Raw genomic sequence first — 114,207 nt, 5'->3', positions numbered from 1 at the left:
GGAAACCGAACTGTGGCCCAACCACATTCATCAGTGCGCCAAACGCGGGATACCGGTGGCGCTGGCTAACGGTCGTTTGTCCGAGCGTTCGGCGCGGGGCTATGGGCGCTTCAGCAAGCTGACCGCGCCGATGCTCGCTGAAATGAGTTTTTTCGCGGTGCAGACCGAGGCTGAAGCCCAGCGCTTCCGAGATCTCGGCGCGCGACCGCAGACGGTCGAGGTCACCGGTTCGATCAAGTTCGACCTGACCATCGATCCGCAACTGCTGCAGCGCGCCCATGAGTTGCGCGGCCAATGGCAGGCGCTGGAGCGCCCGGTGTGGATCGCCGCCAGCACCCACGAAGGCGAAGACGAAGTGGTGCTCGACGCCCATCGTCGCCTGCTGGCGAATTACCCGAATGCGCTGCTGATTCTGGTGCCGCGTCATCCCGAGCGTTTCAATTCGGTGTTCGAGTTATGCCAGCGAGAAGGCTTTGCCACGGTGCGTCGTTCCACCGGTGCCAATGTCGAGGCAAACACCGCGGTGCTGCTCGGCGACACCATGGGCGAATTACTGTTTCTTTACGCGTTGGCGGACAGCGCCTTCGTTGGCGGCAGTCTGGTGCCGAACGGTGGACACAATCTGCTGGAGCCAGCAGCGTTGGCAAAACCAGTGCTCAGCGGCCCGCACCTGTTCAACTTCCTCGACATCGCCGCGCAATTGCGTGAAGCCGGGGCATTGGCTGAAGTGGATGATGCCGAAGGGCTGGCGGTGGAAGTGCAGCGCCTGTTCGAATTGCCGCGCGATGCCCAGCGCATGGCCGAGGCGGGACTGGCGGTGATGCGCCGTAATCAGGGAGCGTTGCAGCGGCTGCTGGATGGGCTGGGCCGGTTGATCAAATAGTCGCTTGGAACATTGTGGCGAGGGGATTTATCCCCGATGGGTTGCGCAGCAGCCCCCAAACCATTCACCTCGGTGATTCAGTCAGATCGGGTAAGCCGGGTTTACGACTGCTGCGCAGTCGAATCGGGGATAAATCCCCTCGCCACAGGGGATTTATTCAGATTGTTTACGGCCGTGCCTTGAGCTGTGCTTCGGCGGCTTTGGCCAGATCCGGCGGGAGGAAATCCTTGTCCGGGTTGTAGTCGGCCTTCAAATAACGTCGCAGGTCTTCCAGATCACCCGGATTCAACGTCCCCGCCGCCTGCTTCAAGCGCAGGTTGTCGAGGATGTAGTCGTAACGGGTGTTGTTGTAGTTGCGCACCGAGGTGTACAGCTGGCGCTGAGCATCGAGCACGTCGACGATGTTGCGCGTCCCCACCTGATAACCGATTTCCGTGGCCTCCACCGCGCTCTGGTTGGAAATGATCGACTGGCGCCGCGCCTGTACCTGCTCGACATCGGTGTTCACCGCGCGGTGCAGGTTGCGGGTGTTTTCGACGATCTGCCGGCGCAGGGCTTCGCGCTGCTGTTCGCTCTGATCCAGTTGCGCATAGGACTGGCGCACTTGCGAACTGGTCAGCCCGCCGCTGTAGATCGGAATGTTCAGTTGCAACGCCAGCGTGCGTTGATCGACGTTGCCACCGTACGGCGTGCCGAAGGCGTTAGGGTTGGCGAAGCCGAGGGCGTCGTTGTCACCCTTTTCGTATTTGGCCACGGCGTCGAGGGTCGGCAAGTGGCCGGCCTTGCGCTGCTTGAGGGTCTGTTCGGCGGAGCTGACCGCAAAGTTGCTCGCCAGCAGATTGAGGTTCTGTTTAGCGGCGGTGTCGACCCAGGCCTTGGCGTCGTTGGGTGTCGGCGGCAGGATCGGCAACGTATGGACGATGCCCTGAATCGAGTTGTACTGACGGTTGGTCAGGGTGATCAGCGCTTCGAAGGCATCGTCGACCTGACGCTGGGCAACGATCCGGTTGGCACGCGCGGTGTCGTAGCTGGCTTGTGATTGCAGGACGTCGGTCTTGTCCGACAGGCCGACATCGAAGCGCTCGTTGGACTGGTCGAGCTGACGCTTGAACGCGGCTTCTTCTGCCTTGGTCGAAGCCAGGTTGTCCTGACTGCGCAGCACGTTGAAGTAGCTTTCGGCTGATTGCAGGATCAGGTTCTGTTCGCTGGCCGAGAGTTGCAGGGCGGCCTGTTCGTTGACGTCCTTGGCGGCCTGGTACTGGAACCAGCGGTCGGCGCGAAACAACGGCTGGGCGAGAGTCGCCTGATAGGAATGCGCGCTGCGATTGGCAATGGCTGAAGGCTGGTCGATCGAGGTGCGCACATCCGCCACTTCGGCGCCGCCGGACAGGTTCGGCAGCAAGCCGGCACGGGCCTGTGGCACCACTTCTTTCTGCGCGCCGTACTGGGCGCGGGCGGCGGCCAGATCGGCGTTGTTGTCGACGGCTTCCTGATAGACGCTGACCAGATCGGTCTTGGTCGACAAGGGCGCTTCTGCTGCCCAGGCCATTGCGTTGGACGCACAAGACACGGCAAGAGCCAGTGAAAGTTTGCGCAGCATGAGGCGATCCCTAGCAAAAATATTACGGAAATAATGTGCGCGCCAAGGCTACGGCGCGGCCCCGGCAGCGTCAAGGCGCGCAGGGCAAAGCGAGTGTAGTTGCGCAATCGTGCGGCAACAATCCTGCAAGTCCCGGTAATTGCGCCATTCATCATGGTGTTTGCCGCGGTGTTGGCGTTCTTTGCCGGTTGTGTCTAGACTGGCCGGGTTCTTGTCGGGGTGCCTTGCTATGAGGCTGAGATCGAATAATTTCGGATCCCGTTGAACCTGATCAGGTTAGCGCCTGCGTAGGGAACAAGATTTCTCGTCACCCGGCGAGTCCTCTTGTGCTTCGTCCGGGAAATTGTTCGACAATCGAACGCTCGACGACGATGCACAGCACCTTTTCTGGTGCGTCCGTGCCTTTCAGGTTCTGCTCCGACAATCCACTGCCTGGATGCTGTCTGGAGAGCCCGTGATGACTACAAAATCTAAAAACGCGATCAACCTGAGTGACTCGGCCAAGGTCGATGAGCAGTCGGTTCAGCCGTTCACCCGTTCGCAAAAAGTCTACGTTCAGGGCTCGCGCCCGGACATCCGCGTGCCGATGCGCGAAATCACCCTCGATGTGACGCCGACCGACTTCGGCGGCGAAATCAACGCGCCGGTTACCGTCTACGACACCTCGGGCCCGTACACCGATCCGAACGTGGTGATCGACGTGCGCAAAGGTCTGGGCGACGTGCGTTCGGCGTGGATCGACGACCGTGGCGACACCGAGCGTCTGCCAGGCCTGAGCTCCAACTTCGGTCAGGAACGTCTGGCGGACCCGGAGCTGACCAAACTGCGTTTTGCCCACGTCAACAACCCGCGCCGCGCCAAGGCCGGGGCCAACGTCAGCCAGATGCACTACGCGCGCAAAGGCATCATCACCGCCGAGATGGAATACGTCGCCATCCGCGAAAACATGAAGCTGCAAGAGGCCCGCGCCGCCGGCCTGTTGACTCAGCAACACGCCGGCCACAGCTTCGGCGCGAGCATCCCGAAAGAAATCACCCCTGAGTTCGTCCGCGAAGAGATCGCCCGCGGCCGTGCGATCATTCCGGCCAACATCAACCACGTCGAACTGGAACCGATGATCATCGGCCGCAACTTCCTGGTGAAGATCAACGGCAACATCGGCAACAGCGCCTTGGGTTCGTCCATCGAAGAAGAAGTGGCGAAACTGACCTGGGGCATTCGCTGGGGCTCGGACACCGTGATGGACCTGTCCACCGGCAAACACATTCACGAAACCCGCGAGTGGATTATCCGCAACTCGCCGGTGCCGATCGGTACCGTGCCGATCTATCAGGCACTGGAGAAGGTCAACGGCGTCGCTGAAGACCTGACCTGGGAGCTGTTCCGCGACACGCTGATCGAGCAGGCCGAGCAGGGCGTCGACTACTTCACCATCCACGCCGGCGTGCTGTTGCGCTACGTGCCGCTGACCGCCAAGCGCGTGACCGGCATCGTGTCCCGTGGTGGTTCGATCATGGCCAAGTGGTGTTTGGCGCACCACAAAGAGAACTTCCTCTACACCCACTTCGACGAAATCTGCGAAATCATGAAGGCCTACGACGTCAGCTTCTCGCTGGGCGATGGCCTGCGTCCGGGCTCGATTGCCGACGCCAACGACGAAGCGCAATTCGGCGAGCTGGAGACCCTCGGCGAGCTGACCAAGATCGCCTGGAAACATGACGTGCAGTGCATGATCGAAGGCCCGGGCCACGTGCCGATGCAGTTGATCAAAGAAAACATGGACAAGCAGCTGGAGTGCTGCGACGAGGCGCCGTTCTACACCCTCGGCCCGCTGACCACCGACATCGCCCCGGGTTACGACCACATCACCTCGGGTATCGGTGCGGCAATGATCGGCTGGTTCGGTTGCGCGATGCTCTGCTACGTGACACCGAAGGAGCACTTGGGCCTGCCGAACAAGGATGACGTGAAGACCGGGATCATCACCTACAAGATCGCCGCCCACGCAGCGGACTTGGCCAAAGGACACCCGGGCGCGCAGATTCGTGACAACGCCTTGAGCAAGGCGCGTTTCGAATTCCGTTGGGAAGACCAGTTCAACCTCGGTCTGGACCCGGACACCGCGCGTTCGTATCACGACGAAACCCTGCCGAAGGATTCGGCCAAGGTCGCGCATTTCTGTTCGATGTGTGGGCCGAAGTTCTGCTCGATGAAGATCACTCAGGAAGTCCGCGAATACGCGGCCAACCAGCGGATCGACGCGGTCGACGTGGATGTCGCCCAAGGCCTGGCGGAACAGGCCGAGCGGTTCAAGAAGGAAGGCAGTCAGCTGTATAAAAAAGTCTGATCCCTGACTGATCTTTTGTGGTGAGGGGATTTATCCCCGATCGACTGCGCAGCAGTCGCAATTTTGAGAACCGGGTCCTTCAGATGTACCGCGTTCTCAGGTTTTGGGGCTGCTTCGCAGCCCATCGGGGATGAATCCCCTCGCCACAAATGGGCCAGCTTGATCACACACAACAACAAATGTCCCTCTGAGATAACACCCTTGAGCATTCAACCCGGCACTTATTCCCCCGACCTCGCCGTATCCGCCGACAAGCGAGTATTTGGCGGTCGCGATCTGTTTTCCCTGTGGTTCTCCCTCGGCATCGGCCTGATGGTGTTGCAGACCGGCGCGTTGCTCGCGCCCGGTCTGGGCCTCTCCGGCTCGCTGTTGGCGATCTTCCTCGGCACGCTGGTTGGCGTGTTGCTGCTGGCCGCCGTCGGCGTGATCGGCAGCGACACCGGCCTGTCATCGATGGCCGCGCTTAAACTGAGCCTCGGCAGCAAAGGCGCGAGCCTGCCGGCACTGCTCAACCTTTTGCAACTGATCGGTTGGGGGTCGTTCGAAATCATCGTCATGCGCGATGCCGCCAGCCTGCTCGGCACTCGCGCGTTCAGCGAAGGTTCGCTGTGGGCCAGCCCGATGCTCTGGACGTTGTGCTTCGGTGCGCTGGCGACCTTGCTCGCAGTCAGCGGGCCGCTGACGTTCGTGCGCAAGATCCTGCGCAAATGGGGTATCTGGCTGATCCTGGCGGCGTGCATCTGGCTGACCTGGAATCTGTTCGCCAAGGCTGATCTGGCGGCACTCTGGGCGCGTGCGGGGGACGGTTCGATGCCGTTTGCCGTGGGCTTCGATATTGCCATCGCGATGCCGCTGTCGTGGCTGCCGCTGATCGCCGATTACTCGCGTTTCGGCAAGCGCGCGAAAAACGTATTCGGCGGCACGGCGATCGGTTTCTTCGTCGGCAACTTCTGGTTGATGAGCCTCGGCGTGGCCTACACCCTGGCGTTTGCGCCAAGCGGTGAGGTCAATGCGTTGCTGCTGGCACTGGCCGGGGCCGGTCTGGGCATTCCGCTGTTGCTGATTCTGCTGGATGAGTCGGAAAACGCTTTCGCCGACATTCATTCGGCAGCGGTTTCCAGCGGGATTCTGTTGCGTTTGAAGGTCGAGCATCTGGCCTTGGCCATCGGCGTGATCTGCACTCTGATTGCACTGCTGGCGCCCTTGGCGCAGTACCAGAACTTCCTGTTGCTGATCGGCTCGGTGTTCGCGCCGCTGTTCGGCGTAGTGCTGGTGGATCACTTCATCCTGCGTAAGCGCAGCGCCCACGTGGCGTCAGCCGCATTGCGCTGGCCGGCGCTGTTGGCGTGGCTGGGCGGGATCAGCACCTACCACTTGCTGGCGAATCTGTATCCGGATGTCGGCGCGACCCTGCCGGCACTGGTGCTGGCAGGGCTGTTGCAACTGGTGCTGGGCCGGGCTTTCAGTTACGGCCGGGAAACAGCTCGGGTTTGAGGATGCCGTTCAGACGCGGGTAAGGAATCTTCAGTTCGACGTGGCCCAGCGCGTAAGGCGCGATGGTGCTCACGTCGTACTTGAGGATCACGCCACCGTAGGTCAGCGCCACGTTCGGGGTTTTCACGAACGGCCAGCTCTTCACGAAATCCGCTTCCTGATCGAGCTTGGTGCTGATCAGCCAACTGTTGTGCGCCACCTGCGCAGCCTTCCAGAACGCGTCTTCCTGACCCGGCAGCAACATGTCCGACAGGTTCAGCACCTTGTGCTGCTGACGCGAGTAGTTGATGAAGCCGCGCCCCGGGGTGCCATGGGCGCCGCCGGTGTCGAGGTAGCTCGACAGCTCGATGATCACCAAGCCGTCATGCTGCTCGCGTACCTTGGCCTGCAGATAGCTGCTGTTGCGTGGGCCGGCGGTGCGCAGGAATTGATCGCGATAGGCCGCCAGGGTTGGCGCGACCGCTGCGTTCTGCTCGGTGCGGGTCATTTGCAGCAGGCGCTTTTCGATAATGCCGTCCAGTGCAGGCTCGGCCGCGAAGTGCACGGTATCGATATTCACCAGCGGACAATCGGGGTTGGAACAGCCGGGTTTCAGGGTTTCCGAGGCGTCGCGGGTGGTTTCCAGCGGCGTGCGGTAGTTGGGCTGGAACAGGTTGGCGCAGGCACCCAGGGTCAGGGCGATGGCGGCCACGGAGGCAATTTTGAAAAGCGACATGGGCGTCCTTTCTGAAACAGGGGAAGGCAAAAAGTTATCCGCTTCGACTCTCGCCGAGGCAGTCAGTTCGCCACTAAGCTAATTAGAGTGGGTTTCGCCGCCACCGTCCATCCCGCTGACGGTAAAGGGGCTGCATCAATCATCACCGGCGCGTTAGGATGGCGCGAAGTCGAGGTTGCCGGTCACCACAAGGCACCTCGTATCGGGATTTGCAGTAAGAGAGGATGCTCATGACAGATTTTGCCAACGCCACTCCGGCCAACGTCGACGTCGTAAAGCGCGAGCGCTGCTACGAGGGCTTCTACAAGCTCGACCGTTTGCACCTGCGCCATGAGCTGTTCGCCGGCGGCATGAGCCGCGAGATCAACCGCGAAGTCTTCGTGCGCCACGATGCCGTGTGCCTGCTGCCGTACGATCCGCAGCGTGACGAAGTGGTGCTGCTCGAGCAGTTTCGCGTCGGGGCCATGGGCAAGACCGACAACCCGTGGCTGGTTGAGCTGGTCGCCGGTCTGATCGACAAAGTTGAAGTGCCGGAAGAAGTTGCTCACCGCGAGGCACAGGAGGAAGCTGGACTGGACATCAAGGCCCTGTGGCCGATGACCAAATATTTTCCGTCGCCGGGCGGCAGCAACGAGTTCGTGCATTTGTACCTGGGGCACTGCAGCACCGACGGCGTAGGCGGCCTGCACGGGCTGGAGGAAGAAGCAGAAGATATCCGCGTCACGGTCTGGGCCTTTGAAGATGCCTTGCAGGCCGTCCGTGACGGACGCATTGCCAATGCGGCGAGCATCATCGCCTTGCAATGGCTGGCGCTGAACCGCGCCGAAGTGAGGGGGTTATGGTCGTAAACAAGCTGCGCGATCGTTATCGAGTTGACCTTGCGGGGCTGCAAGCCGCCTGTGAGGCCAACTACGCGCGCCTGATGCGACTGGTGCCGGACATGCGCAACGACCCCGAAGCGCGGCGCATCGCCGTGACTCAGGGCGAGCAGATGCTCGGCGTGCTGGCCCTCGAAGTGCTGCAGACCTGCCCGTACACCACCACTTTGCAGGTGCGCCAGGAGCACAGTCTGCCGTGGTTGCCGGTGCCGCAACTGGAGGTGCAGGTCTATCACGATGCGCGCATGGCCGAGGTGATCAGCGCCGAACATGCACGACGCTTTCGTGGCATCTATCCTTACCCGAACGCCGCGATGCATCAGCCGGATGAAAAGGCCCAGCTCAATCTGTTCCTGGGGGAATGGCTGAGCCATTGCCTGGCCCTGGGGCACGAGTACGAAGTCGTACGCTAGTTGTGAACTGCGTCCGGTTCGCCGGTTTCCCCTTTGCGCCATCCCCCAGCATAATTGCGGCACTCAACCGATTCCGTGCTTTTGCCCTGGGAGAACGCCTTGCCGAGCGTATCCACATTGACCACCGCCGATCCGGCGTTGCTGGTGCAGTTATCCGACAGTCACCTGTTCGCCGAGGCGGACGGCACGCTGCTGGGCATGAACACCCGCGAGAGTCTGCAAAAGGTCATTGAACAGGTACTCAAGCAGCAGCCGCGGATTGACCTGATGCTGGCCACGGGTGATTTGTCACAGGACGGAACACTTGAGTCGTATCAACTGTTTCGCCAGATGACCGCGCAGATCGATGCGCCGGCGCGCTGGATTCCCGGCAATCACGATGAACCGCAAATCATGGCTCAGGCCGCGGTGCAAAGTGCATTGCTGGAATCGGTGGTCGATGTCGGCAACTGGCGCGTGACCTTGCTCGATTCGGCGGTGCCGGGCTCGGTGCCGGGTTATCTGCAGGACGATCAGCTGCAACTGCTGGCCCGTTCGTTGAGCGAAGCCCCGGAGCGCCATCATCTGGTGTGTTTCCATCATCATCCGGTGTCAATCGGATGCCCGTGGATGGAGCCGATCGGCTTGCGCAACCCGGAAGCGTTTTTCGACGTGCTCGATCGTTTTCCACAGGCCCGCGCGGTGCTGTGGGGGCATGTGCATCAGGAAATCGATCGCGAACGCAACGGCGTACGGCTGATGGCCTCACCGTCGACCTGCATCCAGTTCGAACCGGGCAGTCACGACTTCAAGGTCGGCGAACAGGCGCCGGGCTATCGCTGGTTGCGGCTGTTGCCGGATGGGCGGCTGGAAACCGGTGTCGAGCGCGTTACCGACTTCGAGTTCACCGTCGATTACGGCTCCAACGGTTACTGACACTCCCTGTAGGAGCTGCCGAAGGCTGCGATCTTTTGATTTTAAAAAACAGGATCAAAAGCTCGCAGCCTTCGGCAGCTCCTACAGGAGGTCGCGGGGCCGGGAGGGCAGCATTGCTACAGGGCATGCACATCATTTGTATGGCCCATCCCACCGCGACTCCCTGTAAACTCCGCTATCTTTCGCCGACACCCAGGGAGCTCAAATGTCCGGTTCGATCCTCTATATCCACGGTTTCAACAGCGCGCCGGCCTCGAAAAAGGCCTGTCAGCTGGTCGAGGTGATGGAACGGCTGGGTTTGAGCGAGCAATTGCGTGTCCCGGCGCTGCATCACCACCCGCGTGAAGCCATCGGTCAGTTGCAGCAGGCGATTGCCGAGCTGGGCCGGCCGTTGCTGGTGGGAAGCTCACTCGGCGGCTACTATGCGACTCACTTGGCTGAGCGCCACGGCTTGAAAGCCCTGCTGGTCAACCCGGCGGTCAGCCCGCACCGGATGTTCGACGGCTACCTGGGCACGCAGAAAAACCTGTATACCGATGAGACCTGGGAACTGACCCATGACCATGTGACGGCCCTGGCCGAGCTGGAAGTGCCGGCACCCGTGGATGCGCAGCGCTATCAGGTGTGGTTGCAGACCGGCGATGAAACACTGGATTATCGCCTCGCCCAGCAGTATTACCGGGCCTGCGCCTTGCGCATTCAGGCCGGCGGCGATCATGGTTTCCAAGGGTTTGCCGGGCAATTGCCGGCGTTGCTGAGTTTTGCCGGCATTGGCGCCGATTTGTATCAGGCAATCGATTTCACCGCACTGTGACGTCTTGCCCCTTTTTCATTGAATTACTGACGACGAGACCCTATGGCCACTCCCAGCGCTAGCTCTTATAACGCCGACGCCATCGAAGTCCTCTCGGGCCTCGACCCGGTGCGCAAACGCCCCGGCATGTACACCGACACCAGTCGGCCGAACCACCTCGCCCAGGAAGTCATCGACAACAGTGTCGACGAAGCCCTGGCCGGCCACGCCAAATCGGTGCAGGTGATTCTGCACGCCGACCACTCGCTGGAAGTCAGTGACGACGGACGCGGCATGCCGGTCGACATTCACCCGGAAGAGGGTGTGTCGGGTGTCGAGCTGATCCTCACCAAGCTGCATGCGGGCGGCAAGTTTTCCAACAAGAACTACCAGTTCTCCGGCGGTCTGCACGGGGTGGGTATTTCCGTGGTCAACGCCTTGTCGTCCGAAGTCCGGGTACGGGTGAAGCGTGACGGCAACGAATACCAGATGACTTTCAAGGATGGCTTCAAGGCCACCGAACTGGAAATCGTCGGTACCGTCGGCAAGCGCAACACCGGCACCAGCGTGTACTTCGCGCCGGATCCGAAATATTTCGATTCACCGAAATTCTCCATCAGCCGCCTCAAACACGTACTCAAGGCCAAGGCTGTGCTGTGCCCGGGCCTGCTGGTCAGCTTCGAAGACAAAGGCACCGGCGAGAAAGTCGAGTGGCATTACGAAGACGGCCTGCGCTCCTATCTGGTGGACGCGGTCAGCGAATTCGAACGCCTGCCGGACGAGCCGTTCTGCGGCAGCCTGGCCGGTAATAAAGAAGCGGTGGACTGGGCGCTGCTGTGGCTGCCGGAAGGTGGCGACGCGGTGCAGGAAAGCTACGTCAACCTGATCCCGACGGCGCAGGGCGGCACTCACGTCAACGGTTTGCGTCAGGGCCTGCTCGACGCGATGCGCGAGTTCTGCGAATTCCGCAGCCTGCTGCCACGCGGCGTGAAGCTGGCGCCGGAAGACGTCTGGGAACGCATCGCTTTCGTGCTGTCGATGAAGATGCAGGAACCGCAATTCTCCGGCCAGACCAAAGAGCGTCTGTCGTCCCGTGAAGCGGCGGCGTTCGTTTCCGGCGTGGTCAAGGACGCTTTCAGCCTGTGGCTCAACGCCAATCCGGAAACCGGTCTGGCGCTGGCCGAACTGGCGATCAACAACGCCGGTCGTCGCCTCAAGGCGAGCAAGAAAGTCGAGCGCAAGCGCGTCACCCAGGGCCCTGCGCTGCCGGGCAAACTGGCCGACTGCGCGGGTCAGGATCCGATGCGCTCCGAGCTGTTCCTGGTCGAAGGTGATTCCGCCGGCGGTTCCGCCAAGCAAGCGCGGGACAAGGAATTCCAGGCGATCCTGCCGTTGCGCGGCAAGATCCTCAATACCTGGGAAGTCGACGGCAGCGAAGTGCTGGCGAGCCAGGAAGTGCACAACATTGCCGTGGCCATCGGTGTCGATCCGGGCGCCACGGACATGAGCCAGCTGCGCTACGGCAAGATCTGCATCCTCGCCGACGCCGACTCCGACGGTCTGCACATCGCCACGCTGCTGTGTGCGCTGTTTGTCCAGCATTTCCGCCCGCTGGTGGATGCCGGGCACGTCTACGTGGCGATGCCGCCGCTGTACCGCATCGACCTCGGCAAAGAGATCTACTACGCCCTCGACGAAGCCGAGCGCGACGGGATTCTCGACCGTCTGGTGGCCGAGAAGAAACGCGGCAAGCCGCAGGTCACCCGATTCAAAGGCCTGGGTGAAATGAACCCGCCGCAGCTGCGCGAAACCACCATGGACCCGAACACCCGGCGTCTGGTGCAGCTGACACTGGGCGACGATTTTGCCCAAACCTCGGAAATGATGGACATGCTGCTGGCGAAGAAACGCGCCGGTGACCGCAAGACCTGGCTCGAATCCAAGGGCAACCTCGCCGAGGTGCTGGCCTGATGCGGTTTGGCTGGGCCTTGGCGGGTGCCTTGCTGCTGAGTGCGATGAGCGTGTCGGCCGAACCGCTGCAGGAGCTGCGCGTGCTCTCTGAACACCCGGTCGACGGCATGCGCGGCGGCAACCTGTCGGGGCTGGCCATGTGTGGCAGCGAGTTGTGGGCGGTGTCGGACCGTGATGACGATCAGATCTACCGACTCAATACCGCCGATCAGGCCTGGCAGGCCGAAGCCTTGCACATCGACGTGCCGCCAGTGCCGGAGACCGGTTTGCCGTGGGGGTTGCGCTCGCGCAATTGGGCCGCGTCGTTCGTGCGCGGTGGCGACCTGGATTTCGAAGGCATCAGTTGCGACAGCACTGGCAATCGCTACATTGTCAGCGAGGGGCACGCGGCGGTCCTGCAAGTGCCCGTCAGCGGCCCGGTCAACTGGCTGAAGATCTCGCCGATGATGGTTCGCGAAGCGCGGGCCAGTGGCATGCTCCTGCATTTCAATGCGATCTTCGAAGGTCTGGCGATCAACCCGGCGGGCGATCAGATGTGGCTGGCCGGCGAGCGGCAAAACCGTGGCTTGCTGCTGATCAAGCGTCAGCAGACGGTGTGGGATTGCGACGGTCGTTGCGTGCTGCTCAGCGAGGGCGGCAAGGAGATGCAGCCGCCGCAGTTCCCGCACGCCAAAGCGGTCGACCGCGACTTTTCCGACCTTTCGTTGTTCAACGGCAAATTGTTTACCCTTGAACGCAACGCCTTCCAGATTTGTCGGCGCGATGCGCAGACCGCCAAGGTCGAGCGTTGCTGGTCGTACGCTGCTGAACTGTTGCAGGCCAACCGCCGTTATTCGCAGAACTTCGGGTTGGAAGAGGCGCTGATCGTTGATGCGGAGGGGGCGTGGGTCGGCGTCGACAATAATTTCGGCCCGCGGGCTGACGGTGAGGTTCGGCCGATCGTCTGGCGCTTCGCCGCGCCTGAAGGTGGCTGGAGCGCCAAACCGTGAGTCAGCAACCGCCGGGCAAACGCGCCGGCCGGGTGTTGATGATTCTGGCCTGGTGCGCGGGGCTGTTTCTGGCCACACGGTTTTTCGGCCAGTGGGAAGAGCGTCAGCAGAATCCGAATGTGGTGGTCACGTCCGAGCAGCATGACGGCGTGGTCGAAGTAAAACTGGCGGGCAATGCCCAAGGGCATTTCGTCGCCAGTGGCCAGATCAACGGTGAGCCGGTGGAGTTCATGCTCGATACCGGCGCCACCGATGTGGCGATCCCGGCGGATCTGGCCAAACGCTTGAAACTGGAAGAAGGTTTCGGTGTGACCCTGAGCACGGCCAACGGCCTGAGCCAGGGCTACCGGACAAAGATCGAGCGCCTGCAGCTGGGCGACATCGTGCTGCGGGACGTCCGCGCACTGGTGGCGCCGGGGCTGCATGGCGATCAGGTGCTGCTCGGCATGAGCGCCCTGAACAAACTTGAATTCACCCAGCGCGGTGGCACCATGCTGCTGCGCCAGACAACGAACCGATGAGGCCCGCATGAGCGACTCCCTTGATCTCAGCCTGGACGGTGTAGAACGCCGCTCGCTGGCTGACTTCACCGAAAATGCCTACCTCAACTACTCCATGTACGTGATCATGGACCGTGCCCTGCCGCATATCGGCGACGGTCTGAAACCGGTACAGCGGCGTATCGTCTACGCCATGAGCGAGCTGGGGCTGGACGCCGATTCCAAGCACAAGAAATCGGCGCGTACCGTCGGTGACGTGCTCGGCAAGTTCCACCCGCACGGCGACTCGGCGTGCTACGAAGCGATGGTGCTGATGGCTCAGCCGTTCAGCTATCGCTACACGCTGGTTGACGGTCAGGGTAACTGGGGTGCGCCGGACGATCCGAAGTCCTTCGCCGCCATGCGTTATACCGAAGCGCGTCTGTCGCGCTATTCCGAAGTGCTGCTCAGCGAGTTGGGCCAGGGCACGGCCGACTGGGGGCCGAACTTCGACGGCACCTTGCAGGAACCCTTGGTGCTGCCGGCACGTTTGCCGAACATCCTGCTCAACGGCACCACCGGCATTGCTGTCGGCATGGCCACCGACGTACCGCCGCACAACCTGCGCGAAGTCGCTACCGCTTGCGTGCGCCTGCTCGATGAGCCGAAAGCCACGGTCGAACAGCTCTGCGAACACATTCAAGGCCCGGACTATCCGACCGAAGCGGAAATCATCACCCCGCGCGCCGACCTGCTGAAAATGTACGAAACCGGCAAGGGCTCGGTGCGCATGCGCGCCGTGTACCACGTCGAGGACGGCGACATCATCGTCACCGCGCTGCCGCATCAGGTCTCCGGGGCCAAGGTGCTGGAGCAGATCGCCGCGCTGATGCAGGCCAAGCCGTCGAAAGCGCCGCAGATCGCCGACCTGCGTGACGAATCCGACCACGAAAACCCGTGCCGCATCGTGATCATTCCGGTCAACAGCCGCGTCGATCACGAAGCGCTGATGCAGCACCTGTTCGCCAGTACCGAGCTGGAATCGACCTACCGGGTCAACGTCAACATCATCGGTCTGGATGGCAAGCCGCAGCTGAAGAACCTGCGCGCATTGCTGGTCGAATGGCTGGAATTCCGCGTACTGACGGTGCGTCGTCGCCTGCAATTCCGCCTCGACAAGGTCGAGCGCCGCCTGCACCTGTTGGACGGTTTGTTGATCGCTTACCTCAATCTGGATGAAGTGATCCACATCATCCGCACCGAGGAGCATCCGAAAGCCAAGCTGATCGAGCGCTTCGCCCTCAGCGAAATCCAGGCCGACTACATCCTCGACACCCGGCTGCGGCAGTTGGCGCGCCTGGAAGAGATGAAGCTGCGCGACGAGCAGGACGAACTGCTCAAGGAACAGGCCAAGCTGCAAGCCTTGCTGGGCAGCGAAGCCAAGCTGAAGAAGCTGGTGCGTACCGAGCTGCTGAAAGACGCTGAAACCTACGGTGATGATCGTCGTTCGCCGATCGTCGAGCGTGCCGAAGCCAAGGCGCTGACCGAACACGATCTGCTGCCGAACGAGAAGGTCACCGTCGTGCTGTCCGAGAAGGGCTGGATCCGCTCGGCCAAGGGTCACGACATCGACGCCACCGGCCTGTCGTACAAGGCTGGCGATGGCTTCAAGACCTCGGCGGCGGGGCGCTCCAACCAGTTTGCGGTGTTTATCGATTCTACCGGCCGCAGTTATTCGGTGGCCGCGCACACCTTGCCGTCGGCTCGAGGCCAGGGGGAGCCGTTGACCGGTCGTCTGACCCCGCCGCCCGGCGCCACGTTCGAATGCGTGCTGATGCCCGAAGACGATGCGTTGTACGTGATCGCCTCCGATGCCGGTTACGGTTTCGTAGTCAAGGGTGAAGACCTGCAAGCCAAAAACAAGGCCGGTAAAGCCCTGTTGAGCCTGCCGAACAACGCCAAAGTCATCGCGCCGCGCCCAGTGGCCGATCGTGAGCAGAACTGGCTGGCCTCGGTCACGACCGAAGGTCGCCTGCTGATCTTCAAAATCAGCGATCTGCCACAATTAGGGAAGGGCAAAGGCAACAAGATCATCGGTATTTCCGGTGAGCGTGTGGCCAGTCGCGAAGAATACGTCACGGACATCGCCGTACTTCCGGAAGGCGCTACCTTGGTGCTGCAGGCCGGAAAACGGACCCTGTCGCTGAAGGCCGACGATCTCGAACACTATAAAGGTGAGCGTGGACGTCGCGGGAATAAACTCCCGAGGGGCTTTCAGCGGGTGGATGCGCTGCTCGTCGAAAACCTCAATTAGGCGAAAACGCCCCTCTAGAGGCGTCGAACTACGATTTAACGCGTAGATCGACGCTTTGGCGCTGGAGTCGGAACGCATATTCACGGATGATATGGCCTTTCCAAGCGCCGGCGTGGCCGAGCGTTCTTCATATTTATTGAGTATTTTCACTGTGGTCAGCCTTGTGGCGGCCACCTGGACGGGATGATGACTGCTCTGCGCCCTCTTATTTTCCTGCTCGCTGGCGTTTTGGGCCTGGCGGGCTGCAGCGTTCACCAGCCGGTGTCGCTGTATCAACTGGACAGCGGAAGTCCGGTTCAGCCTGCGCAAAGCGCTGGCATGGCGGTTTTGTTGGGCCCGATCGTCGTGGCCGATTACCTGCAACGAGAAACCCTGCTGCAGCGCCAGCCCGACGGCAGCCTGCAAGCCTCGACCGATGGTCGCTGGGCGGGCAGCCTTTCGTCGGATATCGATCAATTGCTGATGCGACAGGTGGCGGGTCATCTGGACAGCCAGCGTGTGGTGCTGGCACCCGCAACGTTGGGCTTCACGCCGGATGTGCAGGTATTGCTGACCATCACGCGACTGGATTCCGGTCAGAAACAACCGGCGATCCTCGATGCGCAATGGCGTCTGATCGACCGTCGTGGGCAGGTACGCGATAACCGCATCGTTCATCTGCAAGAGTTGCATGCCGGGACCACGGCTTCGCAGGTGCAAGCACAGGGGATTCTGCTGCAGCGTCTGGCCGAGCAGTTGTCGGTGGCGCTCAAGCCATTGGCCAACCAGCCGCCGGTGGCCGAAGCACCGCGTAAGGCAGCGCCTAAACCGGCAGCGCCGGCGGCGGATGCCGAGAAACAGCCAAAGATCCCGATGGCCTCGCCGATTCGTACCGATATGGAAGTGTTCCGCTTCTAAGGCTGCATCAGCGTCAAACCAGAGCCCGCCTTGTGCGGGCTTTGTTGTGTCTGGGGGCTGGAGATCTTTGCCGTCAGTGCGCGCGAAGAGGCCCGGACAGACGCCAAAAGATCGCAGCCTGCGGCAGCTCCTACAGAGATTTACGCCAATCCACTGTAGGAGCTGCCGAAGGCTGCGATCTTTTCAACAGGCAACAAAAAAGCCCGCAGACAATCACTTGTCTGCGGGCTTCTGTGCATCAGGCCTGAAGCTTACGCCCGGCGCTCATGCATCCGCGCCAGTTGCCGCTCGAGCATCGACGGATAAGGCTCCATCAAGCGCTCCACACAGCAAGCCCCCTCAGGGCTGGCGATCGGACGGATCCGCGCACGCTGGCGAATCAGCCCGTCGTCACCGATCTTGCGCTCGACCAGCAGCAGGTTGCGGCTGTGCTGCGACAGAGCCAGGGCATCCTGGGCCGAGTCGGTCAGCAGCAAGTCGATCTGGCTCAGACCGAACAGGTCTTCACCCAGGGTCAGGCCCAGCTGCAATTGCAAGGTGATACCGCTGTCGGCGACTTCGATCTGCAATTGATGGCCCAGCGCCCGCAGCAATTCACCGCAGCAGATCGCATTGGTCAGGTAGTCGTCACCGCTGTCTTCGGTGTGGAACAGCATCAGCGTGCTGCCGTCGTTCAGGGTTTCGATCTCGCCCTGATACAGCGAAGCGGCCTGATCGAGGCAATCGCGATAGCGCTCCAGCAACTCTTCCAGACGGGCACGCGGCAGGCGCCGCAGTTGTTCCTGCGAGCCCAGTTGCACGGCCAGTACCGCGCTGTGCTGGGGCACACTAGGCGTGGCCTTGCGCGTGATCGGTTGCGGCGCTGCATCCAGCGATTCGTCGCGCAGGTCAGCAAAAGCGTCGTCGTCTTCATCGTCTTCAACGGTGCTGACCACATGGCGCGGTGCAGGTTTTTGCGCAGCCATCGGGCGGGTTTCGTCAAAGCTCGGGTCGCGCAGGTTGCGCACTTCGAACTCTGGCTCATCCTCGTCTTCGAACTCGGGTTCCGGCTCGGGCTCGGGTTTGGGCGCAGGCTCTGGGGCGAAGTTGGCGTGCAGCTGACGCGCCAGATCGCCGATCTCGTCCTGACGGTCGGTACCCGGAGTGTATTCGTCGATGTTGCGCAGCCAGACGCGCAATTGCAGCAGGGGCGTCGACAGATAGCGGCCCATGCGCAGACTCAGGGCCAGCGACAGCGCCAACAGGATCGCACTGAGAATGCCCATGCTCTGCAGGCTGATGGTCATCGGCTGCTGGAACTGATCCATGTCCAGGCTGATGCGCAGTTGCCCGGCAGTCACGTCTTGGAAGGTGATCTTGCTCTCGTACATGCCCTCGGCTTCGCCCAGCAGGCTGTGCTTGGGGCGCTGACCGGATTCGGCGAGGATGCGGTTGTCCACGCTATAGATAGCGGCGTGTGCCACCAGCTTGTTCTTGGTCAGGTTGTTGAGCAGCACGTTGAGGCTGAGGATGTCGTTGGACACCAACAGTTCAGTGGCGGAGGTGGCAGTCTGCGTGGTCAGGCTTTCGCCCAGCGCATCGGCCTGCTCGTGCATGGCCTGCTTGAACTGCAAGCCCATCACCCCGGCATAGATCACCAGGGCCAGAGCGACCAGGATCACGTTATGGCTGGCAATGCGCAATGCAATCGGCACACGGCGATGACGCAGTGCACGGAAGATCAGCAGGAAGAAGTTATCGGTTTTAACTGGCGTGGGCCGGTTCACTGAGCTCGGCTCTTTTGTCCGTGAAGTTGACGCGCAGTATAGCGACAGGCCCTAGACCGGCAAAGCGCTCGCGGTGCCCGATGGTCACTGAAAGTGGGTAGAATGCGGTTTTTTTCCAGTTGCGGGGGTGCGCGTTGCGCGAAATCGTCCTGATTAACATCACGGGAGTCGACCGTCCGGGTCTGACTGCGGCCATTACTGGCGTTCTGGCACAAGGTGGTGTGAACATTCTCGACATTGGTCAGGCGGTGATCCACGACACCCTGTCGTTCGGCATCCTGGTCGAGATTCCCGATTCCGAGCAAGGCAAAGCCGTGCTCAAGGACATCCTGTTCAAGGGCTACGAGCTCGACCAGCAGGTGCGTTTCACCCCGGTGTCCGAAGAGGACTACCAGCAATGGGTGGGCAATCAGGGCAAGAAACGCCACATCGTCACCCTGTTGACCCGCAAAGTGACCGCCGGCCAATTGCAGGCGGTCAGCTCGATCACCGCCAAATATGGCTTGAATATCGACCATATCGACCGTCTGTCGGGTCGCATGCCGCTGGACACGCCGGCGGACAAGGGCAAGGGCTGCATCGAGTTCTCTGTGCGTGGCGAAGCGGCTGATCCGCAGGCGCTGCGCGCCGAATTCCTCAGCGTCGCGCAGGAGCTGAACGTCGACATCGCCTTTCAGGAAGACTCGCTGTTCCGGCGCAACCGGCGTCTGGCGGTGTTCGACATGGACTCGACCCTGATCGAAGCCGAAGTCATCGACGAACTGGCCAAGGCCGCCGGTGTCGGCGAGCAAGTCTCGGCCATTACCGAGCGGGCGATGGCGGGCGAACTGGACTTCCGCGCCAGCTTCAAGGAGCGCCTGGCGTTGCTCAAAGGCCTGGATGTCAGCGTACTGGATTCGATCGGCGCCTCGCTGCGCCTGACTGAAGGTGCCGAAACCCTGTTCGCCGAACTCAAGCGTCTGGGCTACAAGACCGCGATCCTGTCCGGCGGCTTCACGTACTTCGCCAAACAGTTGCAGGCCAAACTTGGCATCGACTACGTGTTCGCCAACGAACTGGAAGTGGTCGACGGCAAGTGCACCGGCGTGGCGATCGAACCGATTGTCGATGCCCAGCGCAAGGCGGATCTGCTGAAGGAACTGGCGCACAAGGAAGGCTTGCGTCTGGAGCAGACCATCGCCGTCGGCGACGGTGCGAATGACCTGCCGATGCTGGCGATTGCCGGTCTGGGTGTGGCATTCCGCGCCAAGCCGCTGGTCAAGCAGTCGGCCAAACAGGCGATCTCCACGCTGGGGCTGGATGGCGTGCTGTATCTGCTGGGCTTTCGCGATCGCGACGGGCAGCTCTGAGCCTGAGGCGGCCTCTGTGGCGAGGGAGCTTGCTCCCGCTGGGGCGCGAAGCGGCCCTGCTCTTTGACTCAAAAGAGTGGGACTGCTGCGCAGTCCAGCGGGAGCAAGCTCCCTCGCCACAGTTTCTTTAAAGCTTTAAAGCGATTTCCACAACGAGTCGAAATCCTCCTCGCCCCCGCCATTGCGTGCGGCTTCCAGCGTGCGATAGGCAAACTGATTGAAACTGTGTGTGCTCGCCACCCGTCGATCCAGCCCGGCGCGGTGTTCTTCGCCATGGGTGTTGATCAGCACTTTATTGCCTTCCTGAAACGGCAGGCGCGGGGCCAGCAAGGTCGCGGGCAAGTCGATGGCACTGATCTCGGGCAGCAGCAGGCCTCGCAAGTAGTGGCTGTGATCGTCCCGCGAACGCACCAGTTGCAAACCGCAGGGCTCGGCGTGCGGCGCCACCAGCTCAAGGCCCATTTGCGGTCCGCCACCGCGTACCTGACGAATCCAGCGCACCACCGCAATGCTCCAGCCTTGATTCGAACTGTCCTGAATCCCGACCATCTCCCCGGCCTGCAACTCGGCGGGCACCTCGTTCGGCCAGCCCAGGCAATAACCTCCGGGGCTATGGTTGATCACCGGCAAGGTGTAAGTCGGGTAGTGCGGAGTGTGGTCGGCTGTGCTGTCGTCTTCGCCGATATGGTCGTACTGAATCTCTTCGTACGGCAGAAATTCCTCAGCGCTGTTTTGCGGGGCGGCGTCGAACGCCTGGCTCCAACTGTCTTTTTCGCCCTTGGCCACGGCGCGGCTGAAGTTCGCTGCACGGGCACCGGGATGCTTGAGCAGCTCGCTGAAGGTACGTTCGCCGCCCAAGTAGAAGTGCAGGGCGCTCATGCCGACGCACACGGTCAGGTTGCCCTGGCCGGGGGTGCGCTGAAAACTGCGCTCGGCGGTCTGGCCCCAACTGGCGTGCAGATGCTGCAGGGTGTCGAGGCTCAGTCCCGACGGGACGGGCAGTGGCGTCGATGTTTCCTGATGCAGTAAATGCGCTTCGATGACATTCACCAGCGGCTGCGGATTGACGCCGAGCAGGGTGCCCTGTTGTTCCTTGCGAAACATGCTGCGGTAGCGCGGGCCGGTGTCCAGATCGGCGCAGATGGCGAACAGCCCGTCGTCCGGGCTGCCGGGATGCAGTCTGAGCAGGGCGCTCCACGGCTCCAGCACCTCAGCCAGTCGGGCGATCTGGTTCTGCCGCAGTTGGTTGCAACGAGCGCTGCCCAGCAGCAGCGCGGCGATGTAGGTCTGCTCCAGGCTCAGCTCGGTGGTCAGGCTCGCCAGGTCGTCGTGCACCCGACGCTGTTGCAGTTGCAAGCCGCAGGCGCAGCGATACAACTGATGCAGCTCGAACCACAGTTGTTCCGGCGCCGGGCTATACAGCTGCGCGGCGCGCAGCAGTTGTCCCTTGAGCGCATGCGCAGCGCGTTGCAGGGCCTGACTGACCAGCGCCGCACGATCCTTGTGGTACTTGGGCACGATGCGCAGCACGATCTGTTTGTAACCGATGGCCAACTGACTTTGCAGTGCCTGACACAGGTTGCTGATCTTGCGCGAACGGTCATCGAGCATGATCGCCTGATGCAGGAAGTGCCGTTCCAGATGCTGGCAGACGAAATACACCTCGGGACGCAGCAGCTCCAGCAGTTGCAGGCGATTGTCACTCGGGGTCAGCAATTGATTGAGTTCGCCCAGGCCTTGGTACAACTGGCGGGCGGTTTCGCCGATGTTGGCCTTGGGCAGGCCGGCGATCCAGCGCTTGAGGTCGCGCGGGGTGGCTTCGCAGAACGACAGGCGCGACTGCGTGGGAATCGGAGCGCTCAGCAGCGGGGGGGAGATGGTCTGGCTCATGCCAAAAACCATAGCAGCAAATGAGCATGTCGGCCTTCAACCGGTAGGAGCTGCCGCAGGCTGCGATCTTTTGATCCTGGTTTTTAAAAACAAAGTCAAAAGATCGCAGCCTGCGGCAGCTCCTACAGGGGGCGCCGGTGTATCAGGCGTTTGGCAGTGCCAGAGCCTGGCCCATTTGTACTGGCGAACCGGCGACCAACTCTTCAGCCCATTTCACCTGATCCGGGCCAAACAGCACGATCGCGGTCGAACCCAGCTTGAAGCGTCCCAGTTCAGCACCTTTTTCCAGATGAATCGGCGCACGGGCAGCTTCGTCGTAGCGGAAGGTTTTCAGCTCGCGCTTCGGCGGGGTCACCAGGCCGGCCCATACGGTTTCAATCGAAGCGACGATCATCGCACCCACCAGCACCACAGCCATCGGCCCGCGCTCGGTGTCGAAAATGCACGCCACACGTTCGTTGCGGGCGAACAGTTCCGGCACGTTTTCCGCGGTGGTCTGGTTGACCGAGAAAATCCGGCCCGGGATGTAGACCATTTCGCGCAGGGTGCCGGCCAGCGGCATGTGCACGCGGTGATAATCCTTCGGCGACAGGTAAATGGTGGCGAAGTCGCCGCCCATGAACGGTGCGGCATTCGCCGCATCACCGCCGAGCAGTTCCAGCACGCTGAAGCTGTGGCCCTTGGCCTGGAACACGCGACCGTGTTCGATCGGGCCGAGCTGGCTGACCGCACCGTCGGCCGGGCTGAGGATCGCGCCCGGGGTCTGGTCCAGTGGCCGCGCGCCGTCTTTCAGGGCACGGGTGAAGAAGGCGTTGAAGTGCTCGTAGGCGGTCAGGTCTTCGACCAGCGCTTGCGACATGTCCACCTGATAACGCTTGGCGAACCACTGGGTGAAGGCATTCTTGAACCAGCGCACGCGGCACTCGGCGACGCAGCCGGCCAGACGCGACAGCAGGTGATGAGGCAGCAAGTACTGGCTGAGGATAAACAGACGCTCTTTCATTAGTTGTCCTTAGAACCTTGAATCTCGACAGGCGTATCAGGGTGGTTGCCCCATTCGCCCCAGGAACCGGCGTAGCCCTTGACCCGCGGATAACCGAGGGACTTGGCCACCAGATAAGTGAAGCCCGACCGGTGATGGGTCTGGCAGTGGGTAATGATTTCTTTGTCCTTGGTGATCCCGAGGTCTTCGAGGATCTGCGGCATGTCCGTGCGGATCCGCAGCTGACGCGCCTTGTCCATGCCGGCGGTCCACTCGAAGTTCACGGCGCCGGGGATGTGTCCGCCCTTGGCGGCCAGCACCTTCTCGCCGGAATATTCCAGTGGCCCACGGGCATCCCAGATCGCCAGGTCGGCGGCGCCGAGACGGCTTTGCAGGTATTCGCGGGTGGCGGTCGGCCCTTCGTGCAGGGTCAGCGCCACCGGGCCGCCCACCGCAGGCGGCACCTGGATCGACATCGGCATGCCCGCTTCCAGCCACGCTGGGAGACCGCCGTCGACATAGTGGTATTTGTCGTGACCGATCACATCCAGGAGCCAGATGAAACGTCCGGCCCAACCGCCGCCCTCGTCGTCGTAGACCACGTAGACCGCATCCTGGCGATGCCCCAGCTCACCGAACAACGCCTCCAGATCGGCTTTGGCCGGCAGCAGCCCCGGCGCCGGCGGCTGGCCGAGCTGGGTGCGTTTCGGGTCGACAAAGCGTGCGCCGGGAAGATGACCTTCGGCATAACGGGCAGGGCTGGTCAGATCCACCAGAATCAGTTCAGGGGAATCGAGACGCGGGAGCAGGTCGCTCGGCTCGATGACGAGCGGCAAGCCAGAGAAGTCAGACATGTGAGGTCTCCAGAGCACAAAGGGGGGGATTGTAGCGCAGCCTCATCGGCCACGGCTGCTAAAGCTGTGCAGTGCTTTCTCGATGCATTGTGCAGTTTTGCCGAATGCCTGCACGGTGATGTCGGCGAACGGCCCGCCGCCCTGATCGGCCACGACGATCATGATCACCCGGCCGTTATTGACCAGTGAGCGCAGGAACAGGTGCTCGCCACGGAACAGCGAACGCAGGCCCGGCGGCAACAATACGGAAAACTGTGCGTTGTTCTCGGGGTTGATCCGTACTTGTGCCTGCTGCGCGAGTAACCGTTGCAGGACTTTGCTCTGACTGACGACAAAATTCAGCGCGGCGGCTTCCTTCGGCAAACCGAAGGTCTGGTGTACGCGCAGATTGGACTGCGTGCGGTCGGCCATCAGAATCATCACCCGACGCATGCCGCTGGCGACCAGCGCATCGCGCGCGGCGACGGTCAGGCTCATGGCGTTGGTGAAGCGGCTCGGCTCGGCCAGCAGTTCGGCGCATTGTCGGCGCCATTGCGTCAGGTCCTCGGCATTCGGCGCGGCCGCTGGCAGCATCCCGGCCGGCAAACGATGGGTACCCCACGGCCACAATAATGAAACGGCCGGGTGCCACAGATCGGGCATGGCATGCTGGCGCGCACTGTTGGCGGCTTGCTGGTGCAACTGCTGCTGCACTTCATCCATCGAGATTTGCAGATAAAGGCTGGTCAGGTACTGCCAGCGCTCGCTGTGCGGACTGTCCCAGGCCTGTTGCGCCGAGAGCGCCAGACCGTTGGCCAGCAATACGGTGTTGGCCGGTTGATTGAGCCAGCGGCGCAGAGTCGGATCGTCATCGAGGCGATTCTGCTGGCGCAGCGGATGCTCGCTGTCGCGGGCGATACGCAGCACTTTCACCAGTTCGCGCTGTTCGCTGAGCAGCAGTTTATAGCCTTGCTGCACCCAGATCGGCAGGTGCCAGACCTGTACCAGTGCCTCGGCGATCTTCAGCAGGCGTACGCCAAACAGTTGCTTCTCGACCACCAGCGCCGATTCGCCCTTGTGGATCACCCGCAGTTCCCACTCTTCGAGCAACTCGGGAAACGTCAGCGCCAGCGGCCATAACGGCGACAGAAACAACAGGCTGCCCCAATGAATGTCCTGCCACAGGCGCGCGAGGCGACTGGCGAAAAAACCGTTGGCCTGTTGTGTGGCGTGCTGGCTGATCATTTGCAGTTGGCGCAGGGCCTTGGGGATCTGCAGCTGCGGTTCGACCGGCAGGCGCGCGAGCAATTCTTCGGTACGCGCCAGGCCCAGACGGTTGATCGCCACCTCGAGATTTTCTGCCGGTGCGGCCAGGGTGCCGTGGGTGTGACGATTCGCCTCACGGATGATGCTCAAGGCCAGTGCCGGGCTGTCCTGCATCAGGTCGGCGATGTCGCGCAGCGAACTGCGGTTGTCACGGATCGCGCGGCACACCTTGTCGTGAGCCTCTTGCGGCACGGGCAGCCGGACGCTGTCGAGCAGCTTGACCCAGCCTTCGAGGGTGGTCGGTTTTACGTGTGGGACGTTCGTTTCATTAGCCATGTCTGGACGGGATCTTCACTGACTGTAGACGCGCCCGGCATGGGCTAAATTGGCTTTTCGCCTGAACTGGCTATAGTCTGGCGCAGTTTTGCCGATAAGTAGAAGAAGAGATTTTTTAACTTCCGAATATGACCTTGAACCCGACTTAAGTAAGTACTTTCTACCTATGGCTAAAATTATCGGCATCATCGTCGTATTCGCGAGCGTGCTCGGCGGATACGTGCTCTCCCACGGCAAAATTGCCGCCCTGATCCAGCCCTTCGAGGTGATGATCATCGGTGGTGCGGCCCTCGGTGCATTCCTCCAGGCCAACCCCGGTTACATGACGATGCACGTGCTCAAGAAATCCCTGAGCATGTTCAGTTCGCGTTTCAGCCACACGTTCTATCTGGAAGTGCTGGGCCTGATCTACGAGATCCTCAACAAGAGCCGCCGCGAAGGCATGATGGCCATCGAAGGCGACATCGAAGACGCTGCCGCGAGCCCGATCTTCGCCAAGTACCCGGCCGTGCTCAAAGACGAGCGCATGACCGCGTTCATCTGCGATTACCTGCGCATCATGTCCTCCGGCAACATGGCTCCGCATGAGCTGGAAGGCCTGTTCGACATGGAGCTCTACAGCCTCAAGGAAGACCTTGAGCACCCGTCCCATGCGGTGAACGGCATCGCCGACGCCATGCCCGGTTTCGGTATCGTCGCGGCGGTACTGGGTATCGTGGTGACCATGGCGTCCCTGGGCGAAGGCGATCAGAAATCCATCGGTCTGCACGTGGGTGCGGCTCTGGTCGGTACCTTCTTCGGTATTCTCGCGGCCTACGGCTTCTTCGGCCCGTTGGCGCATTCCCTGGCCCACGATGCCAAGGAAGAGCTGAACGTCTATGAAGCCATCAAGGCTTCGCTGGTGGCGTCGGCTTCCGGCATGCCGCCATCGCTGGCGGTGGAGTTCGGGCGCAAGGTTCTGTACCCGGCGCACCGTCCAAGCTTCGCCGAGCTGGAACAAGCCGTTCGCGGTCGCTAAGCCATGGAAAATAATCAGCCGATAATCATCAAGCGCGTCAAGCGCATAGCCGGTGGGCACCACGGCGGGGCGTGGAAAATCGCCTTCGCCGACTTCGCCACGGCGATGATGGCGTTCTTCCTGGTGTTGTGGTTGCTGTCCACCGCAACGCCGGAGCAGAAGATCGCCATCGCCGGTTACTTCAAGGATCCGGTCGGCTTCTCCGAAAGCGGCACGCCGTACATCATCGATCTGGGCGGCACACCGACCCTGGCGCCGGAAAACACTCTCAACCCTGAAGTGAAATCGCAGCCGCAACCGGACAAGGTCACGGTCGACACCGAGCAGGTCGAAGGCATGGCCGAGCAGGTCGAGAAAGAACGCCTGGAACTGTTGCTGCAGGAACTGCAGAACAAGGTCGACGAGAACCCGCAGCTGCAGAAGTTCAAGGATCAGATCCTGTTCGAGATCACCCCGAACGGCCTGCGCATCCAGATCATGGACGCCGAAAACCGGCCGATGTTCGACTCGGGCTCCGCGCGTCTGAAGCCGTACTTCGAAGACATCCTGCTGGCCATGGCCGACACCATCAAAGCGGTGCCGAACAAGATCAGCATCAGCGGTCACACGGATGCCAAGCCGTACACCGGCACCGGTGATTTCGGTAACTGGGAACTCTCGGCCAACCGTGCCAACGCCGCGCGGCGTGCGCTGGTGGCAGGCAGCTATCCGGATTCGCAGGTGGCGCGGGTCGTCGGTTATGCCTCGTCGGCGTTGTTCGACAAGGAAAACCCGTTCAACCCGGTCAACCGCCGCATCGACATTGTGGTCCTGACCAAAAAGGCCCAGGCCGCCATCGAAGGTTCGCAAGGTGCCGACGCGGCCAAGCCAGCCGCCGAAGGTCAGAACGGCGCCGCTCCGGCGACGCCGGTCGATCCGAACGCGTTGCCGGCAGACCAGCAACCGGTGCCGGCCCACGAGTTGCGCGAACGCTTGAACCTGTTCGACGACGCCGCACCGAAACCGGCCGCGCCGGGGGCCGCGCCGGGGGCCGCGCCGGGGGCTGCGGCGCCAGCGCCAACAGCTCCGCCAGCCGCTGCACCGGCTCCTGCGCCGAAGCAGTGACCGACAAAAAAGCCGACAGCGATGTCGGCTTTTTTGTGGCTGTCGATTGGCCTCAGAAACCGCGTCGAATCCGGTTTTTCAGTTGTTCATGGAACAGATCAGCGTTGCGCTTATAGGTGCCGCTGAAGGACTCGTTGCTCGAATCCAGTGTCATCGAACGCTTGCTCGACACTTCTTCACGATAGGCATCGATGAAGAAATTCAGATCACTGGCTGTGCTCAGCTTCGGCCACTTGTCCAGATACTCCGGCAACTGCGCTTGTCCGGTGCGGAACGAGCAGATCCGCCGGTTGCTGATCGTCGCTTCGCCGATTTCGAACGGCACCCACCACGACAGTGCGGTTTTCTCCGAAACCACCGCCAGCAGGTGCGTGCACTCGGTGATGTTGCGGGTGATCACCCCGGTGATGTCGTCGGTGGTCTGCGATTCCGGGTCCAGTACGTCGAGGTAGGTCTTGATGTTGGCCTGCATCAATTGGGCATTGATCGCCATGGCTTGCGGACGATCGATGTGGCGGTAGCTGATGAATACGGGCATCAGAAGTGTCCTTTTATGGCGAGTTCACGGTAATAGGCGCCAAGTGCGGTGAGGCGGCAGCCCGTGGAGTGAATGGCGGCGTAGTACATGTGCTCGGCGTCGACCGGCTCGATCAGGCTGTGGCGGTTGCACATTTGCAGTTGCTTGAAGATGTCGCCGTGCTCGGGGTCGAACAGCGCTTCGGTGGGCTCGTAGCTGGGATCGAGCCGGAGACGAAACTTGGCTCGGGGAACCAGTCCTTGAGTTTGCGCAGGGTTTCCTCGGCAATCAGCGGCGCGACTTCGCGCAGCGGCACGAACTGCGAGACATTGGTCTTGAACACCGGGCGCTGTTCCCAGGCGCCCAGCGCATTGTCGACAAACGAATAAACGCTACCGGGGGTGACCTTGCCGAGTACGTTGGCAGCGCCACCGTGCAGCGCTTGCAGCAACAGATCCGTGAAGACGCCATGACCGCGACTCTCCACAGCGTACTGTTCTTTTTTGCAGGCCGTGAGAATGGTCACGCCTTCGCCGATCACACTGCTGCCGCCACGCAGATTACGCATGGCGCCTGCTGCGCCGGCCTGGCAGCAATCGAGAATGATGATTTTGTTCTTGATGTGCGGGGCCTTGTCCGCCCACTCCAGAATGTCACTGATGCGGATCCCGTCTCCGCCAGGCTGATAGTCCTGGGGAATCAGGAGTCCTTCGTCGATGCTGGTGTCAAACTGACCATGGCCGGCGAAGTACAGCAGTGCCACGTCACAATCGCCTGAGAACAGGCTCTGGATCTGCTGTTTCATGTGGCTGAGCGTGAGTTTTTCTTCGGCTGAAGTCAGCACTTTGCTGCTGAAGTTCGGTCGCCCGTTGGCATGACGCTCCAGCACCGACGCCATGGCCATGGCGTCGTTGTTACAGCCGCTCAAGGGCGAGACGTGGTCGTAGTGGTTGATGCCGATAAACAGTCCCTTGCGCATGGTTACACCGCCGTGTGCTGACGGATCGCACCGATGATGCTGTTGGTGTTCCATGCGCACTCGGCGTGCGCCGCTTCACGCACGACAGTGGAAATTCGCTCGGCGCCGAACGGCTTGATCGCGATGATCACTTTGCCCATGCGCTTGGCGATCTCGATTTCCTTGTTGATCCACTTGCTGTAAGTCGAATACATCCCGGCCATGATCAGCACCGCCGAGCACGGGCGAATCTTGTTCTCGATGGCTTCTTCGAGTTGCTTGTCGGTCTGCGCGCCCATGATCGGGTTGTGCGGCGGCACGGAAAAATTCTTGAAACTGAAATCCGGTCTGGCGCCGAGCAGGCGCACCAGATTGTCGTGAGCGTGGGCGTAGTTCCACGAATGGCTGATGAACAAATGGTAGGTCTGCATGGGGTTCCTCGAAGGTCGCGAAGGTGCGAAGGAGGACCCCAATCTAGGCATCTGACGCGAGCCTACAAGGGCTGGGCGGTGAAAGAGAAATGTCCTGCAAACAGGTGCGAACGAGTCTGTCAGAAGAGTCTGACGTTTAACGGAATCGGGGATTTGTCAGGCGTGGTCCGACATCCGGCAGCCCTCGGGCGAGAGGCTGCCGGTGCAGATGTTTAGTAGCCGTTTTCCGGCAGGCTGGCGATGATCGAGCGGTAGCTGTTCATCCGCTGCTGCTGCACGCGGCCGTCTTCCAGGGCCTTGAGCAGTGCGCAACCGGGTTCGCGATCGTGTTTGCAGTCGCGGAAGCGGCAAGTGCCGAGCAGGTCGTTGAACTCGATGAAACCGGCTTCGACGTCGGCGCGGCTGACGTGGCCCAGGCCGAATTCACGGATACCCGGGGAGTCGATCAGCTCGCCGCCGCCCGGGAAGTGGAACAGACGCGCGGTGGTTGTGGTGTGCGTACCCTGACCGGACAGCTCGGACAGCGGGCCGACACGGGTTTCGACTTCCGGCAGCAGGCTGTTGACCAGCGACGACTTGCCGACGCCGGACTGGCCGACGAACACGCTGATGCGCCCGTCGAGCTGCTTCTGCAACTGTTCCATGCCATTGCCGTGATGCGCCGAGACTTCCAGCACCGGATAACCCAGCGTGCGGTACACCGCCAGCAGGGCATTGAGCGCCGGGGCGTTTTGCTCGTCGATCAGGTCAAATTTGTTCAGCAGCAGCAACGGGCGGATGCCGGCGTGTTCAGCGGCCACCAGGTAGCGGTCGATCAGGTTGGCATGCGGCTCGGGCAGTGGCGCGAAGACAATGACGATCATGTCGACGTTGGCAGCGACCGGCTTGAGCTGGCCACGACTGTCCGGGCGGCAGAGTTCGGTGGTGCGCGGCAGTTGTGCGACGATCACGCCGATGCCCTGGTTGCCGGCGCGCCAGACCACCCGATCACCGGTCACCAGCGCCGGCAGGTTGGCGCGCAGGTGGCAACGGAATACCTGACCGGCCAGATCGCCGTCCACAGCCTCGACCTCGACCTGCACCCCGAAGTGGGCGATCACCAGGCCGTGTTGCTCAGGCCCCAGATCGCCGCCCTCGAGGGCTTCGACCGCCGAGGACTCGCGTTTGGCGGCGCGGGCGGCGCGCTCGCCCTGAATCTTTTCGATGCGCCAGTTTTGACGACGATTGAGTTGGCGTTTGGCCATGGGTGTTCCGTCTGAAGAATGCAGCGATTAGGTAAAACGGCCGCGAGTTTAGCACGCCCGGGCACCGGCCTAGGCTAAACTGCGCAGCATTGCCTAGGAGCCCGAATATGCAAAACCCGCAGAACCTGATCTGGATCGACCTGGAAATGACCGGTCTGGATCCGGAAAACGACGTCATCATCGAAATGGCCACCATCGTCACCGACAGTGACCTGAACACCCTGGCCGAAGGCCCGGTGATCGCCATTCACCACAGTGACGAAGTGCTCGCCCGCATGGACGAGTGGAACACCCGCACCCACGGCAACTCGGGCCTGACCCAGCGCGTGCGTGACAGCCGTATCAGCATGGCCGAGGCCGAGGCCGAAACCATCGCTTTCCTCGAGAAATGGGTACCGAAGGGCAAGTCGCCGATCTGCGGCAACAGCATCTGCCAGGATCGTCGCTTCCTTTATACCCACATGAAGGCACTGGAAAGCTACTTCCACTACCGCAACCTCGACGTGTCGACGCTCAAGGAGCTGGCCGCACGCTGGGCACCGGACGTGCGCGACAGCTTCAAGAAGGGCAGCACGCACCTGGCACTGGACGACATCCGCGAATCGATCGCCGAGCTGCAGCACTACCGCAAGCATTTCATCAAGTTCTGATGGCGTCCCTGTAGGAGCTGCCGCAGGCTGCGATCTTTTGATGTTGCTTGTAAAAAACAAGATCAAAAGATCGCAGCCTGCGGCAGCTCCTACAGAGGATTGTCGTGATCGCGCCCCCTTCTGGTGCGGCGCTGAAATGGCTAGACTGCGCGCCTTCCTGCCAGGACCGCCACCATGTTGCTGATGCTCTATCTGATCGCCATTACCGCCGAAGCCATGACCGGCGCGCTGTCTGCCGGGCGGCGCGGCATGGACTGGTTCGGGGTGGTGTTGATCGCCTGCGTCACGGCATTGGGCGGCGGTTCTGTACGTGACGTGTTGCTCGGGCACTATCCGCTGACGTGGGTCAAGCACCCGGAATATCTGGTGCTGACCTCGGCCGCCGCAATGCTCACCGTGTTCACCGCGCGCTGGATGCGTCACCTGCGCTCACTGTTTCTGGTGCTCGACGCGGTCGGCCTGGTGGCGTTCACCCTGATTGGCTGCATGACTGCGCTGGAAATGGGCCACGGCATGCTGGTGGCGTCGGTCAGCGGCGTGATCACTGGAGTGTTCGGCGGCATCCTGCGCGACATTTTCTGCAACGACATCCCGCTGATCTTCCGCCGCGAACTGTACGCCAGCGTCTCGTTCGCCGCCGCGTGGTGCTACATGCTCTGCCTGTACCTGAATGTACCAAGCGAGCAGGCGATTCTGATCACCTTATTCGGCGGTTTTCTGCTGCGGTTGCTGGCCATTCGTTTCCACTGGGAAATGCCCAAGTTCGTCTATAACGACGAGCATTAATGCATTCCCCTGTAGGAGCTGCCGCAGGCTGCGATCCTTTGATCTTGTCTTTTAAATATCAAAGTCAAAAGATCGCAGCCTGCGGCAGCTCCTACAATTGACCGTGTTGTTTCAGCGCCCACTCGACGTGTTCACGCACCAGCTCTGATGGGTAGTCACGGCGCGCCTTCAAGGCTTCCAGTACCGGAATGCTCGATGGCGCGTTGCCCAGCCCGACCGCCAGATTGCGCAGCCAGCGCTCGTAACCGGCGCGGCGCAGCGGTGAGCCTTCGGTGCTGCTGAGAAATTTGTCCTCGTCCCACATGAACAGCTCCGCCAGTTCGGCGTTGTCCAGGTTGTGCCGGGGCTTGAAATCGCTTTCGCCGGATGGGCGGGCGAAGCGGTTCCACGGGCAGACGATCTGGCAATCGTCGCAGCCGAACACCCGATTGCCGATCAGCGGGCGCAGGTCTTCGGGGATGGCGTTTTTCAGTTCGATGGTCAGGTACGAGATGCAGCGCCGGGCGTCCAGCACATAGGGGCCGACGAAAGCATTGGTCGGGCAGATGTCCAGGCACGCGGTACAGCGCCCGCAATGTTCGCTGCTGTGCGGTTCGTCCACGGGCAGCGGCAGATCGACAAACAGTTCACTCAAGAAGAAATAGCTGCCGGCCTTGCGGTTCAGCACGAGCGTATTTTTACCGATCCAGCCCAGCCCGGCCTGCTCGGCGATGGCTTTTTCCAGCACCGGGGCGCTGTCGACGAAGGCACGGAAACCGAACGGGCCGATCTGCGACTGAATCTTGTCGGCCAATTGCTGCACACGTTTACGGATCAATTTGTGGTAATCGCGGCCCAAGGCATAACGCGAAACGTAAGCTTTCTCCGGTTGCGCCAGCATTTGCGCCATTTGCGTGTCGCCGGGCAGGTAGTCCATGCGCAGCGAAACCACACGCAACGTGCCGGGAACCAGTTCCTCCGGATGCGAGCGTTTGCTGCCGTGGGCGCCCATGTAATCCATTTCGCCGTGGTAGCCGGCGGCAAGCCAGCGCTGCAGATGCTGCTCATGCTCGGCCAGGTCCAGACCGCTGATGCCGACTTGCTGGAAGCCCAGCTCGCGGCCCCAATCTTTGATCGATTGGGCGAGGGCGGGCAGATCTGTGGTGATGGCGGACATGAGGCGAGAGAAACCGGAGCTGAGGTGCGTATAATTCTGCCAGACATCGGAGCCCGAAGACGCATGCCGCACACGAAAGATGAATTACCCGACGCGCTGTATGGCGCCGCGCAGGTGCGAGCACTCGATGCGCGGCTGATCGCTGCGGGTACGCCGGGCTTCGAATTGATGCAGCGCGCCGCTCATGCGACCTGGCGCGCATTGGTGCGACAGTGGCCTGCGGCGAACCAAATGACTGTGCTTGCCGGGCATGGCAACAACGCCGGTGATGGTTTTCTGATCGCCGCGCTGGCGCACCGTGCCGGGTGGGCGGTGCGGGTGCTGGCCGTCGGTGATCCGCAACGCTTGCAGGGCGACGCGGCGCAGGCTTATGCGCAGGCCATCAACGATGGTGTCGCCGTGCAGGGCTGGACCGCGCACAGCGAGCTGCGCGGGGTGATTGTCGATGCCTTGCTCGGCACCGGGCTGACCGGCGATGTGCGCGAGCCGTATGCCGCCGCGATCAAGGCCATCAATGCCAGTGGCCTGCCGGTGGTGGCGGTGGATATTCCTTCCGGACTGTCTGCCGATACCGGGCATGTTCTCGGCGTTGCGGTTCGCGCCGACCTTACCGTGACCTTTATCGGCTTGAAGCTCGGCCTGTTCACCGGTGATGCGGCGGATCAGGTCGGGGCGCTGGTGTTTAACGATCTGCAAGCCGCCGCCGACATCTACCGTGACGCTCCTGCCAGCGCTGTGCGCCTTGCGACGGCTAATCTTCCACGACTGGCTGCGCGTGCGCCCGCTGCGCACAAGGGGCGCTTCGGGCATTTACTGTTGATCGGCGGCGATCAGGGGTTTGGCGGGGCGATCCTGCTCAGTTCCGAAACGGCCCTGCGCAGCGGCGCCGGGATGGTGTCGCTGGCAACCCGACCGGAACATGTCCCGGCAGCGCTGACGCGGATGCCGGAAGTCATGGTGCTCGGCACGTCGTCGGCCAATCAGTTGATAGAGCTGCTGGAAAAAGTCTCGGTGCTGGTGGTGGGCCCGGGACTCGGGCAGGCCAGTTGGGGCCGAGCGCTGTTGTCCGCTGCCGCCAATGCATCGCTGCCACAGGTGTGGGACGCCGACGCCTTGAATCTGCTGGCTGCGGGTTTGGTCAGCCTGCCCAAGGATTGCGTGATCACCCCGCATCCGGGCGAAGCAGCGCGCCTGTTGGGGATCAGCACTGCAGGGGTGCAGGCCGATCGCCCGGGCGCCGCGCGAGCGTTGAGCAAGACATACTCGGCCGTCGTTGTGCTGAAAGGCGCCGGCAGTCTGATCGCCCATCCTGATGGGCGTCTGGCGCTGTGTCATCAAGGCCATCCGGCCATGGCCACCGCTGGTCTGGGCGATGTGCTCGCCGGGTTGATCGGGGCGCTGCTGGCGCAGGGCATGGACGGCTACGATGCCGCGTGCCTCGCAGTCTGGCTGCACGCCAATGCCGGCGCGCAGCAAGGTAAATTCGGCCGTGGGCTGGCGGCCAGTGATCTGATTCCAGTCATTCGTCAGTTGTTGGAGGAGCATGCACCGTGTCTGAAGTAACCCTGTACCTGGCCGATGAACAGGCCATGAGCGACTTTGGCGCACGGATCGCCCGCGTTACCCGGGGCCACGGCCTGATTTTTCTCGAAGGCAACCTGGGCATGGGCAAAACCACGCTGTCGCGGGGCATCATTCGCGGGCTGGGGCATGTCGGCGCGGTGAAAAGTCCGACCTTTACCCTGGTCGAGCCCTACGAGATCGGCGATGTGCGCGCCTTCCACTTCGACCTGTATCGTTTGGTCGATCCAGAGGAGCTGGAGTTTCTCGGCATCCGCGACTATTTCGAAGACGACGCCCTGTGCCTGATCGAGTGGCCCGATAAAGGTGCAGGCTTTTTGCCAAAGCCTGACCTGACCATTACCATTAGCCCGCAAGACAGCGGGCGTTCGCTGAAAATGTTATCCCAGGGCTCGCGTGGCGAGGCCTGGTGTGCCGCTTTGGCATTGGAATCCAATTAAATGATGGGGTTAGGTATGCGCTTTCGCGCGTTGGTGGCTGCCGTTGGACTGATGTTGATGGCAGTGACCGTCAACGCTGTGGCCGAGACAAAGGTCAACAGCGTGCGCCTGTGGCGGGCGCCGGACAACACGCGACTGGTCTTCGACCTGAGCGGCCCGGTGCAGCACAGCGTCTTCACCCTGACCGCACCGGATCGGCTGGTGATCGACATCAACGGCGCTACCCTGGGTGCGCCGCTGAAAGTCTCGACCGCCAACACGCCAATCACCGCGATGCGTTCGGCCCAGCGTACGCCGACCGACCTGCGGGTGGTCATCGACCTGAAAAAAGCCGTCACCCCGAAAAGCTTCTCGCTGGCGCCGAACGCGCAATACGGTAACCGTCTGGTGGTCGACCTGTTCGACAACCCGGCCGATGCGGCGCCGCCGCCAGCTCCGACGCCATCGGTCGCCACCGTGCCGGCAGTGCCGGTGACACCGTCGGAACCGGCGATCAAACTGCCACCGGCCCCGGCCGGCAAGCGCGACATCATTGTGGTGATCGACGCCGGCCACGGCGGCGAAGACCCGGGTGCGTCCGGCTCGCGCGGCCAGCGTGAGAAAGACGTGGTGCTGCAGATCGCCCGCGAACTGCAGCGTCAGGTCAACGGCATGAAAGGCTTCCGCGCCGAACTGACCCGGACCGGCGACTACTTCATCCCGTTGCGCGGTCGTACCGAAATCGCCCGCAAGAAGGGTGCCGATCTGTTTGTTTCGATCCATGCTGACGCCGCGCCGTCTGCAGCAGCCTTCGGTGCATCGGTGTTTGCCCTGTCCGATCGCGGCGCGACATCGGAGACTGCCCGTTGGCTGGCTGACAGCGAAAACCGTTCCGACCTGATCGGCGGTGCCGGCAACGTCAGCCTCGACGACAAGGACCGCATGCTCGCCGGTGTGTTGCTCGACCTGTCGATGACCGCTTCGCTGACCTCCAGCCTCAACGTCGGTCAGAAAGTCCTGACCAACATTGGCCGCGTGACCCCGCTGCACAAGCAGCGGGTGGAGCAGGCCGGCTTCATGGTGCTGAAGTCGCCGGACATCCCGTCGATCCTCGTCGAAACCGGATTTATCTCCAACGCCAACGAAGCGAACAAGCTCTCGGCATCGAGCCACCAGCAGGCGCTGGCCCGCTCGATCAGCAGCGGCGTGCGCCAGTTCTTCCAGCAGAACCCGCCACCGGGCACCTACATTGCCTGGCTGCGTGACTCCGGCAAGATCGCCCAAGGCCCGCGCGATCACCGCGTGAGTCCGGGCGAGACGCTGGCGATGATCGCCGTGCGTTATCAGGTGTCGCCCGCGACGCTGCGCAGTGCCAACAACCTCAGCAGCGATGAGCTGAAGATCGGCCAGCACCTGACCATCCCTGGCACCGAACTGGCGTCCAAAGAATGAACCAGGTGTTGAACGCCGCACGCATCGAACTGCTCAGCCCGCGGCTGGCGAACCAGATCGCCGCCGGTGAGGTGGTCGAGCGCCCGGCTTCGGTGATCAAGGAGTTGCTGGAAAACAGCCTCGACTCCGGTGCCAAGCGCATCGACGTCGATGTCGAGCAGGGCGGCGTCAAGTTGCTGCGGGTGCGTGACGACGGCAGCGGCATTTCCGCCGATGACCTGCCGCTGGCGCTGGCCCGTCACGCCACCAGCAAGATTCGCAACCTCGAAGATCTGGAGCAGGTGATGAGCCTGGGCTTCCGTGGTGAGGCACTGGCGTCGATCAGCTCCGTGGCGCGCCTGACCCTGACCTCGCGCACCCGCGATGCTGATCAGGCCTGGCAGGTTGAAACCGAAGGTCGCGACATGGCGCCTCGGGTGCAGCCGGCGGCGCATCCGGTCGGTACCTCGGTGGAAGTGCGCGACCTGTTCTTCAACACGCCGGCGCGGCGCAAGTTTCTCAAGACCGAAAAAACCGAATTCGATCACCTGCAAGAAGTGATCAAACGTCTGGCGCTGGCGCGTTTCGACGTCGCCTTCCATCTGCGCCACAACGGCAAGACCATCCTCAGCCTGCACGAGGCCCACGATGATGCGGCCCGCGCCCGGCGGGTGGCGGCGATTTGTGGTTCGGGCTTTTTGGAGCAGGCGCTGCCGATCGAGATCGAGCGCAACGGCTTGCACCTGTGGGGCTGGGTCGGGTTGCCGACCTTCAACCGCAGCCAGGCGGACTTGCAGTATTTCTTTGTGAATGGCCGTGCGGTGCGCGACAAACTGGTGGCCCACGCGGTGCGTCAGGCTTATCGCGATGTGCTGTTCAACGGTCGTCATCCGACGTTTGCGCTGTTTTTCGAGGTTGATCCGGCGGCGGTGGACGTCAACGTGCACCCGACCAAGCACGAAGTGCGCTTCCGTGACGGGCGCATGGTGCATGACTTCCTTTACGGCACGCTGCACCGTGCGCTGGGCGATGTGCGTCCCGAGGATCAGTTGGCCGGTTCCGTGACGACCGCTGTCGTTCGGCCAACGGGCATCGAGGCCGGCGAATTCGGCCCACAGGGCGAAATGCGTCTGGCAGCCAATGCGCTGCTCGAGCAACCGCAGGCGCAACCGGCGTTCAGCACGTCTTCGGGTGCCAGCGCTGGCGGCGCTTATCAGTATCAGTACACGCCACGTCCGCAGTCGGCGATGCCGCCGGCCGCCGAGGCTCAAGCCGCTTACCGCGAGTTCTTCGCACCGTTGCCGGAAGCGAATGCCAACGCACTGCCGGCTGGTCAGGAGGACATTCCGCCGCTCGGTTACGCACTGGCGCAGCTCAAGGGCATCTACATCCTGTCCGAGAACGCCCAGGGTCTGGTGTTGGTGGATATGCATGCCGCGCACGAACGGATCATGTACGAACGCCTGAAGATCGCCATGGCCAGCGAAGGTCTCAGCGGTCAGCCGCTGCTGGTGCCGGAGTCGCTGGCGGTCAGTCAGCGTGAAGCCGATTGTGCTGAAGAACACGCTGCATGGTTCCAGAAGCTGGGCTTCGAGCTGCAGCGTCTGGGCCCGGAAACGTTGGCGATCCGCCAGATTCCGGCGCTGCTCAAGCAGGCCGAGGCCAATCGGTTGGTGGGCGATGTACTGTCGGACCTGATGGAATACGGCACCAGCGACCGGATTCAGGCACACCTGAACGAACTGCTCGGCACCATGGCCTGCCACGGTGCGATCCGCGCCAATCGGCGCCTGGCCCTGCCAGAAATGAACGGCCTGCTGCGCGACATGGAAAACACCGAGCGCAGCGGTCAATGCAACCATGGCCGACCGACCTGGACCCAACTGGGCCTGGACGATCTGGACAAACTGTTCCTGCGCGGTCGTTGATGAGCCAGCTTCCTCCAGCGATTTTCCTGATGGGCCCGACCGCTGCGGGCAAGACCGACCTGGCCATCGAGCTGACCAAGGTGCTGCCGTGCGAGCTGATCAGCGTCGACTCGGCGCTGGTCTATCGCGGCATGGACATCGGCACCGCCAAGCCATCGAAAGAACTGCTGGCCGAGTTTCCGCACCGGCTGATCGACATTCTCGACCCGGCTGAAGCCTATTCGGCTGCGGATTTTCGTCGCGATGCCCTGCAAGCCATGGCCGAGATCACCGCGCGCGGGAAAATTCCGCTGCTGGTCGGCGGCACCATGCTCTATTACAAGGCGTTGGTTGAAGGCCTGGCGGATATGCCGGCGGCTGATCCCGAAGTCCGCGCACAGATCGAAGAAGAGGCTGCGCGCCTTGGCTGGCAAGCCCTGCACGAGCAGCTGGCGATCATCGATCCGGTGTCGGCGGCACGCATTCACCCGAACGATCCGCAGCGCCTGAGTCGGGCGCTGGAGGTTTATCGGGTCAGTGGCCAGAGCATGACCGCCCTGCGTCAGCAACAATCTGCGCAAAGTACTGAAGCAGCCGCTTCGGGACGGCAACAATTGCCCTATACTGTCGCGAACTTGGCCATTGCTCCGGCAAATCGCCAGGTACTGCACGAACGCATTAAACAAAGATTCACAAATATGCTGGAACAGGGATTCATCGACGAGGTCGTAGCCCTGCGTAAAAGAAGTGACCTGCATGCCGGGTTGCCGTCTATACGTGCGGTAGGCTACCGCCAAGTCTGGGACTACCTGGATGGCAAGCTGTCGTTAGCTGAAATGCAGGAACGCGGCATCATTGCCACGCGTCAATTGGCCAAGCGCCAGTTCACCTGGCTGCGCAGCTGGGAAGAACTGCACTGGCTGGACAGTCTTGATTGCGACAATCTGCCACGCGCCTTGAAATACCTTGGGACCATCTCCATATTGAGCTGAGTCCTTGCAATTGCCGTCTATCCTTGGGGGTGTGGCGGCCAAAGCCATCTGAATTACCTATTTTTATTATTGAATCCTTAAAGGAGTGCGGCACATGTCAAAAGGGCATTCGCTACAAGACCCTTACTTGAATACTTTACGTAAAGAGAAAGTTGGGGTTTCCATCTACCTGGTCAACGGTATCAAACTGCAAGGCACGATCGAGTCGTTCGACCAGTTCGTTATCCTGCTGAAAAACACCGTCAGCCAGATGGTTTACAAACACGCTATCTCGACAGTCGTGCCAGTACGTCCAATTCGTCTGCCTAGCGCAACCGAATCCGATGCAGGTGACGCTGAGCCAGGTAACGCCTGATAGGAGTCTCCTTTGTTCTTTGAGCGCCACGGTGGTGGTGAGCGAGTCATCCTCGTTCACTTGGAAGGTCAGGACCCTGAGGCGCGCGAAGATCCGCAGGAGTTTCAGGAATTGGCTAATTCGGCGGGCGCCGAGACCGTTGCGTTTTTTAACGTACCGCGTCATCGGCCAACCGCCAAATTCCTGATTGGCAGCGGCAAGGTCGAAGAATTACGCGACCTGGTCCATGCCGAGAAGGCCGATCTGGTGATTTTCAATCACATTCTCACGCCCAGTCAGGAACGTAACCTCGAACGTGTTTTCGAGTGCCGCGTGATCGACCGTACCGGCCTGATTCTCGATATTTTCGCCCAGCGCGCCCGTACCCATGAAGGCAAGCTCCAGGTCGAACTGGCCCAGCTTGATCACATGAGCACCCGTCTGGTTCGCGGCTGGACTCACCTTGAACGTCAGGGTGGCGGTATCGGCATGCGCGGCCCGGGTGAAACCCAGCTCGAAACCGACCGGCGTCTGCTGCGGGTGCGTCTGCGTCAGATCAAGGGTCGTCTGGAAAAAGTGCGCAGCCAGCGCGAGCAATCGCGACGCGGCCGCTCCCGTGCGGATATCCCTACCGTGTCTCTGGTGGGCTATACCAACGCCGGCAAATCCACGCTGTTCAATAACGTGACCAAGTCCGAGGTATACGCGGCCGACCAGTTGTTCGCCACGCTCGACCCGACCCTGCGCCGTCTGGAACTGGACGACCTGGGGCCGATCGTTCTGGCGGACACGGTAGGTTTCATTCGGCACTTGCCGCACAAGCTGGTCGAGGCATTTCGGTCTACGCTCGAAGAGTCGAGCAACTCCGACCTGCTGTTGCACGTGATCGATGCGGCCGAACCGGATCGCATGTTGCAGATCGAGCAGGTGATGGTGGTGCTGGGCGAGATCGGGGCGCAGGACTTGCCGATCCTCGAGGTATACAACAAACTCGATTTGCTTGAAGGCGTTGAGCCACAGATCCAGCGCGATGCCGATGGCAAGCCACAACGGGTCTGGCTGTCGGCGCGTGATGGCACGGGTCTGGAATTGCTTGAGCAAGCCATTGCCGAGTTGCTGGGCAGTGATTTGTTTGTGGGGACATTGCGCTTGCCGCAACGGTTCGCTCGACTGCGTGCGCAGTTCTTCGAACTCGGCGCGGTACAGAAAGAAGAACACGACGAAGAAGGCATCTGCCTGCTGGCCGTTCGTTTGCCCCGGGTCGAGTTGAATCGACTGGTAAGCCGCGAAGGATTGCAGCCGATGGAATTCATCGAGCAACACACTTTGCAATAAAAGCCTGGCAAAGCGGTTGTGCCGCAACGGCAGGCATTCTGTAGCATTGGTCGGCGCGCCGTGGGTGCGTCTTTGCTTTATCAGATGGAGAGCGCTATGGCTTGGAATGAGCCGGGTGGCAACTCGAATAATCAGGATCCTTGGGGTGGCAAGCGCCGCAATAACGGCGACCGCAAGGGGCCACCGGATCTCGACGAGGCCTTCCGAAAGCTGCAGGAAAGCCTGAACGGGTTGTTCGGTGGTGGTAAGAAACGCGGTGGTGACGACGGCGGTGGTTCGGGCAGGAGTGGTGGCGGCTTCGGTGGTCTGCTCGGCATCGGCCTCGTCGTGCTGGCGGCTGTCTGGCTGTACAGCGCGGTCTATGTGGTCGACGAGCAGGAGCAAGCCGTGGTGCTGCGCTTCGGCAAGTACTACGAGACTGTCGGCCCCGGCCTGAACATCTACTTCCCGCCGATCGACAAGAAGTACATGGAGAACGTCACGCGTGAGCGTGCCTACACCAAGCAGGGCCAGATGCTGACCGAAGACGAAAACATCGTCGAAGTGCCGCTGACCGTGCAGTACAAGATCAGCAACCTGCAGGATTTCGTGCTGAACGTCGATCAGCCGGAAATCAGCCTGCAGCATGCGACCGACAGTGCTCTGCGCCACGTGGTGGGTTCGACCGCCATGGACCAGGTGCTGACCGAAGGTCGTGAACTGATGGCCAGCGAAATCAAGGAGCGTCTGCAACGTTTCCTCGATACCTATCGCACCGGTATCACCGTCACTCAGGTCAACGTACAGAGCGCAGCGGCACCGCGCGAAGTGCAGGAAGCCTTTGACGACGTGATCCGCGCCCGGGAAGACGAGCAGCGTTCGCGCAACCAGGCGGAAACCTACGCCAACGGCGTCGTGCCGGAAGCCCGTGGTCAGGCCCAGCGTATCCTCGAGGATGCCAACGGTTACCGTGACGAAACGGTCTCGCGCGCCAAGGGTGAGGCAGACCGCTTTACCAAACTGGTCGCGGAATATCGCAAGGCCCCTGAAGTCACCCGCCAGCGTCTGTACCTGGACACCATGCAGGAAGTCTTCAGCAACACCAGCAAGGTACTCGTGACCGGCAACAAGAACGGCCAGAGCAACCTGCTTTACCTGCCGTTGGACAAGATGATCCAGAACAGTTCGGGCAGCAATGCACCGGTGACCGGTTCGGCCGCCGCCAGCAACAACACGGACATCGCGCCGCATGTCACTGACCTGCCGCAGACACGTACAAGGGAGAGCCGCTGATGAGCAATAAATCGCTGATCGCCCTGATCGTTGGCGTTGTCGTGGTGCTGGTGGGCTGGAACTGCTTCTACATCGTCGCTCAGACCGAGCGTGCGGTGCTGCTGCAATTCGGTCGTGTGGTTCAGGCTGATGTTCAGCCGGGCCTGCATGTGAAAGTGCCTTACGTTAACCAGGTGCGTAAATTCGACGCACGTCTGATGACGCTGGATGCACCGACACAGCGCTTCCTGACCCTGGAAAAGAAAGCCGTGATGGTCGATGCCTACGCCAAGTGGCGCGTGAAAGATGCCGAGCGCTTCTACACCGCGACTTCCGGCCTCAAGCAAATCGCCGACGAGCGTCTGTCCCGTCGTCTGGAATCCGGTCTGCGTGACCAGTTCGGCAAACGCACCCTGCACGAAGTGGTGTCGGGTGAGCGTGATGCGCTGATGGCTGACATCACCGCGTCGCTGAACAAGATGGCGGAAAAAGAGCTGGGTATCGAAGTCGTCGATGTCCGGGTCAAGGCCATCGATCTGCCGAAAGAAGTGAACCGCAGCGTGTTCGAGCGCATGAGCACCGAGCGTGAGCGTGAAGCTCGCGAGCACCGCGCCAAGGGTAACGAGCTGGCCGAAGGCATCCGTGCCGACGCCGATCGTCAACGCCGCGTGCTGTTGGCTGAGGCCTATCGTGAATCCGAAGAGATTCGCGGTGACGGCGATGCCCAGGCTGCTGCGATCTACTCCAAGGCCTACGGTCAGGATCAGGAGTTCTACGGTTTCTACCGTAGCCTGCGTGCCTACCGTGACAGCTTCGCGAACAAATCCGACGTCATGGTTCTCGACCCAAGCAGCGACTTCTTCCGTTACCTGGAAAAGTCCAAGCCTTGATACGACGTTGACCTGAATCATTCCGCCCGGCGGCTAAAACCTCGGGCGGGGTGATCCTTTGGGAAAACGTGTGTATGATGCGGCAGCCGGGAAATTCCCGGCTTTTTTGCGTCTGCACGTTTGATTGCTGTTTTTTGTTGCAGGCATCGGGTTGAATGGCCCGAGCGTTTTTCGAGGAAAGTGATGGGCGAAGCCGGTAACAGGCCTTTCGCCGCGTCGTTCATGCGCGTGCGTTTTGAACGGTTCGGTCATTTTCTGCTTCACTCAAGGCTCGCCCGCAGGCTGGCCGCCCGGATCAAAGGGGAATGGCGTAATGGCAACGGTAGACCGCTGGCTGCTGCCAGATGGCATCGAAGAAGTACTGCCACCGGAAGCGGCGCGCATTGAAGTCGCGCGTCGTCAGGTGTTGGATCTGTTCCAGAGCTGGGGTTACGAGTTTGTCGTGACTCCCCATATCGAGTACCTGGAATCCCTGCTGACCGGTGCGGGCCAGGACCTGGATCTGCGTACCTTCAAGGTCATCGACCCGCAGTCGGGTCGGCAGATGGGGTTCCGTGCCGACATCACGCCGCAAGTGGCGCGCATCGATGCGCACACCCTGCGTCGCGAAGGCCCTAGCCGCCTGTGCTACGCCGGCAGCGTGTTGCATGCCCAGCCGCGTGCGCTGTCGTCCTCGCGCAGCCCGATTCAACTGGGTGCCGAGTTGTACGGCGATGCCAGCCCGAGCAGCGACGTGGAAGTCATCAGCCTGATGCTGGCCATGCTGCAACTGGCCGATGTGCCGGATGTGCACATGGACCTTGGCCATGTCGGCATCTACCGTGGTCTGGCGCGTGCCGCCGGTCTGTCCGGTGAGGTTGAGCAGCAGTTGTTCGATGCGTTGCAACGCAAGGCCATCGACGAGGTCATTAGCTTGACCGAAGGCCTGCCGGCCGATCTGTCCGGCATGCTGCGGGCACTGGTCGATCTGTGTGGTGGCCGTGAAGTATTGAGCGCTGCCCGTGAGCGTCTGGCCAATGCGCCGGCGCCGGTGCTGGCCGCGCTGGAAGATTTGCTGGCGATCGCCGAGCGTCTGGCGACGCGTTTCCCGGAGCTGCCGCTGTACTTCGATCTGGGCGAGCTGCGTGGCTACCACTACCACACCGGTGTGGTGTTCGCGGTGTTTGTCCCGGGCGTGGGTCAGTCCATCGCTCAGGGCGGTCGTTACGACGACATCGGCGCCGACTTCGGTCGTGCCCGTCCGGCGACCGGCTTCTCTACCGATTTGAAAACCCTGGTGACCCTGGGGCGTGCTGAGATCGAGCTACCGTCTGGCGGTATCTGGATGCCTGACAGTACGGATGCGGCACTCTGGCAGCAGGTTTGCCAGTTGCGCAGTGAGGGTCAGCGTGTCGTTCAGGCGTTGCCTGGACAACCTTTGGCCGCCGCCCGTGATGCGGACTGCGACCGGCAATTGATTCAGCAGAACGGGCTTTGGCAAGTATCGCCACTGGCTTCTTGAGTTTTCCTGCCGGCCATCGCCGGCACCAAGTTTGCGCGAATGAGGACAAGTGTTATGGGTAAGAATGTCGTAGTCCTGGGCACCCAATGGGGTGATGAGGGCAAAGGCAAGATCGTTGATCTGCTGACCGAACATGCTGCCGCCGTAGTGCGCTACCAAGGTGGCCACAACGCTGGCCACACCCTGGTGATCGACGGCGAAAAAACCGTCTTGCACCTGATCCCGTCGGGCGTGCTGCGCGAAGGCGTGCAGTGCCTGATCGGCAACGGCGTGGTGGTTGCACCTGACGCCCTGCTGCGTGAGATCACCAAGCTGGAAGAGAAAGGCGTGCCGGTGCGCGAGCGCCTGCGTATCAGCCCGTCCTGCCCGCTGATCCTGTCCTTCCACGTGGCGCTGGACCAGGCCCGTGAAAAAGCCCGTGGCGAGCTGAAGATCGGTACCACCGGTCGCGGCATCGGCCCGGCTTACGAAGACAAGGTTGCACGCCGTGGCCTGCGCGTCGGCGACCTGCTGAACATGCCGCGTTTCGAAGACAAGCTGCGTGAACTGGTGGATTACCACAACTTCATGCTGGTGGGTTACTACAAAGAGCCGGCCATCGAGTTCGAAAAGACCCTGGCCGAGTGCAAGGAATACGCCGAGCTGCTCAAGCCGCTGATGCTCGACGTGACTGCCGAGCTGCACGACCTGCGTCGCGCCGGCAAAGACATCATGTTCGAAGGTGCTCAGGGTTCGCTGCTAGACATCGACCACGGTACCTACCCGTACGTGACCAGTTCCAACACCACCGCCGGTGGCGTGGCGACCGGTTCGGGCGTTGGCCCGATGTTCCTCGACTACATCCTGGGCATTACCAAGGCTTACACCACTCGCGTCGGTTCGGGTCCATTCCCGACTGAGCTGTTCGACGACGTGGGCGCGCACCTGGCCAAGCAAGGTCACGAGTTCGGCGCGACCACCGGCCGTGCCCGTCGTTGCGGCTGGTTCGACGCCGTTATCCTGCGTCGCGCCATCGATGTGAACAGCATCTCGGGCATCTGCCTGACCAAGCTGGACGTCCTCGATGGTCTGGAAACCATCAACATCTGCACCGGCTACAAGGACGCGCAAGGCAATGCCGTGGCGCCGACCGACGCTGACAGCTACGTGGGCCTGCAGCCTGTGTACGAAGAAGTGCCGGGCTGGACCGAATCGACCGTGGGTGCCAAAACCCTGGAAGAGCTGCCAGCTAACGCTCGTGCCTACATCAAACGCGTTGAAGAGTTGATCGGCGCGCCGATCGACATTATTTCGACGGGCCCGGATCGCAACGAAACCATCGTTCTGCGTCATCCGTTCGCTTGATAAGTCGTTGATGTAAAAAACAAAGGCCCCTTAATCGGGGCCTTTGTCGTTTATGCCTGTTGGACGGCATGACCTTTGCTGTAAATCTTCCTACAAGAGTGCCATCAAATTAATGGCGTCAGACGTAGAGGGATTCACAGTGTCGGCCGTTCTCTCACTGTTACAAAGCCGTTTGTTGCGGCCCGTGTTCGTTACCCTTGGTATCGCCCTTTTGGTGCAAGTGCTGGTGGCAGTCGCCCTGACACGAAGCACGGTCACGGCGCTGGAGGCTGATCTCGGCACTCGTCTGGGCGCTGACAGCCAAAAGCTCTCCGGCGAGCTGGAGCAGGCCGGGCGCGAAGTCACCTCAAGCCTCGATAACCTTTCCTCAAGTACCCGGCAGCGTCTGACCGCCGGCCTGTCTTCTCGTCTGAAGGAAGAGCAGGCGCAATTGCGTACGACCCTGGAAAAGGATCTCAAGGACTCGGCCAATGACATGGCCCAGTTGCTCGCCTCAGTGGCGCCTCGTGCCATGTGGGACAGCGACGTGCCAACCCTGTCGGAATTCGCCCGCCGCGCCCAGCGTAACCCCAACGTGTTGTTCGTGGTTTACGACGACGCCACCGGACAACACCTGACGCGTTATCTCAATCGCGAAAACCCGATCAACAAAGCCCTGCTGGAAAAAGGTCAGGGCGAGCGTGCGCTGGACAAGGTACTGGACGCGGCGAAGAACGATCCGTCGGTCTACTACCTCGAAGCGTCGATCAACCCTAACGGCGTGGAAATCGGCAAGGTGCTGATGGGCGTCTCGACCGCGTCGGTGGAAACCGATCTGGCGGCGCTCGACCAGCGCTTCTCGGCGCTGATCGCCAGCAGCGATCAATTGGTGGGCGACAGCCTCAAGGGCGCAGCAGCGGACAGCGCGACAGCCATGCAGGCACGCCTGCAGTCCGCGCAATCCACCGCTGCCGAAATGAAAGCCAATACCAGCAGCACTGTGCAGGATGCCGCCGCGACCTTGCGCTGGCGGATCGGCATGGGCCTGGCGCTCGTCGGTTGTGGCGTGCTGTTGTTGCTGGCGGTGGTGCTCGGGCACCGGGTGGTCAATCGCTTGAAGATGCTCAATGCGGCGATGGACGATCTGGCGGCAGGCGAGGGCGACCTGACCAAGCGTGTGCAGATCAACAGCAAGGACGAAATCGGCGACATGGCCTCGGCAGTCAATCGCTTTGTGGATAAGTTACAGCCGATCGTGCGTGAGGCGGGCGATGTGGCCCAGCGTACCGGCGTGGAAATCGGTGCGATGACCCTGCGCAATGCCGGTGCTGACGCAGCGGCCGGGATGCAGCGTGATGAAGTGGCGGAGAGCCTGCGCGCGCTGTCGCAGATGGCCGACGAGGCACAATCGGAAAGCCACGCCATGCAGGCGGCGTTGAAGCAGGTGGTGGATATTCGCCAGGCCACCGATGAAAACACTCGCACCTCGGCGAAGGTCGGCAGTTTGATCGAGGCGCTGGCCGGGCAGGTCGATACCGGGGCGAAAGTCATCGAACGACTGGCGCAGCAGAGCGAACAGATTGAAGTGGTGTTGACGGTGATTCACGGCATCGCCGAGCAGACCAACCTGTTGGCCTTGAACGCGGCGATCGAAGCGGCGCGGGCCGGTGAGACCGGGCGCGGTTTTGCGGTGGTCGCCGATGAAGTGCGCGCCCTGGCGAGCAAGACGCAAAGCTCGACGGGCGATATCCAGGCGCACATCGTCGCGTTGCAGCAAGGTGCGCGTGAGGCGGTCGAGGCGATTGGTCAGGCCGGGCGGCAGGCCAGCGAAGGGTTGCTGGTGTTGCGCGATAGCGCACGGTTGCAGCAGTCAGTGCAGGCCTCGGTCGAGCAGGTGCATGCGGCGATCGGACTGGCGACGCAGGCAGCGGCGCATCAGGCGCAGGGCGCGCAGGCAGTGCGCGGGCGGGTCGAGACGATCCATGCTCAGGCCGAGAAAGCGGCGCAAGCGGTGGTGGAAACCACGGCCAGTGGCAAGGTGCTGGATGGGTTGGCGGCGCAGTTGAAGGCCAGCCTCGGACAGTTCAGGGCTTAAATCAAAAGATCGCAGCCTGCGGCAGCTCCTACAGGGAAATGCAAATCCCCATGTAGGAGCTGTCGCAGGCTGCGATCTTTTAGCGGCTCAGGTACATTCGCGTCGTCAGCAGATACACCGGCAACCCCGACACCACAATCAACAGCGCCGCATAAGGCGCCGCCGCCGCAAATTCGACATTCGCGGTATGCGCCCAGACCTCGGTTGCCAACGTGTTAAGCCCGGTAGGGCTCAGCAGCAGCGTCGCCGTCAGTTCCTTCATCGCATCCAGAAACACCAGCGCAAACGCCGCGCCCAGTGCCGGGAAAATGATCGGCAGGGTCACCCGGCAAAACGCGGTGAACGATGAGGCCCCCAACGTGCGTGCCGCTTCTTCCAACTGCGGCGCGGCCTTGTTCAGTGCCGTGCGAATCGGCGCCTGCGCCAGCGGCAGAAACAGCAGCGCATAGGCGATCAGCAGCAGCGCCGACGTCTGGTACAGCGCCGGCACGTAATGCAGGGCGAAATACACCAGCGTCAACGCAATCACCAGGCCCGGCAAGGCGTGGAGCAGATACGGCAAGCGCTCGGCCCAGATCGCCAGTCGCCCCTTGTAACGCACCACCAGCAGCCCGACCGGCACCGCCAGCAGCAGGCACAGCGCCGCGCCACCGAGCGACAAGGCCAGCGAAGACAGCAGCGCCTCTGTGATCGCTGCGACCGGGAAGGCTGCCGATGAGCCAACCGCCAGCCAGTACGCGAGCATGCCCAGCGGAATTCCGCTGCCGACAATCGCCAGTAACAGGCAATACAACTGACCGACAATAGCCCACGGCCCCAATCGCACTTGCTCGGCCTGACGTGCCGCGCCCTGGCCTGTGCGCACATGGCGGCCCTTGCCGCGGACACGCAACTCCAGCCACAGCAGCATCAGACAAAGCGCGAGCAGCACCGCCGAAAGCATCGCCGCGTTGGCGTTGCTGAATTCCAGTTCGAATTGCTGATAGATCGCGGTGGTGAAGGTTTGCAGGCCGATGATCGACAGCGCGCCGAACTCGACCAGCATGTGCAGGGCAATCAGCAGCGAACCGGCCAGCAGCGATGGCCAGAGCAGCGGCAGGGTGACGCGGAAAAACACGCCCCAGCGGTTCTGTCCCAAGGTGCGAGCCGATTCTTCAAGGGACGGATCAAGGTTGCGCAGGGTTGCCGCGACCGGCAGAAAGATCAACGGATACTTCGACAGGCTCATCACCAGAATCGCCCCGCCGAGGCCTTCGAACTGTGCGCTCAACGATACCCAGGTAAAGCTGCTGACGAACGCCGGCACCGCGAACGGCAGGCACAGAATCACGCCCCACAGGCGTCGTCCCGGCAGATTGCTGCGCTCCAGCAGCCACGCCAGTGACAGGCCGATCACGCCGCAAGTCAGCGTCACGCCAACCATCAACGCCAGCGTGTTGCGCAGCAGGCCAAACACATAGGGGCGCCACAGCAAGTGCAGCGCCTCGGCCCAACCGGCCTGCCAGGCTTTCAGACCGACATAGGCCAGCGGCAACAGGCTCAGCACCACCAGTAATAAAACCGGCAGCACCAGCCAGATCGATGGCCGCTTGCGTCGTGGCACGTAACCCCCGCGCGCGGCGGGGGCGGATAACGATGCGGCCATCAGTTCAGGCCAACTTCACGTTCCAGCTCCAGGGCTTCCTCGGCGTTGCCCAAATCGGCCGGGGTGACATTCGGCGCTTGCAGTTCGCTGAATGGCTTGAGGCCGCGATCCGATTCCATGCCCTTGTGCAGCGGGTATTCGGCGGTGGTCTGGGTGATCACGCGCTGACCTTCTTCGCTGGCCATGTAGGCAAGGAATTGCTGAGCTTCTTTTGGGTGTTTGCTGGATTTCAGTACGGCAGCACTGGACACGGTGATCAGTCCGCCGACATCGCCGCCGGTGAAGTAATGCAGTTTCGAGTCGAGTTTGCCTTTCTCACGCTGCAGGGCGAACCAGTAGTAGTTGTTCACTAGCACCGTGGCGACTTCGCCGTTTTCCACGGCTTTGAGGGCGACCATGTTGTTGCTGTAGGTCTTGCCGAAAGCGCGCAGGCCGGTCAGCCATTCTTCGGCGGCGTCGCGACCGTGCATCTTGATGATCGCCACGGCTTGTTCCTGGAATGCGCCGCTGGTCGGGACGAATCCGACTTTGCCTTGCCACTTTGGATCGGAGAATTCCATCACCGACTTCGGCAGGTCTTTCTCATCGACCAGTTTCGGGTTGTAGGCAACCACGCGAACCCGCGCGGTGACACCGATCCAGGTGCCGTTGCCGGCAACGTATTGTTTCGGTAGCACGGCCAGCGTGGCGTCATCGGTCTTGGCCAGCAGGCCTTGCTCGCCGAGATTGTTCAGTGGTGGGGATTCTTCGGTGTAGATCACGTCGGCGGGGGAGCGCTCGCCTTCTTCGATAACCTGGCTGGCGAGCTGGTTGCTGCTGCCCTTGCGTACGTTGACGTGAATGCCGGTCTTGGCCTCGAAAGCCTTGGCGATCGCATCGCCGACTTCCTTGTGTTGACCGTTGTAGAGCGTCAGGGAAACCGCATCGGCTGCCTGGGTGAGGGGAGTGGCGAGTGCCAGGCCGAGCAGGGTGAAGGTCAAGCCGCGGCGCAGGGTATTTCGAAACATCATTCGCAGGGTTCCTCACTGTCGCATTGCAAAAACTTGCAACAATGATAAACGATATTGTTTCTCAAGTGCGCCTTGCGGGCTGCCGCCAGCTCTGGTACGGCGCATTCGCAGAAATGTAGGAGCTGCCGAAGGCTGCGATCTTTTGATCTTTTTTTAAAAGCAAAGATCGCAGCCTTCGGCAGCTCCTACAGGGGTGGGGCGCAAGTTTTCAAACGCCAGAAACGCAAAAACCCGCTTTCGCGGGTTTTTGGGAAACTCAACGTCGTAACCTTGAGTTTGAATTGGTGCCCAGAAGAAGACTCGAACTTCCACGACCGTAAGGTCACCAGCACCTGAAGCTGGCGTGTCTACCAATTTCACCATCTGGGCATTCATCGCGAGCGTTGCCGCTGTTGATGTGGCGCACTATACGGAGCGCTTTTTGATCTGTAAACCCCTGATTTAATTTTAATTAATCGGGTTTGACAAAACCGTTCCCCGGAATGCAAAAAACCCGCTTTCGCGGGTTTTTGTGTGAGTCTTGAAACTGTTCTAGTCTCAAGCTCGAAATTGGTGCCCAGGAGAAGACTCGAACTTCCACGACCGTAAGGTCACCAGCACCTGAAGCTGGCGTGTCTACCAATTTCACCACCTGGGCATCTCGTCAACGTGTGTACGTCGTCGATGGCGCGCACTATACGGAGCGCCTTTTTAACTGTAAACCCCCGGCAGCAAAAAAAATGATTTTTTTTACCGGCGGTGTTCAAAAGGGCTTTCAGGCGTCGATACGAGGCTTCAGAAGGGCCTTATAGAGTCGGAAATTTCCCGTTTGATGACGCCTATGCCAAACTAACCCGCATATAGACAAGGTGAAAACTCTCTAATGGCCGATTGGCAGTCCCTCGATCCCGAGGCCGCTCGTGAAGCGGAAAAATATGAAAACCCTATTCCCAGCCGCGAACTGATCCTTCAGCACCTTGCTGATCGGGGTTCGCCTGCTGCCCGCGAGCAACTGGTCGAAGAGTTTGGTCTGACCACAGAAGACCAGATCGAAGCCCTGCGCCGCCGCCTGCGCGCCATGGAGCGCGACGCTCAACTGATCTACACCCGCCGTGGCACCTATGCACCGGTAGACAAGCTCGACCTGATCCTCGGTCGCATCAGCGGTCACCGTGACGGCTTCGGCTTCCTGGTGCCGGACGATGGCAGCGACGATTTGTTCATGAGCCCGGCGCAAATGCGTCTGGTGTTCGACGGTGACCGTGCCCTGGCTCGGGTTTCCGGTCTCGACCGTCGCGGTCGCCGGGAAGGCGTGATCGTCGAAGTGGTGTCCCGTGCCCACGAGAGTATCGTTGGTCGCTACTTCGAAGAGGGCGGCATCGGTTTCGTCGTTGCCGACAATCCGAAGATTCAGCAAGAAGTGCTGGTGACGCCAGGTCGCAACGCCAACGCGCAAATCGGTCAGTTCGTCGAGGTGAAAATCACCCACTGGCCGACGCCGCGCTTCCAGCCGCAAGGCGATGTGATCGAAGTGGTCGGCAACTACATGGCGCCGGGCATGGAAATCGATGTCGCGCTGCGTACCTACGACATTCCGCACGTCTGGCCTGAAGCAGTGCTGAAAGAAGCCGCCAAGCTCAAGCCTGAAGTCGAAGAAAAAGACAAAGAGAAGCGTGTCGATCTGCGCCATCTGCCGTTCGTCACCATCGACGGCGAAGATGCACGCGACTTCGACGACGCGGTCTACTGCGAAGCCAAGCCGGGCAAACTGCGTCTGTTCTCCGGCGGCTGGAAGTTGTACGTGGCAATTGCCGACGTTTCCAGCTACGTGAAGATCGGTTCGGCGCTGGACAACGAAGCCCAGGTGCGCGGCAACTCGGTGTACTTCCCCGAGCGCGTGGTGCCGATGCTGCCTGAGCAGCTGTCCAACGGCCTGTGCTCGCTGAACCCGCATGTCGACCGTCTGGCCATGGTTTGCGAGATGACCATCTCCAAGTCCGGCGAAATGACCGACTACTGCTTCTACGAAGCGGTGATCCATTCCCACGCCCGTCTGACCTACAACAAGGTCAGCGCGATGCTGGAAACCCCGAAAGCCACCGAAGCACGCAAGCTTCGTGGCGAATACACCGACGTGGTGCCGCACCTCAAGCAGCTCTATGCGCTGTACAAAGTGTTGCTGGCTGCCCGTCACGTGCGCGGCGCGATCGATTTCGAAACGCAGGAAACCCGGATCATCTTCGGTTCCGAGCGCAAGATCGCCGAAATCCGTCCGACCACCCGCAACGATGCGCACAAGCTGATCGAGGAATGCATGCTGGCGGCCAACGTGGCCACTGCCGAATTCCTCAAGAAGCACGAAATCCCTGCGCTGTACCGTGTCCACGACGGCCCGCCGCCGGAGCGTCTGGAAAAGCTGCGCGCCTTCCTCGGTGAGCTTGGCCTGTCCCTGCACAAAGGCAAGGAAGGACCGTCGCCGAAGGACTATCAGGCCCTGTTGGCGAGCATCAAGGACCGTCCGGACTTCCATCTGATCCAGACCGTGATGCTGCGCTCCCTGAGCCAGGCGGTGTACAGCGCCCAGAACGAAGGTCACTTCGGTCTGAACTACGAGGCCTATACCCACTTCACCTCGCCGATCCGTCGCTATCCGGACCTGCTCACGCACCGCGCGATCCGCAGCGTGATCCATTCGAAGCAGGACACGCCGCACGTTCGCCGTGCCGGGGCGATGACCATTCCGAAGGCGCGCATCTATCCGTACGACGAGGCGGCGCTGGAGCAACTCGGCGAGCAGTGCTCGATGAGCGAGCGCCGTGCCGACGAGGCCACCCGCGACGTGGTGAACTGGCTCAAGTGCGAGTTCATGAAGGATCGCGTCGGCGAATCGTTCCCGGGCGTGATCACGGCGGTGACCGGTTTTGGTCTGTTCGTCGAGCTGACCGACATCTATGTCGAAGGCTTGGTGCACGTCACCGCGCTGCCGGGCGATTACTACCACTTCGACCCTGTGCATCACCGCCTGGCGGGCGAGCGCACCGGTCGCAGCTTCCGTCTTGGCGATACCGTTGAAGTGCGCGTGATGCGCGTCGACCTCGACGAGCGCAAGATCGACTTCGAGATGGCCGAAAAAACCATCAGCGCGCCGATTGGTCGTAAGAAGCGCGGCAGCGAAAGCACCGCTCCGGCTGCGACCAAGGCTGTGGAAGACAAGGCTCCGGCGAAAACCGCCAGCCGTCGTCCAGCCAAAGAGAAAGCCGTCGAGGCCTATCGCCCGAGCGATGCCGTGGCGAAAAACGCCGAGCTGCGCAAAAGCCGTGAATTGAAGAAGGCCTTGCTGGCCGAAGCCAAAAGCGGTGGTAAAGCGGCGTCTGGGGGAAAGACCGGGCGGTCGGCGCCTGACAAGGCCGTCGGCGGCAAACCAGCCAAACCGAGCAAACACCGTAAAGGCCCGCCGAAAGCGGGTTCGGCTCCAGCCAAAAGTGGCGGGTCGCGTAAACCGAAGGCGAAGTCATGAGTCAGTTGGAAAAAATCTACGGCGTTCACGCGGTAGAAGCGTTGCTGCGTCACCACCCGAAACGCGTCAAGCAGATCTGGCTGGCCGAAAGCCGCAATGATCCGCGCGTGCAGACCCTGATCGAACTGGCCAACGAAAATCGTGTGCAGATCGGTCAGGCCGAGCGCCGCGAAATGGACGCCTGGGTTGAAGGCGTGCACCAGGGTGTGGTGGCGGAGGTCAGTCCGAGCCAGGTCTGGGGCGAGGCGATGCTCGACGAGCTGCTCGACCGTACCGAAGGCGCACCGCTGTTGCTGGTGCTCGACGGCGTGACCGACCCGCACAACCTCGGCGCCTGCCTGCGTTCGGCGGATGCTGCCGGCGCGCTGGCGGTGATCGTGCCCAAGGACAAGTCGGCAACCCTGACGCCCGTGGTGCGTAAAGTGGCCTGCGGCGCGGCGGAAGTGATTCCGCTGGTGGCGGTGACCAACCTGGCGCGCACTCTGGAAAAGCTCCAGCAGCGCGGTCTGTGGGTCGTCGGCACGGCGGGTGAGGCCGAGGTCAGCATTTATGACCAGGACCTGACCGGCCCGACCATCCTGATCATGGGCGCCGAAGGCAAAGGCATGCGTCGCCTGACTCGCGAGCACTGCGACTATCTGGTGAACCTGCCGATGGCCGGCAGCGTCAGCAGCCTTAACGTGTCCGTGGCCACCGGTGTGTGCCTGTTCGAAGCGCAGCGTCAACGCGGCGCCAAGGCCAAAGTTGCCGCGAAGAAGTAGTCTTGAGCTGAAATCGGTTCAAATGTGGGAGCGAGCCTGCTCGCGAAAGGGGTGTGTCAGACGACAATAATGTTGCCTGATAGATCGCATTCGCGAGCAGGCTGAACTGGTCAAGTAATCTTGGACACTGATTAAGGTTTCACGCCGCCAACTTCTCCCTGGCGACTGGTGACCGATAGTCGTTGTAGCTATGTGGCCTGGTGATGTTGTAGCGCGATACATAGCGCTGCACATCCGCTCGGGCCTCATGCTCCGATTCGTAGCCTGCTTCTGGCACCCACTCTGATTTCAAACTTCCAAAGAAACGCTCCATCGCAGCGTTGTCCCAGCATTCGCCTTTACGGCTCATGCTCTGCCGGAGTCCATGTTCCAGCAGTTCATTTCTGAATTTATGGCTGGTGTACTGGCAACCTTGGTCGGAGTGAAACAGTACGTCTTTTGGGCGACCGCGTAGTTCAATCGCCATCCGCAGGGCTTCGCAGGTCAGCGTGGCATCGGAGATCATCGAAAATGACCAGCCCACAATCCGGCGAGCGAACAAGTCCAGAACCGCCGCGAAATACAGCCAGCGCTTGCCGACTTTGATGTACGTCACGTCCCCACACCACACCTGATTGACCGCCGTAACATCAAACTTGCGTTTGAGCACATGCGGTGCCACCAACGCTTCCACGCCAGGTGACTTGTACTTATGGCGCCGGCGTTGACGGCTGACAATGCCTGCTTCTCGCATCAAGCTGCGAGCCATGAACCGCCCGACATCATGCCCGCCTGCTTGCAGCTGTTTAGCCAAGGTACGAGCGCCCGCGGACTCTCTCGACGCCTTGTGATGCTTGACCAGCATGGCCTTGAGCTTCTCTCGCCTAGGGCTCACTTTGCCTTGGCGCTGACGCCATGCGTAAAAGCTACTGCGGTTTATTCCGAACACACGACAGCAATCGTTAACGCCATACTGCTCGCCCAGCTCACAGATCAACGAGAGTGATCTTTGGCGTCCAAAAGCAGGAGAGCACTGGCTTTTTTTAGGATTTCGATATCCCGGTCTCTTTGCCTGAGTAAGGCTTTAAGTTCCTGAATCTCTCTCTGATCTGCAGTAATCGCCTTGGCTCCCACCGGAGTCGAGCCCAAGCGCTCCTTACGAACCTGATCGACCCAGCGGCGCAAGGCCGTAGGGCCCATGTCCAAACTGGCACAGACCTCGGGAACCGACTGCCCCTCGTCCAGCACCATGCTGGCAGCCTTGAGTTTGAACTCACTTGAATAAGATTTACGCATATCCAAACACCTCAGATTTGGGCGCCATCATAGCGCCCGATTGAGGTGTCCAAAATCATTAGGCCAGTTCAGGCTCGCTCCCACAGTGTTTTGTGTCAGGTCGAAGATCGGTGATTGTTCAAATAATCACCAATTGCCTTGCACCTCTGCAGTCCCTTCTCTACAATTGCGCCCCTTGCTGTGACGGCAGGCACGCATGTGCCCCGCGCCAGCAAGTCCATAAGTGTCATTCACTCCTTGTCTGACCGTTTTTGAGCGGCAGGCTACAACCCGTAAGGAGCATTCATGCGTCATTACGAAATCATCTTTCTGGTCCACCCTGACCAGAGCGAGCAAGTCGGCGGCATGGTTGAGCGTTACACCAAGCTGATCGAAGAAGACGGCGGCAAAATCCACCGTCTGGAAGACTGGGGCCGTCGTCAACTGGCCTACGCAATCAACAATGTTCACAAGGCTCACTACGTGATGCTGAACGTTGAGTGCACTGGCAAGGCCCTGGCCGAGCTGGAAGACAACTTCCGCTACAACGATGCTGTGATCCGTAACCTGGTCATCCGTCGCGACGAAGCCGTTACCGGCCAGTCCGAGATGCTCAAGGCTGAAGAAAACCGCAGTGAGCGCCGTGAGCGTCGCGACCGTCCTGAGCACTCCGACGCTGATGGCGTTGAGGGTGATGACAGCGACAACAGCGATAACGCTGACGAGTAATCCACGGACCTTTTAAGGAGCCTATCAAATGGCACGTTTCTTCCGTCGTCGTAAATTCTGCCGCTTCACCGCTGAAGACGTGAAAGAGATCGATTACAAAGATCTCAACACTCTGAAAGCCTACGTATCCGAGACCGGCAAAATCGTTCCAAGCCGCATCACCGGTACCAAAGCTCGTTATCAGCGTCAGCTGGCCACCGCTATCAAGCGCGCCCGCTTCCTGGCCCTGCTGGCCTACACCGACAGCCACGGCCGCTGAGACCGGGCAGTCGACAAGTAGCAAAGGATTGAATGCATGCGTGCCTTAGCTGAGTTCATCATGCGCGGCCGTATGCAGGCCACTCTCGTAGTGGCCGGGTGTGCAACATTGCCGTTGTTGTATTGGTTGGGTGCTGCCGCCGGGAGCCTGGTGCTTCTGCGGCGCGGACTGTCGGACGCCATTGGCGTCCTGTCCCTGGGGCTGCTGCCGGCATTGATCTGGTGGCTGTATGCCGATGATCCGCGGGCACTTCTGGTGCTGCTGGGGTCTTCGGGGCTTGCGTTGGTGTTGCGCGCAAGCGAATCCTGGGTCCGCACGCTGCTGGTCAGCGTAGTGATTGGAGTGGTGTTTTCTGTGGTGCTCGGGGCAGCGTTTGCGGCCCAGATCGAGATGCTCGCGCAGGCCTTGATAAAGGTCATGCCGGCGCTTCTTGGTGAAACCTACAAGCAATTGTCGGTCGATGAGCAAGCGCGTTTCGCGTCCCTGATTGCACCGGTCCTGACCGGACTGATTGCGGCCTTGTTGCAGATCGTCAGCGTGCTGAGCCTGATTATCGGGCGTCATTGGCAGGCGTTGTTGTACAACCCGGGTGGTTTTGGTCGCGAGTTTCGCGCCATCCGGATCCCGCTGGGGCCGGCGATGTTGCTGCTGGCGTTGATGCTTCTGGGCCCGAATCTCGGTGCACAGATGGCCATGTTGACGCCGTTGTGCAGTGTACCGCTGGTGTTCGCTGGACTGGCCCTGATTCACGGGCTGGTCGGGCAGAAGCGACTGGCCGGTTTCTGGCTGGTGGGGTTGTACGTCACGCTGCTGTTGTTCATGCAGCTGCTCTATCCGTTGCTCGTGGTTCTGGCCATTGTCGACAGCCTGATTGATTTTCGCGGTCGTCACGTGTCGAAAGGCACCGATAACGCGAACGGTGAAGGTTAAAAGTTAAGAGGATTTCCACATGCAACTGATCCTTCTGGAAAAAATCGCCAACCTGGGCAACCTGGGCGACAAAGTAAACGTTAAGGCCGGTTACGGCCGTAACTACCTGCTGCCTTTCGGCAAAGCTACCGCTGCGACCGCTGCCAACCTGGCTGCGTTCGAAGAGCGTCGCGCTGAGCTGGAAAAAGCCGCCGCAGACCGTAAAGCATCGGCTGAAAGCCGTGCTGCCCAACTGGCCGAGCTGGAAGTGACCATCACTGCCACCGCTGGCGACGAAGGCAAGCTGTTCGGTTCGATCGGTACTCACGACATCGCTGACGCACTGACCGCCTCCGGCGTTGAAGTTGCGAAAAGCGAAGTTCGTCTGCCGAACGGCACCATCCGCAACGTGGGTGAATTCGACGTGGCTGTGCACCTGCACGCCGAAGTTGAAGCCACCGTACGCGTTGTCGTGGTAGCGGCTTAAGCAATACTTGTCGGCTGGCACCCTCGGGTGCTAGCCGGTAACATCGGGCACGATCCTGTTTACAGGTCGTGCCCTTTGTCTTTCTGGTACTCCCGTTTTCAACCCTGACTCCAAGTGGCCATGAACGAAATCACCGCTCCCGAGCAATACGATCTGCAAACCGCCGCGCTGAAAGTGCCGCCGCATTCCATCGAGGCCGAACAGGCTGTACTCGGTGGTCTGATGCTGGACAACAACGCCTGGGAACGCGTGCTCGATCAAGTCTCCGACGGCGATTTCTACCGGCATGACCACCGCCTGATCTTCCGTGCGATCGCCAAACTGGCCGATCAGAACATGCCGATCGACGTCGTGACCCTTGCCGAGCAACTGGACAAGGAAGGTCAGACGTCCCAGGTCGGCGGCCTCGGTTACCTTGGCGAGCTGGCGAAAAACACGCCGTCCGTCGCCAACATCAAGGCCTATGCGCAGATCGTTCGCCAGCGGGCGACGTTGCGCCAGCTGATCGGTATCAGCACCGAAATTGCCGACGCCGCCTTCAACCCTGAAGGTCGTACCGCCGAAGAGATCCTCGACGAAGCCGAACGGCAGATCTTCCAGATCGCCGAGGCGCGCCCCAAGACCGGCGGGCCGGTGGGCGTCAACGAACTGTTGACCAAGGCCATCGATCGCATCGACACCCTGTTCAACACCGCCGACTCGATCACCGGCCTGTCCACCGGTTATACCGACCTTGACGAGAAGACCAGCGGCCTGCAACCGGCCGACCTGATCATCGTCGCCGGCCGTCCGTCGATGGGTAAGACCACCTTCGCCATGAACCTGGTGGAGAACGCCGTACTGCGCAGCGACAAGGCGGTGCTGGTGTACTCCCTCGAGATGCCAGGCGAATCGCTGATCATGCGTATGCTTTCGTCCCTGGGTCGTATCGATCAGACCAAGGTGCGTTCCGGCCAGCTGGAAGACGACGACTGGCCGCGCCTGACCTCGGCGGTCAACCTGCTCAACGATCGCAAGCTGTTCATCGACGATACCGCCGGCATCAGCCCGTCGGAAATGCGCGCGCGGACCCGGCGCCTGGTTCGCGAACATGGCGATATCGGTCTGATCATGATCGACTACCTGCAACTGATGCAGATTCCCGGCTCCAGTGGCGACAACCGGACCAACGAGATTTCCGAGATCTCCCGATCCCTGAAAGCCCTGGCCAAGGAATTCAACTGCCCGGTGGTGGCGCTGTCGCAGCTCAACCGTTCCCTGGAACAACGTCCCAACAAGCGTCCGGTGAACTCCGACTTGCGGGAATCCGGAGCGATCGAGCAGGACGCCGACGTCATCATGTTCGTGTACCGGGACGAGGTGTATCACCCGGAAACCGAACACAAGGGCATCGCCGAAATCATCATCGGCAAGCAGCGGAACGGCCCGATCGGCTTTATTCGCCTGGCGTTTATCGGTAAGTACACCCGCTTCGAAAACCTCGCGCCGGGCAGTTACAACTTCGACGACGACGAGTAACGTCGAGCACTTGTGGCGAGGGCGCGTGCTCCCGATCGGCTGTGCAGCAGTCGAATTCTGGGGGCTGCTTCGCAACCCGGCGGGAGCAAGCTCCCTTGCCACAGGTAAAGCACAATTTCCGACCATAGCCGTCGGAATTGGTCAAAATTTGTGCTATATTCCGCGCCCGCGAAATTCAATGAAAGCCAACACCGGTTATCGACATGCAAGCAGCCAAGCCGTTATTTGACTATCCAAAGTACTGGGCCGAATGTTTCGGGCCAGCGCCATTCCTGCCGATGAGCAGGGAGGAGATGGATCAGCTCGGCTGGGATTCCTGCGACATCATCATCGTCACCGGTGATGCCTACGTCGATCACCCGTCGTTCGGCATGGCGATTATCGGCCGGCTGCTGGAGTCCCAGGGCTTCCGCGTCGGGATCATCGCTCAGCCGAACTGGCAGTCCAAAGACGACTTCATGAAGCTCGGCGAGCCGAACCTGTTCTTCGGCGTCGCGGCCGGCAACATGGACTCGATGATCAACCGTTACACCGCGGACAAGAAAATCCGTTCCGACGACGCCTACACGCCGGGTGGCATGGCGGGCAAACGTCCGGACCGCGCGAGCCTGGTCTATAGCCAGCGTTGCAAAGAGGCGTACAAGCATGTGCCGATCGTTCTCGGCGGCATCGAGGCGTCCCTGCGTCGCATCGCCCACTACGACTATTGGCAGGATCGCGTGCGCAACTCGATCCTGATCGACGCCAGCGCTGACATTCTGCTGTACGGCAACGCCGAGCGGGCCATTGTCGAAGTGGCCCAGCGCCTGTCCTACGGGCACAAGATCGAAGACATCACCGACGTGCGCGGCACCGCATTCATCCGCCGTGATACGCCGCAAGGCTGGTACGAAGTCGACTCCACGCGCATCGACCGTCCGGGCAAGATCGACAAGATCATCAACCCGTACGTCAACACCCAGGACACCCAGGCCTGCGCCATCGAGCAAGAAAAAGGCCCGGTGGACGATCCCGAGGAAGCCAAGGTCGTACAGATTCTGGCCAGCCCGAAGATGACCCGCGACAAGACCGTGATCCGCCTGCCGTCGATGGAAAAGGTGCGTAACGACCCGGTCCTGTACGCCCACGCCAACCGCGTGCTGCACCTGGAAACCAATCCGGGCAACGCCCGCGCGCTGGTGCAGAAGCATGGCGAGATCGACGTCTGGTTCAACCCGCCGCCGATTCCGATGACAACTGAAGAAATGGACTACGTGTTCGGCATGCCTTACGCACGGGTTCCGCACCCGGCGTACGGCAAGGAAAAGATCCCGGCCTACGACATGATCCGTTTCTCGGTGAACATCATGCGTGGCTGCTTTGGCGGCTGCACGTTCTGCTCGATCACCGAGCACGAAGGCCGGATCATCCAGAACCGTTCCGAAGAGTCGATCATTCGCGAAATCGAAGAGATCCGCGACAAGGTTCCTGGCTTCACCGGCGTGATCTCCGACCTTGGCGGCCCGACCGCGAACATGTACCGCATCGCCTGCAAGAGCCCGGAAATCGAATCCGCGTGCCGCAAGCCGTCCTGCGTGTTCCCCGGCATCTGCCCGAACCTGAATACCGACCACTCGTCGCTGATTCAGCTGTACCGCAGCGCCCGCGCCTTGCCGGGTGTGAAGAAGATCCTGATTGCCTCCGGCCTGCGTTACGACCTCGCGGTCGAGTCGCCGGAGTACGTCAAAGAGCTGGTGACCCACCACGTTGGTGGTTACCTGAAGATCGCCCCGGAACACACCGAGGAAGGTCCGCTCAACCAGATGATGAAACCGGGGATCGGTACTTACGACCGCTTCAAGCGCATGTTCGAGAAGTACACCAAGGAAGCCGGTAAAGAGCAGTACCTGATCCCGTACTTCATCGCTGCGCACCCGGGCACCACCGATGAAGACATGATGAACCTGGCGCTGTGGCTCAAGGGCAACGGTTTCCGTGCCGACCAGGTGCAGGCGTTCTATCCGTCGCCGATGGCCACTGCGACCGCGATGTACCACTCGGGCAAGAACCCGCTGCGCAAGGTCACCTACAAGAGCGACGGTGTGACTATCGTCAAGAGCGAGGAGCAGCGTCGTCTGCACAAGGCGTTCTTGCGTTATCACGACCCGAAAGGCTGGCCGATGCTGCGCGAAGCGCTGACCCGCATGGGCCGCGCCGACCTGATCGGGCCGGGCAAGAACCAGTTGATCCCGCTGCATCAGCCGGCCACCGACAGCTACCAGAGCGCCCGTCGCAAGAACTCGACGCCGGCTGGCAGTCACAAGGTCGCGAAAGAGAAGACCACCAAGATTCTCACCCAGCACACCGGCCTGCCGCCGCGTGCCAGTGACGGTGGCAACCCTTGGGACAAGCGTGAACAAGCCAAGGCTGCGGCGTTTGCCCGCAACCAGCAGGCGGCCAAGGAGCGCAAGGAAGCGGCCAAGGGCAAGGGGCCGAAACCGGCACGCAAGCCCGTCGTTCCGCGCTGAGTCGCTTTTTGTTTCAACAGAACGCCAACCTTCGGGTTGGCGTTTTTTTTCAAGGTCAAAAGATCGCAGCCTTCGGCAGCTCCTACATCGGGTCATGCGTTTCCCTGTAGGAGCTGCCGCAGGCTGCGATCTTTTGATCTTCGCCACATTTAGGCGCAACTTCCTCGAACCATTTCCCCGCATCGCCCGATTTTGGTGCTGTACTGCCCTGAGCATTCCGGGAAAGCGCCCAAGCCTCTGCATGGCATAAGTCTTGCGCGCTTTCGAATACGCTTAGGCTCGCAGGAGGCACGCCGTGTCGATTCATGTCGCATTGCATCACGTCACGCATTATCGCTACGACCGCGCTGTCGAACTCGGCCCGCAGATCGTACGCCTGCGCCCGGCCGCTCACAGCCGCACGCGGATCTTGTCGTATGCGCTGAAGGTCTCGCCCGAGCAGCATTTCATCAACTGGCAGCAAGACCCGCAGGGCAACTACCTCGCGCGTCTGGTGTTCCCCGAGAAAACCGACGAGTTGCGCATCGAAGTCGATTTGCTGGCCGAGATGGCGGTGTTCAATCCGTTCGACTTCTTCCTCGAGCCTTACGCCGAGAAAATCCCCTTCAGTTACGCCGCTGATGAGCGCAAGGAATTGGCGCCGTACCTCGAAACCCTGCCGCTGACCCCAGCCTTCAAAGCCTATCTGGAGAGCATTGATCGCACGCCGCTGCCGGCGGTGGATTTCCTGGTGATGCTCAACCAGCGTCTCAGCGAAGACATTCGCTACCTGATCCGCATGGAACCGGGCGTGCAAACCCCGGAACACACCCTCGAACAGGCGTCCGGCTCCTGCCGCGACTCAGCGTGGCTGTTGGTGCAGTTGTTACGCAACCTCGGGCTGGCCGCGCGTTTTGTCTCCGGCTACCTGATTCAACTGACCGCCGACGTGAAAAGCCTCGACGGCCCGTCCGGCACCGACGTCGATTTCACCGACCTGCACGCCTGGTGCGAGGTTTACCTGCCGGGCGCTGGCTGGATCGGTCTGGATGCCACGTCCGGGCTGTTCGCCGGTGAAGGGCATATCCCGCTGGCCTGCAGTCCCGATCCTTCCTCAGCTGCGCCGATCAGTGGTCTGGTGGAACCGTGCGAATGCCAGTTCAGCCACGAAATGTCGGTCGAGCGGATCTGGGAAGCGCCACGGGTGACCAAGCCCTACACCGATGAGCAGTGGCTGGCGATTCAGGCGCTGGGGCGGCAGATTGATGCCGACCTGCTGGAAGGCGATGTGCGCCTGACCATGGGCGGCGAGCCGACCTTCGTTTCCATCGACGACCCGGATGGCGCCGAATGGAACACTGCAGCGTTGGGCCCGGACAAGCGTCGTCTCTCCGCCGAATTGTTCCAGCGCATGCGCCAGCACTATGCGCCCAAAGGTCTGGTGCATTTCGGTCAGGGCAAGTGGTACCCGGGCGAGCAATTGCCGCGCTGGTCGCTCAATTGTTATTGGCGCCGTGACGGCGTGCCGATCTGGCACAACAGCGCGCTGATCGCCGATGAACAACAGGACTACGGCGCCGACGGCGTGCTGGCCGGTCGCTTTCTCGCGAGTGTTGCCGAACGCCTGAAATTGCCTGCACGTTTCGTGTTTCCAGCCTACGAAGACCATTTTTATTACCTCTGGCGCGAGGGCGCATTGCCGAGCAATGTCAGCGCTGAAGATTCGCGACTTGAAGAGCCGCTGGAGCGCGCACGTCTGCGCAAGGTCTTCAATCAGGGCCTGGATAAAGTAATCGGCCAGGTGCTGCCGCTGGCCCGCACCGCCAAGGGTGATCAATGGCAGAGCGGGCGCTGGTATCTGCGCGACGAGCATTGCCGATTGGTGCCGGGGGACTCGCCGCTGGGTTACCGTCTGCCGCTCGGTTCGCAGCCGTGGGTGAAGGCTGCCGAGTATCCGTTCATTCATCCCAACGATCCGAATCAGGACTTCCCCGAGCTGCCGGACACCACTCGGCTCAACAGTCATGCCGAACCCGCCACGGCCGCCGAACGCGCGCCGACAATCGACGAGTCCGCCGACTGGCTGACCCGCACCGCCTTCTGCGCCGAAGCGCGCGAAGGGCGTCTGTATCTGTTCATGCCGCCGCTGGAGCGGGTCGAGGACTATCTGGAACTGGTGGCGGCCATCGAGGCTACCGCCGAAGAGCTGCATTGCCCGGTGCTGCTGGAAGGTTACGAGCCGCCCAGTGACCCGCGCCTGAGCAACTTCCGCATCACCCCGGATCCGGGGGTGATCGAGGTCAACGTGCAGCCATCGGCGACGTGGGACGAACTGGTCGAACGCACCGAGTTTCTCTATGAGCAAGCGCGGCAAACCCGCCTGACCACCGAAAAATTCATGATCGACGGGCGCCATACCGGCACCGGCGGCGGCAACCATTTCGTCCTCGGTGGCGCGACCCCGGCGGACTCACCGTTCCTGCGTCGTCCGGATCTGCTGCGCAGCCTGATCAGCTACTGGCATAACCACCCGTCGCTGTCCTACCTGTTTTCCGGGTTGTTCATCGGCCCGACTTCGCAAGCGCCGCGTGTTGATGAGGCCCGCAACGACGCTTTGTACGAACTGGAAATCGCCTTCGCGCAGATGCCTGAACCGGGCCAAGAGTGCGCGCCGTGGCTGGTGGATCGCCTGCTGCGCAATCTGCTGATCGACGTCACCGGCAACACTCACCGCGCCGAGTTTTGCATCGACAAATTGTATTCGCCGGATGGCGCTACCGGGCGTCTTGGTCTGCTGGAGCTGCGCGCGTTCGAGATGCCGCCCCACGCGCGCATGAGCCTGGCCCAGCAGTTGTTGCTGCGCGCGCTGGTCGCACGCTTCTGGCGCGAGCCGTATGCGCCGTCAAAACTGGCGCGCTGGGGCACCGAGCTGCACGACCGTTTCATGCTGCCGCACTTTATCGAGCAGGACTTCGCCGACGTCATCGTCGAACTGAACAATGCCGGTTACCCACTGCGCGCCGAATGGTTCGCCGCGCACCTGGAATTCCGTTTTCCCAAGGTCGGCGATTACGCCGTCAACGGCATCGAACTGGAACTGCGTCAGGCGCTGGAGCCTTGGCATGTGCTGGGCGAGGAAGGTACGGCGGGCGGCACGGTGCGCTATGTCGACTCGTCGCTGGAGCGTTTGCAGATCAAACTCAACGGCCTGCCGCCGCAGCGTTATCTGCTGACCTGCAACGGCGTCCCGGTGCCGCTGCAACCGACCGGGCGCATCGGCGAGTTCGTCGCCGGTGTGCGCTTTCGGGCCTGGCAACCGGCCAACTGTCTGCAACCGACCATCCCGGTGCACGCGCCGCTGGTGTTCGATCTGCTCGACACCTGGATGCAGCGTTCGCTGGGGGGCTGTCAGTACCACGTGGCGCACCCGGGCGGGCGCAATTACGAAACGTTGCCGGTTAACGCCAACGAGGCGGAGAGCCGGCGCATGGCGCGGTTTTTCCGTATCGGACACACGCCGGGAAAACTTCCGATACCCAACCTGACAATCTCCGACGAGTTGCCGATGACGCTCGATTTACGACGTTTCTAAGTCCTGCACGACATGCGGATTTTTCGTATATCCGCACGTCATGTGCCTGCGTTAGTCTGACCGTTCCCTGCTGTCTGCCGAGCTTTCCATGCCTGACCTGCTAGACCGCTACCCGCGCACTGCGGGCACTTATCACGAACTGCTGGATGACAGCGGGGAAGTGCGCCCGCACTGGCGGCGGCTGTTCGATCAATTGCAGCGCAGCACCCCGGTGCAACTGGTGCAGCGGCAGGCGTTGCTCGCCCGACAGATTCAGGAAAACGGGGTCACTTATAACGTCTACGCCGATCCGAAGGGCGCAGACCGCCCGTGGGAGCTGGACCTGCTGCCGCATGTGATCGCTGCTGATGAATGGCAGCACCTGTCGGCAGGGATTGCCCAGCGTGCGCGTTTGCTCAACGCGGTACTGGCGGATCTGTACGGGCCGCAGCGGCTGATCCGCGAAGGGCTGTTGCCGGCGGAGCTGGTGTTCGGCCACAACAATTTTCTCTGGCCCTGTCAGGGCATCGCGCCACCGGAAGAGGCGTTTCTGCATCTGTATGCCGTGGACCTGGCGCGCACGCCGGACGGGCGCTGGTGGGTTACGGCGGATCGTACTCAAGCGCCGTCGGGCGCCGGTTATGCGCTGGAAAACCGCACCATCGTTTCACGGGCGTTTCCCGAGTTGTACCGCGATCTGAAGGTGCAGCATCTGGCCGGGTTCTTTCGCACCCTGCAGGAAACCCTCGCGCGTCAGGCGCCATGTGCTGACGACGCGCCGCTGGTGGTGTTGCTCACGCCGGGGCGCTTCAACGAAAGCTACTTCGAACATCTTTATCTGGCGCGTCAGCTTGGTTATCCGCTGGTGGAGGGCGGCGACCTGACGGTGCGCGACGCCACGGTGTACCTGAAAACCCTCAGCGGTCTGCGCCGGGTGCACGCGATCATGCGCCGGCTCGACGATGACTTCTGCGATCCGCTGGAGTTGCGCACCGACTCGGCACTCGGTGTGCCCGGCTTGCTGGAAGCGGTGCGTCAGGGTCGGGTGCTGGTGGCCAATGCCTTGGGCAGCGGCGTGCTGGAGTCACCGGGATTGCTCGGATTCCTGCCGAAGATCAATCAGTACCTGTTCGGCGAAGAACTGCTGTTGCCGTCCATCGCTACATGGTGGTGCGGCGAGGCGCCGGTGCTGGCGCAAGCGCTGGAAAAACTTCCCGAGCTGCTGATCAAACCGGCGTTCCCCTCACAAAGCTTCGCCCCGGTATTCGGCCGCGATCTGAGTGAACAACAGCGTCAGGCGCTCGCCGAGCGCATGCAGGCCCGGCCATACGCTTATGTCGCGCAAGAGCTGGCGCAGTTGTCGCAGGCGCCGATCTGGCAAGCCGAAGACGGCCAGTTGCAACCGCGAGCCATCGGCATGCGCATGTACGCCGTGGCCAGTCGCGATGGCTATCGCGTATTGCCCGGTGGGCTGACCCGGGTCGCCGCCGAGGCCGATGCCGAAGTGGTGTCGATGCAGCGCGGTGGCGCGAGCAAGGACACTTGGGTGCTGGGCGAGCGTGCGCCGAGTGGCGAACAATGGAAAACCCAGCGTAATGTCGGCGTACACGATCTGGTGCGCCGCGATCCGTACCTGCCCTCGCGGGTGGTGGAGAACCTGTTCTGGTTCGGCCGTTACTGCGAGCGTTGTGACGACAGTGCGCGACTGCTGCGGATCATGCTCGCGCGTTATGTCGATGGTGATGATCCGCAAGCCTTGCAGGCAGCGGTGGCGCTGGGCGAGCGTCTGATGTTGTTGCCGGAGGAGGGCGAGTTGCCGGAGCGCTTGCTGGCGGCGCTGCTCGGCGAGGACTGGTCGTTCAGCCTGCGCTCCAACCTGCAGCGCTTGCAGTGGGCGGCCTCGCAGGTGCGCGGCAAGCTTTCGCGGGAGAACTGGCAGGCGTTGGTCGAGTTGCAGCGCGAGGCGCTGGAACTGGACACCGAGGAGCCGGACTTCGGCGAGTTGCTGGATTTCCTCAACCGGCTGGTGATGTCACTGGCAGCGTTGTCCGGGTTTGCCCTCGACGACATGACCCGCGACGAAGGCTGGCGCTTTCTGATGATCGGCCGGCGCATCGAACGTTTGCAGTTTCTCAGCAGCAGTCTGGCGGCGTTTCTGCGCGGTGCCGGGGCGTTCGATCAGGCCGGGCTGGAATGGTTGCTGGAACTGGGCAACAGCAGTATCACCTACCGTTCGCGTTACCTGGCGGTGGCGCAGTTGATTCCGGTGCTCGACCTGTTGCTGCTGGATGAGCAGAACCCGCACGCGGTGTTGTTCCAGTTGAAACTGGTGACCCGCACTTTGAAACGCTTGAACGATGATTTCGGCGTACCTCGCGAGGCTGGGCTGGCGCAATTGGTCGAGCGTCTGGCGCGGTTCGATCTGGGCTGTCTGGAGAACCCGCTGTTCGGAGAGAACAGCGTGCGTGCGGCGCTCGATGGTCTGGCGGATCTGCTGCAAGAGATTGCCGAGGCCAGCGGGCAAGTCTCGGATCGGCTGGCGCTGCGCCATTTTGCCCATGTCGATGATGTCAGCCAGCGCACGGTGTCCGTCTGATGAGCGCGCACTACCAGATCTTCCACGACACCTGTTACCACTACGACAGCCCGGTGTCGCTGGCACAGCAATTGGCGCACCTGTGGCCGCGTGAGTGCACATGGCAGCGCTGCACCGAGCAGCAATTGCTGATCAGCCCGCAGCCGACGACGCGGCGGGATGAGCTGGATGTGTTCGGCAATCCGCTGACCCGGCTGGCCTTCGAGCGCCCGCATGACGAGTTGCAGGTCAACGCCCGGCTCACGGTTGAGGTGCTGGCGCGGCCACTGGCGGATTTCAGTCTGTCCCCGGCGTGGGAGCAGACGCGCAACGCGCTGACCTACAGCAGTCAGCCGTTGTCCGCCGAAATGCTCGAGGCTTGTCGCTATCGGTTTCAATCACCCTACGTGCATTTGAAACGCAGTTTCGTCGAATTTTCGGAAAGCTGTTTTCCACCGGGAAGGCCCTTGTTGCTGGGCGTGCAGGCGTTGATGCAGAAGATTTTCAGCGAGTTCACCTTCGATGCCGAGGCCACGCAAGTGGCGACGCCGCTGGTCGAGGTGCTGGAGCGCCGGCGTGGCGTTTGTCAGGACTTCGCGCATCTGATGCTCGCTTGCGTGCGCTCGCGAGGGCTGGCAGCGCGCTACATCAGTGGTTATCTGCTGACCCAGCCGCCGCCGGGCCAGCCACGGCTGATCGGTGCTGATGCTTCGCATGCGTGGGTGTCGGTGTTCTGTCCGGTATCGGGCTGGGTGGATTTCGATCCGACCAACAACGTGCAGCCGGCGCTGGAACACATCACCCTGGCGTGGGGCCGGGATTTTTCCGATGTGTCGCCGTTGCGCGGGGTGATTCTGGGGGGCGGGTCTCACGACCCGGAGGTCCGCGTTACCGTGATGCCATTGGACTAACGCTGATCAGCGGTGGGAGCGAGCCTGCTCGCGAAGGCGTCAGGTCAATCAGCATATAAGTGGCTAATACACCGCTTTCGCGAGCAGGCTCGCTCCCACATGGGAATTGGGGGTATTTGGGAGGGCTGTGAGAGCCAGCGGCTGAACCGCCAGCCCCGTCACAAATCCGCAGGGTCTGATTCGATGATCAAACCCGATGGGGCTCAGGCGTCAGGCGCCTGGTCTTTCGGTGCATCAACATCATCATCGTTGTCAGTCGCCACGTCCCCGTCAGGGTTCAGTGCCGCTTCTTCAGCCATCTGTTTCTTGCGCTGAAGCTTTTCCTCTTTCTTCTGCTCCTTTGCCAGGTCTCGTTGACGTTTGGCGAAGGAGTAATTGGGTTTGGCCATGGGCGATCCTCTGGGGTCGAAGGTGAGGTTGAGCGGCGCGTATTCTGCCCTGTATCGGTGTCCGGCGGTTAGCCGGGTTTTTGGTCGACCCACTTGGGCGTGACGGTCGGCTTCCACTGATCGAGGGCGTCGAGCAGGGTTTGTGGCGATTCGCTCACTTGCAGCATGTCACGATGCGGCGCGCGAACGAAGCCTTCGCCGACGATATGGTCGAGAAAAGCCGTGAGTTTGCTGTAGAAACCGTTCACTTCCAGCAGGCCCAGCGGCTTGCCGTGGTAGCCGAGCTGGCCCCAGGTCCAGACTTCGAACAGCTCTTCCAGCGTGCCGAGGCCGCCGGGCAATGCGATGAACGCATCGCTCAGTTCGGCCATGCGCGCCTTGCGCGCGTGCATGCCATCGACCACTTCGAGACGGGTCAGGCTTTTATGGCCGATCTCCTTGTCCATCAGGCTTTGCGGAATGATCCCGATCACTTCGCCGCCAGCGGCCAGCGCGGCGTCCGCCACCAGGCCCATCAAGCCCACGGCGCCACCGCCGTAAACCAGCGTCAGGCGACGCTCGGCCAGCGCGCGGCCAAGGGCCTTGGCGGCTTCGGTGTAAGCCGGGTCAGTGCCAGCGTTGGCACCGCAAAAAACACAAACGGATCTGAGAGACATGCCTTCCTCCTGGGTCAATCCGTCACAGGGTAATGGCTGGCACGCCTTGATCCAAGGACTAAACTTCGCGTTCCGGTGATTCAAAGGTACCGCTGGCGCCACAGGCGTAGGCGGCGAGCAAACTGCACAACAGACCGTTAAAGAACATGACAGGCACTCCGTTTCAGTAGATGCGCCGATCATAGGCCCGGCCGGGAAATCTGGCCGGTAGATTGTTTCGATGAGTGTCATAGCCTGAAAGTTGTATACAATTTTTGACTCAAGTCATAGGAACTTGCGAAGATTTCAGGCAGTCTTTCCATCATTCGTGTTTTTGTTAACCCTGCCTTGGAGATTCACCATGTTTTCCAAAGTTGTTGCGGTATCCCTGCTGGCGCTGGCCAGCAGCCAATTGATGGCTGCCGAGTGCAAAACCACCGTAGATTCCACCGACCAGATGTCCTTCAACACCAAGGAAATCGTGATCGACAAGAGCTGCAAGACCTTCACCGTTGAACTGACCCACTCCGGCAGCCTGCCGAAGAACGTCATGGGCCATAACCTGGTGGTCAGCAAAACCGCTGACATGCAGCCGATCGCTACCGACGGCCTGGCCGCTGGCATCGACAAGAACTACCTGAAAGACGGCGACGAGCGCGTTATCGCTCACACCAAGATCATTGGTGCCGGCGAGAAAGACTCGCTGACCATCGACGTATCGAAGCTGACCGCAGGCACTGACTACGGCTTCTTCTGCTCGTTCCCGGGCCACATCTCGATGATGAAAGGCACCATTGCCGTGAAGTAATGGCTGCAGGTACAAAAAAGCGTCCCTCGGGACGCTTTTTTGTTTTCTGTAGGAGCTGCCGCAGGCTGCGATCTTTTGAAGTTGTTTTTGATGATCAAAAGATCGCAGCCTCGTTTCACTCGACAGCTCCTACAGGGGTTTTCAACTTACGGCGCAAACGGCATGACCCGCTTGTGATGGGTCTTGTTGTAGGTGTTGACGATGATGTCGAACGCTTCCTGACGCACCGGCTCGCCGTGCAGGAAGGCGTCGATCTCGGCGTAGGTCACGCCGTGGGACGCTTCGTCCGGTTTGCCCGGCGACAGGTCTTCCAGATCCGCTGTCGGTACCTTTTCCACCAGCGATTCCGGCGCGCCGAAGCTGCGGGCAATCGCCCGGACCTGGTTTTTCACCAGACCGCTGAGCGGGGCCAGGTCGCAGGCGCCGTCGCCGAACTTGGTGAAGAAGCCCATCACCTTCCTGCCCCCCAAAAAGTGCCCAATGCACAGTTGATGCTGGGTCAATCACTGACTTTCCCATTGTGCAGATTCTGCGCCTGCCCAATATGGGAACTCGTCGACTTTCATCACTCCCAACCCGCCAAAATTCGGTCAAGGGGGCGTAGCTTGGATAGGGCATAATGTCCTAGTTCGCAAGATGCCCGCGACCCTCCGGGCAGTCCTGACCTAGGCCCAATGATCCGAACTGGCTGGCAGTAGTCCGATTGCCCCTTGCTCAGCATGGAGCTTCAGATGGTGCTTTCCTTGATCGCAGATTTCAGGATAGCGCTGCATCTTGCCGATCTCGATCTAGGCATTTCTGGAGGAACCATGGAGCAACGTTTGAGAGTGGTAATGGCCCAGCTGAACATCCGCGTTGGGGATGTGTACGGCAACGTCGAGAAGGTCATTGAAGCAGCCCATAAGGCCCGCGACGACCTGAACGCCCAGGTCATCGTTTTCCCTGAACTGACCCTTTGTGGTTATCCACCAGAGGATTTGCTCCTTCGCTCCAGCATGCAGAGCCGTATCGAGAAGGCGCTACAGCAAGTTAAGAATGCAGTTAAAGGCATCGTTACGGTAATTGGCTTCCCATGGGTCGAAGATGGCGCACGCTATAACAGCTGCGCCGTAATCTCGGACGGCGAAGAACTCGCCCGCTACAACAAACAGCGTCTGCCCAACTATCGTGTGTTCGACGAGAAACGGTACTTTGAATCAGGCAGCGGCCCTTGTGTGGTCGAGCTCTTCGGCGTATCGGTCGGTATAACCATCTGTGAGGACATTTGGTTCTCCGAGCCCCTTAAGCAGGCATGTGATGCGGGTGCTCAAATTATGCTCACCCTCAACGCGTCTCCGTTCCACCGTGGGAAGCAGGCTGAACGCGAGGAACTCTTAGCCAAACGCGCCAATGAATGTTCCATCCCGATGATCTACGTAAACCAGGTAGGTGGTCAGGACGAGCTCGTCTTTGACGGCAATAGCTTTGTGGTGAATGGCGACGGAAAGGTCACTCAACGCGCCCCTGCTTTCGAAGAGGGACTCTTCGTAACGGAGTTTGAGATTAAGGAGGGTGCCTTGGTGCCGGTTCCAGCTCAGACCACCGAACTTCTGAGCCTGGAGGCCAGCGTTTACAAGGCACTGGTAGCCGGAGTTAAGGACTACGTGCAGCGTAATGGCTTCAAAGGGGTTGTGCTGGGCCTTTCGGGTGGTATCGACTCGGCGCTGGTGCTTGCTGTTGCTGTTGATGCGCTGGGCGCAGAAAACGTCGAAGCCGTGATGATGCCTTACCACTACACGGCCCAGATGAGCCAGGACGATGCGAAAGAAGAAGCCGACATTCTAGGCGTGAAGTACAGCGTACTGCCCATCGCATCCATGGTAGAAGCATTTCTATCAACGCTTGCGCCAATGTTCGAAGGTCTGGGCAAGGACACCACCGAGGAAAACCTCCAGGCGCGGTGTCGCGGCACGATGCTGATGGCGATCTCCAACAAGAAGCGGTATCTCGTCCTGACCACCGGTAATAAGAGTGAGATGGCTGTGGGGTATGCGACCTTGTACGGAGACATGGCTGGTGGTTACGACGTCCTGAAGGATGTTCCGAAGACTCTGGTATTCCGCCTCTGTGAATACCGCAACACCCTGGGCTACGTCATTCCGCAACGCGTCATTGATCGTCCACCGTCTGCTGAGCTTGCTCCTGATCAGAAGGACGAAGATTCCCTGCCTCCATACCCAGTCCTTGATGAAATCCTTCGCCTGTACATCGAGCAGGATTTGTCTGCCGATGCGATCACCGAGAAGGGCTTCGACAAGGAGGTGGTGAGGAAGGTAATTCGTTTGGTCGACCTGAACGAGTACAAGCGGCGCCAGGCTGCAGTTGGCCCACGTGTGACCGAGCGTGGCTTTGGCCGTGACCGCCGATATCCAATTACTTCTGGCTGGAGCATTGGAGATTAATAGCTTCGGCAGATGATTGAATATGCTAGGGGCGCCGTTGCGCCCCTTTTTCTTTGCCTGGTGCGGTTTCGCTAAAGTTTGAAAAACTTTTCTTCCTTCGTCAGTTCTAGGATAGTGTTTTCTTTAATAAACTTTTTGTCAAAGCTACGCAGTTTGTCATTCAATATGGCTACCACAGTCTGAATTTTCTTCTCGTTCGCGAAGTTGAATAGCTTGATTAGCTTGTCTTCATCGACGACTTCTAGATAGTCTTGGACGGTAAATGCTGGAAGCTTTGATTTAAACTTATTTAAGAAATAGACATAGGACATGTCGAATGCCATAGCTGCAGCCCGAGGAACGCCGTCGCCAGTATTGCGTTCTTCGTTGACGATTGTAAAATCTGCCTTGCCATTCTGGCCAGGGGAAACTAGAAGTTCGTTATGATGGGTGATGAACAATCTTTTGGTAATGTCGGCATATGCCTCATTGAAAACATCAAGCTTCGAGTTTAGGTCTGAGTAGTGGACTGCAATACTACGCTTCACGTCTTCGGATGTAGTTTCTAAATCCGCAATCCTGTTGCGAGAGACCTCTACCTCGCTTATGACATAAGCAAGGCTGCCTCGAGCTTCTCGCAAGTCTTGCATCTGTTTTTCAACCAGCATCAAACCACTGAAGTGACTATCTCTGGAAAGATCTCTAACCTTGCTTTTTTCCTCAGTCAGCAGTCGTCCTAAGCTCAATCTTAAGCTATCGAGCTCATCTGCCGTCTCGATGGACATTTCTTCGACATAAGCAGCCTTACGGCTCATAATCGAGTTATGAAATTCGATTGTTTCTTCCAGGGTTTTGCTTAGGTCTGGGACTAATGATTTAGCTTCATTGTAAAGGGAGGTGATCTCATCTACGTTGACCTCCACTAAACTGTTCTTGTAGCGATCAATTGTTTTTTTATTGTAGTAAAGCTTTGTTTCCAAGTTAACAATGCGTGATGTTAAAATGGCTACGCTTCTTCGAGATTCACGGAGTTGTGAGATCGCATAGTTTTGAGATTCAAAGATGTCATATTCATCCTCTTTTACTTGAAGGTCAGATATTTTTGAGTCGATCTCATAAAGATGTTCCTGGCGGCCTTCCAAAGAAATACCCCCAAGCAATGTCCTGATGCGAGTGTCTTCTAGGAGTATTTGGTGCTCAATTAGATTAATCTGGCGAACGGAATCAATAAACTCAAAATCAAAAAGGTAGGCGTAGATCAGATCGTAATCATTGTCGCTTGTATATGTGTGCAGGTATTTAAGTGTGTTGTTGCTCGTGGCTCTATTGGTTCTGAAGAACTTGCTTCTTATTGAGTTAAACTTTGGATGTTCTCTAGTGTATCCAAACAGGCGTGGCAGTTCGCGAGTGAAAGCTGCGCGGCTTTTATATGTGACACCATCGATGGTGCTGATGGCTGTGATGCTCTCGCGTCGGGCGCCTATTTTTATTGAGAGCACTCGAGTGATGGTATGAGTAATAGAAGCAATCTTTACTATTAGCTCAAATTTTACATCGCCTTTAGTCAGAAAGCCTTTAACTTCTTCGTTTACCTTGTCGTTGTCCGGGTCTTTCCACAGTGGTTCGGAGTTCCCGCCCAAACAAAATGCCAAGGCTCGAAGCGATGTACTTTTGCCAATCTGGTTACCAGTCTCGCCCAGGTTGGTAATTATATTCAGTCCTTCTTTGAAGTTGATGGTGCGTATCTCTTTGCTTTCATCAAATACAGATAGCTTAATTAGTTGCATAAAGAAATATCACCTTGCTTCGTGAGCTCTACACATCCAGTGATGTAAAGCCAATCGAGCGCATACAGAATGTAAGCAAAAGAAACGCGATCAAATTTTTCTTGATATTTTTCAAGAAGTGCAAGTGGGCTCATGGCGCCAAGATCACTAGAGTTTAAGACTATTAGTATCCGCCCACCAATGATGTAGAGGCTTTTGAGCGGGGAGCTGGTATTTTGAATGATCATTTAGGCGGCTCCAATATCTTGCAGTGAATGAAGCCATAGCAAACTATAAGCTGTCTGGCCCAATCAACTAGCTCAGATGGGGCGCCATGGAAACCGGTCTTGATGTCAACGATAAGTTCGGAGACTTTCAGTATGAGTTCATCCGAGCCTATCCGAGTTATATTGAGTTTTTGCTCAGGCGTAACTGGGCGCTCAGTCTGGTTCAAGAACAATTCGCGCCTTGCAGATTTGTACTTCTGGTTAATGGCGAAAAGGAATCTTTTTTGTGCGCCAGGTTCCTCGTCATCGATAGTCGAAATAAGATTTTCAATGAGCTCCATGTAGCCCACATTATCAACGATGACTTCTGAATACACCGAGACCCTATTGTACTCGATTTTTTCATCGACCCCAGGGTAGTCCAGTTCCACGTCTGGGATCTCATCATACGGAGTGTGAGTTGACACAATTTTAATCAGTAGTGGATTGAGCAAGGATGAGATTGCAGCAGTGGTTGCTGCAATCGTGACAGGCCCGCTTCCGTTGTTGACTACTGCTATGCCACCGTGTGTTGCCTCAGCTTCAAGCTTAGGTGGGAAGAAGCTCATGGCTTATGTACGGTGACGCTACCGCTACCCGTGGAGGTGACCGCAGTGCCCCCGTTATCCGCCTTCGTAATGATTGAAGGCTTTCTGCTACACGCTTGCAAAATTATTAATAATACAAAGCAGAAGACACCGCTTCCAATGGAATACAGAAACAGCTTATAGATTGATTCGCTTGGCAAGCTTTTGAGCAAGTCTGACTTGAACCAACCGGCGTACAGTGAGTAGAGCATCGCAGCTCCCAGAGCTGCGAAGGTTCCACCTGCGCCTACGACAATCTTCAAGAAGCTGAACATTCCTTTCTCCATGGTAGTTGTTCACCCGGCACCGAGTGCCATCAGTGTGATGTTACAGATTTCACGTATTGCTCCACAAGGGCGCTCTAAATGCACAGCAGCTTTGGGTGTAGTAACTGCAGCCCAGAGGCCCAAGGTTTGCCAGATCCTCTGCAGGAGGCTGAGTGCCCCGGTGTGGATGACCTCCCGCAGGGTTGAGTCCGAGGCTCTGCACGGACAAGGTTTCTCGCACCGATGTCTCTCGATAGCTGCGCCTGGGCAACTGTCTCCGGGTCGAGATAGGGCTCACCAGAATGCTCTGCCGAGACTCTGGTGCGCCTAGCTCATGCGTAGTTGGACTGGATCACTCGAGGCCGAGCAAAATCGTTCATCGCGGCTATACTGCAATCGATGAATCCATGTCACACGGCAACGTAGTGACTTCAACCCATGCTCTATTAAGGGATTTAGTATGCGTGAACGTCTTGTCAATAAAATGATTGCTCATCTCAAGCGCGAAATAAATTATTTGCAAGCTGAAGCTTTGTCTGCAAGTTCCGCTCGTGATGAAGCACGATGCCGTAAGGCTCTCCGGTTACAAACAAATGCCATTGAGTATCTGTTAAAAGCAGTTGACGCTAAGCGCAGGATTTTAATGTAGCGTTGAGTTAGTCGGTAACTAGCAGTTGGCGACCGGCTTTACTCAGGTGTAGGATATTATTGGCTACAAAGAAGTTTAGGATTACCCCTGATATGAGCTTCCAGTTTTCATATGCGTCCCCACGGAAGTAGCCTGCATTGTGCATTTGCCATTCAGCATGGATGCGAGCACCTGAAATGAAGCTCGTTGATTTGGCCAGCGAGAGGCTGATATCGCCAAAGTCGAGGCTAGGGTTTTGATGCAGCAGGCCTTGCGTTAATGCGATGATGAGACCTGCATCAGTTTCAGCATGCGCAATGTTAAGTGAAGCAAAGTATTTTGAAAGCAAACCACTCAGAAATTGTAATGATGATTCGTTGAGTGCGGAGCCAAGGGAGGCGAAATCCACGTATACGACGCCGCCCGGTTCCATGGTTGGGAACAGAGATTTATAAATCAACAGCTGTGATTTAGACGGTTGACGTGCTGCATATTTTTCGTTGCATTCAAGTGCTGGCTTTTTCAGGGCTAATGAAATTTTTTCTTTACTCAAAACATCGATGGCGATAATCATTTCGCATAGCTGCGATGTAATACCTTTAGAAGCTTTTTCGGAAAACCCCATCTCTGTGCTCAGAAAACCTCTTAGGCCAGCGAAGTCGTCCGAGCATAGAGTGGTCGGATTAAATTCGGTAATGGTGAGATATGCATCGAATATCGCAAGAACTTCAAGCATGCTCCATTGATTAGTTTTTTCACAGGTAGCACAATGTTTTAGCCAATCTTTGACCCCCTTGGGGGAGAGTGTGGAGAATCCTCGCATTTGAATCTGGCCCAAAGTTAACATGGCTGCTACCTGTCGTTCAACAAAGCCTCTAGTATAGGTTGCAGGTGGTCTTACGCCAGTAGCTTAGTTGAGGCTACGCAAGGCGGCGCCACTCCTAATGTACCCTTTCGGGATCATTAAGTACCATAAGCCGCTTTAATGTACCTTTTCGGGATCATTATATAAAAAGCTTTGGTTTGATTCAGTCTCGTGCGGCTGTTGTGAGACGAATACTGGCTGGGCAAGGTTTCGGCCCAAGGGTTCCTTCCTCATCGTACTGCCGGCGCAGCTTGGAAAGCGTTGCTTGCACCATTTTTTGCCTTTCCGGTTACATCCTGCAATCAGCTCAATGGAGAAATAATAGCAATAAGCCACTTTGTGCCTACGCTCATGGATTCCCTCTTGAGGTAGGTTTGCCATGTCGAAGATTGAGATAGCACCAGTAGTAGCTGATGATTTCGAGACATGGCTGAATGCGCGCCCCAAGTGGTTGCAGACCGCAGCTCGAATGATCATCGACTCGAAGCGGCAGTTGAACCCGGATGAAATTAGAGCGCTAGCTAGACTTTGCAAGCTCGAAGCCAAGGATGAAGTTGATCCAGGATTCCTGACCGTTACGCCTGGCACTTTATCGCTGGTAGCCAATAGACCTTTGCTTCGGATCGAGGAGATCCTAGATGTGCATGGGCTGAACGCCATCAAGGCTGGTGCCAATCTTCCATTCGGCAAAAGCAATCTCTCGGTGATCTACGGACAGAATGGAACCGGCAAGAGCGGTTTTGCGCGGCTGCTAAAGGAGATCTGTGGATCACGATCCAAGGACGAGATACGCGGCAACGTCTTTGATCCAACGCCTACGCCCTGCCGTGCCCATTTTAAGGTGTCAATCGACGGTAAGCCGGCGGACGTTCACTGGGATGTCCCAAGCGGCCCTCACAAAGCCTTACGGCACGCGCAGGTGTTCGACAGCAAGGCTGCGCAGCAGTACATGACCAGGACTGAGGCATGTTATGAGCCCAGCCGGATGAAGTTTGTATCCGCGCTGATCGTCACAGCCGACGCCGTTAGCGCAGAGCTTTCAAGAGAGAAGGCACTACTCAGCAAAGCGTTACCCGCCATCCCAGAAACGCTAGGTCACACCGCCGAAGCAAAATGGCTTCAGGGCCTGAAGAGCGCGACCACGACCGCGAGTATTGATAAGGAGTGTCTGTACACGGATCTGCTTGATCGGGAGCGCATCGAGAAGGAGGCCCTACTCGCAGAGAAAGACATTGCAGGCCGGCTGCTGAGCATTAACAAAGAAAAAACTGCGCTGAAGAGTATTGAAACAGCAATGTCGACTCTTCAACAGGGATTGAACGATGCGACGGCAGGTACGCTAGAGACCCTGAAAAACGCTGCTGTTAAGGCCAGGAATTCGAGTGAAGAAGCGGCGGCAGCGATTTTCGGTAAAGCCGAGCTCGACGGTGTTGGCTCTGCGACCTGGCAGGATATGTGGGAGCACGCACGCGCATACTCCAACGGCACGGCCTACACAGAATCTCAGTTTCCCAACATTGCAGCTGACTCACGCTGCGTGCTTTGCCATCAAAGCCTTGATGAGGATGCCAAAGCCCGCCTAGCTGGGTTTGAGAAGTTCGTCACTGACGGCCTCGAGACAGCCGCCAAGAAGGCTGAAAAGAGTTTTACTGATCAAAAAAACCTGTTGCCAACTCTTCCAGGGCAAGCCGACTGGATCGTTCACATGTCCACTCTGGGCTTCGAGGAAGCCGATGCGATCATTTGGCTTGGCATGCTCAAAGCGAGGCGCGATCAAATCGTGCTGGGAAGCCCTGTCGGCACTTTGCCAGCTTTCGACTGGAAGAGCATTAGCGAGGCGGTTACAACCAAGTCAGCAGACTTGATTGCCGAAGAAGGGAGCCTTTCGTCCCTGCTGAAGGATGAGCATCGTCAAGCAATGCATGACCGAGTTCAGCACCTTCAAGCCAAGCAGTGGCTCTCACAAAACAAGACCTCTATTAGCGCCGAAAGGGCTAGGTTGATAGCAGTCGCAGCGATAGACAAAGCCTCACGCTCAGCGGCCACCAACGCTCTGACCACCAAAAAAAATGACTTGGCCAAAACTGAACTGGACGCTGGTTACCAAGCTCGATTCATCGAAGAGTTGAAGCTACTCGGTGGCCACCGCATTCCAATAGCTCCACTAAGCAAATCGGGTGGCAAAGGCAAGATCACCTTTGGTTTAAATCTCGTGGGTGCGCACGGCTCCCATGGCTTGGAATATATCTTGAGCGAGGGTGAAACAAGGATCGCGGCACTCGCGGCTTTCCTTGCAGACACGACAGGATCAAACCAGTTAGCTCCGTTCATTTTTGATGACCCGATATCCTCACTCGACCAAGACTTTGAAGAGAAGGTTGTCGAACGTCTCGTGTCTTTGTCACAGACCAGGCAGGTCATCATATTCACCCACCGACTGTCTCTTGTAGCCCAAGTAGAAGCTGTTACCAAGAAATGGGAGCAGACTCCAGGGATGCCTTCAATCAAGCCGACACTCACGTCACTACAGAGGATGGCGAAGACTGCAGGCATCGTCGCTACTGCAAGCGCTCGAGACCTGAGACCGGAAAGTGCTGTCAGGGGGTTAATCGACAATACGATTACGCGCTTGAAAAAACACCAGGAGAAGGCCGAAGTCGAGGCTTATGAGTCGCTCGCCAAAAGCGCTTGCAGTGACTTCAGGATCATCGTCGAGAAGACGATTGAGTACATTTTGTTGGCAGACGTCGTAGGCCGCTTCAGACGTGCAATCAACACTCAAGGCAAGCTACACAAGGTCGCCAAGGTAACAAACGACGACTGCTTATTCATTGATGACTTGATGACACGCTACTCGGTGTATGAGCATGCTCAGTCTGAGGAGATGCCCAGCAGCGCTCTTGAGCTGGATGTCTTTGAAGCCGACGTAACAGCCCTGCAGAAATGGATTGCCGAGTTTGGATCGAGAGCGAGCTAGCACGGCTCATTGAGCGAGGGTCAGAATCATGATGAAACTCCTGATTCTGGCCTGATGCTGGACAGCAAAAGCCATCAAAGCAAGCTCGGCATTACCAATGCAAAAGCTGGTTCGGGAGCTGTCACTCTTCCTCCTGATGACTCAAAAAATCAAAGGAGGTAAGCGTGTCGCAGTTTAGGCAGTGGTACATGCTCGATGCGTCTTGAACGTGCATGCCGCAAAAGCTTCCGCAGAATGGACAGCACTCGTTCCACTCCAGGTTACCCCAGTTCCAAACGCCAAGGTACTCAGGCACACCATCCCGATCATGGCCGGTGACCTCAAAGGACTCCCCGGTCGTACCGACAAACCCATCGATGCCAAAGTGTTCGAGGATCGGCAAAATGTCCGACGGATCTAGATCGAACCATTCACCATTGCCACGCAGATGAGAGAAATGCTGATGAATCTCTTTTTCTAGCCGCACGTTATCATCTGTACGAATCCACCCCAGAAGTAAAAGCTTCCTGGGGTTGCCGGTTTGAAGCCCTTTCCTACGGCGCTCGATATCCTTGGCCCGACCTATCTTCACCTTTTCATTACTATCTTCGATGAAAAAATAGATCATTTCCGCTCCTTCCTTACCCCTGCGATTCCCTGCCTTTCAGCATCGACAAAGAGATCGTCTGCCCTGGTGATTTATTAGTGCATGCAGCAGCGGCCATTGTCATTATTGGTCGCATTCCATTGCTCAGCGTAATGTACCCAAATAGGGCCATTAAGCCTAAAAATGGTGGTTAATGTGCCTTATTGGGGACATTAAATTCGTATCTCAGAGCAACGTACCACCAGCGTTCGATTCTAGGAGGGTAGTTGACTCTCGGATTTGCTGGCCTCATGACGAGCCCAGCGCAATGCAGCTATCGACATGAATTGCCTAATCGCCAGCGCTCCCCGTTCATTTCTGGCTTTCGAGCCAGGTAGGGTCAGTGCCGCCTCTACCTTGGCACGACTCGCTTCGTACATTGCAAATGCGTTGAACTCAGAATCAAGCAGCACCAAGAGCACTGTATCGAAGGGTTGTCGTAGATCAATTGCACCCATTCGGCCCGTAATCTTTTGCGGGTTCAGGATACAGCGCCCCTTGATCTGGATTCTCGCGACGCCAACTTCCAGTGTCTCTGTAGCGTCGTAACCTGCCTGCCTTGCAGGATGTAGTAACAGGCCGAGTCTAGTAGCAGCTTCGTACTCTGCTACCTCGCCGGTCACGCCCAGCGGCTTGCCGGTCAGGCGATAGAATCTACGCGCGAGCACCTTGGCTTCTTTCAGAATCTCTAGGATTTCATCCTGAATCACCGCAGCCTGCTGAGGTTCATGGTCATGACTGAGTTCAGTCATCTGCAAATGTCTCGAGCGCAGCGAGCAGCTTGGCTAGCTCAGCCAGGTTGGCTGCCGTCACGATGTCATATTCTCCTCGACTACTCAGCCGATATACCTCTCGAGCCTTTTTGACCCGTTCCAGTAGAGGAACAACAATGCCTGACGCTCTTTCAAGAAACTCGTTAATGTCTGCCCGTGTTTGAGGGATCTTGTAGCCTTTGGCCGCGCTTGTGATGATCACGTTCGAATCGCGAAGCTTGGCGATGCCGCTGGAGCGGATTCTCTGGTCGTTGATATCTCCGAAACCGCTGTCTTTTAGGTGGCCGACTATTTCTGCGGTTGGCACGTAGTCTTTGGTGACGAATTCACTTTGGAATCTCAAGAACCGCAAGATGCTTAGCTGCAGTCGCTCATCTTCATCGGGGTGCTTACCAACCCGCTCGCTAAAACGATCAGCCTGGCGGAGAGCTTCTTGGTGTACCTGGTAGTCTGCGTACCCAAATTCATCCGTCGGCGGCGGCAGAAGAGACTGGTACTTGGATGGCCACTCAAGCATTCCAAGAGTCAGGCTGCGTAGGATCTTTTTGTAGGCAAGAACTGCTTCTTCCGATGCTTTCTCTTCGTAGATCTGAGCGACTGAGCCAGCGAAGAAATCCGCAACCTGAACCAAAACGTTGTCCTTACTGGCCATCGTCTTGAAGGCATCCTTATCGCCAAATAGGTCGTCCACGAATCGTTCTGCAACGTAGCTTTTGAGGCTCTGCTGAAACTCCTGGCCACCATGCTCGTCAACGATCATCTGGAAGTCAGGATATGCGCGGAACAAGCGTTCATAGAGCAACCCGTTCACGTATTTTATGAACGAGGTCTTGATGCGGAGGCCGCCGTCTTTGTGAATTCGAGACTTATCAACGACGGTGAAATAGAGCTTGAATGGCAGCTCAGCTAGCTCGTTGAGGATTCGGGCACGGCGATCTGAATCCTTCGGCTTCAGATTGCTGGATTTGATCTCGCCTGTTTGAAAATGACGCGTGCGGAGTGCTTCAGCTTGGGCATAAGCAGCTTCCAGGTCTTTCTCTGCCACCAGAATGGAGCACACGATGAAGAAACCCGAGCTTCCTCCCTTTGACGTATCAAGGTCGGAATTCCCGGACTCATCCACGAAGGCATATGTTCTGTCCATGAGCTTGCTCCATCAACAACTTACTGAGCGCAGTGGGTCGCCTAATGGCAAGGTGGCGAACTCAGTTCGTCGCAGTGGTAGTACCTGGAGCAGGGCCTTCGCTGAACGTGTAGTTGATGACCACGTCATTTCGGATCAAGACGTCGAGGGTTTTCTGAGTGCCCGTAGTCGTTACCTTCATGGTGACCACGTAGCTTTGGGCATGGGCTGAGCCATTGGTGTAGGTGTAGATCCACTTCTCGTCAGTCTCGCTGATTGCGCTCTTGGCGTAGGGCGCACCAAACAGCGACTTAAGCTCAGAAGTGGTGGTTTTGCCTTTGGTGATGCTCGCTACACTGGCCGACGGAAAGTCTCGTCCTGCGGTGTAGTGGGACGTAGCGCAACCGCCAAGTGCGACACAGATTCCCATTACTGCGATGAGCTTTTTCATATCTTTCCTTGATTGTAGAAAGATCCGAATCTAGCTGGCATTGAGGCTAAAAGCCATCAACAGGTAAACCATCCAGCACTCCCTCATCGCGGCTCAGATTGGCTAGGTGGGCTTCAACGTCATCAACCGGTCGTCTGGAAGGGTACACTGATGGTACTGTGCAGTGTCAGAGTGATGTCACATGGAAAGTGCCCGTGCTCCCTTACCACTCCCACAATTAAAGTGTGACGTCATGCCTTCTACCGATGATTTTCGATTTAACGCTCATCACCTTCTGATCGATTTAGATGCAACCACTAATCATCTAATGATGCTCGTTGTCTCTCGCGAAGTGACGGGGAGCGGTTGGGACGAAGCTTTAATCCGCCACAAGCAAGCATACGAAGCTTGGGCATCCATTCTGCTTGGAGCTCAAACAGATCCGATGTATGTGCTAGATGCAAGGCCGCCGGGCGAGCACAGTGCCCCTGCAAAATGAGATGCAACATCAGCATCCATTCGGCATTCTATGAAGCACGCAATTCCCATGCTGATCTCGCGCCGTTAGCAGTAATCTAAGCGTTACTGGAAGGACAACGGTTAACCGAACCCATGTCCACCATCTAAAACGCGCTAGGGGGAACATGGACGTCGAATCTTTGACGAAGCAGATCACGCTAGTTGGAGCCGTGGTTGCGGCTTGCACCGGCGTCTGGAGCCTCTGGCTGCAAATGCGTGGTAAGCGCGACCATTACTCTGTCGGTACAGGAACCGTACGCCCTGAGATCATCAGAGAAACGATGATTCATGTTGTGAGTCATAGTGATCACCCGATCTATCTCGCGGATTACGGATTTATCGATCCAAACTTCAAGTTTTCCTCAATTCCTTTGGAACAGGAGCTGCACGATTTTCAAGACAGTCATGTGTACACCCGTGGCAGCAGCAGTCTTGAGAAGCGCAGCGACTTCTTCGAAATTGGCTACATTCGGCGCGACACTCCCATCGGTGCATTCGCAAGAACTGTTACTCAAACTAGGCCCTGCATCGGATTTGCCTACGATACGCCGCCATGGAAGAAGCTGTGGGTTCGTACCCTGCTTTTGGTGAAAGGGCGAGGGTATTTGCGATGATCTCCCTCCCACCCCCCCGGAATCCGCTGTGCTTAATTATCAGCCCAGCGGTTCTTCAGACAGCGCTGTCAGCCCGTTCGAATGTAAATCCTTACACATATAGCAAGCCGAGCCAGGGCAAAGTCCCATGAACTGCTCCGTCTGAGAAATCAGAGGCGGCGCAGAGACTCGTTGATTTACTGCATAGCCCTGCTGATCAAAAAAGCCTGACGCAGTTGTTGTCAGCAAATGAAGTCGAGCGATTCCCCGCTCGGCAGCTATTGCGTCAATGACGTGAAGCACTGCGATCACAAACCCTTTCGACCTGTATGCCGGCTCTACGATCATGGAGGGCAGCAATCCATCTGTTCCATGCGTTTCAAACCCTCCCCATCCGACACTCCTACCGTCCCTTGTGAACCCAAAAAAGGTTCGGCATAGAAGGTCAATATCGTCTGCGGGAAGATCGGCGGATTTCAATGCAGCGCGAAAACGCTGCCATTGCTTGCCGGTAAGTTCCGTTGCTCGGATCACGAAGGGCTTGACACCGGGTCGCCATCGCCGACAGCTTCTGTATACTGTTGGCTCCGCACACCCTTTGAGCTACAGGAACATCAGCATGACTGTACTCCAAACGATCTACTGGCAGCCTACGCCGCCTTAGCGCTACGCCCCCTCGCAACACCTCGCACCCGCCTGTTTTCGCTCGCGGTGCGTACTACTGTATGCCCGGTTCTTACACCCAAAGCACACAGTCAAATAGTCCTCAAAATTTGAATTCGTATCGACGCGCTCGCCCTCCGCCCGGTGTGCGTGCGGTGCATTGCCTTGGATATTCTGATGCTGCAATCACTCAAAAAAACGTGGTTCTCCAACGTTCGTGGAGACGTGCTCGCGGGTCTCGTTGTCGCCTTGGCGTTGATCCCGGAAGCCATTGCCTTCTCTATCATTGCCGGCGTCGACCCCAAGGTCGGCCTCTACGCCTCCTTCTGTATCTGCGCCGTTATCGCATTCGTTGGCGGTCGCCCTGGCATGATTTCGGCGGCTACCGGTGCCATGGCACTGCTCATGGTCACCTTGGTAAAAGATCACGGGCTTCAGTACCTGTTGGCTGCAACCATACTCTGTGGGGTTCTTCAGATACTTGCCGGATACCTCAAGCTGGGCTCGCTAATGCGCTTTGTCTCGCGCTCGGTCGTTACGGGGTTCGTGAACGCGCTGGCAATTCTGATTTTCATGGCGCAACTACCTGAACTCACCAATGTCACCTGGCACGTATACGCGATGACCGCTGCGGGTCTCGGCATCATCTACCTGTTTCCGTATGTGCCGAAGATAGGAAAGCTAATTCCCTCGCCGCTGGTGTGCATTCTCACTCTGACTGCTATCGCGATTTACCTGGGGCTGGATATCCGCACCGTTGGGGACATGGGACAGCTGCCCGACACACTGCCGATTTTCCTGTGGCCTGAAGTTCCGCTGAACCTTGAAACCTTGCGCATCATTTTCCCGTACTCAGCAGCGCTCGCAGTTGTAGGCCTACTGGAGTCCATGATGACAGCGACCATCGTTGATGATCTGACCGATACCACCAGTAACAAAAACCGCGAGTGCAAGGGCCAAGGCGTTGCCAACATTGCAGCAGGGATGCTCGGTGGCATGGCCGGCTGCGCCATGATTGGACAGTCGATCATCAACGTGAAGTCTGGCGGTCGAACTCGCCTTTCAACTTTATGCGCAGGCATCTTCTTGCTGCTGATGGTCGTGTTCCTGGGCGAATGGCTCTCCAAGATTCCGATGGCGGCATTGGTTGCCGTAATGATCATGGTCTCTATCGGCACCTTCAGCTGGGATTCGCTGCGCAATCTCAAAGAGCACCCACTGTCGACCAACATCGTCATGCTTGCGACGGTTGTGGTGGTCGTGGCGACGCATAACCTGGCCTATGGCGTGTTAGTGGGTGTGCTGCTGGCATCGCTGTTCTTTGCGAACAAAGTCGGGCATTACCTGGATATCAATAGCAGTCTTGAGGAGACTGAATCGCACCGGACTTACCGTGTTGTGGGCCAGGTGTTCTTCAGCTCCGCAGACAAATTCACCAATGTCTTCGACTTCAAGGAGGCACTCAAGAAGGTCACTATCGAGCTGACCCAAGCCCATTTCTGGGATATCACCTCGGTTGCAGCGCTGGACAAGGTGGTTATCAAGTTCCGTCGCGAAGGCGCCGAGGTTGAAGTGCTCGGTCTGAATGAAGCCAGTGCCACTATCGTTGACCGCTTTGGCGTGCATGACAAACCTGACGCCATCGATAAGCTCATGAGCCACTAAGGAGACCGACAATGACCCACGTAATGGCATGCATTGATAACTCACAATCCTCGCTGGCGGTCTGCGACTACTCAGCATGGGCGTCGCAACGACTTAGCGCGGCCCTTACCTTGCTGCATGTATTGGATGAGGAGAAATACCCTGCATCAGCAAACCTGAGCGGAAATATTGGTCTCGGAAGTCGAGAGCATCTACTGGAGGAGCTGGCTACTCTAGATGCTCAGCGTGCCAGGCTCGCTCTGGAGCAAGGTCAACACATGCTCGAGAAGTCCAGGGAGCGGACGGTCATAGCCGGCGCATCTTTTCCTGAGTTAAAGCAGCGCCACGGACACTTGATAGAAAGTCTGATCGATCTTCAGGACGATATTCGACTGCTGGTCATTGGGCGAGTGGGTGAAGACAGCAAACGTGGAGTGCACAGCCTTGGCAGCCAAATTGAAGCTGTTGTACGCACAATTCACCGTCCAATTTTGATAACCGCAAGCAGCTATAAAATGCCAGAAAAGGTGATGCTCGCGTTTGACGGTAGCCGCACAGCACACAAAACCGTTGATCTGCTTGCCGCCAGTCCGCTTTGCGCAAACCTACCGATTCATCTCGTTATGGTTGGTGCTGACTCGGAAGGCAACCGAGAGTCGCTGGAGAAAGCGAGGAGCACGCTCCTTACTGCTGGCTTTGTCATCCACGCCCAGATCCTGCATGGAGAAGTGGACGAGGCTCTGCACGCTTATCAGGCGGAGCAGGGAATTGATCTTCTCGTCATGGGGGCCTACGGCCACTCGCGCATTAGACAATTTCTGGTAGGCAGTACAACGACGATGATGCTCCGCACAGCCACCATGCCGATACTGTTGCTTCGTTGAGTAGCTGCAACTACACGAATTGGGTCGCATCTAACAAATACAGGTGCGACTCAGTGGATGCCAAACGAAGTGCAGTACCAAAAACCGAGACTCATTTATTCAAACGCAGGGAGGCTTGGCTTAGCGACTGCCTTAGCCTCTGCCACCCAAGCATCAAAGCCTCCAGCGATAGAAGACACACTGACGTAGCCCATCTCACCCAGAGCTAAAGCAGACAAAGCAGCTCTTCCGCTTGTTTTGCAATAAAGAATTATCTTTAAGTCTCGGATAGCGAGTTCTGGCGTGCTGCTAAGCCTGAACTCCAAAATCCCACGCGGAATGTTTACTGCGCCAGGGATATGGCCAGCGCTGTATTCATCAGGCTCCCGTACATCGATCAGTAGATCAGCTTCCTCTACTGCAGCATCTGCTGAGCCAAGGTCTATTTCTCTGATGTGTAATTTAGCTTCTGTCACAAGATCATGTGAGCTTTTCATTTAAGATTTAATCTCATTTTCGTCGGATTTTTCAATTCTGGATGCGGGCTGCACCCGCCTCGACACCATGGCCCTAGCCAGTCATTATGTAAATATATATATTATATAAATTCTAAATGAGTCAGCAGTCATGCAACGCCCTGAAAATGAACTCGATATCCAGCAACTGCGATCTAGCGCTGAAGCTGCTGGCCAGCTACTGAAAGCGCTGGCGAACCCTGATCGATTGCTCCTTCTCTGCCAACTGTCGCAGGGTGAGCTAAATGTGACCGATTTAGAGGCCTTGTCAGGCATTCAGCAACCTACGTTGTCTCAACAACTCGCGGTGCTACGTAGCAAGAGCATGGTGGAAACGCGACGCGCGGGAAAGCAAGTCTATTACCGAATCAGCAGCTCTGCCGCGCTCGCGGTGATCCATGTCCTTTATCAGCACTTCTGTGCAGGAGATGCAAAATGAGCATTGATTGGATGCACTTTACGCCTTGGACTTCATTAGGCGGAGGCGCCTTGATAGGCCTCGCGGCTAGCTTGTTCGTTCTCGCTAATGGTCGCATCGCAGGCATCAGTGGGCTGATTGGAAGCGTGATGCAATTTGGCAGTGAAGGCTGGAGCGAGAAGGCGCTGTTTCTTCTTGGTCTGTTGCTTGCGCCATTGTTGTGGGGAGCATTTAGCGTGTTGCCGGAGATCGAGATTAGGTCAGAGTGGCCCACCCTGATTATTGCGGGGCTGCTCGTCGGCGTGGGAACCCGTTACGGCTCTGGCTGTACTAGCGGTCATGGCGTTTGCGGCATCTCTCGATTGTCAGCCCGATCCATCACGGCAACGATGTGCTTTATGTTCGCCGGTTTTGCAACGGTGTACGTCATTCGTCATGTGGTGGGAGCATGAAGATGATCAAGCTGAGCGCATTTTTTGCAGGACTGATCTTCGGCCTTGGGCTTCTTCTGGCAGGCATGGCGAACCCCGCCAAGGTATTGGCTTTTCTTGATGTGACTGGGGCCTGGGATCCGTCACTCGCACTGGTGATGGGAGGTGCCATCGCAGTGGCGGTTATTCCCCTGAATTGGGCGCGCAAGAACAAACAATCCTTGTTGGGTGCCCCCATGCAGTTACCAATGAAAAGGGAGTTGGATGCCCGCTTGATTGGCGGCAGCCTGATGTTCGGTATAGGTTGGGGAATTGCGGGGATCTGCCCTGGGCCAGCCGTCGCTATTCTGCTTACGGGGCACGGGCAGATCATCGTATTCGTGTTGGCCATGTTGGCCGGTATGTACTTGTTCTCTCTATTAGAACGTCGGCGCACGGCCTGATTAGGTGATAGCCATGAAAGCGAATGACTGAAGCACGGTCAGACGTCTACACACGCTGACCAGATCGATTTCACCTATTGAGAGCCAAGGGGTATTTGATGTCAGACCTGAACGATCCACGAGTCTTCTTTGCTGCCGAGCGAACCTTGCTGGCCTGGAACCGAACCAGCCTTTCGCTGATGGCGTTTGGCTTTGTAATTGAACGATTCGGACTACTGCTGCAAATGCTCAAGCCAGGTGTTTTGAGCGCTCCAGGAAAACATTTTTCTTTCTGGATCGGACTCGCTTTTCTGATGCTGGGCTCATCGGTTGCCTGTTGGTCATCCTGGCAGTACAAAAAGGTGGTAAAGACCCTCAAGCCTGTTGAGATCCCCCTTGGCTACAGCGTCAATGCTGGCCCTGGCATCAATGTCATCACGGCAATCCTGGGCGTTTTGCTCGTTGCGTATTTGTCCATTATGTAAGCAAGACAGACCTTCGTTCGGCTCCCGACATCGCCCTCCGCATAAGAGGGTAAACGGCAGCCCCAGGGCTTTACACCGATGCAGACGAGCATTTTCAACGAGCAAACGAGTGAAGGTTCTCGATTCACACATATTTCAAAATATTTCTGAAAATGCCGAAACTGTCATCGGATAGAAATATTTAAAGAATTAAATCGTCACTTCTCCGATAGGTGGATACCTCCACTTAACTCCTTTCATTGAGGTGTTGTCGTGATGTTGCTGACTAAAAAAAGCCTGTCTGTCTTACTGGCTTCCCTCTGCATGAGTGGCCTTGCTCATGCGACCGATGTTACCGGTGCGGGCTCCAGCTTTGTCTATCCGGTTTTGTCCAAGTGGTCGCAGGACTACAGCAAAAGCTCCAGCAACCGTATCAATTACCAGTCGATTGGATCGGGTGGCGGTATCGCTCAGATCAAAGCGGCAACAGTAGATTTTGGTGCGTCTGACGCACCGTTGTCTGCCGATGATCTCAAGGCCGGTGGCCTAGGCCAATTTCCCAGTGTGATTGGCGGCATCGTGCCGGTGATGAACATTGAGGGTGTAGCGCCGGGCCAATTGAAGCTCGATGGTGAGACCCTGGCGAAAATCTTCTTGGGTGAGATTACAGTCTGGAACGATCCAGCCATCGTCGCCCTGAACCAGGGCATGAAACTGCCAGACAGTAAAATCACCGTCGTCCACCGTTCTGACGGCTCTGGCACCTCATACAATTTCACCAACTACCTCTCTAAAGTGAGTGATGGCTGGAAATCGAAAATCGGTTTCGGCACAACTGTGCCTTGGCCGGTTGGTGTGGGTGGTAAAGGCAACGAAGGTGTCTCGGCCTACGTAAAGCAGATCAAGAACTCAATCGGTTATGTTGAGTACGCCTATGCCCTGCAAAACAAGATGACGCACGCACAGCTGAAGAACGCATCCGGGAAATTCATTCAGCCCAATGCCAAAGCCTTCCAAGCGGCTGCCGACACTGCGGACTGGGCTAACGCCAAAGACTTCAACCTGATCATGACTAACGCGCCTGGCGATAGCGCTTGGCCGATCACGGCGACCACCTGGATCATCATGTACAAACAGCCGAAGAATGCCGAGCAAAGCCAAGCGGCCTTCAACTTCTTCAAATGGTCGTTGGAGAAAGGCCAGCAACAGGCCTCGGCGCTGGACTATGTGGCCCTGCCTGACTCTCTGGTGAAGCGTATCGAAGGTTACTGGAAGTCTGACTTCGCACATTGATTCAGCAACACTTAAACCCCTTCCTCGAGCAAGTTTTGCCTGACGAAGGGGTTTGTTTGTGAGTAGACGTCTGATGAACGACACAGTCCAACCTTTGACCATGACCCTCCACACTGGCGACGTTACGAGTGATAAGCGTGCGGCTCGCGATCAGCGTCATGATCTCTGGTTCAAGCGTTCAATGCTGGGCGCCGCAATGCTGGTGCTGTTGCTACTGGTTAGCATCGCCGCCTCGACACTTTGGGGCGGTAGTCTTGCGTTCAAGACTTTCGGTCTCGACTTTCTGACAAGCACTGAGTGGGATGCTGTCAACAACCACTTCGGTGCTTTGGTTCCGATTTACGGCACCTTGGTGACTTCTTTACTGGCGCTGCTGATTGCGGTTCCTGTCAGCTTTGGCATCGCGATTTTTCTCACTGAAGTAGCACCTCCCTGGTTGCGGATGCCCGTCGCCTCGGCGGTTGAATTGCTCGCGGGAATTCCATCGATTATCTATGGCATGTGGGGGCTGTTCGTTTTCGGCCCGTTCATGGCAGAGCATCTATCACCTTGGATCAATGACTATCTGGGTGAGCTTCCTTTGGTGGGTTCGCTGTTTCAGGGCCCACCCTTAGGGATTGGCATGCTGACAGCAGGTATTGTGCTGGCAATCATGATCATGCCCTTCATCACCTCTGTCATGCATGAGGTGTTCCGTAGTGTTCCAACAACCCTCAAGGAGTCTGCTTACGCGCTAGGTAGCACCACTTGGGAAGTGGTCTGGGACATTGTTCTGCCCTACACGCGCTCAGCGGTGGTCGGAGGAATTTTTCTCGGGCTCGGACGGGCATTGGGCGAGACCATGGCGGTTACTTTCGTGCTGGGTAATGCTCAACAATTCTCCGCCTCATTGTTGATGCCAAGCAGTTCCATTGCGTCAGTCATCGCCAACGAGTTCAGCGAAGCCTATACCGACCTGCATCGCTCGGCGCTGATTGCACTGGGCTTCCTGCTATTTGTCGTCACCTTTATCGTGCTGGCGCTAGCACGACTCCTGCTCATGCGGCTTTCACGCAAGGAGGGTCTATGACCGGCAACGAACGTCTCTACCAAATTCGGGCTTTCAAGAATCGACTTGCATTGGTGCTCAGTTGCGGTGCCACTGCGTTCGGTCTCATCTGGCTGGTCTGGATTCTGCTGACCACAGTGATCAACGGATTTCAGGCGCTCAATCTTCGCCTCTTTACGCAGATGACGCCGCCGCCCGGTACGGAAGGTGGGCTGGCAAATGCGTTCTATGGCAGCGCGCTGATGTCCGGTATCGCCCTGCTTATCGGGACGCCCATCGGCTTGATGGCGGGAATCTGGCTAGCGGAATTCGCACGACACTCGCGTCTAGGCACCACAGTTCGTTTTATGAACGACATTCTGCTGTCGGCACCATCCATTGTGCTGGGGCTGTTCATCTACACCGGCGTCATCCTGCCGTTGAACATACTGACTAATCACCAGGTTGGCTTCTCCGCTATCGCCGGCGCTCTGGCACTGGCGCTGTTGGTGATTCCAGTGGTGGTGAGAACTACCGACGAGATGCTTCAGCTACAACCGTCCACCATGCGGGAAGCCGCGCTGGCGTTAGGCGTCCCGCAATGGAAACTGACTCTACAAATCGTACTACGAGCGGCAAAAGCGGGCGTGGTGACCGGGGTGCTACTTGCACTGGCCAGAATCACCGGTGAAACAGCGCCGTTACTGTTTACAGCGTTCGGCAACCAATTCTGGAGCAGCAATCTTCTGAAACCGATTGCCAGCGTGCCCGTAGTGGTTTTCCAGTACGCCATGAGCCCATTTGATGACTGGCACTCCCTAGCTTGGGCTGGTGCATTGGTGCTGACCTTGTTTGTACTGGTACTCAGTTTACTGTCCCGCCTGATCCTTTTACGCAATAGGTTGACCTGATGAATAGCCGTGACCTTGCCGACGAAAGAACTAAAATTCGCGTTCGTGGCCTGGAGTTTTTTTACAATAACCAGCGGTCTCTGAACTCCATCGATATGGATATTCCAGAGAAACGTATCACTGCGATCATTGGGCCGTCAGGTTGCGGGAAGTCGACGTTACTGCGGGTGTTCAACCGTATCTACGCCATGTACCCGAAGCAGGAAGCGCGGGGCGAGGTGCTGCTCAACGGAGAGAATATTCTCGCGCCTGGTTACTCGATGAACCGCCTGCGCAGCCATATCGGCATGGTCTTCCAGAAACCCGTACCGTTTCCTATGTCCATTTACGACAACGTCGCTTATGCCGTGCGTCACCATGAACAACTTTCCCGTCGTGAGATGGATGAGCGCGTAGAGCAAGCCTTAAATGGAGCAGCGCTTTGGGACGAGGTAAAGGACAAGCTAAAACAAAGCGCTCAGAGCTTGTCGGGTGGTCAACAACAGCGCCTGTGCATAGCGCGCACCATCGCTTTGCGCCCACAAGTATTGCTTTTGGATGAGCCGACTTCCGCGCTTGACCCAATCTCCACTGGGCGCATAGAGCAGTTGATTACTGAGTTGAAAGAGCAATACACCGTCATCATCGTGACCCACAACATGCAGCAAGCGGCACGGGTGTCGGACTACACCGCCTTTATGTTTATGGGCGAATTGATTGAGCATGATGTGACCGACAACATCTTCACCAAACCAAAAATGAAGCAGACTGAAGACTACATTACGGGTCGCTTTGGATAACCAATCCCTTTCCTTCAGTACATAAGCTCTCAGCCCCTAGAGCTGCAAGGAGTTCGTCAGCTTGGTGAGAACATTAGTGGCCATCGCCATAAGCGCATCGCTTGGAGGCTGGCTACGCAGTATTTTGGGGGAGAAGCTCAAGGAATTTTTTCCGAGCATGCCCGCAGGAGCGCTCGTCGCGAATTTAGCCGGGGGGTACTTCATTGGCCTGACCATCGGCTTTTGGATGGATTCGCCGCTGCTCTTTCCTCGGTGGCACGTTGCGATCATCACAAGCTTTTGCTTAGGGCTCGCGGTCTTCTCACTAGCCTCGGCAGGATCGGCCACGTTAAGCCACAAAGAACGGTTCATTCCTGCAATTGGGGCCATCTCGCTTCATGTCATAGCGTTGCTTGCCATGACTGCGTTAGGAGCGCTCACTTTCCACTGGGTAGATGACATCTAGTAAGTTTTGATCAAAGATTGATATGAAATTTGGTTTGTGATTTCAGCCCAGGGTAAAGCCTTGCGCAGAATGACAGAAACAGAAAGCCCGGCGCGTAGCCGGACTTTTTGTATTTCGGATGGGGGCTGATCCCTCAGCAAATTCGAGTGTAGTTCAGTCAGATCTATGGTGCAGCTAACACGTTCTCTTAGGTCGGTATCAGATATGAATGGCATGGAAGCGACAACCCATTGAGCATTCTCCCTTTGTGATGGCTGACATTTCGAGCCGACGCTAGAGCGTCATTGCGGCAAATGTCCTTGGGCATCGAGGCTGGTGACTCAACTGGATGGTTTCGCCCCTGTCACGTCAGATCAGTGGGAATCATTTGAGGTTGTCAGTGAGGTGAATCACGGCTGGATATCATCCATCCAGATTCAGGCCTTTACCTCTCCCTTGTCGTCCTTCACATCAAACAATCCTGCAAAAAAAAGATGGAATGCATCCCAGGTTCGCGTCCACCAACCACCTGCTTCTCCGGCTTCTAATGCGATGAGAGAGCGTGTCACAAGTTTATTCTCGCCGTCATACAACTCGTAGCTTCCGACTATGTCACCGACGGCAATAGGAGCTTCCAGTGCGTTATTGATGTGAAGGCGGCTTTCCACCTTGCGATTACTATTCTTGGGCAGCGTCAATGTCACATCATCGAGCAACCCAACAGAAATTACGTTTTTCTCGCCTTTCCACAGTCGTGGTTGAGCTAACACCTGCCCGCCTTTCTGATAGGTCTTCGTCTCAAAAAAGCGAAAGCCGTAGTTCAGGATTTTTTGAGCATCTTCTGCACGATTGTTCATCGTGGTCGAGCCAAATACCGCACTGATAAGACGCCGCCCATCACGAAGAGCAGAGGTCACCATGCAGTAGCCGGCCTCTTCGGTGTGGCCAGTTTTGAGCCCGTCAACACTGGGGTCGCGCCAGAGGAGAAGATTGCGATTGGGTTGGCGAATGTTGTTCCAGGTGAAATATTTGTGCGCGTATAGCGGGTAGTAAGCGGACTCATCATTGATAATTGCCCGCGCAAGCCGGGCCATATCATGAGCAGAGGAGTAGTGCCCAGGTGCCGGCAAGCCTGTAGGGTTCATGAAGTGAGTGTCAGTCAGTCCAAGTTTATTTGCAGTGACATTCATCAAACCGGCAAATGCATCTTCGCTACCCGCTATGTGCTCCGACAGAGCCACACTGGCGTCGTTGCCAGAGTCGATCACCACGCCACGCAGCAGGTCATGCACAGGGACAACGGCGCCAGGATCAAGAAACATCCTGGAACCACCGGTTCTCCATGCGTTTTCACTGACGGTAACCGGATCGTCGACCTTGAGGCGTCCCGCCTGTATCTCATTGGTAGCCACATACACCGTCATCAACTTAGTCAAGCTAGCCGGCGGCAAATGCATATCAGCGTTTTGACTGCTAATAATCGAGCCTGTCGCGGCATCCATAAGTACCCAGGATTTCGCGCTCAGTTGCGGTGGTGCTGGGATCATCGCTCGGGCAGTTGGTGAGGCAGGACTTGGGGTGGGTATTGGAGCCGCCCAAACTGGTGTCAGAAAAGAACACGCAAGAATGAGTGTAAGCCGCAATTTAGGGTGTTTCACAAGCGCCAGCCTCGGATTCGCAGAAAGACGCGCCAAGCTAGATGAGGAGCTGAGAGGGCTCAAATTAACCCGGATTAATATAAATTTAATTAGCGGTTGGAGACGACCTCGGGCAATGGACAAATAATCGAGACTGAGGCTCCACCACCACGCGGCGATTCCTGGATATGCAGTACAAACCCGTGCAACCGAACAATTGCCGAGACCAGAGAAAGCCCCAGTCCATGCCCAGGTTGCTGACGGGTGGTGTCTCCGCGATAAAGCCTGCGGATCACGCTGTCACGCTCTGCCTCGGGTATTCCAGGGCCGCTGTCCGAAACCTCTATATTGAACGAGCTATGCGTCAGAGAGCCGGTCAAGTGAATCACACCGCCCTTGGGTGTGAACTTGATAGCGTTATCTAAAAGATTAACCAGCGCCTCGAACAGAAGAGAAACATCACCAGATAACTTCGGAAGGTCTTCAGAGAGGTCGAGGAGTAGCGTCAGTCCTTGCTCTTGTGCCAAGGGCAAAAAAAACTCGTGCGCTTGCGTCAGCAGCGATGCTGGTTGGAACGATTCAAAACCTGATCTTCTCCTTGTATCTTCAAGTTCAGATATTCGCAGGAGCCCTTGAAAGCGCAACATGATGGATTCGCTTTCTTCCAGTGCCATGTTCAAGGTCTCTGCATGAGAGCTATCCAGGGGTAACTGCTGTAGCTGGTCAAGATGGGCACGCAGGCGAGTCAGGGGAGTACGCAGATCGTGCGCAATACCATCACACGCCCCCTTCACCTCATGCATAAGCTGCTCTATATGCTCGAGCATGACGTTGACAGCATTGGCCAACATGTCGAGCTCATCGCGGCGTGGAGATAGCGGCAGGCGTTCACCGAGATTGCCCGATACGATACTTTCGGTGCAGCTTTGAAGTCGCTGCACTCTGCGTAAGGGCCTTCGCCTCAAGAGCCACCAACCGATCAACCCAGGGATAAGGGTAAGAGAAAACCCCCAAATTAATGCCTGCTCAATGATGCCGCCGACTGCGGAGATAGATCCTCCATCACGCGACAGGATCAAAATTCGACCATCACGCCGATGTTGCATTAGCGCATGGCTGCTTCGGGTTTGCTCGCGTGGCAATGCGATGCTCAAGCCTCGCTCCAGATAATGTACCTGGCCATCATCTGGGAGACTTGCTCTTAACCGGAGAAGGTCACCGGCGATATGAGTGCCGTCAGCTTCGAACAAACCGTAGGCGTCGATCCCTGACGTCGAATACACCTCACTGGCAGCCAGTTCTCCCTCCAGACTGGCATCATCGATTTTTTGATAATAGTGGGCGCGTTGCATCAATGTCCGCTCGGCAACAGCCCCGAGATAGGTTGAGATTTTCCAATAAAGCACTCCCGTAAAAACGGCTCCCCAAGCGATAAAAAACAAGGCGTAAAGCCCGAGAAGGCGACTATTGGAAGAACGCCAGCGCTCACTCCTGGGAAGCAAGTACATAACCAGAACCGCGAATTGTTTGAATAACAGGGGAACCGCTCCCCTCGATTTTTTTCCGCAGCCGACCGATATGAACATCAATAATGTTCGTGCCAGGATCGAAGTGATATCCCCAAACCGCCTGAAAAAGCATGGTTCTAGTGACCAACTGACCCGCGTTGCGCATGAAATAAGTGAGCAGTTTGAATTCGGTTGGGAGAAGCGGAATATGCACATTCGAACGACTGAGTGAGTGTTCAATGAGATCGATATGGAGGTTGCCAAAGCTCAAATGACGCTCACTTTCACCTGCGGTTGGGCGCCTCAGCAGCACCTCCACCCTGGCGATCATTTCAACTGTAGAGAACGGTTTGGTCAGGTAGTCATCGCCCCCCGAACGAAGCCCTTTCACCCGCTCATCGACATCAGACAGTGCGCTGATCATCAAGACTGGCTTCAGAATACCGAGGCTTCTCAACGTGCTGACTATCGTCAAACCATCAAAGTCAGGCAGCATTCGGTCAAGCGTTATCACATCATGGTCGCCAGAAATAGCCGCTGACAATCCATCACGACCGTTAGCCGCCCACTGAACATCGAATCCATGGGAGGTAAGCGTGTTAACAATAGCCTTGGCTGTAACCTCATCGTCCTCTATTACTAGCGCGCGATTCATTTTTTACTCCACACAACGATTGCAAACCCAAGACTCAAGCAGGCTCCAAGCGCCGTATATCTCAAGATGGATGCAGCCTAGGTACGGTGCATCGGACGGTAAACTAAATTTTTCTTAACCCACCTTAATTTCGACATTGCTTGAAATGTGACTATTTTTTCGCGCCTCCACTGCTAAACCTCATTTCTACGCTGGATTCAGGATACTCCGTCATGACGAAGACCTTACTGAGGCTCGCATTGGCCTGCTTGTTGTTCTTGGCAGATGGCATCGAGGCACAGGATGCGACCTCTACCAAAACGCTTACCCTATTTGTGTCTGGAGGCTTCATCGCGGCGATTCAATCCTTAGCTCCCGTTTATGAAAAAGAGACGGGATTCAGCTTGGTCATCAAAGAGTCTCCACCTACCGGGAATACCCCAATTGCAATCACTAATCGGCTCTTGCGCGGTGAAAAAGCAGATGTCGTAATCATGGAGGATTGGGAGCTTCGAAATTTGATCGATCAGGGGCAGCTGCAAAAAACGAGTCGAATTGATCTTGGCAAGTCGTTCATTGCCATGGCCGTCCAAAAAGGTGCAAAAAAGCCCGATATAGGCAACATGAAAGCCTTCAAAAAAACGTTACTCAGTGCCAAGTCCTTGGCTCTATCGGATACGCCCAGCGGAAGATACCTGTCACGTATTCTCTTCCCTCAAATGCACATTTCAGAAAGCTTGAGGATCAAGACGCGGACGATTTCCGCCGAACCCGTCGGAGAAGCAGTCGCTCGTGGCGAAGCAGAGATAGGCTTCCAACAACTGAGTGAATTGATGCACACGGAAGGTATTGATGTGATCGGGCTTATTCCAGATCAGGTGCAGAAAATGACGATGTATTCTGCAGCCATCTCTACTGGTGGCGTACAGCAAGAGGAGGCTGCAGCGCTGTTGAAATTCCTGAGTTCAAAGGCCGCTAGGACTGCCATCAAGGTAAGTGGATTAATACCCGTGCGATGAGTTTTCCAGGCAGGCGCATGGCTCAGCTGCTACACCTGCAGCATCTGTAAGCTTGGCTATTGAGACACCGCCAGAATTGCAGCTGCTTTATGGTCGGTCATTTGAGGGGCCGATTTCGTTTGCTGAACCAAGCTTAAGCCATCAAGTTCTTGAGGGCTTAACGTGGCCCCTCCGCCAGACAGAATCAAGGCGAGAACTAGAATAGTAAAGCCTACTAACACTGGGAATGAGCCCAACCAGAATTGGATGCGTCGGCGGCGCTGGTATGCGTCCATCTTTTCTAGCCCCTGTCGGCGTTGGCGAGTATTTCTCGCTTACTTATAGTTCTGTCGCTCAATGTAATTTCTAGCTCCGATTATTACCAGCCCTCGAAAAATAGCCTGGATGCAGTATCCGCTCACTGACTAATCGATGACATATGGTCTGCAGGGGTTAAGCGACATTCAGCAGCCGATGCTGCTTGGAGCGCTCAGCAGAACGAATAACTTCTTCCCGCAATTAGCTATAAGCACCAGTCTCCTACCTATCTGAGTTGACATCCCTCAGATCAGGAGCCGCAGAGCTTGCAAAGCAGCAAGGTGCCCCGGATAGAACCAGTAGGCCCATTGCCCGACCGGCAAGACTCTAAAGGTGAAGGTCTGACGCAGAAGCCAGAGTCCGATCAAGGGAGCCGCGAATGCAGTGCTCAGTGCCAATAGTGAATAGACTTCCAGATCTAGCGCTCTGGTCACGATGCTACTGCGGGTATTGCTCAACAGGCATAGAGCCGCTGGCAGCAACCAAAGAACACCGGGACTCTTGATCGCTAACAAGACCGCCGCTGGAAGGAGTGCTCCGTAGAAGCCACACATCAGTGGATCATCCAGCACGTAGGCAACTGCGGCGGCCATCAACGCCGTAGCGCCGCTCAACAAGGTGCGATATTGCAATCCCCACGCAATCAATAGCCCTAATGCCAGGGTAACCAACACGTTGAATGATCCCGAGGTGCTGATGTAGCGATAAGGCACTTCTGAAATGGCGGCGAACAACAGCATCAAGGCGAGGTAGCGTCCGTTCGCGGCAGTCAGCCACTCGCCCGGTTTGGAGCGCGCCACGTTGGCCGCAATGGCGACACAGAACAGCGGAAAAGACAGTCTTCCCAGAATGAACAGATTGCTCATCTCCGGCCACACCAAGCGCAAGTGATCGATAACCATGGTCAGCATCGCCAGCCACTTGATCAGATCTAGGCTAATGCTTCGGCTCTTGAGTGAAGGATGCGGGGTTGTATTAGCCGTCGTCATGTCCATCCCAATGTGACTGCGGTAAGCACAAGATAACGCACGCCCTTAGCCAGGGTGACAATCAGCAGGAAACTCCAAAGTGGTTCGCGCATGACTCCGGCGACGACCGTCAGCGGATCGCCAATGATGGGCACCCAACTCAGCAACAGTGACCAGCGCCCGTAGCGCAGATAGGACTGCTGGGCTTTTTCTAACTTGCTCTCGCTCACGGGGAACCAGCGCTTGTGGCGGAATCGCTCAACAGAACGGCCCAAAAGCCAGTTCAGTGCGGAGCCAAGAACGTTGCCAAAGGTGGCGACCGCCAAGAGCGTAGAAACGACGTACTGGTCGGAGAGCAACATGCCGACCAGCACGGCTTCAGACTGCATTGGCAATACCGTGGCGGCACCGAATGCCGCCAGGAACAGACCAACGTAGCTGGTGAGCTCAAACACGAAAGAGTCGCCTCAAGCGTTCAAGCCGATCCAGCCATGAAAGCCCACGTACAGACCAACACCGATGATCAAGACACTGGACAGGTAGGGCGCACGACGCGCAACGGCGCCCAGCCATGGCCAACGGTTGGAAGCCTGCTTGGCACCAATAGCGGCTGCAGCACCGACGGTTACCAGTGTGAGTGCCAGACCAATGCTAAAACACAGGACTAGCACACCACCCAAGGCGACCTCTTTGACCTGAAGACATAGCAACAGAACGGTGATAGCAGCCGGACAAGGAATCAAACCACCAGTCAGACCGAACATGACGATTTGGCCGGTGGTGACTTCGCGGTTAGTGAAGCGTTTACGGATATCGTTGGCATGGGCACGTTCATGTGCGTCCTGATACCCATCAATCGACAGTTCCAACCCTTCCAGTTCGGAATGCGCGTGGCCGTGATCATGCTCCTGGTAGTCCAAGTCATAATCATGGGAGTGCCCCGCGTGCCCAAGACTCAAGCGAGCACTGAACTCATGAGGCTCGGGGATATCGACTGCCGACTCCAGGAAGCCCTCGCGCTCGACGAAGGTGAACGACTGGGTGCTGCCGTCAGGACGAGTTGTCATCAGACGAACATCTGAGGCTGCCCAAGCGTGCCCGGTCAATGTCTTCAGGCGCCAGTGCGGTGGCACGCCGTCTTCGAAGATCGACAGCTCAACACGGCCATGGCCAGTATCGATTCGGTGGGTCTCATCATGATGGCCGTGGTCATGCTCGCCATGGTGGTGATCATCACCTTGCTCGAACTTGAACATCTGCTCACCACGCCATGTACGCCAAAGCATCCACAGCGCAATTACGATGATCAGGGCAGAGGATGCTAGCTGGAAGTATGGCTCAGTGGTTTGAGCGTCCAGGCCTTTGCCCAGATACATGCCGCCGATGGCGACCAGCCACACTACGGCGGTGTGCGATAGCGTTGCAGCCAGCCCCAGCAATACGGCCTGTTTTACCGAGCCACGGATGGCCACGATGAAAGCCGCCATCATGGTTTTTGAATGGCCCGGTTCAAGCCCATGCAAAGCACCGAGCAGAATGGCGCTCGGGAAGTACAGCCAGGCGTGCGAACCACCCTGTTGCAAGAGTTCAGCGAAGTTGGGCATATCAGACCTAAAGGTACTTGGTGATTTGTTTGAAAGCTTCCAGCGGTGCACGCTCGCCATTGCCCAGCGCCGAAACGGTGTCCTCGAGGCAGTGATCAATGTGATCTTGGATGAGCGTTCGTTTTGCCTGACATACGGCTTTCTCAACTGCATGCAACTGCTGAGCAATGTCCACGCACTCACGACCCTCTTCGATCATGGTGATGATGCCGCGTAAATGGCCGTCCGCTCGTTTGAGGCGCTTGATGATCGCCTCATGACTTTGGTGGGTGTGGGGATGGCTGTGTTCGTGTTCGTGCTCACTCATGACTTGAGCCTCAGGCCTCAATGAATTACGCTGGCATCGTATCCCCCCTAGGGGGATACGGTCAAACGAATCAAAGCCCTACAAAACGAGTTGAAACCCGAACACTATGTTCAGCAGAACACTGACAATGACGGTGGTAATCGCACTTGCTCTCGCCATGTTTGTGGCTTGGGCCGGGCACACCTATACGTTGTCGGTGACATCGAAACAGCCAGCCTGGGAGATTGCGCAAGACGCACATCACTCCCATGAGCAGCAGGCAGAGATGTCGAGCGCGAGCTACTCGGATCATTACCACTCGCCGTTGACCCCTGACCATCAGCACGAAACGCCACAGCTCACGTCCGCGTTGAGTTTGGCTGCACAGCCAAAGCTGTCCATACGAGTTGATGCGCGCAGATATTCCGTTCCTCGTCCGCCGATTTTCTTGATCGAGCGTCCGCCCCGTCCTTCGTTCGCATCCTGACCGTGGCCGCACTGCGGCCTTTGATCCCTGCAACGTAGGATTGATCTATGCATTCGCACTCAATGAGTGGCGTTGTCGCATTCACTGCGCCATCGCACCGCCCGCTACTGCTGTTGTTTTTACTTGTCGCTGCACTTTTCCTCGGGATGCCCGAGGCGATGGCTCATGCCGTCGCGGAAGGTGACAAGGGCTTCATTCAGGAGAGTTCCGGCGTCATGTTGCTGCCATTCATCTACATGGGCGCCAAGCACATGATGACGGGCTACGACCACCTGCTTTTTCTGTTTGGGGTGATCTTCTTCCTCTACCGTCTGAAGTACGTGGGGCTCTACGTCACGCTATTCGCTGTAGGCCACTCGGTCACGCTGCTGCTTGGCGTGCTGACCGAGATCAGCATCAGCTCCTACATCATCGACGCCATCATTGGTTTCTCTGTGGTGTACAAGGCGCTCGATAACTTGGGTGCATTCCAGCGCTGGTTCGGCTTCCAACCCAACACCAAGGTGGCCACGCTGATCTTCGGCCTACTCCACGGTTTCGGCTTGGCGACGAAGATTCAGGAGTACGAGATCTCTCCTGATGGACTGATTCCGAACCTGATCGCCTTCAACATTGGTGTTGAGATCGGCCAATTGCTGGCCCTCAGCGCGATTCTCATTCTGATGGGGTATTGGCGGCGTACAGGTGGTTTCTGGCGCCACGCCTACACCGCCAACGTCGCCATGATGAGTGCCGGCTTCCTCCTGATGGGTTACCAGATCACCGGCCTGTTTGTCTCCGCGTAAGGAATTCTGACTATGTTCAATACTCCGCTTCCAACTGTTAATGAATTGCCCAGCACTCGCAAACTGGTACGTTCGACTGTCATAGCAATGCTGGTTGCTGCCGGTCTTCTGGTAACGGTCGTAATGCCTTCGGAATACGCCATTGATCCGACAGGTGTGGGCCGAGCACTGGGGCTGACCCAGATGGGCGAATTGAAGATCATCCTTGCCCAGGAGGCTTTAGCGGATGCAGCTGCGCCGCAAGCATCTACTCCTGCTCCTGCTCCTGCTCCTGCTCCTGCTCCGCAGGTTGCGCAAGTTCAACTTGTTGCGAAACCTGCTCCTCAATCTGAAGCAACATCAGCTCCTGCTTTGAAGACGAATCAAATCACCGTCACGCTCAAGCCTGGTGAAGGGAAAGAAATCAAGCTGGAAGTGCTGAAGGGCAAGACTGTCAGCTATGCATGGACAGCGCTTGGTGGGCCAGTGAACTACGAGACCCATGGTGAGCCCTACAATGCTAAAAAGGGCTATTTCCACAGTTATGGCAAGGGCAAACAAGTCAAAGATAACCAGGGGGAATTTACTGCGATTTTTGACGGTACTCATGGCTGGTTCTGGCGTAACCGCAGCAACAGTGACGTGACCATCTCACTCAAAGCGACCGGCGATTACTTGAGCGTCAAGCAGTAATCCGAGACGGCGATGGCTGTGCTGCTGTCGAGAGGCAGCGTTCAATAACGGAAAATCTCTTTCATCCATTTCTTTAAAGGGTATCCCCATGAAAACCCAAACAACACTGTTCCGTTCGATGCTCCTGATCTGCCTCCTTGGCCTGATGACGGCATGCGATGGTGGTAAAAAAGTTACTACCACCGAAAGCGCTGAACACGGCCACTCACACGAGTAACACCCGGCACAAACAAAGCTACATTTGCGAGGCTCTTGAAGGGCTGGCATTTGGATCGGCGTGGCCGGCACTTCTCGGACTGTCCTATCTGGGGATTCAAGCCGGCCAAGTTGGGCCAAAGGGACTACTCGTCGCCGGATGTTAGGCACTGATACTTACGAAGGCTTCGATATCTATCGTAGCCATGCAACCGATACCGAGCGCTATGCTGTCATGGCGCAAACCCAACCTTGGCCTCCACCTATTGGTAGGCTTCGGACTGGCAGAAACTGCCAGCGCGGCATATCGATCTGACGGACGAGACGAATGAGCCCCTGATGTTCCAGTGAGCAGATCATCTGACCTGAGGAATTATTGATTCTTCAGCAACAGTAAGAGAAGAGCTGTTGAAGCAATCAATGCCCCCACGACGAAGGTGCTGTCTGATCCGATGCTTTGCCATAGCCAGCCCGCAAGAACACTGGCGATCAGCATGCATGCACCACTGACCAAATTGAAAATACCGAAGGCGGTGCCCTTAAGTTTTTCAGGCGCTTTATCGGCTACAAGCGAGGCAAGAATGCCTTGGCTGAATCCCATATGAAGCCCCCACAATGCAACGCCCAGCATCATCGTAATGGCAGAGCTGGACTGAGCAAGCACCAGATCCGCTAGGATGAGTAACCCCATCCCCACAACGAGCAGTTTCGTACGGCTGATACGATCAGATAACCAACCGGCGGGGTAAGCAGACAAGGTATAGAAAAGTGCCATGACCACCATCACCAGAGGAATCCAGGTGGCCGAAAAGCCTAACTGCTGGGCCCGTAATACCAGAAACGCTTCACTGAACCGGGCTAGCGTAAATACTCCACCAATGACAACAACCCACCAATATCCAGACGAGAAGTCGAGCAAGGCTCTCCAGTGAATCGGAGAGCGAAATTTGTGTTCGCTGGGGGCGTGTACGGGCTCTTTTACTCCCGTGACAATTAGAGTCACCGCTATCGCTGCAGGAATCACTGCAACCCACAGTACAAGCTGTATATCTGCGAGCCACAACATCAGCAATATGGCCAGAGCGGGGCCAAAAACGGCTCCTACGGTATCCATCGATTGTCTTAACCCAAAGCAGGCGCCCCGGATCTCTGGTGGCGAAACATCTGCGACCAGTGCATCACGCGGCGCGCCACGAATCCCCTTACCGATACGATCCAGAAAGCGAGCAGTGAATACCACCTCGACTGTATGAGCCAAAGGGAAAAGCGGCTTGGTCAGGGCGGCCAAACCATATCCAAGTAGCATTAGTCCTTTGCGTCGCCCTATAAAGTCGCTGATGGCGCCAGAAAATATTTTGACGAACATGGCAGTCGACTCGGCGATCCCCTCTATCACTCCGACAGTCAATGCACTCGCGCCCAACGTAGTGACTAAAAACACAGGCAGTAAACTGTGTACCAGCTCAGACGATAGATCCATGAACAAGCTAACAAAGCCCAACGCCCAGATCGTGCGCGGAATCCGAAGGCGCTCAACATTTGTATTAGGGCTATCGCTGTTCATATTTTCATCCTGTACTCGTCGGTGCCGCAGAAAAATATGGAAGGCAGCGCCCCTTCTACATGACTATCTCACTCGCTTGGACTGCAGATAGTGGTAGGAAGAAATGGTGCCCAAGATATGGAGGTTACACAGGACACACCTAGGCATCTGCCTGTCAAAAAATTCATTTTGCGGGGATGAGCGTGAAATGCCCCCAGCTTCAGTATTAGCCCAAGCCAGCAAACATTGTGATGGCTAAACCTAAGCACTGGAGATTTGCCATGAAAACCCTGAAAGCCCTTTTGATCGTAACCTTGATGAGTGCTTCTGTAGCTGCGATGGCAGAAGGCGGCGGCGATACAGTAGCTGCAAAGATGGAGGCCGCAAGAGAGTCTGCGATGGTAACGTACCAACAGTCTGAACACGCAACCGCCGTTGCCAGCAATCACCAAGCGGCGTCCAACGATGTCGAATGCACAAATTAATACTACGCAATACTCATCAATTATTTAGCAGCCTCCGACTTGCTCGTGCGCTTTAACTGCCATGGGCCACAGCCAAAGAACCTGCTACAAACAACCACTAAAAAAGCCGCTTACTCGCAGCTTACAGTAGGGGCTATCAGGTTAAAAGAATAAAAAATTCAACTCGGGTTGCGAAGAGCATCGACAATCCGAGTATTGGGCGTGCAAGAAATTACTTGCTTGCATCATAATACTTTGCACATATAATTTGCATGAAGGTTATGGTCGGCCTAAATTACGAACCATACCTCCAAAGCACAAGTAAAAAGTCTAGTCTGCGACAATTATTAACGTAAGCAATCACAATAAATTTGTTTGCGAGCCCCTATTAAATAAATCCCTTGAACTGAATATCCCCTACAAGGGGGGGCAAGAAAGTAAAAGCTTAGTGCTGAGTTTGCGCCAGAAACGACACGAATAATAAATTTAATTATGATTGTTCTTTGACAGAATTTTGATCTTTTACACCCTAAGCTGCGCTCATCCATACATCGCGCTATAGCTTGATCGTTACCCTCACAAACTATACCGGTTATCCCTAATAGATGTATGTAAATCCGGTGCAAATGGCGAGATTTTAGGCGCTGTAATTTATATCTTTAATCCGTTTCCAGGAGCCCCCTCTATGAGCACCTCTATCAGTTTTAATAAGCTGCCAGAAATAACTTTGGCGTTCTGGGCGATGAAAATCTGCGCCACCACCCTCGGCGAGACTGCCGGTGATTTACTGTCTATGACGCTGAATGTGGGGTATGCGATCAGCTCAATGATCCTGATAAGTGCCTTCCTGATTACACTTAGCTTGCAGCTATTTTCGAAAAGTTATAATCCCGTGTTGTACTGGATCGTTATTCTCTCCACCAGTACCGCAGGCACCACCATGTCGGACTTTATGGATCGCACCTTGGGCCTTGGCTATGCGTCCGGCTCGCTAATTCTGATCAGCCTGTTGATCGCCATTTTTGCGATCTGGCGCTTGAGCGAAAAAACGCTGTCGGTAAACAACATCCTTACCACTAAGGGCGAGCTGTTCTATTGGGCGGCAATTCTGATTTCCAACACGCTAGGCACAGCGTTAGGCGACTACCTGGCAGATGACTCCGGCCTGGGCTTCGCTGGCGGCGCATTGCTGATCGGGTCAGCGATTGCCGCAGTGATGCTGGCCAAGTTCTACACGCGGATTTCCACAGTGCTGCTCTTCTGGTTGGCGTTTGTCCTGACCCGACCGTTCGGCGCGACACTCGGCGACTTTTTGACGAAGTCTCACGAAAAAGGCGGTTTGGATTTTGGCACAGTTGGTTCATCGTTAGTGTTGGCCAGTGTATTGGTAGTGCTGGTGTCCTTCGCCGTCAAGGCCCGCAGCGCTGAAGAAATCTACGGCTAAACGGCTTGTGGGGGAGCAGGAGCACTACAAGTGTCGAGTTGGTGCTTGACAGCATGGTGTGTGAGCCGAATTTTCCGCGTACGGAGTTCATCGTCACTGATGACTACGTTGTGTGGTCGCCCCAACCTTGAGATGGGCCTGGTCTAAAAATGGAAAATTCTCGATACGACATTTGCTCTTAAGCCAATTAGGCGCTTTGAAAAAGGCACCGAGGAATTTCCCACTACCGTTTACCGCTTCAGAGTGGTCGTGTGACCTATAGGGCCTGATTGTCTCGTCACCGGTACTCTATAGGCAGCCCACGAATGATGTCGTCCCTGGTCTAAACGATCATTGAGTTCCTCGCGGTGCATCCTCATGCTGCCTATCTGGCGGTATTTTTCTTGGCTCTTTCCGAGTCAGTTCCGATCATCGGGGCCGCTGTTCCAGGCACTGCCGTGATCCTTGCGCTAAGTTCCTTTGTTATTGCTCTGTGCGTTGTTAGTCGCCGCGACATTAGGTGCTGAAGTGGGGATGGTTTTTCGTTCTGGCTAGGGCATCGACACCCGCGCAAAACTCTTGGTTTCTGGCCATTGAGCCGCCACCCTGAACTGATTCAGAGCAGCAAGGCCTTTTTCGAGCGTCACGACGCGAAGAGCGTATTTCTCGTGCGCTTCGTACCGGGCATTCACGCCTCCATATCGCTGCTCATATTTTCATCCTGTACTCGTTGTTGCCAAAGGGAGGTCGGGAACGGCAGGGCCACTTCTACATTGCTTTCGTACTCGCTGGGAATGCAGATAGTGGTGGGAAGAAATGGCCTCCGGGATACGGAAGTAACACTGAGCGCACCTCGGTTATTTATCTGTCAAAAAATTCATTTTGCGGGGAAGAGCGTGAAATACAACCAGCTTTAGTATTAGCCCAAGCCAGCAAACATTGTGATGGCTAAACCTAAACACTGGAGATTTGCCATGAAAACCCTGAAAGCCCTTTTGATCGTAACCTTGATGAGTGCTTCTGTAGCTGCGATGGCAGAAGGCGGCGGCGATACAGTAGCTGCAAAGATGGAGGCCGCAAGAGAGTCTGCGATGGTAACGTACCAACAGTCTGAACACGCAACCGCCGTTGCCAGCAATCACCAAGCGGCGTCCAACGATGTCGCGCGTTCGAATTGACAGGACGTTTTACTCATCAAGTTCATTAGCAGCCGACTACTTAATCATGCGCTTTAAGTGCCATGAGTTGCAGTCGGGAAAGCTGCCGCAAGGACGCATAACCAGAGTCGCTTACTCGCCGTGTGGCAGTAGGACTCATCCTTTAAAAACAGTCAAAACGACCTGCTCGGGTTGCGGGGTACACCGACAACCCGAGTAATAGGTCGGCAGCAAAAAAGCTGCTCTAATGATACGCCAACATTACACCAACCTGCTGCTTCAGCTCTAGTTATTACCGAGCGGGAGTTTAAGACAAGTTCGTCACCACGTTGAGGCGATAGCCTGCGCCAGGAATGGTAGCAATTAGCGCAATTCCAAATCCATCATCTAACTTTCGACGTAAACGATAAATATGTTTATCGATAACGTTGTCGTTTGGATCGAATTCATAGTCCCAGGCACTCTCAAGTAGCATCAAGCGAGTAACAACCTCACCACAATGTCTCATGAGTTTTTCTAGAATCAAGGTTTCGCGGTGAGCAAGCGATATCGTGCGCCCCATCCATGTCACCTGCCGGGCTGCAGAGTCAAGGCACAGTTCGCCAATACACAAGGTACTCGCCTTACCAGGTTGCTGATCTCTAGGACGCAATAACCCTTCCAGTCGAGCTAATACTTCAACAAAGGCATAGGGCTTCGCCAAGTAGTCGTCGCAACCCGCTTTAAGCCCCTCAACACGCTGCTGGGTCGAGGCTAAGGCGCTGAGCATCAATACTGGCGTCTGCATCCCCTCCCTACGTAACTCTCGAACCAACGACAAACCGTCCATACCGGGTAGGCATCGATCAACGATCAAAGCGTCATAGATACCCTCAAGCGCCATAGCGAGACCGTCACGACCATCTTCGCTGGCATCGACCACATGTCCGCTTTCTCCGAGTCCTCGCACTAGGTATGAAGCGGTACGGGCATCATCCTCAATGACTAGAATACGCACACAAACCTCGCAAAGACTTAAATAAACTTTTTTTCATTTTCTCGGAAGCTCAGTGTATAGACTGGCTTGGCACACTATGCCATCAAAGGGGTCGCTTGATTTACATCGACCTATGAATTTCAGCCCGGAGCTCAGCGCGACGCCTATGACCCACGTACTGGTTATCGAGGATGATCCCGTCACCTCACGGGAGATTGAGGCAGCCCTTAACGACCATGGCTTTGACGTAACCCTGGTAAACAATGGTCGTGAAGGCTTGGTAGCGGCCATTAGTGATACCTTCGACATCATTGTTCTTGATCGCATGCTACCTGGAGCGCTTGACGGCCTAGGCATGCTTACCGCATTGCGCGCCTCCGGCATCACCACACCGGTTCTGATTCTCAGTGCGCTAAGCGCTTTAGATGAGCGGGTTCGAGGCCTTCGTGCAGGAGGCGATGACTATTTGACCAAGCCGTTCGAGTTCATTGAGCTGACTGCTCGACTAGATGCTCTGAATCGCCGAAGGGCACCTCCTTCCGCAGCAAATCGAGACAGTCGATTGCGCATTGGGAATCTGGAAATTGACTTACTACGACGCTCAGTGCGCCGAGGCGAAAGACAGATTGACTTATTACCTCGTGAATACGCGTTACTAGAGTATCTCGCTCAACATGCCGGGCAAGTCGTCACGCGAACCATGCTCTTCGAAGCTGTCTGGAATTATAGTTATGACGACCGCACCAATGTGATAGATGTTCATATTGGTCGTCTGCGTCATAAGATTGATGGCGAGGGCGATTCTCCAATGCTCCAAACCATTCGGGGGGCTGGTTATGTCCTACGTTCGCCTGAGTGAGATTCCGCGTACCATCAGCTTTCGAACAGCCCTTATGTTCCTGGCATTATTTGGGTGCTCGTTTTTTGCGTTATTTGGTTATATTTATTGGCAGACTACCGGATATCTGATCTCAGAGGTGGATACTGCACTGCATCGAGAGGTAGACCGCCAAAACGCCCAAGAGCCTGCGCTACGACGTACAGAAATACTTAAACATACGGAACAAGACCCCGAAGGGCGGCTCCCATATACGCTATTCGACTCTGCAGGTACAACGATTGCGGGGGCGCTATCAACCCTGCCTACGTTCAGTGCATACGATAAGCCTGCGGAATTTTTCTGGGATAAAGCTAACGGGCATGATCGCCCTATCCGCTACCTTGTTCACAAACTGGATGATGGAAGCACTCTTCTGATCGGCCAGGATATTCACGATATTCGTGAGTTTGACGAACTTTTGGTCAATGCTCTGGTTTCAGGTGGCTCACTACTTATAGTAGTTGGGCTACTAGGAGCGATTGCATTAGGCGTATCTGCTCGCCGCCGTTTAGACGTACTTAGCCGCTCCATAAAAATAATTGTGGAGGGTGATCTCAGTGGGCGTTTACCTACACGGGGAAATAACGACGATATTGATCGTATTGCCGGCGTGGTAAACGGCATGCTGGATGCACTTGAACGGCTGATGAGTGAAGTCAAAGGTGTATGCGATGATATTGCTCATGACTTGCGAACACCGCTGACTCGTTTGATCGCTGGATTGGAACGTGCACAACGGCGTAGCTTGACGCAAAAAGAGTACGCCAGCGCTATCGATACAGCCATTGAGGATGCTAAGGGTCTAATGCAAACCTTCCGGGCACTGCTACGCATTTCAGAAATAGAAGGCAGTGCTAGACGCAGTAATTTTACCCTTGTTGGTTTCAATCAAATCTGCGCTGATGCAGTTGAGCTCTTTGAGCCTCTCGCTGATGAACGTGGTATGAATCTAGAGTTCAAGCCATGCGAGGGAGTCGACACAGTAATGGGGGATTCGCAGTTACTGTTTGATGCGGTTTGCAACCTCATCGATAACGCCATCAAGTTTTCACCGGACGGAAGTGACGTTGAAGTAACAGTCTCGGCAGATTCTAACAACTGTGGAATCAGTATCCGTGACCATGGGCCCGGAATACCGGAGGCGGAACGGGAAGCGGTTTTCCGCAGGCTCTACCGCTCAGAGTCCAGCCGTCATACGCCAGGAAATGGCCTGGGCTTAAGTATGGTTTCAGCTGTAGCACGTTTACATGACATGTCCCTACAGGTGCACGATGCCCGGCCTGGATGCCGGGTGGACTTGATAGGTAAAGCACAAAACGCTTGAGACCCTGTATCCATATCTAAAGCTTTCGTAACTCGGCGAGCGACTCGTTCGATTGCTTGCCTGTCTCTTGGCTCAACTGATATCCCTGTTTTGGATTGTCCGCTATGCACGTCAGCAGGTCTTTGACCTGCTTTCGTTTCAGAGTTACATCCTGAATTTTTCGCCTACCAATAGGATGCGACGATTGCTGGGGGAGCAACCACTCCCATAGCGACAAACCTGTCAAAAAATTCATCTGCAAGGGAACTGAATTATAAGCTCCCAGGCACAGAATAAATAAAGAATAAATGCCCTAAAGCAAATAGCTAGGCATTGAGTTCTCCATAGGGAAAAATCTGCAATAAGAGATACTGCCTTTTTATGGCGGTTTAATTGTGCACATCCAATGTAAAAGTCTAAGAGTTGGACAGGTATACGTTTTCGATGGAGGGTAGCAGGGCGGCTTCGCTGGTTGTTGCTCGCTATAACAAAGGCAATCAAATTCGAGAGTTAGTTGGCTATGAAAGATCACCACCCAGAAAAGGCAAGCTACAGCATCGCTTTGGTTAACTACAAGTCGCTTGAGCTGACCAAGAAATGCCTCCAGCTCCTGCAAGATACTGTGAAAGAAAAAGGTATTTCTGTTTATGTGGTGGACAACGACTCTAGGGATTCAAGCACAAAGTATCTTCGAGCTTTAAAGTGGATCAACTTGATTGAGCGAAAACCAGAGCATCCTGAGGCTGGAAATATTGCTCATGGCCGAGCTCTTGATCTCGCTTTAGGTTTCGTGGAAACGGAATATGTATTTCTTTTACATACCGACACTTTCATTTATGACCTTGAAGTTTTTAACATGATGCTCGCGCAATGCGCCGAACAACAAGGCGTGGCAGCCGTTGGATGCTTAGAGCAGCTGAATAGAGGCTTTTTTCGCTCGGCCTGGAGAATATCAGCACGGTTTTTTAAACATTACACCAGGCGTAGTCTTAAAGCGCTTGGAATAAAAACGAGGGAGCCGAAACCATATATAGAAAAACACCTGAAAAGCTTTTGCGCCCTGTGGAATGTAAGGTTGATCAAAAAGCACGGTTTGCATTTTCAAATGGATGAACGCAATCCAGGCTATGAGCTTCAGGATAGGATGACCGAGTTGGATTATAAAATTAGATTTATATCGCCTCGGAAAATGTTTCGCTAT

General features: G+C 57.7%; 102 protein-coding genes, 2 tRNA genes, 2 pseudogenes and 1 riboswitch (2 of these 107 cut by a window edge). Of the genes and pseudogenes, 66 read left to right on the top strand and 40 right to left on the bottom strand.

What is annotated here, in order from left to right; translation table 11 throughout:
- Positions 1-883 carry the 3' portion of a lipid IV(A) 3-deoxy-D-manno-octulosonic acid transferase gene (gene waaA / locus KVQ82_RS27895; RefSeq protein WP_222017014.1) on the top strand. Its footprint begins 392 nt before the window's first position, so the window shows 883 of its 1,275 coding nt (coding positions 393-1,275); its start codon lies beyond the left edge, outside the window; its stop codon occupies positions 881-883.
- A 166-nt stretch (positions 884-1,049) separates the two neighbouring features.
- Here the strand turns inward: waaA and KVQ82_RS27890 are convergent, their stop codons facing one another.
- A complete protein-coding gene (locus tag KVQ82_RS27890) occupies positions 1,050-2,483 on the bottom strand; it encodes a TolC family outer membrane protein (RefSeq protein WP_041065783.1) in 1,434 nt (477 codons plus the stop codon).
- Positions 2,484-2,688: 205 nt separating this feature from the next.
- Positions 2,689-2,794, top strand: a riboswitch (TPP riboswitch).
- 146 nt (positions 2,795-2,940) lie between these two features.
- Here KVQ82_RS27890 and thiC point away from each other — a divergent pair.
- Positions 2,941-4,830: a phosphomethylpyrimidine synthase ThiC gene (gene thiC / locus KVQ82_RS27885; RefSeq protein WP_041065780.1), complete on the top strand. Its 1,890-nt coding sequence runs from the start codon at positions 2,941-2,943 to the stop codon at positions 4,828-4,830.
- Between the two features lie 201 nt (positions 4,831-5,031).
- Positions 5,032-6,324, top strand: a complete 1,293-nt coding sequence (gene cytX, locus KVQ82_RS27880) for a putative hydroxymethylpyrimidine transporter CytX (protein WP_108181499.1) — start codon at positions 5,032-5,034, stop codon at positions 6,322-6,324.
- Here the strand turns inward: cytX and KVQ82_RS27875 are convergent.
- Positions 6,293-7,039 (bottom strand): RsiV family protein, encoded by a 747-nt coding sequence (locus tag KVQ82_RS27875; protein ID WP_041065775.1) that lies wholly within the window; start codon positions 7,037-7,039, stop codon positions 6,293-6,295. The genes cytX and KVQ82_RS27875 overlap by 32 nt on opposite strands.
- A gap of 230 nt (positions 7,040-7,269) precedes the next feature.
- On the opposite strand from KVQ82_RS27875, the gene KVQ82_RS27870 reads away from it, so the two are divergent.
- From KVQ82_RS27870 to KVQ82_RS27830, 9 genes are all read left to right on the top strand, one after another.
- Complete coding sequence (locus tag KVQ82_RS27870; RefSeq protein WP_041065772.1) at positions 7,270-7,887, top strand: NUDIX domain-containing protein; 618 nt, start codon at positions 7,270-7,272, stop codon at positions 7,885-7,887.
- The gene (locus tag KVQ82_RS27865) at positions 7,878-8,330 is read left to right on the top strand and encodes a DUF1249 domain-containing protein (RefSeq protein WP_007967395.1); all 453 of its coding nucleotides are present in this window, start codon (positions 7,878-7,880) and stop codon (positions 8,328-8,330) included. The genes KVQ82_RS27870 and KVQ82_RS27865 overlap by 10 nt, the downstream gene beginning before the upstream one ends.
- Positions 8,331-8,429: 99 nt before the next feature.
- The gene (gene cpdA, locus KVQ82_RS27860; protein ID WP_222017012.1) at positions 8,430-9,245 is read left to right on the top strand and encodes a 3',5'-cyclic-AMP phosphodiesterase; all 816 of its coding nucleotides are present in this window, start codon (positions 8,430-8,432) and stop codon (positions 9,243-9,245) included.
- 205 nt (positions 9,246-9,450) lie between these two features.
- Positions 9,451-10,059 (top strand): YqiA/YcfP family alpha/beta fold hydrolase, encoded by a 609-nt coding sequence (locus KVQ82_RS27855; RefSeq protein ID WP_047290961.1) that lies wholly within the window; start codon positions 9,451-9,453, stop codon positions 10,057-10,059.
- Positions 10,060-10,101: 42 nt separating this feature from the next.
- Entirely contained in the window at positions 10,102-12,009 is a 1,908-nt protein-coding gene (gene parE, locus KVQ82_RS27850) for a DNA topoisomerase IV subunit B (protein ID WP_047290962.1), read from the top strand.
- Positions 12,009-12,998 (top strand): esterase-like activity of phytase family protein, encoded by a 990-nt coding sequence (locus KVQ82_RS27845; protein ID WP_222017010.1) that lies wholly within the window; start codon positions 12,009-12,011, stop codon positions 12,996-12,998. Before parE ends, KVQ82_RS27845 begins: the two co-directional genes overlap by 1 nt.
- Complete coding sequence (locus KVQ82_RS27840) at positions 12,995-13,519, top strand: TIGR02281 family clan AA aspartic protease (protein ID WP_041065757.1); 525 nt, start codon at positions 12,995-12,997, stop codon at positions 13,517-13,519. Before KVQ82_RS27845 ends, KVQ82_RS27840 begins: the two co-directional genes overlap by 4 nt.
- A gap of 7 nt (positions 13,520-13,526) precedes the next feature.
- On the top strand, positions 13,527-15,791 hold the full coding sequence (gene parC, locus KVQ82_RS27835) for a DNA topoisomerase IV subunit A (RefSeq protein WP_003221074.1): 2,265 nt from the start codon (positions 13,527-13,529) through the stop codon (positions 15,789-15,791).
- Positions 15,792-15,977: 186 nt separating this feature from the next.
- Positions 15,978-16,688, top strand: a complete 711-nt coding sequence (locus KVQ82_RS27830; RefSeq protein ID WP_041065754.1) for a membrane integrity-associated transporter subunit PqiC — start codon at positions 15,978-15,980, stop codon at positions 16,686-16,688.
- Between the two features lie 251 nt (positions 16,689-16,939).
- Here the strand turns inward: KVQ82_RS27830 and KVQ82_RS27825 are convergent, their stop codons facing one another.
- Entirely contained in the window at positions 16,940-18,454 is a 1,515-nt protein-coding gene (locus KVQ82_RS27825; RefSeq protein ID WP_222017007.1) for an AhpA/YtjB family protein, read from the bottom strand.
- Positions 18,455-18,588: 134 nt separating this feature from the next.
- Here KVQ82_RS27825 and serB point away from each other — a divergent pair, with 134 nt between their 5' ends.
- Positions 18,589-19,803, top strand: coding sequence for a phosphoserine phosphatase SerB (serB, locus tag KVQ82_RS27820; protein WP_007967407.1), 1,215 nt, complete (start codon positions 18,589-18,591; stop codon positions 19,801-19,803).
- Positions 19,804-19,938: 135 nt separating this feature from the next.
- Here the strand turns inward: serB and KVQ82_RS27815 are convergent, their stop codons facing one another.
- From KVQ82_RS27815 to KVQ82_RS27800, 4 genes are all read right to left on the bottom strand, one after another.
- Entirely contained in the window at positions 19,939-21,693 is a 1,755-nt protein-coding gene (locus KVQ82_RS27815; protein ID WP_222017005.1) for a molecular chaperone, read from the bottom strand.
- A 142-nt stretch (positions 21,694-21,835) separates the two neighbouring features.
- Positions 21,836-22,696, bottom strand: coding sequence for an archaetidylserine decarboxylase (asd, locus tag KVQ82_RS27810; protein WP_145596087.1), 861 nt, complete (start codon positions 22,694-22,696; stop codon positions 21,836-21,838).
- On the bottom strand, positions 22,696-23,529 hold the full coding sequence (gene rhdA, locus KVQ82_RS27805) for a thiosulfate sulfurtransferase (protein WP_047290968.1): 834 nt from the start codon (positions 23,527-23,529) through the stop codon (positions 22,696-22,698). Before rhdA ends, asd begins: the two co-directional genes overlap by 1 nt.
- 42 nt (positions 23,530-23,571) lie before the next feature.
- Entirely contained in the window at positions 23,572-25,110 is a 1,539-nt protein-coding gene (locus tag KVQ82_RS27800; protein WP_222017004.1) for an HDOD domain-containing protein, read from the bottom strand.
- Between the two features lie 166 nt (positions 25,111-25,276).
- Between KVQ82_RS27800 and motA the strand changes: the two genes are divergently transcribed.
- Positions 25,277-26,128: a flagellar motor stator protein MotA gene (gene motA / locus KVQ82_RS27795; protein WP_007952169.1), complete on the top strand. Its 852-nt coding sequence runs from the start codon at positions 25,277-25,279 to the stop codon at positions 26,126-26,128.
- A 3-nt stretch (positions 26,129-26,131) separates the two neighbouring features.
- Positions 26,132-27,232 (top strand): flagellar motor protein MotB, encoded by a 1,101-nt coding sequence (gene motB, locus KVQ82_RS27790; protein WP_222017001.1) that lies wholly within the window; start codon positions 26,132-26,134, stop codon positions 27,230-27,232.
- Between the two features lie 52 nt (positions 27,233-27,284).
- Here motB and KVQ82_RS27785 read toward each other — a convergent pair whose 3' ends face one another.
- The 4 genes and pseudogenes from KVQ82_RS27785 to rsgA form a co-directional block, all read right to left on the bottom strand.
- Positions 27,285-27,770, bottom strand: coding sequence for a toll/interleukin-1 receptor domain-containing protein (locus KVQ82_RS27785; RefSeq protein ID WP_222016999.1), 486 nt, complete (start codon positions 27,768-27,770; stop codon positions 27,285-27,287).
- Positions 27,770-28,728: pseudogene (locus KVQ82_RS27780) on the bottom strand (caspase domain-containing protein). Before KVQ82_RS27780 ends, KVQ82_RS27785 begins: the two are co-directional and overlap by 1 nt.
- Before the next feature lie 2 nt (positions 28,729-28,730).
- Entirely contained in the window at positions 28,731-29,138 is a 408-nt protein-coding gene (locus KVQ82_RS27775) for a TIR domain-containing protein (protein ID WP_047600711.1), read from the bottom strand.
- A gap of 212 nt (positions 29,139-29,350) precedes the next feature.
- Positions 29,351-30,382, bottom strand: a complete 1,032-nt coding sequence (rsgA, locus tag KVQ82_RS27770) for a small ribosomal subunit biogenesis GTPase RsgA (protein WP_041065716.1) — start codon at positions 30,380-30,382, stop codon at positions 29,351-29,353.
- A gap of 107 nt (positions 30,383-30,489) precedes the next feature.
- Between rsgA and orn the strand changes: the two genes are divergently transcribed.
- Both orn and KVQ82_RS27760 read left to right on the top strand, forming a co-directional pair.
- Complete coding sequence (orn, locus tag KVQ82_RS27765; protein ID WP_003221098.1) at positions 30,490-31,032, top strand: oligoribonuclease; 543 nt, start codon at positions 30,490-30,492, stop codon at positions 31,030-31,032.
- 174 nt (positions 31,033-31,206) lie between these two features.
- Positions 31,207-31,818, top strand: a complete 612-nt coding sequence (locus KVQ82_RS27760) for a trimeric intracellular cation channel family protein (RefSeq protein ID WP_047290974.1) — start codon at positions 31,207-31,209, stop codon at positions 31,816-31,818.
- 91 nt (positions 31,819-31,909) lie between these two features.
- Here the strand turns inward: KVQ82_RS27760 and queG are convergent, their stop codons facing one another.
- Positions 31,910-32,974: a tRNA epoxyqueuosine(34) reductase QueG gene (gene queG / locus KVQ82_RS27755; protein ID WP_222016997.1), complete on the bottom strand. Its 1,065-nt coding sequence runs from the start codon at positions 32,972-32,974 to the stop codon at positions 31,910-31,912.
- Positions 32,975-33,037: 63 nt separating this feature from the next.
- On the opposite strand from queG, the gene KVQ82_RS27750 reads away from it, so the two are divergent.
- The 12 genes from KVQ82_RS27750 to KVQ82_RS27695 all read left to right on the top strand — a co-directional run bounded on the left by KVQ82_RS27750 (position 33,038) and on the right by KVQ82_RS27695 (position 48,033).
- The gene (locus tag KVQ82_RS27750) at positions 33,038-34,537 is read left to right on the top strand and encodes an NAD(P)H-hydrate dehydratase (RefSeq protein ID WP_222016995.1); all 1,500 of its coding nucleotides are present in this window, start codon (positions 33,038-33,040) and stop codon (positions 34,535-34,537) included.
- Positions 34,525-34,995 (top strand): tRNA (adenosine(37)-N6)-threonylcarbamoyltransferase complex ATPase subunit type 1 TsaE, encoded by a 471-nt coding sequence (tsaE, locus tag KVQ82_RS27745; protein ID WP_108181508.1) that lies wholly within the window; start codon positions 34,525-34,527, stop codon positions 34,993-34,995. Before KVQ82_RS27750 ends, tsaE begins: the two co-directional genes overlap by 13 nt.
- A 3-nt stretch (positions 34,996-34,998) precedes the next feature.
- Positions 34,999-36,426, top strand: a complete 1,428-nt coding sequence (locus KVQ82_RS27740) for an N-acetylmuramoyl-L-alanine amidase (RefSeq protein WP_202370087.1) — start codon at positions 34,999-35,001, stop codon at positions 36,424-36,426.
- 5 nt (positions 36,427-36,431) lie between these two features.
- Entirely contained in the window at positions 36,432-38,333 is a 1,902-nt protein-coding gene (mutL, locus tag KVQ82_RS27735) for a DNA mismatch repair endonuclease MutL (RefSeq protein WP_174376993.1), read from the top strand.
- Positions 38,333-39,304, top strand: a complete 972-nt coding sequence (gene miaA, locus KVQ82_RS27730; RefSeq protein ID WP_041065702.1) for a tRNA (adenosine(37)-N6)-dimethylallyltransferase MiaA — start codon at positions 38,333-38,335, stop codon at positions 39,302-39,304. The genes mutL and miaA overlap by 1 nt, the downstream gene beginning before the upstream one ends.
- 94 nt (positions 39,305-39,398) lie before the next feature.
- On the top strand, positions 39,399-39,659 hold the full coding sequence (gene hfq / locus KVQ82_RS27725; protein ID WP_003221112.1) for an RNA chaperone Hfq: 261 nt from the start codon (positions 39,399-39,401) through the stop codon (positions 39,657-39,659).
- 12 nt (positions 39,660-39,671) lie between these two features.
- Positions 39,672-40,973 carry a ribosome rescue GTPase HflX gene (hflX, locus tag KVQ82_RS27720; RefSeq protein ID WP_003221114.1) on the top strand — a complete coding sequence of 434 codons (1,302 nt, stop codon included), beginning with the start codon at positions 39,672-39,674 and terminating at the stop codon, positions 40,971-40,973.
- Between the two features lie 96 nt (positions 40,974-41,069).
- Entirely contained in the window at positions 41,070-42,245 is a 1,176-nt protein-coding gene (hflK, locus tag KVQ82_RS27715) for an FtsH protease activity modulator HflK (RefSeq protein WP_222016993.1), read from the top strand.
- Positions 42,245-43,114, top strand: a complete 870-nt coding sequence (gene hflC, locus KVQ82_RS27710; RefSeq protein WP_041065696.1) for a protease modulator HflC — start codon at positions 42,245-42,247, stop codon at positions 43,112-43,114. The genes hflK and hflC overlap by 1 nt, the downstream gene beginning before the upstream one ends.
- 313 nt (positions 43,115-43,427) lie before the next feature.
- Positions 43,428-44,615 (top strand): ATP phosphoribosyltransferase regulatory subunit, encoded by a 1,188-nt coding sequence (locus KVQ82_RS27705; RefSeq protein WP_041065693.1) that lies wholly within the window; start codon positions 43,428-43,430, stop codon positions 44,613-44,615.
- 54 nt (positions 44,616-44,669) lie between these two features.
- Positions 44,670-45,959, top strand: coding sequence for an adenylosuccinate synthase (locus KVQ82_RS27700; protein ID WP_003221122.1), 1,290 nt, complete (start codon positions 44,670-44,672; stop codon positions 45,957-45,959).
- A 139-nt stretch (positions 45,960-46,098) separates the two neighbouring features.
- Complete coding sequence (locus tag KVQ82_RS27695; protein WP_222016991.1) at positions 46,099-48,033, top strand: methyl-accepting chemotaxis protein; 1,935 nt, start codon at positions 46,099-46,101, stop codon at positions 48,031-48,033.
- 79 nt (positions 48,034-48,112) lie between these two features.
- On the opposite strand, the gene KVQ82_RS27690 is transcribed toward KVQ82_RS27695, so the two are convergent.
- The 4 genes from KVQ82_RS27690 to KVQ82_RS27675 all read right to left on the bottom strand — a co-directional run bounded on the left by KVQ82_RS27690 (position 48,113) and on the right by KVQ82_RS27675 (position 51,325).
- Complete coding sequence (locus KVQ82_RS27690) at positions 48,113-49,678, bottom strand: iron ABC transporter permease (RefSeq protein WP_222016989.1); 1,566 nt, start codon at positions 49,676-49,678, stop codon at positions 48,113-48,115.
- Complete coding sequence (locus KVQ82_RS27685) at positions 49,678-50,688, bottom strand: extracellular solute-binding protein (RefSeq protein ID WP_222016987.1); 1,011 nt, start codon at positions 50,686-50,688, stop codon at positions 49,678-49,680. Before KVQ82_RS27685 ends, KVQ82_RS27690 begins: the two co-directional genes overlap by 1 nt.
- A gap of 282 nt (positions 50,689-50,970) precedes the next feature.
- A tRNA-Leu gene (locus KVQ82_RS27680) sits at positions 50,971-51,057 on the bottom strand.
- 181 nt (positions 51,058-51,238) lie between these two features.
- Positions 51,239-51,325, bottom strand: a tRNA-Leu gene (locus tag KVQ82_RS27675).
- Between the two features lie 225 nt (positions 51,326-51,550).
- Here KVQ82_RS27675 and rnr point away from each other — a divergent pair.
- Positions 51,551-54,184 carry a ribonuclease R gene (rnr, locus tag KVQ82_RS27670; RefSeq protein WP_041065679.1) on the top strand — a complete coding sequence of 878 codons (2,634 nt, stop codon included), beginning with the start codon at positions 51,551-51,553 and terminating at the stop codon, positions 54,182-54,184.
- Positions 54,181-54,945, top strand: a complete 765-nt coding sequence (rlmB, locus tag KVQ82_RS27665) for a 23S rRNA (guanosine(2251)-2'-O)-methyltransferase RlmB (protein ID WP_047290988.1) — start codon at positions 54,181-54,183, stop codon at positions 54,943-54,945. Before rnr ends, rlmB begins: the two co-directional genes overlap by 4 nt.
- Before the next feature lie 139 nt (positions 54,946-55,084).
- On the opposite strand, the gene KVQ82_RS27660 is transcribed toward rlmB, so the two are convergent.
- Together KVQ82_RS27660 and KVQ82_RS31750 are read right to left on the bottom strand one after the other, a co-directional pair.
- The gene (locus tag KVQ82_RS27660) at positions 55,085-55,921 is read right to left on the bottom strand and encodes an IS3 family transposase (RefSeq protein WP_260687688.1); all 837 of its coding nucleotides are present in this window, start codon (positions 55,919-55,921) and stop codon (positions 55,085-55,087) included.
- Positions 55,918-56,220 carry a transposase gene (locus KVQ82_RS31750; RefSeq protein WP_232967021.1) on the bottom strand — a complete coding sequence of 101 codons (303 nt, stop codon included), beginning with the start codon at positions 56,218-56,220 and terminating at the stop codon, positions 55,918-55,920. The genes KVQ82_RS27660 and KVQ82_RS31750 overlap by 4 nt, the downstream gene beginning before the upstream one ends.
- Positions 56,221-56,505: 285 nt before the next feature.
- Here KVQ82_RS31750 and rpsF point away from each other — a divergent pair, with 285 nt between their 5' ends.
- From rpsF to KVQ82_RS27615, 9 genes are all read left to right on the top strand, one after another.
- Positions 56,506-56,928, top strand: a complete 423-nt coding sequence (gene rpsF, locus KVQ82_RS27655) for a 30S ribosomal protein S6 (protein ID WP_003221133.1) — start codon at positions 56,506-56,508, stop codon at positions 56,926-56,928.
- Between the two features lie 28 nt (positions 56,929-56,956).
- Positions 56,957-57,187, top strand: coding sequence for a 30S ribosomal protein S18 (rpsR, locus tag KVQ82_RS27650; RefSeq protein WP_002551829.1), 231 nt, complete (start codon positions 56,957-56,959; stop codon positions 57,185-57,187).
- A 36-nt stretch (positions 57,188-57,223) separates the two neighbouring features.
- On the top strand, positions 57,224-58,117 hold the full coding sequence (locus KVQ82_RS27645) for a hypothetical protein (protein WP_041065670.1): 894 nt from the start codon (positions 57,224-57,226) through the stop codon (positions 58,115-58,117).
- Between the two features lie 19 nt (positions 58,118-58,136).
- Positions 58,137-58,583, top strand: coding sequence for a 50S ribosomal protein L9 (gene rplI, locus KVQ82_RS27640; protein ID WP_003186385.1), 447 nt, complete (start codon positions 58,137-58,139; stop codon positions 58,581-58,583).
- A gap of 120 nt (positions 58,584-58,703) precedes the next feature.
- On the top strand, positions 58,704-60,101 hold the full coding sequence (dnaB, locus tag KVQ82_RS27635; protein WP_041065665.1) for a replicative DNA helicase: 1,398 nt from the start codon (positions 58,704-58,706) through the stop codon (positions 60,099-60,101).
- Between the two features lie 203 nt (positions 60,102-60,304).
- Entirely contained in the window at positions 60,305-62,608 is a 2,304-nt protein-coding gene (locus tag KVQ82_RS27630; protein WP_041065663.1) for a YgiQ family radical SAM protein, read from the top strand.
- 295 nt (positions 62,609-62,903) lie between these two features.
- Entirely contained in the window at positions 62,904-66,179 is a 3,276-nt protein-coding gene (locus KVQ82_RS27625) for a DUF2126 domain-containing protein (protein WP_222016985.1), read from the top strand.
- Between the two features lie 88 nt (positions 66,180-66,267).
- Positions 66,268-68,754: a circularly permuted type 2 ATP-grasp protein gene (locus KVQ82_RS27620; protein ID WP_222016984.1), complete on the top strand. Its 2,487-nt coding sequence runs from the start codon at positions 66,268-66,270 to the stop codon at positions 68,752-68,754.
- Complete coding sequence (locus KVQ82_RS27615) at positions 68,754-69,644, top strand: transglutaminase family protein (protein WP_222016982.1); 891 nt, start codon at positions 68,754-68,756, stop codon at positions 69,642-69,644. Before KVQ82_RS27620 ends, KVQ82_RS27615 begins: the two co-directional genes overlap by 1 nt.
- 203 nt (positions 69,645-69,847) lie before the next feature.
- Here the strand turns inward: KVQ82_RS27615 and KVQ82_RS27610 are convergent, their stop codons facing one another.
- Positions 69,848-70,033 (bottom strand): hypothetical protein, encoded by a 186-nt coding sequence (locus KVQ82_RS27610; protein ID WP_222016980.1) that lies wholly within the window; start codon positions 70,031-70,033, stop codon positions 69,848-69,850.
- Between the two features lie 68 nt (positions 70,034-70,101).
- The gene (locus KVQ82_RS27605; RefSeq protein WP_222016977.1) at positions 70,102-70,689 is read right to left on the bottom strand and encodes a TIGR00730 family Rossman fold protein; all 588 of its coding nucleotides are present in this window, start codon (positions 70,687-70,689) and stop codon (positions 70,102-70,104) included.
- Positions 70,690-71,029: 340 nt separating this feature from the next.
- On the opposite strand from KVQ82_RS27605, the gene azu reads away from it, so the two are divergent.
- Positions 71,030-71,476, top strand: a complete 447-nt coding sequence (azu, locus tag KVQ82_RS27600) for an azurin (RefSeq protein ID WP_222016974.1) — start codon at positions 71,030-71,032, stop codon at positions 71,474-71,476.
- Positions 71,477-71,622: 146 nt separating this feature from the next.
- Here the strand turns inward: azu and nadE are convergent.
- A pseudogene (nadE, locus tag KVQ82_RS27595) lies at positions 71,623-71,931 on the bottom strand (NAD(+) synthase); the annotation flags it as partial.
- A 354-nt stretch (positions 71,932-72,285) separates the two neighbouring features.
- Here nadE and KVQ82_RS27590 point away from each other — a divergent pair.
- On the top strand, positions 72,286-73,917 hold the full coding sequence (locus KVQ82_RS27590; RefSeq protein ID WP_222019455.1) for an NAD+ synthase: 1,632 nt from the start codon (positions 72,286-72,288) through the stop codon (positions 73,915-73,917).
- 71 nt (positions 73,918-73,988) lie between these two features.
- On the opposite strand, the gene KVQ82_RS27585 is transcribed toward KVQ82_RS27590, so the two are convergent.
- Genes KVQ82_RS27585 through KVQ82_RS27575 form a run of 3 tightly spaced genes read right to left on the bottom strand, consistent with a single transcriptional unit; the run spans position 73,989 to position 76,497 of the window.
- Positions 73,989-75,683, bottom strand: a complete 1,695-nt coding sequence (locus KVQ82_RS27585; protein WP_222016972.1) for a DUF2326 domain-containing protein — start codon at positions 75,681-75,683, stop codon at positions 73,989-73,991.
- Positions 75,674-75,910, bottom strand: a complete 237-nt coding sequence (locus tag KVQ82_RS27580; RefSeq protein ID WP_060765754.1) for an ABC-three component system middle component 6 — start codon at positions 75,908-75,910, stop codon at positions 75,674-75,676. The genes KVQ82_RS27585 and KVQ82_RS27580 overlap by 10 nt, the downstream gene beginning before the upstream one ends.
- A complete protein-coding gene (locus tag KVQ82_RS27575) occupies positions 75,907-76,497 on the bottom strand; it encodes a hypothetical protein (protein WP_060765755.1) in 591 nt (196 codons plus the stop codon). Before KVQ82_RS27575 ends, KVQ82_RS27580 begins: the two co-directional genes overlap by 4 nt.
- 744 nt (positions 76,498-77,241) lie before the next feature.
- Between KVQ82_RS27575 and KVQ82_RS27570 the strand changes: the two genes are divergently transcribed.
- Positions 77,242-77,430 carry a hypothetical protein gene (locus KVQ82_RS27570; protein WP_222016970.1) on the top strand — a complete coding sequence of 63 codons (189 nt, stop codon included), beginning with the start codon at positions 77,242-77,244 and terminating at the stop codon, positions 77,428-77,430.
- A gap of 7 nt (positions 77,431-77,437) precedes the next feature.
- Here KVQ82_RS27570 and KVQ82_RS27565 read toward each other — a convergent pair whose 3' ends face one another.
- On the bottom strand, positions 77,438-78,256 hold the full coding sequence (locus KVQ82_RS27565) for a hypothetical protein (protein ID WP_222016968.1): 819 nt from the start codon (positions 78,254-78,256) through the stop codon (positions 77,438-77,440).
- Positions 78,257-78,653: 397 nt separating this feature from the next.
- On the opposite strand from KVQ82_RS27565, the gene KVQ82_RS27560 reads away from it, so the two are divergent.
- The gene (locus KVQ82_RS27560; RefSeq protein ID WP_222016967.1) at positions 78,654-81,251 is read left to right on the top strand and encodes a hypothetical protein; all 2,598 of its coding nucleotides are present in this window, start codon (positions 78,654-78,656) and stop codon (positions 81,249-81,251) included.
- Positions 81,252-81,372: 121 nt separating this feature from the next.
- Here KVQ82_RS27560 and KVQ82_RS27555 read toward each other — a convergent pair whose 3' ends face one another.
- From KVQ82_RS27555 to KVQ82_RS27540, 4 genes are all read right to left on the bottom strand, one after another.
- Positions 81,373-81,858, bottom strand: coding sequence for a GIY-YIG nuclease family protein (locus tag KVQ82_RS27555; protein WP_177061510.1), 486 nt, complete (start codon positions 81,856-81,858; stop codon positions 81,373-81,375).
- A gap of 233 nt (positions 81,859-82,091) precedes the next feature.
- The gene (locus tag KVQ82_RS27550) at positions 82,092-82,628 is read right to left on the bottom strand and encodes a hypothetical protein (RefSeq protein ID WP_222016966.1); all 537 of its coding nucleotides are present in this window, start codon (positions 82,626-82,628) and stop codon (positions 82,092-82,094) included.
- Positions 82,621-83,793 (bottom strand): DUF3800 domain-containing protein, encoded by a 1,173-nt coding sequence (locus tag KVQ82_RS27545; RefSeq protein WP_222016965.1) that lies wholly within the window; start codon positions 83,791-83,793, stop codon positions 82,621-82,623. Before KVQ82_RS27545 ends, KVQ82_RS27550 begins: the two co-directional genes overlap by 8 nt.
- 61 nt (positions 83,794-83,854) lie before the next feature.
- On the bottom strand, positions 83,855-84,223 hold the full coding sequence (locus tag KVQ82_RS27540) for a hypothetical protein (RefSeq protein WP_222016963.1): 369 nt from the start codon (positions 84,221-84,223) through the stop codon (positions 83,855-83,857).
- A gap of 232 nt (positions 84,224-84,455) precedes the next feature.
- On the opposite strand from KVQ82_RS27540, the gene KVQ82_RS27535 reads away from it, so the two are divergent.
- Both KVQ82_RS27535 and KVQ82_RS27530 read left to right on the top strand, forming a co-directional pair.
- Positions 84,456-84,701, top strand: a complete 246-nt coding sequence (locus KVQ82_RS27535; RefSeq protein WP_222016959.1) for a hypothetical protein — start codon at positions 84,456-84,458, stop codon at positions 84,699-84,701.
- Between the two features lie 145 nt (positions 84,702-84,846).
- A complete protein-coding gene (locus tag KVQ82_RS27530) occupies positions 84,847-85,335 on the top strand; it encodes a hypothetical protein (RefSeq protein ID WP_222016956.1) in 489 nt (162 codons plus the stop codon).
- A 39-nt stretch (positions 85,336-85,374) separates the two neighbouring features.
- On the opposite strand, the gene arsN2 is transcribed toward KVQ82_RS27530, so the two are convergent.
- Positions 85,375-85,848 (bottom strand): arsenic resistance N-acetyltransferase ArsN2, encoded by a 474-nt coding sequence (gene arsN2 / locus KVQ82_RS27525; RefSeq protein ID WP_222016953.1) that lies wholly within the window; start codon positions 85,846-85,848, stop codon positions 85,375-85,377.
- Positions 85,849-86,154: 306 nt separating this feature from the next.
- On the opposite strand from arsN2, the gene KVQ82_RS27520 reads away from it, so the two are divergent.
- Both KVQ82_RS27520 and KVQ82_RS27515 read left to right on the top strand, forming a co-directional pair.
- A complete protein-coding gene (locus KVQ82_RS27520; protein WP_222019454.1) occupies positions 86,155-87,642 on the top strand; it encodes a SulP family inorganic anion transporter in 1,488 nt (495 codons plus the stop codon).
- A gap of 11 nt (positions 87,643-87,653) precedes the next feature.
- Positions 87,654-88,505: a universal stress protein gene (locus tag KVQ82_RS27515; RefSeq protein WP_222016951.1), complete on the top strand. Its 852-nt coding sequence runs from the start codon at positions 87,654-87,656 to the stop codon at positions 88,503-88,505.
- Between the two features lie 95 nt (positions 88,506-88,600).
- Here the strand turns inward: KVQ82_RS27515 and KVQ82_RS27510 are convergent, their stop codons facing one another.
- Positions 88,601-88,981, bottom strand: a complete 381-nt coding sequence (locus KVQ82_RS27510; protein ID WP_222016948.1) for a rhodanese-like domain-containing protein — start codon at positions 88,979-88,981, stop codon at positions 88,601-88,603.
- Between the two features lie 130 nt (positions 88,982-89,111).
- On the opposite strand from KVQ82_RS27510, the gene KVQ82_RS27505 reads away from it, so the two are divergent.
- The 9 genes from KVQ82_RS27505 (at position 89,112) to KVQ82_RS27465 (ending at position 95,189) form a co-directional block, all read left to right on the top strand.
- Complete coding sequence (locus tag KVQ82_RS27505) at positions 89,112-89,438, top strand: helix-turn-helix transcriptional regulator (RefSeq protein WP_222016946.1); 327 nt, start codon at positions 89,112-89,114, stop codon at positions 89,436-89,438.
- Positions 89,435-89,869: a YeeE/YedE family protein gene (locus KVQ82_RS27500; RefSeq protein ID WP_222016944.1), complete on the top strand. Its 435-nt coding sequence runs from the start codon at positions 89,435-89,437 to the stop codon at positions 89,867-89,869. Before KVQ82_RS27505 ends, KVQ82_RS27500 begins: the two co-directional genes overlap by 4 nt.
- 2 nt (positions 89,870-89,871) lie before the next feature.
- The gene (locus KVQ82_RS27495) at positions 89,872-90,291 is read left to right on the top strand and encodes a DUF6691 family protein (RefSeq protein ID WP_222019453.1); all 420 of its coding nucleotides are present in this window, start codon (positions 89,872-89,874) and stop codon (positions 90,289-90,291) included.
- A gap of 98 nt (positions 90,292-90,389) precedes the next feature.
- Positions 90,390-90,755 carry a YidH family protein gene (locus tag KVQ82_RS27490; protein WP_046482237.1) on the top strand — a complete coding sequence of 122 codons (366 nt, stop codon included), beginning with the start codon at positions 90,390-90,392 and terminating at the stop codon, positions 90,753-90,755.
- Between the two features lie 255 nt (positions 90,756-91,010).
- Positions 91,011-92,027: a phosphate ABC transporter substrate-binding protein PstS gene (gene pstS / locus KVQ82_RS27485; protein ID WP_186621087.1), complete on the top strand. Its 1,017-nt coding sequence runs from the start codon at positions 91,011-91,013 to the stop codon at positions 92,025-92,027.
- A 73-nt stretch (positions 92,028-92,100) separates the two neighbouring features.
- A complete protein-coding gene (gene pstC / locus KVQ82_RS27480) occupies positions 92,101-93,096 on the top strand; it encodes a phosphate ABC transporter permease subunit PstC (RefSeq protein ID WP_140894110.1) in 996 nt (331 codons plus the stop codon).
- Positions 93,093-93,965, top strand: a complete 873-nt coding sequence (pstA, locus tag KVQ82_RS27475; protein WP_222016942.1) for a phosphate ABC transporter permease PstA — start codon at positions 93,093-93,095, stop codon at positions 93,963-93,965. Before pstC ends, pstA begins: the two co-directional genes overlap by 4 nt.
- Entirely contained in the window at positions 93,965-94,744 is a 780-nt protein-coding gene (gene pstB, locus KVQ82_RS27470; RefSeq protein WP_127649218.1) for a phosphate ABC transporter ATP-binding protein PstB, read from the top strand. Before pstA ends, pstB begins: the two co-directional genes overlap by 1 nt.
- A gap of 76 nt (positions 94,745-94,820) precedes the next feature.
- Entirely contained in the window at positions 94,821-95,189 is a 369-nt protein-coding gene (locus KVQ82_RS27465; RefSeq protein ID WP_313902815.1) for a CrcB family protein, read from the top strand.
- Between the two features lie 416 nt (positions 95,190-95,605).
- Here the strand turns inward: KVQ82_RS27465 and KVQ82_RS27460 are convergent, their stop codons facing one another.
- The 3 genes from KVQ82_RS27460 to KVQ82_RS27450 form a co-directional block, all read right to left on the bottom strand.
- The gene (locus tag KVQ82_RS27460; RefSeq protein ID WP_225919988.1) at positions 95,606-96,754 is read right to left on the bottom strand and encodes a D-alanyl-D-alanine carboxypeptidase family protein; all 1,149 of its coding nucleotides are present in this window, start codon (positions 96,752-96,754) and stop codon (positions 95,606-95,608) included.
- Between the two features lie 161 nt (positions 96,755-96,915).
- Positions 96,916-98,313 (bottom strand): HAMP domain-containing sensor histidine kinase, encoded by a 1,398-nt coding sequence (locus tag KVQ82_RS27455; RefSeq protein WP_222016937.1) that lies wholly within the window; start codon positions 98,311-98,313, stop codon positions 96,916-96,918.
- Positions 98,291-98,968, bottom strand: a complete 678-nt coding sequence (locus KVQ82_RS27450; protein WP_140682405.1) for a response regulator transcription factor — start codon at positions 98,966-98,968, stop codon at positions 98,291-98,293. Before KVQ82_RS27450 ends, KVQ82_RS27455 begins: the two co-directional genes overlap by 23 nt.
- 212 nt (positions 98,969-99,180) lie before the next feature.
- On the opposite strand from KVQ82_RS27450, the gene KVQ82_RS27445 reads away from it, so the two are divergent.
- Positions 99,181-99,966, top strand: coding sequence for a substrate-binding domain-containing protein (locus tag KVQ82_RS27445; RefSeq protein WP_222016936.1), 786 nt, complete (start codon positions 99,181-99,183; stop codon positions 99,964-99,966).
- A 542-nt stretch (positions 99,967-100,508) separates the two neighbouring features.
- On the opposite strand, the gene KVQ82_RS27440 is transcribed toward KVQ82_RS27445, so the two are convergent.
- Genes KVQ82_RS27440 through KVQ82_RS27425 form a run of 4 tightly spaced genes read right to left on the bottom strand, consistent with a single transcriptional unit; the run spans position 100,509 to position 103,142 of the window.
- Positions 100,509-101,252 (bottom strand): TraX family protein, encoded by a 744-nt coding sequence (locus tag KVQ82_RS27440; RefSeq protein ID WP_222016934.1) that lies wholly within the window; start codon positions 101,250-101,252, stop codon positions 100,509-100,511.
- Positions 101,249-101,686, bottom strand: a complete 438-nt coding sequence (locus KVQ82_RS27435) for a YqaA family protein (protein WP_222016931.1) — start codon at positions 101,684-101,686, stop codon at positions 101,249-101,251. The genes KVQ82_RS27440 and KVQ82_RS27435 overlap by 4 nt, the downstream gene beginning before the upstream one ends.
- Positions 101,687-101,698: 12 nt before the next feature.
- A complete protein-coding gene (locus tag KVQ82_RS27430) occupies positions 101,699-102,835 on the bottom strand; it encodes a nickel/cobalt efflux protein RcnA (protein WP_222016927.1) in 1,137 nt (378 codons plus the stop codon).
- Positions 102,836-102,842: 7 nt separating this feature from the next.
- Positions 102,843-103,142 carry a metal-sensing transcriptional repressor gene (locus KVQ82_RS27425; protein ID WP_032894820.1) on the bottom strand — a complete coding sequence of 100 codons (300 nt, stop codon included), beginning with the start codon at positions 103,140-103,142 and terminating at the stop codon, positions 102,843-102,845.
- 513 nt (positions 103,143-103,655) lie between these two features.
- Between KVQ82_RS27425 and KVQ82_RS27420 the strand changes: the two genes are divergently transcribed.
- On the top strand, positions 103,656-104,393 hold the full coding sequence (locus KVQ82_RS27420) for a HupE/UreJ family protein (RefSeq protein WP_222016924.1): 738 nt from the start codon (positions 103,656-103,658) through the stop codon (positions 104,391-104,393).
- A 12-nt stretch (positions 104,394-104,405) separates the two neighbouring features.
- Positions 104,406-105,065 (top strand): transmembrane anchor protein, encoded by a 660-nt coding sequence (locus tag KVQ82_RS27415; RefSeq protein WP_222016922.1) that lies wholly within the window; start codon positions 104,406-104,408, stop codon positions 105,063-105,065.
- 568 nt (positions 105,066-105,633) lie between these two features.
- Here KVQ82_RS27415 and KVQ82_RS27410 read toward each other — a convergent pair.
- Positions 105,634-106,824 carry an MFS transporter gene (locus KVQ82_RS27410; RefSeq protein ID WP_222016919.1) on the bottom strand — a complete coding sequence of 397 codons (1,191 nt, stop codon included), beginning with the start codon at positions 106,822-106,824 and terminating at the stop codon, positions 105,634-105,636.
- 260 nt (positions 106,825-107,084) lie between these two features.
- On the opposite strand from KVQ82_RS27410, the gene KVQ82_RS27405 reads away from it, so the two are divergent.
- The 3 genes from KVQ82_RS27405 (at position 107,085) to KVQ82_RS27395 (ending at position 109,868) form a co-directional block, all read left to right on the top strand.
- Positions 107,085-107,288, top strand: a complete 204-nt coding sequence (locus KVQ82_RS27405; RefSeq protein WP_052909673.1) for a co-regulatory protein PtrA N-terminal domain-containing protein — start codon at positions 107,085-107,087, stop codon at positions 107,286-107,288.
- 664 nt (positions 107,289-107,952) lie between these two features.
- Positions 107,953-108,711, top strand: a complete 759-nt coding sequence (locus KVQ82_RS27400; protein ID WP_222016917.1) for a hypothetical protein — start codon at positions 107,953-107,955, stop codon at positions 108,709-108,711.
- Positions 108,712-109,664: 953 nt separating this feature from the next.
- Entirely contained in the window at positions 109,665-109,868 is a 204-nt protein-coding gene (locus KVQ82_RS27395) for a co-regulatory protein PtrA N-terminal domain-containing protein (RefSeq protein ID WP_127649245.1), read from the top strand.
- Between the two features lie 286 nt (positions 109,869-110,154).
- Here KVQ82_RS27395 and KVQ82_RS27390 read toward each other — a convergent pair whose 3' ends face one another.
- Positions 110,155-110,844, bottom strand: coding sequence for a response regulator transcription factor (locus KVQ82_RS27390; RefSeq protein ID WP_222016915.1), 690 nt, complete (start codon positions 110,842-110,844; stop codon positions 110,155-110,157).
- A 145-nt stretch (positions 110,845-110,989) separates the two neighbouring features.
- On the opposite strand from KVQ82_RS27390, the gene KVQ82_RS27385 reads away from it, so the two are divergent.
- The 3 genes from KVQ82_RS27385 to KVQ82_RS27375 all read left to right on the top strand — a co-directional run.
- Complete coding sequence (locus tag KVQ82_RS27385) at positions 110,990-111,682, top strand: response regulator transcription factor (RefSeq protein WP_031319143.1); 693 nt, start codon at positions 110,990-110,992, stop codon at positions 111,680-111,682.
- Positions 111,660-113,027 carry a HAMP domain-containing sensor histidine kinase gene (locus KVQ82_RS27380; RefSeq protein WP_260687833.1) on the top strand — a complete coding sequence of 456 codons (1,368 nt, stop codon included), beginning with the start codon at positions 111,660-111,662 and terminating at the stop codon, positions 113,025-113,027. The genes KVQ82_RS27385 and KVQ82_RS27380 overlap by 23 nt, the downstream gene beginning before the upstream one ends.
- Positions 113,028-113,526: 499 nt before the next feature.
- Positions 113,527-114,207: the 5' portion of a glycosyltransferase gene (locus KVQ82_RS27375; RefSeq protein ID WP_222016913.1), read on the top strand. Its footprint extends 105 nt past the window's final position; the window shows 681 of its 786 coding nt (coding positions 1-681); the start codon lies at positions 113,527-113,529; its stop codon lies beyond the right edge, outside the window.

It is taken from the genome of Pseudomonas sp. AO-1, from assembly GCF_019775695.1.
Classification (GTDB): Bacteria; Pseudomonadota; Gammaproteobacteria; order Pseudomonadales; family Pseudomonadaceae; genus Aquipseudomonas; species Aquipseudomonas parakoreensis.
Note: the sequence above shows the minus strand (reverse complement) of the source record. Positions and strands in the feature narration are given on the sequence as shown.

Excerpts from the sequence above, each read along its gene's own strand:
- KVQ82_RS27560 (WP_222016967.1), top strand. The coding sequence starts at position 78,654 with ATGTCGAAGATTGAGATAGCACCAGTAGTAGCTGATGATTTCGAGACA.
- pstC (WP_140894110.1), top strand. The coding sequence starts at position 92,101 with ATGAACGACACAGTCCAACCTTTGACCATGACCCTCCACACTGGCGAC.
- rpsR (WP_002551829.1), top strand. The coding sequence starts at position 56,957 with ATGGCACGTTTCTTCCGTCGTCGTAAATTCTGCCGCTTCACCGCTGAA.
- KVQ82_RS27505 (WP_222016946.1), top strand. The coding sequence starts at position 89,112 with ATGCAACGCCCTGAAAATGAACTCGATATCCAGCAACTGCGATCTAGC.
- KVQ82_RS27495 (WP_222019453.1), top strand. The coding sequence starts at position 89,872 with ATGATCAAGCTGAGCGCATTTTTTGCAGGACTGATCTTCGGCCTTGGG.
- pstA (WP_222016942.1), top strand. The coding sequence starts at position 93,093 with ATGACCGGCAACGAACGTCTCTACCAAATTCGGGCTTTCAAGAATCGA.
- KVQ82_RS27400 (WP_222016917.1), top strand. The coding sequence starts at position 107,953 with ATGAGCACCTCTATCAGTTTTAATAAGCTGCCAGAAATAACTTTGGCG.
- KVQ82_RS27580 (WP_060765754.1), bottom strand. The coding sequence starts at position 75,910 with ATGATCATTCAAAATACCAGCTCCCCGCTCAAAAGCCTCTACATCATT.
- KVQ82_RS27510 (WP_222016948.1), bottom strand. The coding sequence starts at position 88,981 with ATGAAAAGCTCACATGATCTTGTGACAGAAGCTAAATTACACATCAGA.
- KVQ82_RS27490 (WP_046482237.1), top strand. The coding sequence starts at position 90,390 with ATGTCAGACCTGAACGATCCACGAGTCTTCTTTGCTGCCGAGCGAACC.
- KVQ82_RS27555 (WP_177061510.1), bottom strand. The coding sequence starts at position 81,858 with ATGATCTATTTTTTCATCGAAGATAGTAATGAAAAGGTGAAGATAGGT.
- orn (WP_003221098.1), top strand. The coding sequence starts at position 30,490 with ATGCAAAACCCGCAGAACCTGATCTGGATCGACCTGGAAATGACCGGT.
- KVQ82_RS27620 (WP_222016984.1), top strand. The coding sequence starts at position 66,268 with ATGCCTGACCTGCTAGACCGCTACCCGCGCACTGCGGGCACTTATCAC.
- miaA (WP_041065702.1), top strand. The coding sequence starts at position 38,333 with ATGAGCCAGCTTCCTCCAGCGATTTTCCTGATGGGCCCGACCGCTGCG.
- KVQ82_RS27855 (WP_047290961.1), top strand. The coding sequence starts at position 9,451 with ATGTCCGGTTCGATCCTCTATATCCACGGTTTCAACAGCGCGCCGGCC.
- KVQ82_RS27610 (WP_222016980.1), bottom strand. The coding sequence starts at position 70,033 with ATGGCCAAACCCAATTACTCCTTCGCCAAACGTCAACGAGACCTGGCA.
- rsgA (WP_041065716.1), bottom strand. The coding sequence starts at position 30,382 with ATGGCCAAACGCCAACTCAATCGTCGTCAAAACTGGCGCATCGAAAAG.
- KVQ82_RS27450 (WP_140682405.1), bottom strand. The coding sequence starts at position 98,968 with ATGAATCGCGCGCTAGTAATAGAGGACGATGAGGTTACAGCCAAGGCT.
- KVQ82_RS27440 (WP_222016934.1), bottom strand. The coding sequence starts at position 101,252 with ATGACGACGGCTAATACAACCCCGCATCCTTCACTCAAGAGCCGAAGC.
- KVQ82_RS27630 (WP_041065663.1), top strand. The coding sequence starts at position 60,305 with ATGCAAGCAGCCAAGCCGTTATTTGACTATCCAAAGTACTGGGCCGAA.
- KVQ82_RS27865 (WP_007967395.1), top strand. The coding sequence starts at position 7,878 with ATGGTCGTAAACAAGCTGCGCGATCGTTATCGAGTTGACCTTGCGGGG.
- KVQ82_RS27890 (WP_041065783.1), bottom strand. The coding sequence starts at position 2,483 with ATGCTGCGCAAACTTTCACTGGCTCTTGCCGTGTCTTGTGCGTCCAAC.
- dnaB (WP_041065665.1), top strand. The coding sequence starts at position 58,704 with ATGAACGAAATCACCGCTCCCGAGCAATACGATCTGCAAACCGCCGCG.
- asd (WP_145596087.1), bottom strand. The coding sequence starts at position 22,696 with ATGAAAGAGCGTCTGTTTATCCTCAGCCAGTACTTGCTGCCTCATCAC.
- KVQ82_RS27445 (WP_222016936.1), top strand. The coding sequence starts at position 99,181 with ATGACGAAGACCTTACTGAGGCTCGCATTGGCCTGCTTGTTGTTCTTG.
- KVQ82_RS27540 (WP_222016963.1), bottom strand. The coding sequence starts at position 84,223 with ATGAAAAAGCTCATCGCAGTAATGGGAATCTGTGTCGCACTTGGCGGT.
- parC (WP_003221074.1), top strand. The coding sequence starts at position 13,527 with ATGAGCGACTCCCTTGATCTCAGCCTGGACGGTGTAGAACGCCGCTCG.
- KVQ82_RS31750 (WP_232967021.1), bottom strand. The coding sequence starts at position 56,220 with ATGCGTAAATCTTATTCAAGTGAGTTCAAACTCAAGGCTGCCAGCATG.
- KVQ82_RS27380 (WP_260687833.1), top strand. The coding sequence starts at position 111,660 with ATGTCCTACGTTCGCCTGAGTGAGATTCCGCGTACCATCAGCTTTCGA.
- KVQ82_RS27405 (WP_052909673.1), top strand. The coding sequence starts at position 107,085 with ATGAAAACCCTGAAAGCCCTTTTGATCGTAACCTTGATGAGTGCTTCT.
- KVQ82_RS27385 (WP_031319143.1), top strand. The coding sequence starts at position 110,990 with ATGACCCACGTACTGGTTATCGAGGATGATCCCGTCACCTCACGGGAG.
- motB (WP_222017001.1), top strand. The coding sequence starts at position 26,132 with ATGGAAAATAATCAGCCGATAATCATCAAGCGCGTCAAGCGCATAGCC.
- KVQ82_RS27700 (WP_003221122.1), top strand. The coding sequence starts at position 44,670 with ATGGGTAAGAATGTCGTAGTCCTGGGCACCCAATGGGGTGATGAGGGC.
- pstS (WP_186621087.1), top strand. The coding sequence starts at position 91,011 with ATGTTGCTGACTAAAAAAAGCCTGTCTGTCTTACTGGCTTCCCTCTGC.
- KVQ82_RS27605 (WP_222016977.1), bottom strand. The coding sequence starts at position 70,689 with ATGTCTCTCAGATCCGTTTGTGTTTTTTGCGGTGCCAACGCTGGCACT.
- KVQ82_RS27690 (WP_222016989.1), bottom strand. The coding sequence starts at position 49,678 with ATGGCCGCATCGTTATCCGCCCCCGCCGCGCGCGGGGGTTACGTGCCA.
- KVQ82_RS27575 (WP_060765755.1), bottom strand. The coding sequence starts at position 76,497 with ATGAGCTTCTTCCCACCTAAGCTTGAAGCTGAGGCAACACACGGTGGC.
- motA (WP_007952169.1), top strand. The coding sequence starts at position 25,277 with ATGGCTAAAATTATCGGCATCATCGTCGTATTCGCGAGCGTGCTCGGC.
- KVQ82_RS27420 (WP_222016924.1), top strand. The coding sequence starts at position 103,656 with ATGCATTCGCACTCAATGAGTGGCGTTGTCGCATTCACTGCGCCATCG.
- azu (WP_222016974.1), top strand. The coding sequence starts at position 71,030 with ATGTTTTCCAAAGTTGTTGCGGTATCCCTGCTGGCGCTGGCCAGCAGC.
- KVQ82_RS27705 (WP_041065693.1), top strand. The coding sequence starts at position 43,428 with ATGGCAACGGTAGACCGCTGGCTGCTGCCAGATGGCATCGAAGAAGTA.
- KVQ82_RS27785 (WP_222016999.1), bottom strand. The coding sequence starts at position 27,770 with ATGCCCGTATTCATCAGCTACCGCCACATCGATCGTCCGCAAGCCATG.
- KVQ82_RS27830 (WP_041065754.1), top strand. The coding sequence starts at position 15,978 with ATGACTGCTCTGCGCCCTCTTATTTTCCTGCTCGCTGGCGTTTTGGGC.
- KVQ82_RS27585 (WP_222016972.1), bottom strand. The coding sequence starts at position 75,683 with ATGCAACTAATTAAGCTATCTGTATTTGATGAAAGCAAAGAGATACGC.
- KVQ82_RS27775 (WP_047600711.1), bottom strand. The coding sequence starts at position 29,138 with ATGCAGACCTACCATTTGTTCATCAGCCATTCGTGGAACTACGCCCAC.
- KVQ82_RS27500 (WP_222016944.1), top strand. The coding sequence starts at position 89,435 with ATGAGCATTGATTGGATGCACTTTACGCCTTGGACTTCATTAGGCGGA.
- KVQ82_RS27750 (WP_222016995.1), top strand. The coding sequence starts at position 33,038 with ATGCCGCACACGAAAGATGAATTACCCGACGCGCTGTATGGCGCCGCG.
- KVQ82_RS27535 (WP_222016959.1), top strand. The coding sequence starts at position 84,456 with ATGCCTTCTACCGATGATTTTCGATTTAACGCTCATCACCTTCTGATC.
- KVQ82_RS27875 (WP_041065775.1), bottom strand. The coding sequence starts at position 7,039 with ATGTCGCTTTTCAAAATTGCCTCCGTGGCCGCCATCGCCCTGACCCTG.
- rlmB (WP_047290988.1), top strand. The coding sequence starts at position 54,181 with ATGAGTCAGTTGGAAAAAATCTACGGCGTTCACGCGGTAGAAGCGTTG.
- KVQ82_RS27410 (WP_222016919.1), bottom strand. The coding sequence starts at position 106,824 with ATGAACAGCGATAGCCCTAATACAAATGTTGAGCGCCTTCGGATTCCG.
- KVQ82_RS27615 (WP_222016982.1), top strand. The coding sequence starts at position 68,754 with ATGAGCGCGCACTACCAGATCTTCCACGACACCTGTTACCACTACGAC.
- KVQ82_RS27645 (WP_041065670.1), top strand. The coding sequence starts at position 57,224 with ATGCGTGCCTTAGCTGAGTTCATCATGCGCGGCCGTATGCAGGCCACT.
- rnr (WP_041065679.1), top strand. The coding sequence starts at position 51,551 with ATGGCCGATTGGCAGTCCCTCGATCCCGAGGCCGCTCGTGAAGCGGAA.
- KVQ82_RS27565 (WP_222016968.1), bottom strand. The coding sequence starts at position 78,256 with ATGTTAACTTTGGGCCAGATTCAAATGCGAGGATTCTCCACACTCTCC.
- pstB (WP_127649218.1), top strand. The coding sequence starts at position 93,965 with ATGAATAGCCGTGACCTTGCCGACGAAAGAACTAAAATTCGCGTTCGT.
- KVQ82_RS27740 (WP_202370087.1), top strand. The coding sequence starts at position 34,999 with ATGGGGTTAGGTATGCGCTTTCGCGCGTTGGTGGCTGCCGTTGGACTG.
- KVQ82_RS27815 (WP_222017005.1), bottom strand. The coding sequence starts at position 21,693 with ATGAGCCAGACCATCTCCCCCCCGCTGCTGAGCGCTCCGATTCCCACG.
- parE (WP_047290962.1), top strand. The coding sequence starts at position 10,102 with ATGGCCACTCCCAGCGCTAGCTCTTATAACGCCGACGCCATCGAAGTC.
- KVQ82_RS27520 (WP_222019454.1), top strand. The coding sequence starts at position 86,155 with ATGCTGCAATCACTCAAAAAAACGTGGTTCTCCAACGTTCGTGGAGAC.
- KVQ82_RS27515 (WP_222016951.1), top strand. The coding sequence starts at position 87,654 with ATGACCCACGTAATGGCATGCATTGATAACTCACAATCCTCGCTGGCG.
- KVQ82_RS27395 (WP_127649245.1), top strand. The coding sequence starts at position 109,665 with ATGAAAACCCTGAAAGCCCTTTTGATCGTAACCTTGATGAGTGCTTCT.
- KVQ82_RS27430 (WP_222016927.1), bottom strand. The coding sequence starts at position 102,835 with ATGCCCAACTTCGCTGAACTCTTGCAACAGGGTGGTTCGCACGCCTGG.
- hflK (WP_222016993.1), top strand. The coding sequence starts at position 41,070 with ATGGCTTGGAATGAGCCGGGTGGCAACTCGAATAATCAGGATCCTTGG.
- KVQ82_RS27800 (WP_222017004.1), bottom strand. The coding sequence starts at position 25,110 with ATGGCTAATGAAACGAACGTCCCACACGTAAAACCGACCACCCTCGAA.
- KVQ82_RS27545 (WP_222016965.1), bottom strand. The coding sequence starts at position 83,793 with ATGGACAGAACATATGCCTTCGTGGATGAGTCCGGGAATTCCGACCTT.
- KVQ82_RS27870 (WP_041065772.1), top strand. The coding sequence starts at position 7,270 with ATGACAGATTTTGCCAACGCCACTCCGGCCAACGTCGACGTCGTAAAG.
- KVQ82_RS27550 (WP_222016966.1), bottom strand. The coding sequence starts at position 82,628 with ATGACTGAACTCAGTCATGACCATGAACCTCAGCAGGCTGCGGTGATT.
- KVQ82_RS27455 (WP_222016937.1), bottom strand. The coding sequence starts at position 98,313 with ATGTACTTGCTTCCCAGGAGTGAGCGCTGGCGTTCTTCCAATAGTCGC.
- KVQ82_RS27845 (WP_222017010.1), top strand. The coding sequence starts at position 12,009 with ATGCGGTTTGGCTGGGCCTTGGCGGGTGCCTTGCTGCTGAGTGCGATG.
- rpsF (WP_003221133.1), top strand. The coding sequence starts at position 56,506 with ATGCGTCATTACGAAATCATCTTTCTGGTCCACCCTGACCAGAGCGAG.
- KVQ82_RS27590 (WP_222019455.1), top strand. The coding sequence starts at position 72,286 with ATGGAGCAACGTTTGAGAGTGGTAATGGCCCAGCTGAACATCCGCGTT.
- thiC (WP_041065780.1), top strand. The coding sequence starts at position 2,941 with ATGACTACAAAATCTAAAAACGCGATCAACCTGAGTGACTCGGCCAAG.
- KVQ82_RS27425 (WP_032894820.1), bottom strand. The coding sequence starts at position 103,142 with ATGAGTGAGCACGAACACGAACACAGCCATCCCCACACCCACCAAAGT.
- KVQ82_RS27760 (WP_047290974.1), top strand. The coding sequence starts at position 31,207 with ATGTTGCTGATGCTCTATCTGATCGCCATTACCGCCGAAGCCATGACC.
- KVQ82_RS27415 (WP_222016922.1), top strand. The coding sequence starts at position 104,406 with ATGTTCAATACTCCGCTTCCAACTGTTAATGAATTGCCCAGCACTCGC.
- rhdA (WP_047290968.1), bottom strand. The coding sequence starts at position 23,529 with ATGTCTGACTTCTCTGGCTTGCCGCTCGTCATCGAGCCGAGCGACCTG.
- KVQ82_RS27685 (WP_222016987.1), bottom strand. The coding sequence starts at position 50,688 with ATGATGTTTCGAAATACCCTGCGCCGCGGCTTGACCTTCACCCTGCTC.
- KVQ82_RS27570 (WP_222016970.1), top strand. The coding sequence starts at position 77,242 with ATGCGTGAACGTCTTGTCAATAAAATGATTGCTCATCTCAAGCGCGAA.
- queG (WP_222016997.1), bottom strand. The coding sequence starts at position 32,974 with ATGTCCGCCATCACCACAGATCTGCCCGCCCTCGCCCAATCGATCAAA.
- rplI (WP_003186385.1), top strand. The coding sequence starts at position 58,137 with ATGCAACTGATCCTTCTGGAAAAAATCGCCAACCTGGGCAACCTGGGC.
- KVQ82_RS27530 (WP_222016956.1), top strand. The coding sequence starts at position 84,847 with ATGGACGTCGAATCTTTGACGAAGCAGATCACGCTAGTTGGAGCCGTG.
- hflC (WP_041065696.1), top strand. The coding sequence starts at position 42,245 with ATGAGCAATAAATCGCTGATCGCCCTGATCGTTGGCGTTGTCGTGGTG.
- hfq (WP_003221112.1), top strand. The coding sequence starts at position 39,399 with ATGTCAAAAGGGCATTCGCTACAAGACCCTTACTTGAATACTTTACGT.